The sequence below is a fragment of the Tsuneonella rigui genome, from assembly GCF_003958625.1.
Lineage (GTDB): Bacteria > Pseudomonadota > Alphaproteobacteria > Sphingomonadales > Sphingomonadaceae > Tsuneonella > Tsuneonella rigui.
In genome coordinates this window covers 1-115343 of sequence record NZ_RSEL01000020.1, presented here as the reverse complement: position 1 = coordinate 115343, position 115343 = coordinate 1, and the positions used below count along the sequence as shown (strand labels likewise).

Here is a 115343-nt window from a genome sequence, read left to right as displayed (position 1 = left end):
ATCAGCAGCGGATGGCCCGCCAGCCAGTAGCTCCAGTTGGCGTCGCCCTTCCCCGGGGTGCCGAACTCGTAGCCGAGCATCCCGTCGCCCATGAAGGTATAGACGAACGGCGGGTAGCACATCAGCGCCGCGACCCAGCCGGCGAGCAGCGGATTACCGCTGCGGATATGCGCGTCGAGCGGACGGAAGGTCACCAGATAGCCGACCGTGCCGATTTGCACGTCGATCAGGAACAGCAGCGTGACCAGCGCGAGGCCAAGCCCGGTGGGATCACGCAGCATCTGCGCATAATCGGCGTTGACCGCCGCTTCCCACCCAGAGGGCAAGATCGAGATCATGAACGCGCCGAAGAACCCCTTGATGATCCATGCGCGCCAGTGCTTCTTCACCTCGGCGGGATCGTAAGCCTCGCGCCCCAGCAGCATCGCGCCGAAGTGCCACGCGTGGTCGCGCGGATTGACCATGTAGCGGTCGAGCCACAGCACATAGGGCACCGCAAGAACGAACATCGGAATGGCGGCCGCTTTCAGCACGCCCATCGCGAACAGATAAGGCTCGGCCCAGTACCAGCGCCCGAGGCAGTAGATGCCGGCGATCACTATCCAGGTCACCCACAGCGCGGCGATCTTGACCAGCGACACCCGCATCGTCTCGTGCAGCGGGCGTGCGCGCGACCAGTCGATCCCGGTCGATGGGCGCCGGTGCGCCTTGTCGACCAGCAAGGTGACCGCGATCATCGGCAGGACCGACCACAGCATCGCGGTGATCGCGGCGTAGGGTCCATCGAGTCGCGCGCGCGGTCCCGGCACGCCGAACGCATCGGCGACCGCCGGCCAGTGGCGGCAGACCAGGAACCAGGCGAACATGCCCGCGAGCCCGGCCAGGCCCACCCACGCCGAGACATCGCTCGGCGGGCGCGAATGCACGGGCGGATGATCGGACGCGCTCATCGGCGCCCGGATTTAGCGGCTAACGGTTAACAGCGCGGCAAAGGATGCCGCCCTTGTCCCTTACCGGTAGGCGTGAATGGTCCCGCCGTCGTCGAGAACGTAAAGCGTGCTGTTCGCCACCACCGGCGCCAGGCTGATCGGCGACTTGACGGTCTGGAACAGCGAGGACGATCCCTCGCCCGGGCTCACGCGGTAGATCTGGCCTTGCGTATTGGCCACCCACAGGTTGTTGCCCGCGAGCACCGGACCGGTCCAGAAGATCGGATCCTTCTTCTTCTCGACGTTGCGCCAGCGGCCAAGGTCGGTGATCCAGCGGACCTTGCCGTTGCCGCGCGCGATTGCGAGCAGGCGGGCGTCGTCGGTCAGGGTGAAGATCCACTCGCCCGCCACCGCCGGGGTCGAAATGCCCGCGAGGTTCAATTCCCAGATGCGCTGGCCGGTGACCAGCTCGTAGGCCGCCATGCGGCCACCTTGGCCGAGCGCATAGACGCGGCCCTGGTCGATGATCGGATCGGCGTCGATGTCGGTCAGCGCGCCCACCTCGGTCGAGATCGAAGTGCGCGCGAGCGCATCGGCCCACAGCGAGCGGCCGTTCTCGTAACGGTACGCGATGAGCTCGCCACTCGAATAGCCCGCGATGACGGTGCCGGCGCCGGCCGCGGGGGCCGCGACGCCAAATACGCCGGTCTGCGCGTTCGATCCGCTCTCGTTCCACAACTGCTTGCCGTCCGCCGCGTTGAGCGCGAAGATCTGGTTGTCTTGCGTCATCACGTAGACCGAGCCGAACGCGATGGTCGGCGATCCGCGGAGCGGGCCTGCCGGCTTGACCTTCCAGATCTGGCTCCCGTTCGAAGCGTCGAGCGCGAGCACTTCGCCCACGCCGTTGGTCACGTAGACGCGGCCTTGGTCGTAGCTCACCCCGCCGCCGAAGTTGGCCGCGCGCAGGTTGCCGTCGACCTCGGCAGTGTGGGTCCAGGCCCTCGCGCCGGTGGTCGCGTCGAACGCGTTGACCACGCCGTTGGTGTCCTCGACGAACAGCATCCCGCCCCCGATGACCGGCGCGGCGGCGAGGCGGCGGCGCTGGCTCGAACCGGCAATCTTGACGCTCCACACCTCGCCCAGGTTGTCGCCCAGCGCGAGGTGGCCGTACGACTTGCCTGCGGTGCCGCCGGCTTGCGCCCATTCGGTATTCACCGTCGCCGGCGGCAGCACGACCGAAACGCCGGCCAGCGACGGATCGACCTTTGCGCCTTCGATCTTGGACAGGATCGGCACCCGGTTGCCTACGGTCGGCGTGACCGACTTGTCGCCGCTGCCGAAGATACCGCCCTTGCAGGCGGCCAGACTGAGCGAGAGCGCGAGCGCGAGCGCAACGCGGCCGGTAGTGAAAAGGGCCTTGGCAGTCGTCATCGGCTGTCGGTTCCTAGCTGTGGTTATTCGGCCGCGGTGGGCTGCTTGAGCACGGTGTCGACGTCGTCGATCGCGTCGACGCCGAGCAGGCCGGCCATCTGCCGCGTGCGCGACTTCAAGGTCTCGGGTGTATTCTTGTCTTTGGCGATCGCGCCGAACAGCGTGCCCGCTTCGGCGGTCTTGCCCTGGTCGAGATAGGCCATGGCGACGATCTCGCCCGCCGGGCCGAACCAGGGGTTGCCGGGGACGGCGAGCGGCTTGAGCTTGGCGACCACCTCGGCCGGCTTCATCCGGTCGTAACGCGCGGTCACCGCGCGGATCGTCGCCAGGTCGCGCATGGCCTGCGGCGCATCGCCATCGGCGGCGACGGTATCGTAGAGCTTTGCCGCCTCTTCTGGTTTGGATTGCTCCATCGCGATCCCGGCCTTGAGCAGCTGCGCGGCGGCCTTCGCTCCGTCGCCGCCATCGGCGATGATCGGGTCAAGCGCGGTCGAGGCGCTGCCGAGATTGCCGCGTTCGACCTGGTCGAGCGCGCTCACCAGCGCTTCGGAATCCTTTTCCTGCGCGGCGGTCTGGCGGTGGTCCCAGAACAGGTATCCGCCGAATAGCGCGAGCGCGATGATCACGGCGATGCCGACGGGGCGGCCATAGCGCTGGGCGGCTTCGGCGTATTGGTCCTGGCGCACGGCATCGTCGACCTCCCGCAGCAGGACATCGTCCTGCGCGGCCTGGGCGCGGGCGCGCTTTTCTTCCGGGGTCAGCGAGTTGTCGGGTCTCAGAGCCAAGCGGTGATGCTTTTCGTTTCGTGCCTAATGCGAAGGCCGGGAATCCGGTCGGCGCGTCTTTACCCTAAGGGCGGGTCAATTCAACTTCCAAACCGGGTTGATACCCAGCCGGTGAATGCGATGTGAAGCGCGTCGCTCGCGTCAGGGCAAGCTCGCCCGCCCCATCGCGCTCGCGTAGAGCCGGCGATAGGCCTCAATCATCGGTTTTTCGTCGAACCGGGCACGCGCGGCCGCGCGGTTGGCCTGACCAAGCCGGGCACGCAGCGCGCCATCGTACGCGAGCGCCGAGAGCGCATCGCCGAAGGCGGTCTCGTCGCCTGCGGGGGTGATCAGCGGGCGGTTTTCGTCTGACACCATCTCGTCGATGTCGCCCACCGCCGGCGCGGCGATCGGCAGTCCAGCCGCCATCGCCTCGACCAGCGAGATCGGGAACTGCTCGCTGTGCGACGACAGCGCGAAGATATCGAACAGGCCGACATAGCGCGCCGGGTCGGCAACGAAGCCGGGGAGGTGGACGCGATCCTCGATGCCGAGCCGCTCTACCTCGGCACGGATCGCGGCTTCCTCCGGGCCCTCGCCGACGATCACCAGCTGCCACGGCTCGGGCAGGCTAGCGAATGCGCGGACCATCGCGGTGAGGTTCTTCACCGGTCGCAAACCAGCAAGCGTGCCGACCCACAGCTCGCCCTTGCGCTTGATCACGCCGCGCAAGGCATCGGCGCGCGGGGTCTTGGCGAACGCGGCGGTATCGATCCCGTTGGAGATGCGCCGCACCCGCCCGATCGGCTGCGCCCAGGTGGTGAGCGCGATTTCCTCGAGCGTTTCGGACGGCACCACCAGCCCGCGCGCCCGGCCGAGCGCGATGCGGCGGTACCAATTGCGCTTGGGCTTGAGCCCGTCCTGCTCGTCGGCGTTGAAGCCGTCTTCGTGGTGGACCAGAGGGGGTAGCCCGAAAGCCTGGCCGAACAGCGTGTTCGCCATAACCGCGTCCATCGCGCCCCAGTTGTAGGTGAGCACGAGGTCGTAGCCGCGCATCGCCAGCGCCAATCGCTTGAGCCGCCCCGGCGTCGGCAGGCCCGTGAGCGGCGGGAAGTCTGCCGGCCACTCGACCTTGATCGCACGTGAAATCTCTCGCGCGGCGACGGTTTCCTCGGGAATGCCCGACACTATCGCATGGGCGACCTTGGGCCCGAACGCGTTCATCAGCCGGACCGCGCGCCGCTCCTTGCCCCCAGCCGCAAAGGTGGAGTGCAGGTGAAGAATACGCGCGACCGCGCGGTCGGCAGCGCTCATGCGACCTGGGCGAGCAATGCGTCGATCGCTGCGAGCGATTCGGGCTCCGCAAGCGTCGGCGCGTGCCCGGTGCGCGGGATGGTCACGACCGCAAGCTCCGGTACGCGGCGCTTCATTTCGGCGGCGGTTTCACGCGATATGATCGCCGAGGTTTCGCCGCGCAGCAGGGCCAGCGGGCGACCCTTGAGCGCCTCGAACGCCGGCCACAGATCGGCCGCCGCCGGTGCTGCGTCGGCATGGAACGGCGCGGCGATGCCCATGTCGTAGTCGTAGGCTACGCGGCCATTGGCCCCGAGCGCCATGACCCGCTTGGCCATCGCTAGCCAATCCTCGAGCGCGAAGTCGGGATGCACCGCGCCGTGCAGCTCCTGCAGCGCGCGCGCCGCATGGATCCAGGTCGGGAAACTGCCGCCCTGCCCCACGTATTCGCGAATTCTCGCAATCCCGGCCTCATCGACCACCGGGCCCACGTCGACCAGCGCAGCCGCCGCGATCCGCTCAGGATCGGTCAGCGCCAGCAACATCGTCATCAACCCACCGAGCGAGGTGCCGATCGCCACGAAGCGCGCGATGCCCTCCTGCTCCAGCAGCGCCGTCAGATCGGCGACATATTGCAGCGGATTGTAGGTCGCAGTGTCGGACGCGTAGTCCGACATTCCGCGCCCACGCATCTCCGGCACCTGCACCCGCCACTCACCGGCCAGGCGCTCGGCCAGCGCCGCGCCGTCGCGGGCGTTACGGGTGAGTCCGTGGAGGATGATCACCGGCGGACGGTCGCTGCGGCCCGCGTAGTCGCGATAGTGCAGCTTCAGCCCATCCGCAGACTGCCAGTAGCGATCGGTCCACGATCGCTCGGCAGTGGTGCGGTCCGGGCTCGCGCGGTCGAGACTGTCCATCGGTCCTTCGAATTCCCTGGGCTCGACCATTGCGGGCGCGGCGCTTGCATGGCCGTGCCCGTGCCCCCACTATCGCCCGATGGGCCGCGAACCGCAACCTGTCGCGAACACGATCGAGCCGGGCGCTTACCGGCCCGCGAAGCCCCTGCTCGCGCTGGCCGACTGGTTGGCGGACCCGGTGCGGCCAGCGGACTTCCCGCAGACCGAGCTGCGTTGGCGCAACGATCGGTGGGCGGCAGCGGTCGGGCTTGACGGATTGTCGGATGCCGAATGGATACGGCACTTCGCGCGCTTCGATCCGCTGCCGGATACCCTGCCGCAACCGCTCGCGCTGCGCTATCACGGCCATCAGTTCCGGGTGTACAATCCCGAGATCGGCGACGGGCGCGGGTTCACTTTTGCGCAGATGCGCGACGCGCGCGGACGGTTGCTCGAGTTGGGCACCAAGGGCTCCGGCACCACCCCTTATAGCCGCACCGCCGACGGCCGGCTGACGCTGAAGGGCGCTGTGCGCGAGTTGCTCGCGACCGAGATGCTCGAAGCGCTCGGTGTCGATACCAGCAAGACCTTCTCGATCATCGAGACAGGGGAAGAGCTGCAGCGCGGCGACGAGCCTTCACCCACCCGCTCGGCAGTGCTCGTGCGCCTGAGCCACGGCCATGTTAGGATCGGCACCTTCCAGCGTCTCGCGGTGCTCGAAGAGAGCAATCACATGGCGCAACTCGTCGACTACTGCCTGCGTGAGTTCCCCGGACCCTTACCGCCAGACGATGCGCCGGGGCGCGACGAGCCCGCGGTGATTCTGATGCACCAGGTCGTCGAGCGCCTGGCCGATCTCGCCGCGAGCTGGATGGTCGCGGGCTTCGTCCACGGCGTGCTCAACACCGACAACATGAACGTATCGGGCGAAAGCTTCGACTATGGTCCGTGGCGCTGGCTGCCGCGGTGGGACCCGAGCTTCACCGCCGCCTATTTCGACCACGCAGGACTCTACGCCTTCGGCCGTCAGCCCGAGGCGCTCTACTGGAATTGCGGCCAGCTTGCGATCGCCCTGAGGCAACTTGCCGAAGGCGCGCCGCTGCTTGCGGCCCTGGAGCGATTCGGTCCGCTGTACATGGCGAACGTCCGTCGCCGGTGGCTGTGGCGGCTGGGCCTGGAAAGCCTGGGCGAAGAGCGCGATGCGATGCTCGTCGGCGCGTGTGAGGCGGCGATGAGCGAGAGCGGCGAGCCGCCCGACACCTTCTTCTACAAGCGTCGCTTTTCGCGCCAGGATGACAGCCCCCTGCGCGACGCGCTGGAGGGGTATCCGCTCACGCAGCACCACGACGCAAGGTCAAGCTCGGTGCAACCCCCGTCTCTGGTGATTGATGAAGTCGAGCGTCTGTGGGCCCCCATCGCCGAACACGATGACTGGCAACCGCTTCAGGCGACTGTCGAACGGATTCGCGCGTTCGCTGTGGAACTAGGTAAACCGCCAACGCCAGCCGGACACGCCTGACCTTCCGCGGCTCAGCGTTTCCGCGGTGTCGGCCGGGTGGAACTCGATGTCGTAGCGACCGGTCCCGGAGGGGCGGTAGCCATCGTAATCGGCTGGATATCGATCCCGAACAGCTTCCAGCGACCTTGCTCCCACTGGTAGTACAAATCGAACTGGATTGCGCTAGGGCGGAGTTGGAAAACGCCCTTCACCTCGAACACATCCTGCTGAATCTGACGCGGCGCTTCCAAGAAGGTGGGCGCAATCAGCAAGGCATTCGACAGGTCGATGCGCGTTTCCCGAAGACTGGCGAAAATCTGCGACAGACGTGCCGGATCGTTGTTGATCTGAAAGCCCTGCGCCGACATGTCCCGCAGGACCGAATAGTTGCCCGAGCGATTGGCATGGTCGACCGCGAGCAGCGTCGACCAAATCATCTTGGTCATTTCCAACTGATCGGGAACCGGGCGGGCTGAAACCGGCGGCTGGATCGTACCGTGCGACTGAGCCGCGAGCGGGGTGTTCCCCAATGTGCCTGCGGCGAGGGTAAAAAGAAATGCCGGGGCGAGGCGCCCCGGCATTCCGAACTTGCATGAAATCAGTGTCATGCTTGCATGTGTAGCGGCTTACCAGGCAACCTGGAAGCCACCACGTGCACCGACTTCACCGCTGTCGAAGCCAACGCCGAGGCCGGCCGAGACCGAGGCATTCTCGCCCACGCGGGCCGACAGGGCCATCGTACCGGCAGCGTTGTGCTGGTAATAGCCGATGCCACCCGAGAGACCGAAGTTGGTACCCGCCGGCAGCGACGGCGATTCCATCGCCAGCCCCATCGCAACGCCCTCATAAGCCTTGTCGAGGCCGCCGAAGAGCGAGTTGATCTGGGTCTGTTGCGCCGCCGTCAACGACTGCAGCGAGTTGATGCTGGCGGTATTCGCCGCAACGTTGGCGTTGGTCGTAGCGAGCGCCGCTGCCGTGGCGAGCGAGTTGGTCGCGACGCCCTGACCCAGCGTGCCCGATCCATCGACCGTGGCGAAGAAGGTCTGACCCGTCTGCGCCGCCGTGCTCGAAGCGAGCGAGCCGATGGTGACCGAGCTGCCCGTGCCGCCCAAGACGACCTGGTTGTTGCGAGTAGTCGTCGCGCCAAAGCCGACCGCGGTCGAACCTTGGAACGCCGCGGTGGCGCTCTGACCGACTGCCGTGGCCTGGAGGCCCGAGGCGGTCGCCTGGCGGCCGACGGCGACCGATTGGTTGCCGCTCGCGGTGGTCTGCCAGCCGATCGCGGTTGCACCCGTGCCGAGCGCGGTCACCTCGCCGCCGATCGCGGTCGAGTGGAAGCCAGCCTGCGCCTGGTCACCCATCGCAACGGCGTCCTCGAAATTCGCTTGAGCAGCGTTGCCGATCGCGATCGAGGTGGTACCGGTCGCCGAAGACACCCGCCCGACGGCGACTGCCTGGAGACCGGTTCCGTCTGCGCCGTTGCCGACCGCAACCGCCTGGTCACCGGCCGCAACCGCGTTGGCGCCATAAGCCGCCGCGCCGCGTCCGCTGGCCGCCGAGAGGTAACCGCTCGAGGTCGCGAAGGTCCCGGCCGCACTGGCAAGGGTACCGACCGCAACCGACTGGTCGCCAGTGCCGTCCGCAGCATTACCGACTGCGACCGACTGGGCGCCAGCTGCGACGGCATTGGCGCCGAATGCCGAAGCGCCGCGCCCGCTCGCCGCCGAAACGTAACCGATCGAGGTAGCGAAGGTGTTTCCAGCGCTGGCGAGCGTACCCACCGCGACCGACTGGTCGCCGAGGCCGTCAGCGGCGTTGCCGACCGCAACCGACTGGACGCCGGTGGCAACCGCGTTGGCGCCGTAAGCCGACGAGCCACGGCCGATGGCGGATGAAATGTACCCGTTCGCTGTCGCAAAAGTCCCCGTCGCACTGGCTAGCGTACCCACCGCAACCGACTGATCACCGAAGCCGTCTGCGGCGTTACCGACGGCAACCGACTGGGTGCCGGTCGCAACCGCGTTGGCGCCGTATGCCGACGAACCGCGCCCGCTGGCCGACGAGATGTACCCGTTCGCTGTCGCGAAGGTCCCCGTCGCACTGGCTAGCGTACCCACCGCAACCGACTGGTCACCGAAGCCGTCTGCGGCGTTACCGACTGCAACCGACTGGGTGCCGGTCGCAACCGCGTTGGCGCCGTATGCCGACGAACCGCGCCCGCTGGCCGACGAGATGTACCCGTTCGCGGTTGCGAAAGTCCCCGTGGCGCTGGCGAGGGTGCCGACGGCAACCGACTGATCACCGAAGCCATCCGCAGCGTTACCGACGGCAACCGACTGGGTGCCGGTCGCGACGGCATTGGCGCCGACAGCCGACGAGCCGCGGCCCAGCGCTGCGGAGATGAAGCCTACCGAGGTAGCGAATGTATTGTTCGCGGCCGAGCCCGACCCAAGCGCAAGCGCCTGATCGCCCGTAGCGTTGGCATCGTTGCCCAATGCGACCGACGAGAGGCCCGCCGCATCGGAGTTCAAGCCCAGCGCAACCGAACCGTCGCCGAGGGCGGTGTTGGTATCGCCGATTGCCACGGCGCCGTCGCCGATCGCGGTGTTGTCGTTACCGACTGCAACCGCACCCGCGCCGACCGCCACGTTGGGATCGCCGATGGCAACCGCGCCGTCACCGGTGGCAGTCTGGTTTTCACCGATCGCCACCGCGCCGTTACCCGTAGCGGTCGAGGTATCGCCGGCGGCGAAGGCGCCGGTTCCCGTCGCGGTGTTCGTGCCGTTGCCCGAGCCAACCACGACATTGCCCGCGCTTGAGGCAGCGAGGGTCGCGTTCAAGGTCTGCAGGTTGATGGCGTCGGTCGCGTTGACCGCGTCACCGACATTGGTGATGCGCCGTTCGAAGCCGGCCTGGCCTACAGAGACAGTGTTGTCTTCGTTCGCCACCGAGCCCTGGCCGAGAGCCACCGAATTCACGCCGTTCGCAAACGTGAAGTTCCCGATCGCGGTCGAATTATCGGCCGTCGCATTGCTGTTCTGGCCCACCGCCGTGCTCGCCAGGCCGTTCGCGTTCGAGAACTGGCCAACCGCAGTGGCTGCGAAGTTGTTCGCGGTCGAGTTCGCACCCACGGCTGTCGAGAGATCAGCGGTCGCCTGGGAAAACTGACCGTAAGACGATGCAGCGACCCCGGTGGCCGTCGACGAGGTACCTACCGCGGTGCCGAGGAAGTTAGCAACGCTGAAGGCGCCCACCGCCACACCATAGTCGGCGGTTGCGGTCGCAAGCTGTCCCACAGCAACTGTGCCGACGCCAGTGGCGACAGCCTGAGTGCCGTACGCGGAGCTGAAATCGCCGGTTGCACGGGAGTTCTGCCCCACCGAAGTACCGCTGTTGCCGGCAGCCTGCGAGCCGATGCCAACGGTGACCGACTGGGCACCCGATGCAACCGTGAAGCTGCCTAGCGCGACAGCGCCACCGCCCGTCGATTGCGTGCTTTGACCAATCGCGATCGCGTTCTGGGCGTTGGCGAGCGAACCGTTACCAACTGCGGTCGAGCTAATTCCGGTAGCGTCCGCATTGTAGCCAACCGCGGTCGCCGCGTTCGCGGTGGCGTCGCTCTCGGCACCCAAGGCGATCGTGCCATTGCCGGTCGCAAGCGAGCTCCAACCGACTGCAGTTGAGGCACCACCGCTAGCCTGCGCCACAGTACCAAAGGCACTGCTTACCGCACCCGACGCGAGAGCACCCGAGCCATTCGCGGTTGATGCGTTGCCGCTTGCAGTCGCGCCTGAACCCGTAGCGGTCGAGAAATTCGTCGAGGCAACCGAAAAAGCGCCCGTCGCCGTGGAACTTTGACCCGAGGCGTTGGCGAAGGTGCCCGTAACCGTCGTAAAGTCGGCAGTACCCTCCGCGCCGACACCGACAACCGTCGCCTGGCCGCCGCTCGCGAGTGCGCCTGTTCCGACAGCGATGCTGCCACCGCCGCTTGCGGTCGCCGCCGCGAGGTTGTTTGCCGGATCCGGGTCTACATAGTTGCTACCGATTGCAGTCGAAGCCTCGCCGGTGGCGCTGGCCTGCGAACCGACCGCGGTCGAGTTCGCGCCCGTCGCGGTAGCGGCTGTCCCACACGCAAGAGTATCGGCAGTGCCGTCCGACACGGCGCCGCCATCAGTGTCGCCCGCGCTCGCGGTTCCGTCACCATCGGTGTCGAGCAAGCATTCAGCGGCAGCAACCTGGGTCGGCGCGGTCAGTGCGAGCGCCGCCATCGTGCCGACGGACGCAGTAACGGCCAGCGCGGCCAGACGGGAAAGATTGGTCTTCATGGCAAGCATACCCCTCATCGCGCCTGCCCCACAGGGAGCAGACGATTACAAATCTCCGGCTAACGCCGGGCTAATGTCTGCAACCCCTGTTGCCGGTCTTCGTCCCGCTGAGCAGCGGTCGAGTCCAGTCAATTGCGGCCGTTAGGATGCACCGCAACGGCCCGGCAACACAAGAGGATTCTTCGAAAAATCGTGCGGAAACGAATATTTCGTTGCGTAACGCGGTCTTCACCATGTCCTCCCACTGGACCGAAACCGCGCTCTCGCTAGAAGCCGCTCGACGTTAACTTCAAACTTACTTTGCGCGGCGGCGGCGGCGCGTTTACGGGACAGGCTTGGCCAGCAGCGAAATCATTTCCGTCGAGCCGGCGACCGGCGTCGAGTTGTGGCGCGGGGGCGCCGGTGACGTCGACGCAACGGTCGACCGGGCCCGGCGCGCCTGGCCGGCGTGGGCCGCGCAGCCGCTCGCCACTCGGATCGAGCTCGTCCGCCGCTTCGCTAACGAAGTGCGCAAGCAGGCCGACAAGTTCGCCGAACTGATTGCGCGCGAGACCGGCAAGCCGCTGTGGGAGGCGCGCACGGAGGTCGAGGCCGTCATCGCCAAGGTCGATATCTCGGTCAGCGCCTACGCCGAGCGGACCGGGCAGAAGAAGCTCGACTCTGCGCTCCAGGGTACCTCGGCCGTCCGGCACAAGCCGCACGGCGTGATGGCGGTGCTAGGGCCTTATAACTTCCCTGCGCACCTTCCCAATGGGCACATCATCCCGGCGCTGATCGCCGGCAACGTGATCGTCTTCAAGCCGAGCGAGAAGACACCGGCAGTGGGCGAGTTTCTGGTCGGCTGCTTCCATCGCGCCGGCATCTCGGCGGCGGTGGTCCAATTGCTGGTCGGCGGTCCGGCCGAGGGCCAGGCGCTGGTCGCGCACCGCGATGTCGACGGGGTATTGTTCACCGGCAGCGTTCAGGCGGGCATCGCGATCAATAAGAAGCTCGCCACCAATCCCGGCAAGATTGTCGCGCTGGAGATGGGCGGCAACAACCCGATCGTGGTGATCGACACCCCGCTGGTGACCGACGCGGCGATCCTGGTGATCCAGAGCGCTTTCACCACCGCCGGCCAGCGCTGCACCGCGGCGCGGCGGCTGATCGTCAAGGCGAGCATGTACGATGCGCTGGTGAGCGAGGTGAAGAAGCTCGCCGACCGGATCGTGTTCGACCATCCGTTCGCCGATCCGGTTCCCTTCATGGGCCCGGTGATCGACAACAACGCCGCCGACCAGCTCACCGAGAGCTTCCTCTACCTGCTGTCCAACGGGGGCCGGGCGATCAAGCACATGCAGCGTCCGCGTGAAGGCCTGCCGTTTGTCAGCCCCGCGATCATCGACGTAACCGCGATGAAGGACCGGCCCGACGTCGAGCTGTTCGGCCCCTTGCTGCAGGTGGTGAAGGTCGACGACTTCGACCAGGCGATCGCGGAAGCGAACAACACGCGCTTTGGCCTCAGCGCCTCGCTCGTCGGCGGCAATCCGCAGGACTACAACCGGTTCTGGGCGAACGTCCGCGCCGGGATCATCAACTGGAACCGGCCGACCAGCGGGGCGAGCAGCAAGGCGCCTTTCGGCGGGCTCGGTTTGTCTGGCAATCACCGCCCCGCCGCCTTCTACGCTGCCGATTACTGCGCCTATCCGGTGGCGAGCACCGAGATGGACCAGCCGCGCGCCAGCCTTGGCGCCGGCTTCCGCGAGGAAGTGCGCAAGCCCGCGGCCTAGCCGCTCACCGTGGCCAGCTCGACGATCGTCTGGCCGGCCGCTTCGTGCGCGCGCAGGTCGAACGCCAAATCTTTACCCTGCCCGCGGACAACGGTTGCCCGGCCCGCAGTCAGCATCGCAGGCGCCAGCCCAGCCGTCCGCGCGCGCTGCCAGTAAAATGCGGCGATTTCATCGACAGGGATAGCCGTCGCGAAGACCACCGCGGCAACGCGGCATCCTTTTCCATCTCCACCGGACGCGGCGAGCGTTCTCCCACGCGGATAGACGGGCAGCGCGGCTGGTAGCTTCGCGCCCCAAATCGTAGAATCGCGCAAGACCGCCTTGCAAGCCGTCTTGTTCGCCAGCAGCGCCAGGTGATCGGCCGGACTGTGATCAGCGGCGAGCGAAGCAGTCGTGCCACTCGGCTCCGGCACCGGACCGATCGCGTCTTTTCCGAGAAGAGCGGCAGCCTCGGCGCGCGCCGCGGCGATCGCTTCGGGGCTAGCCTCCAGTACCGGCAAAGCGCCGTCGACCTTCACCGTCAGCGCCGCAGCACCCTCATTGCGCGAGGACAGGTCGGGGTCGGTCATCAGCGGATCGTTGAGCGCCTGTTCCACCGCCGGATCACGGCGCTCCTTGGCCGCCGGCTCCTCGTCTGCCGAACACGCCGCAAGCGCCAAAGATAAAACAAGAAGCGCGGCAGGACGAACCATGTGCGCGGACCTAGCCGATCATGCGCGGCATAAAAAGAAGGCGCCTCCCGCCAGGAGCGAGAGACGCCTTCCGCGACCCCCTAGGGGTTCGCGCTTGCGGCCATGGGTGGGCATGACCGCGAAGCTTGGGTGTTAGATCAGCGGCACTGCGAGCTGCCCTTGTCGACCGCGCGGCCGAGCAGGGCGCCAGCCGCGCCCCCGAGGATGGCGCCGAGCGTGCGGTCGCCGTTGCGGCCAGCGATCTCGCGGCCGAGCAGCGCACCGCCCGCACCGCCGATCAGCAGACCGGTCGTGCCATTCGAACGTTTGCAGTAGTAGCGGCCGTCGTTGCCGCGCCACACCTGGCCGTTATAGCCATTGTAGCTCTGCTGCCGGTAGGAGTTGCCGTAGGTCTGGTATCGGTTGTCGTACCGCTCGTAGCCGCGATGGCGACCGCGGCCGTTGTCGGCGTTGACGTCGCCCCACACGGCGCTGTGCGAATAGGCGGCGCTGTGCGCAGCCGGCGCGGCGAGCGCGGGCGTGGCCATCGCCAGACCCGGAACGGCCAGGGCCAGCGCGGCGGTCTTGAACATGGATTTGGTCATCGGGTCTTCCTTTCGTGCGACCGGAGCGTCTTGGGGGCGCTCTCTATGCGTTCATAAATACGCCGCTGAAACTGAACGAAGCGCAACCGGCGATGCAGGTTTGAAATAATTTTCAGAGGCCGAAGATTTTCGCCGCCGCACTCGGCGAAGCGCGGTTGTGAGGGCGTGCAGGGGGGCTTACGGGCACTCGCCAAGATGAACGAAACTCCCGCCTCGTCCCGTTCCGGCCTGCCCGCGGCGCTCGGCGCCTACCTCATCTGGGGGTTCCTGCCGCTCTACCTGATTCTCGTGCAAAGCGTGCCGCCGGTCGAGTTCGTCGCGTGGCGGATCGTGTGGACCCTGCCGCTGTGCCTGGTCATTGCCGGGTTCCGGCACCAGCTGCCGGAAATCCTCGCGGCGCTGCGCAGCCCCAAGGTGCTCGCTACGCTGACGCTGAGCGCGGCGCTGATCGGCATCAACTGGCTGGTCTATATCTGGGCGATCCAGACCGGCGAGGTCTATGCGGCGAGCCTGGGCTACTACATCAATCCGCTGATCAACGTGCTGCTCGGCACCGTGTTGCTCGGCGAGCGGCTGAGTGCGCGCGGCTGGACCGCGGTTGTTATCGCCGCCGCGGGGATCGCCCTGCTGCTCGGCGGCGCGCTGACCACGCTGTGGATCAGCCTGACGCTGGCGCTCAGCTTCGGCGCGTACGGCCTGCTCAGGAAGCGCGTGCCCGTCGGCGCGCTGCCCGGCCTGACGATCGAATCGCTGATCCTGCTGCTGCCGGCGTTCTGCGTGATTGGATGGTACGCGAGCGCCCCGCAGGGATCCTCGTTCGGCCACGAATGGCCGCTCAGCCTGCTAATTGTCCTGGGCGGGGCGCTGACCGCGATCCCGCTGTGGCTGTTTGCCGTCGCGGCGCGGCGGATGGCCTACTCGACGCTCGGGTTCGTCCAGTTCCTGTCACCGACGATTGTGTTCGTGCTTGGCCTGACAGTGTTCGACAAGCCGCTGCTGCCCGCGCAGCTCTGCGCCTTCATCGCGATCTGGATCGCCATCGCGGTGTTCGTATGGGACCTGCGTGCTAGCCGGACGCCAATCGCCACCTGAGCGTCTCGCCCGCGTGGAACGGCACGACGGAAGTGCCGGCAGCGTCGATAGTGTCAGGGACGACGTGGTCTACCGGCACGAGGGTAACCAATCCTTCGTTGACCGGCAGGCCGTAGAACGCGGGGCCGTGGAGCGAGGCGAAGCCCTCGAACCGATCGAGCGCGCCCTCGTCCTCGAACACTTGCAGGTAGCTCTCCAGCGCAAACGGCGCGTTGAAGATGCCCGCACAGCCGCAGCTCGATTCCTTGTCGTGCTTGGCGTGCGGCGCGCTGTCGGTGCCGAGGAAGAACTTGGGCGATCCCGAGGTCGCCGCCTTGCGCAGCGCCAGCCGATGCTTCTCGCGCTTGGCGACCGGTAGGCAGTAGGCGTGCGGGCGGATGCCGCCGACAAGCATGGCGTTGCGGTTGAGGTGGAGGTGCTGCGGCGTAATCGTTGCCGCCACATTGGAGCCCGCGCTCTCGACGAACGCGACACCCTCCCCGGTGGTCAGGTGCTCGAGCACGATCTTGAGGCCGGGAAAGCTCCGCACCACCCGCTCGAGGTGCCGCGCGATGAACACCGCCTCGCGGTCGAACACGTCGATCTCGGGATCGGTCACTTCGCCATGGATGCACAGCACCAGCCGCGCCTCTTCCATCGCAGCGAACACGGGATCGAGCCGCGCGATATCGCTCACTCCATGCGCCGAGTTAGTGGTGGCGTTGGCGGGATAGAGCTTGGCCGCAGTCAGCACCCCTTCCGCCTTGCCGCGCACGAGATCGGCCGGATCGGTGTGATCGGTGAGGTAAGCCGTCATCAGCGGCTCGAACGCAGTGCCCGGGGGCAGCGCGGCCATGATCCGCGCGCGGTAAGCCTGCGCGGCCGCTGTCGTGGTGACTGGCGGCGAGAGGTTCGGCATCACGATCGCCCGGCCGAACTGGCGCGCGGTATGCTCCACCACGCCCTCCAGCATGGCGCCGTCGCGAAGGTGGACGTGCCAGTCATCCGGGCGGCGAATAGTGAGGGAATCGGCCATCGCTTCCCCTTATGCGAGCGCGCTCCTATCTGTCACCCATGCCCGCCACTCGCCTGTTCGACCGCGCTGTCATTCGCATCTCCCCCCAGGCCGAGGGCGAGGATGCGACCGATTTCCTGCAAGGCCTGCTGACTAACGATGTCAGCGGCCCGCTACCGGTCTACGCGGGCCTGCTGACCGCGCAGGGGAAGGCGCTGTTCGATATGATCGTTTGGCCGGGCGCATCGGGCGATTTGCTGCTCGACTGCGAAGCGGCGGTTGCGGACGAGCTGCTCAAGCGGCTCTCGCTCTATCGCCTCCGCCGCAAGCTCGCGATTTCCCGCGACGACGACTTGGCGGTGCACTGGGCACGTGAGGCTGAAAGTGCCGGCGATCCCCGTCTTCCCGCGCTTGGCCACCGCTGGCTTGCCCCCGCGTCTGAAGACGACGAGGCTTCCGACGCCGCCTGGCTCATCCATCGCCTTGCTCGCGGCGTACCCGAAGGTCGCGCTGAGCTGGGCGACATCCTATGGCTCGAGACCAACGCGGCCGAACTCAATGGCGTCAGCTTCACCAAGGGCTGCTATGTCGGGCAAGAGAACACGGCGCGGATGAACTGGCGGCAGAAGGTCAACCGACGCTTGCTGGTGGTCCCGCTCGATCGGTCCGACGAGAGCCGGCGCAAGGTCGCATATCCCGAGCTTGGCTACGCGGTCGATCACTTGCGGACCGAGACGATTGATCCCGCCCTGCTGCCGGCCTGGCTCGATCTTGCGTCCAGCGGATGACCCGGCAGCACATCGCTCACATCGCGCTGGTGGTCCGGGACTACGACGAGGCGATCGCGTTCTACGTCGGCAAGCTCGGGTTTGTCCTCGTCGAGGACACCTACATCCCCGAGCAGGACAAGCGCTGGGTGGTGATCCGCCCGCCGGGCTCAGGCCCAGGCGCGGCGACCATCCTGCTTGCGCGGGCCGCCGACGAGCACCAGGCCCGGTATGTCGGCGATCAGGCTGGCGGCCGGGTGTTCCTGTTTCTCGCCACCGACGATTTCGCCCGCGACCACGCAGCGTTCACCGAAGCGGGCGTCGAGTGGCACCGCGGTCCGGCCACGCACGATTACGGCACCGTCGCGGTGTTCCGCGATCTCTACGGCAACTTGTGGGACCTCATCGAATTCGCACCTGGTCACCCGCTGGCGGGCTGACCCTTCACGCTGGGCAGAAAATCTGGCTTCCTCAATAGAAGCGCCGAATCGCGCGCCAGAGAGGACGCCGCATGACCGAGCAAACCGCGCAAAGAACCTACCGGGTGCCGATGGTCGAGCGCACGGGCATGCGCCGGTTGGAGGAAGCGCGCGGCCATTCGAAGCTGCTGATGCCGCTCGAGGGCAATGCCAACCACGTCGACGTCATGTACCTCGGCGCCTTCTGCATCTTGGCCGAGGCGGCGGCCGCGGGCCCCGGCATATCGATCCTCGACACCGCGCGCTTCTTTCCGATCGTCAAGGATATCGCGGTCGACTTCCACCGCATGGCCGCAAGCGACGTCACCGGCGAATTCACGCTGACCGAAGAGCAGATCGGCGACCTGCTCGCCGACCTCGAACGCAAGGGCAGCGCGGGCTACCTGGCCGAAGTACCAATGCACGATGATGCGGGCACGCTGGTCGCCACCGGTCGGGTGACGATCAAGCTGCTGAGCCACAACTGGAAGCGCAGCTAGGCGTCGGAGATGGCGCGAGCCAAGCTCCTGTCAGGCGGCAATCCGCAGATCGCCAAGGGCTACGGCGAGGCGCCAATATGCGCCTATCTCGACGCGGTGCCGGGCTGGAAGCAGGCGGCGTGTCGGCAGATCGACGCAATCGTTTCGGAACAGGTCACCGGCGTCGAGAAGGCGATCAAATGGAACTCGCCATTCTACGGCACGGAGAAGGACTGCTGGTTCCTCTCGTTCCACTGTTTCGACCGTTATGTGAAGGTCACGTTCTTCCGCGGCGCCGAGCTATCGCCGCCTCCCGCCGAAACCTCCAAGTATCGCGCGGTACGATATCACCACGTGCGCGAGGGTGAGGAGTTGGGTGAGCAATTTGCAGACTGGGTGCGCCAAGCCGCGGCCTTGCCCGGTGAGAGAATGTAGGCGGCCCTCTATGGGACCAGCTTACGCCCCGCCTTCGACCGGCGTGAAGCTGCGCCGTTCGGTCCAGGCGCAGCCCTGGCGTTGTTCGCCGCCCACTTGCAGCGTCGCGGTGAACGGATAGGTGCGGTCGCTCATGCCGTCGGAGCACGAGCCTTCGGTCACCGCCAGGACAAACGGCTGGGCCTGCCAGGTCCCGCTCCACGATACACCCCCGCGGCCGGCGAAACGCTTGACCGTGATCGCGTCGCCATCGGGCTTGTCCGGGGTTGAATAGGTCAGCAGCGTGCCGCTCACTTGACCGCCCCAGAACGGCTCAGTGCCGGTGAAGCGCACGGTCTCATCGGCATGTATGCCATCGTAGGCGTGGGTGTCGCTGGTGTCGCCCGGCACTCCCGACGCGCTCGCACTTGGTGCGGCATCGGGGGCGGGTGCCGAATGGCAAGCGGCCAGCGCAAGAGGCGCGGCGAAGAGGGCGTCGCGGAGCTTCATTCCGGTGTGACGCATGGCGCTCGGCACGGTTCCCGAGCGCGGGAACATGCGGCGCCGCCGGTGCATTGAAGCGGCAATGAGAACAATGCACTCCGGAGCGAAAGCCATGCAGGCCACGCCCTTGTTTATCGGTGCGTGCGTGCTCGCGTCGATTGGCGGGATCGTCAGCGGCGCGACCATCAATACGCAGCCCCTTCAGCGTGCGGGTATCGGGATGGACGAGATCAATCGCCCGGCCGTCGCGTTCGACCCATCAGACAACGGCCTGAGCGATCAGGTCGCGCTGCCCGATCACTACGCGCTCAAAACCCCCGAAGGCCGTTTCGAGGTGGCCGAATTGTCCAACCGTGGGCTCTACGCCCAGGGCCGCTTCGGCTGGCGTGAGACGGTGTGGAGCCCGCCCGAGGACACGTTTGTCGAAGATCCGGAACCGGTGGTAGAGGATTGGTCGCAGACGCGGGCCGAAGAGCCAGTCCCTCCGCCACAAGCCTCTCCTGTGCAGCCGGTCGCAGACCCCGCTCCGCAGATCGGGCAGGCGCATATCATCGACGTCGCGAGCGCGCTCGCCGCGCAGTGACCGCAGCCGCGCCCGGCCCGGACGGCGTGCACATCTTGGTCGATGCTGACGCCTGCCCGGTGAAGGACGAAGTGTACCGCGTCGCCGCGCGCCACCGCGTGCCGGTCAGCGTGGTCAGCAACGCGCCCTTCCGCATCCCCGACAGCCCGCTGGTCAAGCGCGTGCTGGTGAGCGACGCCTTCGACGCTGCGGACGACTGGATCGCTGAGCACACGCGGCCCGGCGTGGTGGTGATCACCGGCGACATCCTGCTCGCCGACCGCTGCCTCAAGGCTGGCGCGACGGTGCTGGCGCATACCGGCAAGCCGTTCACCACCGCCTCGATCGGCGGCGCACTGGCGACCCGCGCGATCATGGCCGACCTGCGCGCGGGGGCGGACGGCATCACCGGCGGTCCGCCTCCGTTCGCGAAGGCGGACCGCTCGCGGTTCCTGCAGTCGCTCGATACCGAGCTGGTGCGGCTCGCCCGGACCCGCTGAATTATTTCAGGTTGCGGGCCTTGCTCAGGTGCCCCTCGACCACCGGCGCGGTCTTGGTGGCGAACGCCTTGAGATCGGCATTGTCGCCACTCTGGCTGTAGCCCTGCAGCATCGACAACGCCATCTCGTGCGCGGCGACCTGCTGCTGCTGATAGGTCGCATCGAAGTTGTCGCCCGCGTTCTTGAGCGCGTCGAGATCGGACTGCTGCTTGGCAGTCAGCTTTGGATTGACCATTACGCCTTCGGCCTTGCCAGCCGCGGCCTTGAGGTCGGCGGTCGACTTGGTGTGGTCGGTGACCATCATCGCGCCGAAATCCTTGACGGCCTGACTTTTGCCCATCTGCTGGGCGAGCTTGCCGGCCTCGACCTCGAACATGTCGCTGGCGGAGGCCATGTCGACGAACGCCTGCGCGGTGGTCGGGGTCGCGGCGTCAGGAGTGGCGTCCGGATCGACCGTCGCCGGCTCTGTCATCGCGGTGTCGGAGGCGGTGGTATCGGCGGTGGTGTCTTCGGCGGTGTTGTTGCACGCGCTGAGCGCAAGCACAGCGGCGGCGGTGAGCAGGCGATATTTCATGGCGGAATCCTCATCCCATCTTGAGTGGCGATGCAGCAGCAACCGCGCGGCCGCCGCTCCGTTCCGCGACGGCTCGGCGAATTTTTGCGTTTCTTAATCTATATTTACTGTGGAACGTGGAGTGCGTTGGCGCGGTTGCTTCGGGGCTGATGAATCGAGTGAGTTCTGCAATGGCCGAAGTCAAAGACCCCACCGCCCTTCTCGTCATGGCCGTGCGCGATCTCTACGACGGCGAGAGCGCGCTGGCCGGCCGGCTCGCCTCAATCCGGGGGAACGCCAGCGACCCCGACTTGGCCGCTTTCATCGCGGCCGACGCGGAACGCAGCACCCGGCAGCGAGAGCAACTGGCCACAATCGTCCGCTCGCTCGGCGAAGCGCCGGGCGGGCAGGCCAACATCTGGCTCCGCGCCATCCTCGACGACGCCGACAACGATGCCGCGACCATCGCAGCTGGACCATTGCGCGACATCGCGACGACCGGCGCGCTCCGGAAGGCCAAGCAGTCCGAACGGGTGAGCTACGAAACTGCCATCGCGCTCGCCGAACTACTCGGCCTCGACGAGGCGTCCGCTACCCTCATCGCCATTTGCGACGAGGAGCAGGCCGCCGACGAGGCGTTGGCCGACATCCTCCAGCGTCTGTGCGCCGATCAATCCCGCTCGTAAGTCCCGGTCAGCACCGCGGCGGCGAGGACATGGCCCTCGATCGCGTCGAGCAGTGCACCCCGCCCCGCCCCGGCTCCCAGCGCAAGCGGCGCGTCGAGCGCGAAGAGTTGGAACACGTAGTCGTGGGCCCCGTGCCCGGTGGGCGGATCGGGCGGCAGCCAGCCGGCCTGGTTGAACGAGTTCAATCCGATCATCGGCGGATCGTCGCCCTCGAACATCTCACCCGCGCCGCCCTCGAACCCCCAACCGAGCAGGTGGACGAGCGGTTGCGGGCTTGGCGCGTCAGGGTCCTCGACGATCAGCGCCAACTCGCGGGTGCCGGCGGGCGGCGCGGTCCAAGCGAGCGGCGGGGCGCAGGCATCTTCCTCGTCGGCGGTGAACATCGGGTCGAGCGGCTCGCCGTCCTCGAACGCTCCGCTGGTCAGCGCGAAGCCGCCCGCGCCCAGCGTCGTCTCATCCGCCAGCCGGGCGACCGCGAGCTTGCCGTGGCCCGCCCGCACGGACTTCAGGGCGCGGCCGAGGAAGGCGGGGACGTGTTCGAGCATGGATGGTCCTTCGAATGCAAAGCCGGTGGCGAACGGCGGGCCGGGCGTATCGGTTCCGGGGAACGCCGCCGCGCCGCGCCCCGTTACAGTTCCAGCAGGAGCGCGACAATGACCGACGACACCTCTTCCAAACACGCCACCCAAGGCATGGCCGACGACGGCCCCAAGGGCGCCCCCGACGGCACCGGCATCCCCACCGACACCCGCGGCGCGGGCGGCGGCGGGCCGATCGGGCCGAAGGACAGCGGCGGCTTCCACGGCGGGCAGAGCAATGCCGCCTACCACGGCCACGGCCAGCTCGGCGAGCAGGAGGTCGAGGGCGACGACAACGACAACGGCGTCAGCCGCGACCCGTGAGCGACAGCAAGGCTCCCATACGCGGCTGGCGCATCGACCGCGCCGACCGCGAGGCGCTGCTCGCGCGCATTCCCCCGCGTTATGCCGAGACCATCGCCGACCACGTCACTCACGGGCGCGAGGACGCCGCGCCGCCGATGCCGCCGGTCGCGAGTGCCACCGTGATCGGCCGGGCCGACGATGGCGCCGGGGTCGAGGCGCTGGTGGTCGAGCTCGCCGGCAGCACCGACCGGTGGGACGGATCGACCTACCACGTCACCTGGTCACTCGCCCCGGGACGCGAGGCGAAGGAGAGCAACGACATCATCGCCGCGCATGGCTGGCAGCCGCTGGATGAACGCCCCGGGCTGCGCCTGACGCCTGCAACGTGGCCCTGAGCGGCCGCGGTGCGTAGCCGCCAGGCGGCGCCCCTGTCACACTTGTCACACTGTCCTGGCGATCTTTCGTCGCCTTGGGCGGAAACCTGTCGCCTTGCGGAGCGAGAGCGTCGCCTTCCGGCATGCCGATGTCGCCTTGCGGCCGCGCACTGTCGCCTTGCCGCGCGCGGAAATAATCGGCGACCAGCGGCCCGTCCCACTGCGAGCGCATCCGCTCCCGGCTCGCCGCCGCCCGTGCGCGGATGCCCTGCTTGCGCGCCCCCTCGAATGCCGCGGCGAGGCGCGTCCCGGCGAGCCGCGCGCGCAGCTTGTAGGCCGACTGCCGCCCCATCCCCACGCTGCGCGCCGCCTCGGCCACGCTCCCCGATCGCGCGAGCGCTTCGAGGAAGGCGGTCACCTTGGGCACGGTCCAGCGGTAATCGGCATTGCGCCGGCGGGGCTTGCGCGCGGGCGACGGCGGAGCGGAGAGCGGTTCGGGGTTCATCCGGCAGGATGAGCCACAAATGGATGCGTGTAGGAAAGTGCTTTCGCCCCGTCCGCCGCCTCAGCGGCCTCAGGCGTCCATCAGCACGATGTCCCAGCGATAGCGCCCCGCGCCGTCGGCCGCCGCGACCGAGGTCGCCTGTTGCGGGCCGAGCTGGCCGAACAGCATGTCCTTGGCGTTCATCTCGGCGCCCTCGGGGAAGTACATCTGGGCGGTCAGCCGGTGCGTGCGCCCTTCGACGTCCCAGTGGATGTGCGGGGTGCGCAGACCGATCGGCGAATCGTAGAACTTGGGCTTCACGGTCACGATCCGCCATGCGCCCTGCCGGTCGGTGACGAGCTTCGCCGTGCCCTGGAAATCGGGATCGAGCGGGGCGACCGCCGGATCGTTGGCGTGGGCATAGCGGCCGAAGGCATTGGCCTGCCACAAGGTCAGCCGCGCGCCGCTGACAGGGTTGCCCTTGCTGTCGAGCACGCGGCCGGCGACCTCGATCACATTACCCTGCGCGCGCCTGGCGTGCCCTTTCAGGCGGGTGAGATCGAAGTCGCTCTCTCCCCGATATCCCACCGGGTAGAACGGCCCGAGCGGCGATTCCCCGGTCGTCGCCGCCGCCGCAAACGCCCGCGGACCGGCCACCGCGGCCGCCGCCGCACCGATCGCAAATGCGCGGCGCGAAATGGTTGGACCCGTCGATTTCATGAAGCGCATCGTCCCCTCCCCCGAAAAGGCGCGACCGCGAGGGCACAGGTTATTGCGGGATACGAGGAGAGTCCAGCGCGGCACCCGCTTGCACCGCGCCGCCGATCAGCGCAGCCTCGGCGCATGACCGAGCCTGCCGCCCCCACCCGCTACGCCACCTTCGCCGAGTTCTGGCCGTTCTACCTGCGCGAGCACTCGCGCCCGCGCACCCGCGCGCTGCATTATGTGGGCACGAGCCTGGTGGTGGCGGTGGCGGCGGTTGCGCTGGTGACGGGGCGGTACTGGTGGCTGCTGGCGATGCCGGTGGCGGGCTACTTCTTCGCCTGGCTCGCGCATTTCACGGTCGAGAAGAACCGCCCCGCGACCTTCACCTACCCCCTATGGAGCCTCGCCGCCGACTTCCGCATGTGGTGGCTGTGGCTGACCGGGCGTGTTGGGGCGGAGTTACGTAAATCGTCGGCCCCCGGGGAGAAATTTGCGGTGGAAGTTCATTCTCCAAACTCTCTCGAATCCGAAGAAATCTGCAGCTAAACCTTACCTCCATTCAATATGTTCATGATAGCTGAGTCAATAAATTCGGAGACTTCCGCACGCTGAGCGTCAATACTCTCTCCAAATTCATTACGCAATGATAATGCAAACTCAAGGACCCTGTTCTTAACCGTCTCAGGAACCGTCCTAAGTGCATGAACCGGAATGTCTTGCCACGCTATATTCAGAGCATAGCCTTTGATGAACGACGACTGATATTTCAACACTAAATTCCCAGGCCACTCGACACGATAGCCCCCATCGCCCTCGTCTTTTAATCCTTCATAGGCACTAGCGGGTTCTCTCAAAAAAACAGATTCAGCGAAATGTCGATGCTCTTTCTCGAGAACTGCAGAAGCGAGCGGCTGGGCATTGATTTGAGCGTTGAAAGGGCCGAGCAGAAGGCCTTTAGCCCCAACGTCTAGGACCCTATAAGTGGGCAAATTTTTCCAATCGTCGTATCCATTCAATTCCTTTGTGACCCAGTCGGTGAGGTTGTCATTTTTGAAGAAATCTGAAAGAAGACGGCACTTACGAAGAAGGACTGACACGCCCGTGTTACCGTCGACGGCTCCATTTATCACCTCGAGCAACAGTTCTTCGTTCGATTTCATCTGGAATTCCGAAGATCCGCTTTCACAACTTCCCACTCTCGTTTCACTACATCTTGCAACAACCCAAGGAGTTCGACTTGGGCCCTGCGTCCGTCCTCGCTGGCAGCGAGTGACCTCGATACCAAATCTTTGATAGCATCAACACTCACATCCTTTTTATTCATCATGAGTAGGATGCGAAATATATCGTCAGAAAGCTCTTTGTCGACGTCGAGTGGGCGCGAAGCGATCTTCACTTGCAGTGATACAAAATTCTCCCGCAGCTTCTCGATCCAGATTTGGCGAAATTCCGCCAGCTTGATAGCAGCTGCGGTACGCGCTTGTAGCTCCGCATTTCGTCGCTGAACTCGCGCGCTTATTATCGAAGATATGAACGCGAAGATGGCTGCTCCCAGCCCCGCCATTGCAGCGATCAAAGCGGCTTGGAGCTGGATTGGCAACCCGGTCACTCCGGAACCTCTTCTATTTGCCCTCCGATAACGCGCAAGTGCGGGCGGTACGGCCGGATCGGCGAGAACTGGGCGATTTCGATCAAGTATTTCGCCATGATGAGAAGGGCATGATGGACGAGGAGCAGAGCATCAACAGTTTCGCCAGCAAGGTCAAACGGGTTTGCGGGTAGTTTCAAGCTCACACCCCCCGCCCCCTGTGGTAGGGGCTCGCGGAGTCCCACAACTTCAACCCAATCTTCTGTCAGGCTCCCAATTGGCGATCTATGGACAAGAATGTCACGGTACTCTCCGATATGCGCCAAGCCGATCGGTGAGAACTCACGATCGGAGAAAGTTTGAACAACCCTATGAACTTCTGCATCTGAATGACGGATTCTTTTGAGCAAGGAACTGTGCCCGCTGACAGGATTGTCGCTGTCAATTTTTTCAGCAATAAACGATGCCAAATAGTCTCGCGTCGAACCAAGGTTAACAAAGAACCCGTGGAGATCGTTATACAGGTCGAACGTATCCATGTTGGTGAATCGATGACCGATCGGCGTCTTGGTACGATGAACATGCCGCTGTAGGGCGTGGTATCCTTCACTGACCCGCCGAAGCGAAATCTCGGCTGCTAAATAATGGAAACTAATGGCAGAGCAGAGATGGATCGCCCGCTCGTCCCCAACTTTCGCCGCCCTGTTTCTTATTTCGCTCCATATTCGATCCGGACGAGCTCCCAAGCGAGCATTTGCTTCGTCAGAAGCTGCCGCGAGCCATTCGATTCTCTGGCCGGTCGCCGCATCAAGACTCTCGATACCTACAATTAGTAACTGCATCCGCACGATCAGCTCGGCGAAGCGTGCAGGATTTACGCCGGCAATCTGGATGCCTTGCTTGTCTCCAACTGGTTCGATCCGGAAAGTTCCATCAGGGTACAAATTTGACCGAAGGCCATGCGCCAAATGGGTTCGTGTCCGGATCGTAATATCCGGCAGGCGTTTGATTGGAGACTGAGCTTCCACCGCTCAATCGTGCTCCCGTCCCCCAGCACCGATGTATAGCTCCCGCCCGCCCTCATTGTAGACGCGGCTCATCTCCGCCATCCCGGCTTCCGCCTCCTCGGCCGCCACGAACGTGCCCACCTCAGCGTTCTGCTTCGCGGCGAAATCCCGCACTTCCTGGGTGATCTTCATCGAGCAGAACTTGGGCCCGCACATCGAGCAGAAGTGCGCGGTCTTGGCGCCTTCGGCCGGCAGGGTCTGGTCGTGGTATTGCTCGGCGGTGTCGGGGTCGAGGCTGAGGTTGAACTGGTCGCGCCAGCGGAATTCGAAGCGGGCGCGGGAGAGGGCGTCGTCGCGGACCTTGGCGGCCGGGTGGCCCTTGGCGAGGTCGGCGGCGTGGGCGGCGAGCTTGTAGGTGACGACGCCCACCTTCACGTCGTCGCGGTCGGGCAGGCCGAGGTGCTCCTTGGGGGTGACGTAGCAGAGCATCGCCGTGCCGAACCACCCGATCATCGCCGCGCCGATGCCGCTGGTGATGTGGTCGTAGCCGGGCGCGATGTCGGTCACGAGCGGCCCGAGGGTGTAGAACGGCGCCTCGCCGCAGGCGGCGAGCTGCTTGTCCATGTTCTCCTTGATCTTGTGCATCGGCACGTGGCCGGGTCCTTCGATCATCACCTGAACGTCCTGCGCCCAGGCGCGCCTGGTCAGCTCGCCGAGGGTGTAGAGCTCGGCGAACTGCGCCTCGTCGTTGGCGTCGGCGATGCTGCCGGGGCGCAGGCCGTCGCCCAGCGAATAGGCGATGTCGTAGGCCTTCATGATCTCGGTGATCTCGTCGAACCGTTCGTAGAGGAACGATTCCTTGTGATGCGCGAGGCACCATTTCGCCATGATCGAGCCGCCGCGGCTGACGATCCCGGTGACGCGCTTGGCGGTCATCGGGATGTAGGGCAGGCGCACGCCGGCGTGGATGGTGAAGTAGTCGACGCCCTGCTCGGCCTGCTCGATCAGCGTGTCGCGGAAGATCTCCCAGGTGAGGTCTTCGGCAATGCCGCCGACCTTCTCGAGCGCCTGGTAGATCGGCACGGTGCCGATGGGAACGGGCGAGTTGCGGATGATCCATTCGCGGGTGTCGTGGATGTTGCGGCCCGTCGAGAGGTCCATGACGGTGTCGGCGCCCCAGCGGATCGACCAGACCATCTTGTCGACTTCGCTCGCGACGTCGCTGGCCACGGCGGAGTTGCCGATGTTGGCGTTGATCTTGACGAGGAAGTTGCGGCCGATCGCCATCGGCTCGGCCTCGGGGTGGTTGACGTTGGAGGGGATGATCGCGCGGCCGCGGGCGACCTCGTCGCGGACGAATTCGGGGGTGACGTAGTCGGGGATGGACGCGCCCCAGTCCTGCCCGTCACGCTCGTGCGCGATCTGCGCGCGGCCGAGGTTCTCGCGCTCGGCAACGTACTCCATCTCGGGCGTGATGATCCCGCGGCGGGCGTAGTACATCTGGCTGAGGTTCGCGCCGGGCTTGGCGCGCAGCACGGTCCTCGCGACGTTGGGGAACGCCGGCACCCCGCCCGAGCGGTCGGGGCCGAGCTGACCGTTGTCCTCCGGCTTGATCTCGCGCGCGGGGTAGGCCTCGACGTCGCCACGAGCGAGCTGCCATTCGCGGCGGAGCTGGGGCAGGCCGGCGCGGATGTCGATCTGCGCAGCGGGGTCGGTGTAGGGGCCCGAGGTGTCGTACACCCGCACCGGCGGCTCGCCGCTCGACGGCTCGAGGTCGATCTCGCGCATCGCGACCTTGAGCGGCCCGACGTGAACCTTGCGGCTGCCGCGGATCGGTCCGGTGGTGACGCCGATTTCGAGCTTGGAATTGATGTCGGCCATGCGCGCGAGTTCCTTCGTGAGACGGAACGAGAGCGCTTGCCGGCGACCCTCCCTCCGCCCGTGCTAACGGGTTCAGGTTCGACGGGTCGGAGGATGCGAGCCCTCCCTCTCAGCGCACGCGCGCTCCCCGGGGATGCGGCCGGTCTAGGCCCCCGGGGAGAGCATGTCTAGGCGAACTCCAGCCCCTCGAACCGGCCCGACTTCCGCCACGCGTCGATGTGCGCGAAGTAGGCGAGTGCGCCGCCGGGGTGGCCGACGAACAGCGGCGCGTCCTCGCCCCAGCCCTTGCCTTCGTTGTTGTAGTAGCCGGGCGTGCACTCGGTGCTGCCGATCGCGCGGGCGGGGCCGGTCTTGAGGAGGTCCTGCCATGCTTGCTCGGCTTCGGCGGTCGGCTCGACGGTGGCCGCGCCGCGCGCTTCCGCCGCCGAGACCACGCTCGCGATCGTATCGGCATGGTCGACGATGTTGTGCGGCACGTTGGCGATGAAGTTCGCCGCCTGCGCGGGCTGGACCATGAACAGGTTGGGGAAGCCGTTGATGTGCAGCCCGTGGAGCGTGCGCATTCCCGTGCCCCAATAGTCCGACAGCGTCCGACCGCCCCGCCCCACCGCGTCGAACCCGGCGCGCGCGACGTAGTCGGTCGAGACCTCGAAGCCCGAGGCGTAGATGATGCAGTCGACCTCGTACTCGACGCCGTTCGTGATCACGCCCTTCTCGGTGATCTCGGACACGCCCTGGCCGTCGGTGTGGATCAGCTTCACGCCGGGCCGGTTGAACGCCTGCAGGTATTCGTCATGAAAGCACGGCCGCTTGCACAGCTGGCGGTACCACGCCTTCAGGTCCTCGGCGGTGTTCGGATCCTCGACCAGCTCCTCGGCGCGGCGGCGAATCTGCTCCATCTTCTCATAGTCCGCGTCCTCGAACGCGGCCATCATCTTCTCAGGCGTCCATTCAGACGGCGGGACCGAGCGCAAGTTGGCGCGCATCCGCTTGGCGAGGTCGGTCCAGCCATCGTTCACGAGGTCTTCCGCCGGGAAGCCGGCGCCCAAGTTGGCGGCGAAGTTGTCCTGCCACTTGCGCTGCCAGCCGGGCTCGGCGACTTGCGCGAACCACTCCTCATTGAGCGGCGCGTTGTCCCGCCGGTCGACCGACGATGGCGTGCGCTGGAAGACGTATAGTTCCTTCGCGTCGCGTGCGAGGTGCGGCACCGCCTGCACTGACGTCGCGCCGGTGCCGATGATCGCCACGCGCTTGTCGGCGAGGCCCGTCATCGTGGCGCCCTCGGGATTGCCGCCCGTGTAGGCATAGTCCCACCGGCTGGTGTGGAAACTCTTGCCCTTGAACTTCTCGATCCCCGGCAGGCCCGGCAGCTTGGCGACGTGCAGCGGGCCCGTGCCCATGCCGACGTACTTGGCGGTGAAGGCATCGCCGCGGTTGGTCCGCACGGTCCACACCTTCCCGCTCTCGCTCCATTCGAGGCCGGTCACCTCGGTATGGAACAGTGCCTTGTCGTAGAGCCCGAAGGTCTCGCCGATACGGCTGCAGTGATTGCGGATTTCGGGCGCGTGGGCGTACTTCTCGCTCGGCATGTGGCCGGTTTCCTCGAGCAACGGCATGTAGATCATGCTCGCGGTATCGCACTGCGCGCCGGGGTAGCGGTTCCAGTACCAGGTGCCGCCGAAGTCGCCGCCCTTCTCGACGATGCGGACATCGTCGATGCCCGCCTGCTTCAGCCTCGTGCCGACGACCAAGCCGGCAAACCCGCCGCCGATGAAGGCGAAGGTGACGTGATCGGTCAGAGGTTCGCGCGGGGTGACCGGGATGTAGGGGTCCGCGGCCAGGTCGGCGAACTCGCTCTCGAGCCGCAGATACTGCGAAGAGCCTTCCGCGCGTAGGCGCTTGTCGCGCTCCGCAGCATACTTCGCGCGCAGCGCGTCCTTGTCGATCGTGGGGGCTGTCGCCGGCGCGTGCATGTCTCTTTCTCTCCCGCCCTCGATAATTGGGCGTGGAGCACGATGAAGCAGCGACAGATTCGTTGCAAGCGGCAACCTAAATGGAGGGCTCCCGCCACCTAGGACGGGCGGCGGGAGCGGGTAGCGGCATCAGGAGCGATCGCTGGCTGTGCGCTAGACCGCCGTCGTTACCGGCGCACCAAACCGGTCCTGCGGGGAACTGCGTAGCGCTATTCGATCACCCGGCCCTGGCTCATCACCCAGTCGACCTTCTCCAGCACCCGCGCGTCTTGGGTCGGATCGCCCTCGACCGCGATGATGTCCGCCGAATAGCCCGGCGCGATACGGCCGATCTGGCCTTCCATGTGCAGCACCTTGGCCGCAGTCGTGGTGGCCGTGGCCAGCGCCTGGCGCGCGGTCATGCCGCACTTGTCTTCGAGCAGCGCGAACTCCTCGGCGTTGCGGCCGTGGTCGGTCACCCCGCTGTCGGTGCCGAATGCCACCGTCACGCCCGCGGCGCGCGCGTTGCGGCAGCCTTCGCCGATGTGGTCGAGCGTCATGCGGATCTTGGTCTCGACCGTGGGCGAGTAGAACCCGGTGCCGAGCTTCTCGCCGATGCCTTTGAAGGCCAGCAGCGTGGGCACCAGCACCGTGCCGCGCGTCTTCATCTCCTTCGCAGTCGCGGGCGAGGTGAAAGTGCCGTGCTCGATCGTATCGACGCCCGCGCGCACCGCGGCGAGGATGCCGGCATCGGCGTGCGCATGGCTCATCGCCTCGATGCCGAGCTCGTGCGCGGTGCCGATGATGCTCTTCATCTCCTCGTCGGTAAACGCCTGGCCCAGGCTCTTGTCGCCCTGGCTCAGCACCCCGCCGGTGGCATGGAATTTGATCCACTGCGATCCGTCGCGGACATTGGCGCGCACCACCGCGGCGCACTCGGCCGCGCCGGTGCAGGTGTTGTCGCCCTTCAGAGCCTCCATCACCTCGGGCCGGAAGCCGTGCACGTCTCCGTGACCGCCGATAGTCGAGAGCGGCGCACCAGCGGGAATGATGCGCGGACCGGCGAGCCAGCCGCGCGCGATCCCGTCGCTCACCGCCTGCATGGTGCGGATGTTGCCGCCCGCGTCGCGCACGGTGGTGAAGCCGGCCCGAGCGGTAAGGCGCGCGTTCTTGGCGGCGACGATCGTGCCCCACTCGTCGGTGTCGGTCGCCTCGCGCCACCAGTCGCCGCTGGGGTCGCCATTGAGGTGGACGTGCAGGTCGACGAGCCCGGCGACGAGGGTCTTGCCGGCGAGATGGACCATCTCGGCACCCGCCGGGCCATCGGTAAAGCCATCCGCGATGCTGACGATCTTGCCGTCGGTCACGATCACCGTCGATTGCCCGCGCACCGGCGATTGCGGATCGACCACAACGTGATCGGCGTGGATGATGGTGGTCTTGGCGGAGGCCGCTTGCGCGCCGAGCCCGAGCGCCAGCACAGCCGCGCCGGACAGCAATCTGCCGAGTGATGTCATGAAGTCTCTCCCCTGTTCGCGCCGGTTGTAGCGGCCCGAACGCGGGGGGAAAGACTAGAACGTGTAGCCGATCCCCACAGCCGTGAACCACTGGTCCGCGCTGCCGCGGATCGAGGTGTAAGGCGAACGCTTCGCATCGCCCATCATCCGCGAATAACCACCGATGACCACCGCTGACACGCCCCCGTTGGTGAGGTCGCCGTCGAAGTCGAACGCGGTCAGCAGTGTCGCGCCGGCCTTGGTCCAGCCGCTATCGGCCGTGAAGGCCGGCAGCCCGCTCGCTGCGCTCTGCGCCGGGGTGACCGAATAGTAGTAGCGCATGAAATCGCCGTCACCGTGTTCGGCCGACAGGGACAGCGAGGCGGCGATGCCCCGGCTCAGCGGGGTGAAATAGGTGACCGACGGGCTGTAGGTCATGCCCGAGTGCGCGCCGTTTACGTCCCACAGCACATCGCTGCCGAAGCTCAGCGAATCGTACGGGTTGAGCACCTTGGGGAAGCTCAGCCCCGCGTTGACGCCCACTTCGATCGCGGTGTCGAGTTCGCCCGCGGCCTTCACCACCGGGTCCTTGATCTGCCGGGCGCGGTTCGACCGCACCCGTGCGACCGGGCCGAGCGAGAAGCCCATCCCCTCGCGGGCATCCGGGATGAAATCCAGCGCCAGGCCAGCGGGGCGCGGCTGGATACCGATGCCCGCCACGCGCCCCTGGATGATCGGCGCGGGGAACGCGACGTAATCGTCCGAGCCGTCGTAGCTCGGCCCGTAACCGACGCCGGCGCCGATGCTGAGCCAGGTATCGTCATAGACCGTGTCGCCCGTGTCGGCGGGCGGTCCGGGGGCGGCCTGACTGTCCTGTGCGAGCGCAGGCGTGGCGGCGAGCGCGGCCGACAGGCACGCGGCGATGGCGAAGGTCCTCATGTTTTCGAATATCCCCTGTTTGCGGGAGGATAACATTTGAGAGGAAAGCGCGTTCCTCAGCCGCCCGCCTGCCACTGGCGGATCGCCTCGAGCGGCCAGAACAGCATCACCACGTTGAGCGTCAGGTTGTCGCGGATCGCCCACAGGGTGAACAATTCGAAGAACACTGCCAGCGCGACGCTCGCCCACGCCGGCAGGCGGCTCGCGAGGAGGAAGCCGGCGATCATCCAGCCGATATCGGAGATCGAATTGGCCACGCTGTCTCCGGTGTAGCCCCAGCTCACCGTCACCTCTCGATAGCGGTCGATGATCATCGGGGTGTTCTCGACGATCTCCCATGCCGCCTCGACCACGACCGCGATCGGCAGCGCCCAGCGCGCCGGTTTGCCTCCGAACAGGCCGAGCTTGACCCACAGCAGCCAGGCGACCGCGTACATGATCAGCCCGTGGGTGACGTGGCTGAACGAATACCAGTCGGTGATCTGCTGGCTGTTCTGGTTCGACTGCACGACACCGTGCCACAGCTTGACCGTCCCGCACGGACAGATCGGCGGGCGGCCCATGGCGAGGAGGATGGCGAGCGCGATCAGGACCAGCGCGAGCGTCGTCAGCGCGGCGGCGCGGTGGGGCGTGAGGCGGCTCTTCATCGCCAAGTGATGCCATGCGAGCGCGGCGACGGGAAGCGTTGCCCGATGCGGCGATGCGCCTTAGGGCAGAGCGCAATGAACGGGCGCACGACCGATATCGCGATCGCCGGCGGCGGGCTTGCCGGCGGCCTCATCGCGCTGGCACTGCGGCGCGCGCGGCCCGATTTGCGCGTGCTGGTGGTCGAGGGCGGCGCGACGCTCGGCGGCAATCACCGCTGGAGCTGGTTCGCGAGCGACCTGGGGCCGGAGGGCACGCAGCTGCTCGACTATTTCCGGCTGACGCGGTGGGACGGCTACGGGGTGCGCTTTCCCGAGTACGAGCGGCGGCTGGCGACGCCCTATCGCTCGCTCTCGTCGGCCGATTTCGACGCGGGGCTGCGGCGCCTGCTCCCCGAGGATGCGATCCGCTGCGATGAGCGGGTTGCCTCGCTCGATGCGCGCGGGATCGATCTCGCGGGCGGCGAGCGGATTGAGGCGCGCGCGGTGATGGATTGCCGCGGGGCCGAGGGCGCGCCGGCGCTGACCGGCGGCTGGCAGGTATTTATGGGCCGCCGCCTGCGCACGACCTCACCGCACGGGGTAGAGGCGCCGATGATCATGGACGCCGCGGTCAATCAGCACGGCGCCTACCGCTTCGTCTATGTCCTGCCGCTGGGTGCGGACGAGCTATTTGTCGAGGACACCTACTACGCCGACAGCCCGATGCTCGACCGCTCGGCATTAAGTACCCGCATCGACCGCTACTGCGCCGCGCATGGGTGGGAGGGCGAGCCGCTCGACCACGAGACGGGCGTGCTGCCGGTCATCACCGGCGGCGACTTCGCGGCGTTCCAGGCCGCCCATCGCACGCCGGGAGTTGTTGTCGCCGGCGCGCGCGGTGGGTTCGTGCACCCGCTCACCAGCTATACCCTGCCCTTCGCCGTCGCGACCGCGCTTGCAATCGCCCGCGATGCCGACCTGCCCGGCGTGGTGCTCGCCGAGACCATGGAGGAACGCGCGCGGGACCATTGGCGCCTCACGGCGTTCTACCGCCGGCTCGGGCGCATGCTGTTCGGCGCCGGCAACCCAGAGGAACGGTACAAAGTGTTCGAACGATTTTACCGCCTGCCCGCGCCGTTGATCGAGCGGTTCTACGCCGCCCGGTCAACCCGCCTCGACCGCGCGCGGGTGCTGTGCGGCAAGCCGCCCGTCCCGGTCATGGGCGCGGTGCGCGCCCTCACCTCGCCGGGCGCCTCGCTCTCGATGAGGGCTGCATGAGCGCCGAGGGCAAGCGTGCCTGCGTGATCGGCGCTGGGTTTGGCGGGCTGGCGCTCGCGATCCGGCTGCAGGCGGCTGGCATCAAGACCACGCTGGTCGAAGCGCGCGACAAGCCCGGCGGCCGCGCATACTACTGGGAGCGCGACGGGTTCACCTTCGACGCCGGGCCGACAGTGATCACCGATCCGGACTGCCTGAAGGAACTGTGGGCGCTGAGCGGGCACGACATCTCCGCTGACGTCGAGCTGATGCCGGTCAGCCCGTTCTACCGGCTCAACTGGCCCGACGGGGTCAACTTCGATTACTCGAACAACGAAGCGCAATTGCGCGCCGAGATCGACCGCGTCGCGCCCGGTGATTACGCGGGCTACGAGGACTTCCTGCGCTATTCGGCCGGGGTGTTCGAGGAAGGCTACGTCAAGCTCGGCGCCAAGCCGTTCCTCGACTTCCCCAGCATGATCAAGGCTGCGCCCGCGCTGATGAAGTATCAGGCGTGGCGCAGCGTCTATTCGATGGTCTCCAGCTTCGTGAAGAGCGAAAAGCTGCGCGAGGCCCTGTCGTTCCATACCCTGCTGGTCGGCGGCAACCCGATGACCACCAGCGCGATCTACGCGCTGATCCACAAGCTCGAAAAGGACGGCGGCGTGTGGTGGGCGCGCGGCGGCACCAACCGGCTGGCGGCGGCGATGGTGCGCCACTTCGAACGGCTCGGCGGCGAAGTGCGACTCGGCGATCCGGTCGTACGCGTGCACACCATCGGCAACCGTGCGACCGAGGTCGAGACGGCCAGCGGCTGGAAGGAGCGGTTCAGCGCCGTCGCCAGCAATGGCGACCTGATGCATACCTACCGCGACCTCCTCGGCGGCACCAAGCGCGGCAGCGAGCAGGCGCGCAGCCTGTCGCGCAAGCATTTCAGCCCCAGCCTGTTCGTGGTGCATTTCGGGCTGGAGGGTTCGTGGCCAGGCATCCCCCACCACATGATCCTGTTCGGGCCGCGCTACAAAGGGCTGCTCGACGACATCTACGAGCACGGCGTGCTGCCGCAGGACTTCTCGATCTACCTCCACCACCCGACCGTGACCGACCCGAGCATGGCGCCGCCCGGCAAGAGCACGTTCTACGCGCTGGTCCCGGTCGCGCACATGGGCAAGCTGGCGGTCGATTGGGAGCAGGTCGGACCGATGCTCGAAAAGCGGATTTTGGACGAGGTCGGCCGCCGCCTGATTCCCGACATCCACGACCGGATCGTCACTAAGTTCCACTACGCTCCGAAGGATTTCGCGACCGACCTTTCGGCGCACATGGGTAGCGCGTTCAGCCTGGAACCGGTGCTCACGCAAAGTGCTTACTTCCGCGGCCACAACCGCGACGACGTGATCAAGAACTTCTACCTGGTCGGCGCGGGCACCCACCCCGGCGCCGGCATTCCCGGCGTGGTGGCGAGCGCCAAGACCACCGCCGGATTGATGATTGGAGACCTTTCGGAATGAACCGCCTCGCCGTCTATTGCGGCTCCGCGACCCCCGCCGAACCGCGTTACATCGAGTTAGCGCGCGAAGTCGGCCGGACGCTGGCCGAGCGCGGGATCGGCGTCGTCTATGGCGGCGGGCGGCTCGGGCTGATGGGGGCGATCGCCGCGGGCGCACTGGAGGCGGGGGGCGAGGTCATCGGGGTGATCCCGCACGCGCTTGCCAACTCCGAGGTCGCCAACCACGATTGCACCGAACTCCGCACCGTCAGCGGGATGCACGAGCGCAAGCAGGCCTTCACCGACCTCTCGGACGGGTTCGTGACCATCCCTGGCGGGGTCGGCACGATGGACGAGCTGTGGGAAGCCGTGAGTTGGGCGCAGCTCGGTTATCACACCAAGCCGGTGGGCCTCTTGAACGCGTTCGGGTTCTACGATCACCTGATCGCCTTCAACCGCCACATGGCCGAAGTCGGCTTCGTCCGTCCGGCGCACCAGGGCATCATCATCGACGCCGACACTTTGCCCGACTTGCTCGACAAGATGGCCGCCTACCAGCCGCATACGCCCATCTTCCAGATGCAGGCGAGCGAACTGTGAGGCGGCCGCGCCGGATCGTCCCGCGGATGCTGGCGCCGAGCCGCATCCTGCGCGAGACCCCGGCGCAGGCCGGCGGCGGGCGCGACCGCGAAGACCTGATCGACTATGCCGAGCATTCGATCTCGAAGGGTTCGAAAAGCTTTTCATTCGCCAGCCGCCTGTTCGACCGCGACACGCGCGAAAAGGCGTGGTTGCTCTACGCCTGGTGCCGGCGCTGCGACGATCTCGCCGATGACCAGGATCACGGCGGCACCTTAGGCGAGGAAGAAGGCGCGGAACGCCGCCTGACCGCGATCCGCCTGCTGACCGAGCGCGCGTTCGAGGGGCTGCCCACCGCCGATCCGGCGTTCGACGCCTTCGGCCTCGTCGCGCGCGAATGCGGCCTGACGCGCGAGATGGCCGAGGACGTCATCATGGGCTTCGAGCTCGACGCGACCGGCTGGCGCCCGCGCAACGAGGCGGACCTCGCGCGCTACTGCTACCACGTCGCCGGTGCAGTCGGGGTGATGATGGCGGTCGTCATGGGCGTCGACCGCGAGGATTCGTGGATGCTCGACCGCGCGTGCGACCTCGGCCTTGCTTTCCAGCTCGCCAACATCGCCCGCGACCTCGACGAGGACGACAAGGCGGACCGCTGCTACCTCCCCATCGAATGGCTGGTCGAAGAGGACATCGAGCCCGGCCAGCAGATGAAGCCGCACCACCGGCAGGAACTGGCCGACATGGCCGCGCGGCTGATCCGCCGGATGGAAAAGCATGAGGCGATGGCGCGGCTCGGCGCGGCCAAGCTGGCCTTCCGCCAGCGTTGGGCGGTGCTGGCGGCGGCACGCATCTACGGCGCGATCGGCCGGCGGGTGGTCGAGCTCGGCCCCAAGGCGTGGGACCACCGGGTGGTGATCGGCCGGATCGAGAAGCTGCGCCACGTGGCGGCCGCGTTCGCCGAGGCGGTCAAGAACAAGCCCGCGGAGCCCGCCGAACCGCCCACCTGGACCCGCGGCGACATCCTCATCGACGTCCGCATGAGCCAGCCCATCCCGCCCCCGCCGATGGAGCCGCTGCCCGAATAGCCCCGCTCGTCGGCCCGGGCCTGATCCGGGCCAGTGCTGTTCTTCGCGACGCCAGAAAGAAAGCACCACCCCGGATCAAGTCCGGGGCGACGTGGGGTGGGGTCGAGAGCGAGGTAACGCTACAGTTGGCAACGCGCACCGCCCGCACTAACCCGCTTCCATGATCACCAAGCTTCTGATCGCCAATCGCGGCGAGATCGCAGCCCGAGTCATGCGCACCGCGCGCGAGATGGGGATCGCCACCGTGGCGGTCTATTCGGATGCCGATGCCAAGGCGCTGCACGTGCGCGAGGCGGATGAGGCGGTGCATATCGGACCCTCGCCGGCCGCCGAAAGCTACCTGATCGGCGACAAGATCATCGCCGCCGCCAAGGCGACCGGAGCCGACGCTATCCACCCCGGCTACGGGTTCCTGTCAGAGAACGCCGACTTCGCCCGCGCGGTCGCGGCGGCGGGGATCGTCTGGGTTGGCCCTAGACCTGAGAGCATCGAGGCGATGGGCCTCAAGGACGCGGCCAAGAAGCTGATGCGCGCCGCCGGGGTGCCGGTGACCCCAGGCTACGAGGGCGAAGACCAGTCGGCCAGCCGCCTCAAATCCGAAGCCGAAGCGATCGGCTACCCGGTGCTGATCAAGGCGGTCGCCGGCGGCGGCGGCAAGGGCATGCGCAAGGTCGATGCTCCGGAGGACTTCGAAGCCGCGCTCGCCTCGTGCCGGCGCGAGGCGGCGGCGAGCTTCTCCAACGACGAGGTCCTGCTCGAAAAGTGGATCACCTCGCCCCGCCACATCGAGGTGCAGGTGTTCGGCGACAGCCACGGCAACGTAGTGCATCTGTTCGAGCGCGACTGCTCGCTCCAGCGACGCCACCAGAAGGTGATCGAGGAAGCCCCCGCCCCGGGAATGGACGAGGATACGCGGGCCGCGATCTGCGCCGCCGCCGTCCGCGCCGCGCAGGCGGTGGACTACGAAGGCGCCGGCACGATCGAATTCATCGCCGACGCCAGCGAGGGCCTGCGCGCCGACCGCATCTTCTTCATGGAGATGAACACCCGACTGCAGGTCGAGCATCCGGTGACCGAGGAGATCACCGGGGTCGACCTTGTGGAATGGCAGCTGCGCGTGGCGAGCGGCGAGCCGATTCCGCTGATGCAGGACGAGCTTTCGATCGACGGCTGGGCGATGGAAGCGCGGCTCTATGCCGAGGACCCGGTGAGCGGGTTCCTCCCCTCGACCGGCCCGCTCGACCTGCTCGACCTGCCCGATCACATCCTCCGGGTCGAGACCGGGGTTGAGGAAGGCGACGCGGTCAGCCCGTTCTACGACCCGATGATCGCCAAGCTGGTGGCGCGCGGCGAGAGCCGCGAGGAGGCGATGCTCGACCTCGCGACCGGCCTGTTCGCGACCCGGGTGTGGCCGGTGAAGACCAACGCGGCGTTCCTCCTCGCCTGCCTCAACGATCCGACCTTCCAGACGGGCGAAGTCACCACCGGTCTCATCGCCGACCGCGGCGACGCGCTGACCGAGATCGAGCCGGCGGGCGAGAACGAGTGGCAGGTCGCCGCGATGCAGCTGTTCGCGCCGTACTATGCGGCGGGCGAAGAGCGCGGCGCCGGGCCGTGGGGCGCCAACTTCGGGTTCCGCCTCAACCGCGAGGAAGCGACGCGGATCACCGTGCAGCACGGCGGCGAGCGGCGTGCGCTGATGCTGGAGGAGTGCACCGGGGCGACCGGCTTCTCCGCCCCAATCGACGGCGGCGCGCTGGTGTGGCGCGATGCGCAGCCGTTCCTGTTCACCCCGCCCAATTTCTCGGGCGGCAGCCATGCGGCCGCCGACGGCGCGATCCTCGCGCCGATGCCGGGCAAGGTGATCGCGGTCGATGTCAGCGAAGGCCAGGCGGTCGAGGCGGGCCAGCGGCTGCTGGTGCTGGAGGCGATGAAGATGGAGCACGCCCTCACCGCTCCGTTCGCCGGGACGGTGACCGAGCTGTCGGTCAGCCAGGGCAGCCAGGTGCAGGTCGAAGCCGTGCTCGCGGTGGTCGAGCCCACGCCCGCCTGACGGTCATCCCAGTGCCCGTGGCGCTTAATCGCACGAGGTCCCAGCTTTCGCTGGGACGACGACGTGTTATGCGTCGCCAATGACCTGGGCCAAGGAACTCGAGGAACTGCGCCGCCGCGAGGCGCTGGCCGAGCAGATGGGCGGAGCCGACAAGGTCGCCCGCCAGCACGGCCGGGGCAAGATGGACGCCCGCGCGCGGCTCGCGGCGCTGGTCGATCCGGGCTCCTTCCGCGAGATCGGCAAGATCGCCGGCAAGGGTGCCTACGACGAGAACGGCGAGCTCACCGGCGTCCTCCCCGCCCCGTTCCTGTTCGGCAAGGCGCTGATCAACGGCCGCCCTGTCGTCGCGACCGCCGACGATTTCACCATCCGCGGCGGCGCGGCGGATGCCGGGATCGGCCGTAAGATGGAACAGGCTGAGAAAATGGCCCACGAGCTCAAGCTCCCCATCGTCCGCATGATCGACGGCACCGGTGGCGGCGGCTCGGTCAAGACGCTGGAGATGATCGGCTCCACGTACATCCCGGCGGTGCACATGTGGGGCGAGGTGGTGAAAAACCTCGACGCTGTGCCGGTGGTCGCGCTGTCGCTCGGGCCGACCGCGGGGCTCGGCGCGGCGCGGATCGCGGCCAGTCATTACTCGGTGATGGTCAAGGGCCTAAGCCAGATCTTCGCTGCCGGCCCGGCTGTGGTCGATGCGCTGGGCGACGACTGGAGGGGCGGCGCGGCCAATCACGAGGAGGCCAAGGAAGCGCTCGGCGGCAGCGGCATCCACACCCGCAACGGCGTGGTCGACGACGAGGTGGCCAGCGAGGCCGAAGCGTTCGCCCGCGCGCGGCACTTCCTCTCGTTCATGCCCGAATACATCGGCCAGCCGGCACGGCGGGTCGAGACCGGCGATCCCGCAGACCGCCGCGAGGAGGCGCTGCTCGATCTCGTCCCACGCGGTGACAAGCAGGTCTATTCGATGCGCCGCGCGCTCGAGCTGATCATGGACAAGGGCACCGTGTTCGAGATCGGCCGCATGTGGGGCCGCGCCGCGATCACCGCCCTCGCCCGGCTCGACGGCTGGCCGGTGATGGTGCTCGCCAGCGACCCGAGCTACCTCGGCGGATCGTGGGACGCCAAGACCAGCGAGAAGGTCGAACGCTGGGTCAAGCTCGCCGACCTGTTCCGCCTACCGATCGTCCACCTGGTCGACAACCCCGGCTTCATGATCGGCCGCGAGGCGGAGATGGCTGGGACCATTCGCTACGGGGTGCAGGCGATGAACGCGGTGTACAAGGCGACCGTGCCGCTCGCGAGCGTAGTCCTGCGCCGCGCCTACGGCATTGCGGGGTCCGCGATGTCGAACGCCGACACCTACCAGTATCGCTACTGCTGGCCGTCGGGCGACTGGGGCTCGCTCCCCATCGCGGGCGGGCTCGAGGTCGCCTACAAGTCCGAGATCGAAGCCGCCGAGGATCCGGCGGCCGAACTCGAGGCGATCCGCGCGCGGCTGGCCAAGGTCACCAGCCCGTTCCGCAGCGCCGAGCGTTTCAACGTCGAGGACATCATCGACCCGCGCGATACGCGCCCGCTGCTGTGCGAATTCGCGGAGCTGGCCTGGCGCGCGTTGGGCGCCCCTCCCTCAACGTCGGCCCGGACTTGATCCGGGCCAGTGCTTTCTTCGGCGGGCGTCGAAGGTAGCACCACCCCGGATCAAGTCCGGGGTGACGGTGAATGGCGGGTCAGCGCGGCTTCGGCGGGTTGAGCCGCCGGAACAGCCGCCCCTTCTCACTGAACAGGACGAGCAGCAAGCTCAGCACCCCGCAGATCAGCAGCGCCCAGGCGAGCGGCCGTGCGGTGCCGTCGAACGCCTGGCCGATCAGCGCGCCCAGCACCGCCGAGGTCACCATGCGCAGGAACGATTGCGCCGATGAGGCCGACCCCGCGATGTGCTGGAACGGCTGCATCGCGATCGAACCGAAGTTCGCGCCGACGAAGCCGAGCAGCGCCATGTTGGTCGCCATCAGCGGCAGGAATTGCCACAGCTTCTCCTCGCCGCTGCTCGCCGCGAGCACCTGCAGCACCGAGGTTGCGATGAACGCGAGCAGCGCGGTGTGCGAAACCCGCCGCGCACCGAACCGCTCGACAATGCGAGAATTGAAGAAGTTGGCGAGCGCCATGCCGGCCGCCGCTCCGCCGAAGATGAACGGAAAATACGGGCCCATGCCGAAGGTGTCGGTGACCAGCTGCTGCGCCGAATTGAGGAACCCGAACAGCGCGCCGAACACCAGGCTCGATCCGATCACGTAACCGATCGCATCGCGCCGCAGAAACGATTCGCGCATGTTGCGCAGCACCGGCGCCAGCGCGATGGGCTGACGGTCCTCGGCATGAAGGCTCTCGGGCAATCCGCGCCAGGTCCACACGCCGACCACCGTGGCCAGCGCCGCCATCAGCACGAAGATGTAGCGCCAGCCGGCGAACAGCAGCACCGTCTGGCCGAGGAACGGCGCGAGCACGGGCACCACCATGAACACCACCATGATGGTCGACATCATCCGCGCCATCCGGTCCCCGCCGACCCGGTCGCGAATGATTGCAGCGGGCAGCACCGACAGGCCCGCGGTGAGAAACGCCTGCGTCATCCTCAGGGCAATCAGCACTTCGAACTGGGTCACCAGCGAGCACAGCAGCGAAAGCGCCGCATAGATCGCGATGGCGCCGAGCAGCATCGGGCGCCGGCCATAGCGGTCGGCCAGCACCCCCGGCGCCAGCGCGCCGAGCCCGGAGCCGAGCAGGTAGGCGCCGATCACCAGCTGCCGATCGTTGCCCGGCGCGCCGAGGTCGTGCCCGATCATCCCCAGCGCCGGTAGCATCGAATCGATGCCGAGCGCCTGCAGGCTCATCAAGGCGGCCATCAGGAACACCAGCTTGCGCTCGCTCATCGCGGCGAAGCTGCGTTCCTCGGCGGGGGTGGCGGGTCCGTGCATGGGACGGCGGGCCATGAACCCCTGCGCCCGGCTTGGCCAGTTTAGATTTCCTGCGCAGCGCGCTAGCTAGACCGGGTGGCGAGCGAAGAGGACGACGATGGCGAGGAAGCGCAAGGCCTGCGCAAGATCATCCACGTCGACATGGACGCCTTCTTCGCCAGCGTCGAGCAGCGCGACGATCCGTCATTGCGCGGCAAACCGGTGGCGGTCGGCGGCTCGGGTGGGCGCGGGGTCGTGGCTGCGGCAAGCTACGAAGCGCGCAAGTTCGGAGTGCGCAGCGCGATGCCGGGGATGACCGCGCGGCGGCTCTGTCCCGATCTCATCTTCGTCCGCCATCGCTTTGATGTGTACAAGGAAATCAGCCGCCAGATCCGCGCGATCTTCCGCGACTACACCCCGCACGTCGAACCATTGAGCCTCGACGAGGCCTATCTCGATGTCACCGACGATCTGAAGGGCATCGGCAGCGCCACCCAGATCGCGCAGGACATCCGCCGCCGCATTCGCGAGGATACCCAGCTCACCGCCAGCGCGGGGGTGAGCTACAACAAGTTCCTCGCCAAGCTCGCGAGCGACCAGAACAAGCCCGACGGCATCTGCGTGATCCGCCCCGGCCAGGGCGCCGCGTTCGTCCAGTCGCTGCCGATCCGCCGCTTCCACGGGGTCGGCCCCAAGGGCGCCGAAAAGATGGCGCGGCTGGGGATCGAGACCGGCGCCGATCTCGCCGCCAAGGATCATGCCTGGCTGCGCGCGCACTTCGGCAGCTTCGCCGACTACCTCTACCGCGCGGCGCGGGGGATCGATTTGCGGCCGGTGCGGGCCAACCGCATCCGCAAGTCGGTCGGCGGCGAGCGGACGTTTGGCGAGGACATCTCCAGCGGACCGTTGCTGCGCGAGACGCTCGACAACATCATCGAGATCGTCTGGGAGTCGATCGAGCGCACCCAGGCCAAGGGGCGCACCGTGACGCTCAAGATGAAGTACACCGACTTCCAGATCATGACCCGCGCCAAGTCGCTCCCGCGCGCGGTGGCGGACAAGGCGGAGTTCGCCGGCCTCGCGCGCGCATTGCTGGACGAGGCGTTGCCTTTGCCGCTGCCGATCCGGCTGATGGGGCTGACGATGTCGAACCTGGAGCGCGACGGCCAGGTCGAGCGGCCGCGCGACGACGCGCAGTTGAGCCTTCTTTAGGGGCACGAGGCCCCAGCCTGCGCTGGGGCGACGAGCATTTATTGGCCTTGTCCGTCATCCCAGCGAAAGCTGGGATCTCGTCGAGCGATACCCGACCTACCGCAGCTTCCCCCGCCAGGCGGCGATCCGCGCGCGGGTGAGCCCTGTCAGCGGCTCGGGCAGCGAGTGCGTCGGAAAAAAGCGCGCTTCGAGGATCTCGCGCCGGTCTGGCCGTGGATGATCGAGCGTTCTGGCCGCGACCAGCCATGCCGTGTGCGGCGAGCCGGAGATGGTTTCCTCCAGACGCTCCAGCACGCGCGCGCCTTCGAGCTTGCAGCCCACCTCCTCGCGCACCTCGCGCGCCGCGGCCTCCTCGGGTGTCTCGCGGCGGCCCATCCCGCCGCCGGGCAGCGCCCACCCGCCCGGACCATAGCTATGCCGCACCAGCAAGAGCCGCCCATCGAGATCGGTGACGAACACCGACACTCCGGCAAGCCGTGCGCGGACGAGCTTGCGCCAGCGGTGCCGTAGCCGGTGCGCGAGCCGCAGCAGCGGGCGGGCGAGCGCGGGGGGGATCAGGTGAAGCATGTGACCGGCTGGGTGGCGGCTGCGAGCAGGCGCGCGACGGGGAGGTCGCTGCGGCCCGCTGCGGCGTCATCGAAGACCTTTCGCTTGGCGCTTCCGCGAATGACGAACATGATCCGGTCACTCGCAAGCAGCGACGGCAGCGTCAGGCTGATGCGATCGAACGGCGCCTCGGGCGGGAGCGGATCGGGGGTCAGGCGGACGATGGGAGCCGCTTCGTCGGCGCGCGGATCGGTGTTGGGAAACAGCGACGCGACATGCCCGTCCTCGCCCATGCCGAGCCAGGCGAGCGCGAAGTGCGGGACCTGCTCCATCACCGTCAGCGTGACCACTTCGGCGCCGGTCGGCCCGAGCAGCGCGCGGATGCGGCCGGCGTTGGAGGCGGGGTGATCCTCGGGCACCACGCGGTCATCGTTCGGCCAGACCGTCACGCGGCGCCAATCAAGCTCGGCAGCGGCCAGCCGCTCGAGGATGGGAAATGGAGTCGACCCACCCGGAACGGTGATCGCGATGGGCCCGGGTTGCGCGTCCAGGGCGTCGCGGATCGCCGCCTCCACGTAGGAAGCGATCTCGGCGTCGCTGGCGCCTTCCACGAAAGTCAGGTTGTCCACGTGCTCATAACCCTAGCCGATAATCCCGCGCACGTTGAGCGCGATGACGATGGCGGCGAGCGCGGTCAGGCCGGCCAGCACCAGCCGGATCGCGCGGAGTGGCCAACTCGTGAGCTCATCGGCAGCGAATACGCCCAGCGCAATCGCCGCCGTCCCGCCGATCGCGCCCCCAATTCCGGCGAGCCAGGCCGATCCTCCTGCCGCGAAGGCGAACACTAGGAACCGCGCCGCGTCACCCAACTGGCGGGCCAGCAGGACGATCAGGGTCGCGAACAAAGAGTGGGTCGGCTCATCCGGCAGCGCGGCACGGCGCGGCCAGGCGAGCTCGACCGCCGCGATCAGCAGGCCGAACGCGACCAGCATGTCGGCGGCGGGCTCCGGCAGCACCAGCGCCAGCGCCAGCCCGGCGGCCGCCATCGCGGTGGCGGACAGGGTCGAGGCCAGCGCGCCGACCGCCAATAGCCCCCCACCCTTGCCCAGCCGGTCCGCCAACCGCGCGGCGAGCAACTGGTCGCGCCCGCCGAGCGAGACCGCGAACACGCTCACCAGCGCGAACAGGAAGGCGCCGGTCATGATCGCGTCAGCGCTTGCGTCCCTTGCTGCCGAGCAGCGCGTTGCGCATCAGGTAGAAGATCGTGTGCTGCTCGATCGTGCCGCGGAACTGGTCGGCGCCGGGGCCCGAAGCGCGCACCGCGACATCCTCGCCGCCGTGAGTTTCGGCGATCAGTGGCACGAGCGACTGCTGGCGATAGTCGTGATCGTCGGTGTCCTCGGTCGCCGGGTCGGGCCGGTCCTTGCCGCCCGCCTTCACCGCGCCCGAGCCGTTGGCGTAGCTCAGCGTGGTGTACTGCTTGCCGTTCGCATCGAGCACCGGCTTACCGCCCTCCTTCACAGTGTCGAGGATCGGGTTGCCACGCGAGGGGTAGCCGTTGATCGTCAGCGTGTGGCTGTGATCGGCGGTCGAGACGATCAGCGTGTCGTCGAGATCGACCCTGCTGAGCGCGCGCGCCACCGCATTATCGAGCGCGACGGTATCGACCAGCGCGCGGTAGGCATTACCCGCGTGGTGGGCGTGATCGATTCGCCCGCCCTCGACGTAGAGCACGTAACCTTTCTTGGTGCGCGACAGGTGGCGGATCGCCTTCTCGACCATGTCGGCAAGCGCGGGCTCGCCCGCCGGGTCGCCCGCCCGGTCGGCCTCGTATTGCATGTGGCTCGGCTCGAATAGCGCGAACAGCGGGCCTTTGCCCTCAGCATTCCACGCGGCGAACTGCGCGGCGTTCCACGCGTAGGTCCCGCCCGGGTGCGCCGCGGCCCACTCGCCGACGAGGTCGCGGCCGTCCTTCCGGCTGCCGGTCTTGGTCGGGTATTCCGGATCCGCCGCGTTGGCGGGCATGAACATCGAGCGCCCGCCTCCGATCGCGACCTGAAGCTTGGGCCCGACCTCGCCCTCGATGAACTGGCGGGCGATGTCCTTGCACCCTTGCGCGGCTGCTTCGGCAGGCAGCTCCTTGTCCGATTCCCAGTCGCGGCCGGGCGTGTGCGCATAGGATGCCGCGGGCGTGGCGTGGGTAATCCGCGCGGTCGAGATCACCCCGGTCGCCAGCCCGGCATCCTGCGCCAGCGCGAGGATCGAGCGCAGCTCGTGCCCCTTGGACGAAGCGCAGTCGCGCACTTTCGATTCTGGGCCGACCGAGATCGCGCCCTCGTTCGCCTTGACCCCGGTCATAAACGCGGTCGCGGTCGGGGCGCTGTCCGATACTTGCGCGTCGGCACCGTAGGTCTTCACGAGCGCGGCGTAGTCGAGCGAGTCCATCGCGGTCTGGGTCGATTCGCCGTCCTGGCCCGCGGCCTGTCCCTGCCAGATGCGGCCCGCGGTGATGGTCGAGACGCCCATGCCGTCGCCGATGAAGATGATCAGGTTCTTGGCCTTGGCGCCATGCTTGGGCGGCGCGCGGCGGGCGGTCGCCTGCGCCTCGCCCTGCGCGCGGTATTCGTCGGTCGTCGCCGCCGGCGCGCCGAGCACCGCGCCCGGAGCGGTGCCGAGCGCGGCGAGCATCAGGACGCGGCGAATGAAGGCTGACGGCATCTCACAATCTCCCGGTTTGGCGCCTGACTATGCTGCGCGCTTGCGAACCGCAAATGACAAGCTAGGCCAGTGGCGAAACGAAACGGGAGACGAGTGATGAAGCTGGAAGCGGGCCTGGCGGCGGTGGTGACCGGCGGGGCCTCGGGCCTCGGCAAGGCAAGCGCGCAGGCGCTGTCGGAAGCGGGCTTCAAGGTCGCGATCTTCGACGTCAACGACGAGGCGGGCGAGGCGCACGCCAAGGACATCGGCGGCCTATTCTGTCATGTCGACATCACCGACGAAGCCTCGGTCCAGGCCGGCTTCGACAAGGCGCGCGCCGCGCACGGGCAGGAGCGCGTGACGGTCCACTGCGCAATGACCAGCCGCCGCGGCAAGACCGTCGGCTGGGACAAGGCGACCGGCGGCTACAAGCGCTTGTCGACCGAGGACTATGCGTTCGGGGCCGAGGGCGTGCTGGTCTCGAGCTACCGCGTCGCTTCGATCTCGGCGCTCGGGATGGCCAATGCGGAGCCGCTCAATGACGACGGCGAGCGCGGTGTCATCATCATGACCGCTTCAGTCGCCGCGCAGGACGGGCAGATCGGCCAGGTGATCTACGGTTCGTGCAAGGCGGGGGTGAACGGCCTCGTCCTGCCGATGGCGCGCGACCTGATGGACCTCGGCATCCGGGTGAACTCGATCATGCCCGGCATCTTCGCGACCCCGCTGATGCTCGGCATGAAGGACAGGAACCCGGCAATGTGGGACCAGCTCAACGCGAGCGTCCCCTTCCCCAAGCGTCTCGGCGAGCCGGAAGAGTTCGCGTCGCTGGTGCTCGAGATCGCCCGCAACGGCTACTTGAACGCGCACCAGTTCCGCCTCGACGGCGGTATTCGCATGCCGCCGAAGTAAGCCTCAGGTGAGCTTCGGCAGCCCGTCGCGGATTGCGTCGATCACGCCCAGGGGATCGTCGACCATCACGTGATGCGCCGCGTCCGGCAGGCCGGTGACGAAGCGCAGGTCGGGGATCCCCGCCTTCATCTCGGCCACCCGCTCGGGCGTCAGCAATGCCGACTGCTCGCCATAGATGATCCCGATCGGCGCCTTCGCGCGCGTGACCAGCTCTTCGGCGAGGTCGCCGCGTTCGAAGTGCTGCCAGAACTGCGGGTCGAAGCGCCAGGTCCATCCCGCCGGCTGGTCAGCGGTCGCCGGCACCTGCTTGAGCGAACCGCGCGCCATGTGGTCGATCAGCTCGGGCCGCCCGGTCTCCTGCTCGGGCAGGAAGCGGAACCGGCGCAGCCCGTCGGAGAGCGTTGGGTAGCGGTTGTGCTCGCTGCGCCCCTGCGCGAGCCGCGGCGGCGGCCCGCCGCCGCGCTTGGGCGGCGAGGAATCGACCAGCATCGCACCGGTGATTGCTTCCGGATGTTCGGCGCAGATGTAGAGCGTCGGAAATCCGCCGAATGAATGCGCGACGATCACCGGCGGCTCGCCGGATGCGACCAGCCCTGCGACATCGATCGCGGTCAGCGCCTCCTTGGCGAAAGTCGGAATGGCGTACTGCTCGCGCCAGTCGGATCGCCCCATGCCCGACCACGAGATCGCGGCGCAGCGGTAGTCGGCGGCAAAGAACGGCGCGATGAAGCTCCACCAATCGGCGTGCGCGGCGTTGCCGTGGAGGAACAGCAGGCCGGGCTGGCCGACTTCACCCCAGGTGAGCAGTTCGATCTGCGCGCCGTCGACCTTGAAGAACGACCGCTCCGGCTCGATCGCCAGCACTGCGTCGAACCATGGCGCGGCGGGCGGCTTCTCGCCCCCGAAGCGTCCGAGCAACGAGCCGTCCTCGACCAGTTCCGTTTCCGCCAAGCTGCATTCCTCCCTTGGCGAAGGACATTGCCGCGATGGCCGTGGCTGGCAAGCCGGTATGCGAAGAGAAACTCTTCGTGCCGTGCTGCTTCGAATTTCAAGAACCTGGAGCGGGTAGCGGGAATCGAACCCGCGCGTTCAGCATGGGAAGCTGACAGGCTACCATTACATCATACCCGCCTGTGCGGCGCGCATTAGCTTGGGCTCCTCGCGCCGGTCAATCGTTTCAGCGGCAACCGGTTGATTTCCGCACCCGCCGGTCGCAAGGCGCTGGCCAAAGGAGACTCCCCATGCGCGACATCGATCACTTCATGGTCGGCGGCCCCGGTGCGCCGGCGACCCGCTTCAAGGACGTGATGAATCCCTCGACCGGCGAAGTGCAAGCGCGCGTGCCGCTGGGCGACGCGGCGTTGCTCGACCGCGCGGTGCAGTCGGCGCTGGCGGTCCAACCCGAATGGGCCGCGACCAACCCGCAGCGCCGCGCACGGGTGATGTTCGCCTACAAGCAACTGGTCGAGAAGCATCGCGAGGAGCTGGCGCACATGCTCAGCTCCGAGCACGGCAAGGTGATCGACGATGCGCTCGGCGACGTGCAGCGCGGCCTCGAAGTGATCGAGTACGCCTGCGGCATCCCGCAAGTGCAGAAGGGTGAGTACACCATCGGCGCCGGCCCCGGCATCGACGTCTATTCGATGCGCCAGCCCTTGGGCATCGGCGCGGGGATCACCCCGTTCAACTTCCCCGCGATGATCCCGATGTGGATGTTCGGCATGGCGATCGCCACCGGCAACGCCTTCATCCTCAAGCCCTCCGAGCGCGATCCGTCGGTGCCGGTGCGACTCGCCGAGCTGTTCCTCGAAGCCGGCGCGCCTGAGGGGCTGCTGCAGGTGGTCCACGGCGACAAGGAGATGGTCGACGCGATCCTCGATCACCCGGACATCGCCGCGGTCAGCTTCGTCGGCAGTAGCGACATCGCGCACTACGTCTACAACCGTGGGGTCGCCGCCGGTAAGCGCGTGCAGGCGATGGGCGGGGCCAAGAACCACGGCATCGTCATGCCCGACGCCGATCTCGACATGGTGGTGAACGACCTCGCCGGCGCGGCGTTCGGCAGTGCCGGCGAGCGCTGCATGGCGCTGCCCGTCGTCGTGCCGGTGGGCGACGAGACTGCCGAGAAGCTCAAAGCCAAGCTTATCCCCGCGATCGAGGCGCTGCGCATCGGCGTCTCGACCGACAAGGACGCGCACTATGGGCCCGTCGTGACCGCCGAGCACAAGGCGCGGGTCGAGCAGTGGATCGACACCGCCGAGAAGGAAGGCGGCGAGATCGTCGTCGACGGGCGCGGGTTCACCCTCCAGGGCCACGAGAACGGTTACTTCGTCGGGCCGACGCTGATCGACCACGTCACCCCCGAGATGGAAAGCTACAAGGAAGAGATCTTCGGCCCCGTCCTCCAGATCGTCCGGGCCAAGGACTTCGAGGAAGCGGTCGCCCTCCCCTCCAAGCACCAGTACGGCAACGGGGTCGCGATCTTCACCCGCAACGGCCACGCCGCGCGCGAGTTCGCGAGCCGAGTCAACGTCGGCATGGTCGGGATCAACGTGCCGATCCCGGTGCCGGTCGCCTATCACAGCTTCGGTGGCTGGAAGCGCTCCGCGTTCGGCGACACCAACCAGTACGGCACCGAGGGGATGAAGTTCTGGACCAAGGTCAAGACCGTCACCCAGCGCTGGCCCGACGGCGGCGGGGATGGCTCGAACGCGTTCAACATCCCGACGTTTGCGTGATGCGGGAGCGCATCGGCGGTTCGTGCGTCTAACATTTGATTAGACGGAGACTCCCCGATGCGCCCAACCCTGCTTCTCGCCGCCCTCCCGCTCGCGCTGGCCGCCTGCCAGCAGGCGCCTACGGATACCGACGCAGCCACGGACACAGCCGCGACGGTGACCGAGACAGCGCCCGCCGCGGGAGAAATGGGACCGGGGGCCACGCCGACCGTGACCGAGACGGCGACCGCGACGCCCACCGCCTCGCCGACCGCCTCGCCAACGTCGGATGGCGACGGCAGCACCATCCCTGTCGCGCTACGCGGCCGTTGGGGCTTGGTTGCAGCCGATTGCACCAGCACTCGCGGCGACGCCAAGGGGCTGCTGACGATCTCCCCCACCACTCTGAAGTTCTATGAATCGCTTGGCACGCTGGGCAAGATCCGCACCCGCACCGCCAGCACGTTGCGGGCCGACTTCTCGTTCAGTGGAGAGGGGATGACCTGGACCCGCGACGAGACGCTGTCGGTTTCGGGCAACAAGCTGACCCGCACCGAGCGCGGCGGCGACGAGCCGGGATCGGGCGGGCCGTTCACTTACACCAGGTGTTGAAGCCCGCACCGCTTCGGCTTACGCGGCGCGCATGACCGGACAGTTCCAGCTCACCGACGATCAGCTCGCCATCCAGGACATGGCGCGCAAATTCACCGCCGACCGCATCACGCCCTTTGCAGCGCAATGGGACGAGGATCACCACTTCCCGCGCGACGTGGTGCAGGCGGCGGGCGAATTGGGCTTCGGCGCGATCTACGTCTCCGAAGAGAGCGGCGGCATCGCGCTCGGCCGGCTCGAAGCGGCGCTGATCATGGAGGCGATGGCCTACGGCTGTCCCGCGACCAGCGCCTATATCTCAATTCACAACATGGCGAGCTGGATGATCGACCGCTTCGGCGGGGCCGAGGTCAAGGCGAAGTTCCTGCCCAAGCTCGTCAGCATGGAGCATATCGCGAGCTACGCGCTGACCGAGCCGGGCTCGGGCTCGGACGCGGCGGCGCTCAAGACCACCGCGGTCTTGGACGGTGACCACTACGTGCTCAACGGCACCAAGCAGTTCATCAGCGGCAGCGGGTTCAACGACATCTACGTCGTGATGGTGCGCACCAGCGAGGACAAGTCGAAGGGCGTCAGCTGCCTGGTGGTCGAGAAGGGCACCCCCGGCCTCAGCCACGGTGCGCCCGAGAACAAGCTCGGCTGGAACGCCTCGCCCACCGCGCAGCTCATCTTCGAGGATTGCCGGGTGCCGGTCGCCAACCGGGTCGGCGGCGAAGGCGAAGGCTTCCGCTTCGCGATGGCGGGGCTCGACGGCGGGCGGCTCAACATCGGCGCATGCTCGTTGGGCGGGGCGCAGCGCTGTCTCGACGAAGCGGTCAAGTACACCAAGGAACGCCAGCAGTTTGGGTCCCCGATCGCCGACTTCCAGAACACCCAGTTCATGCTCGCCGACATGGCGACCGACCTCGAGGCCGCGCGTGCCCTGCTCTACCTCGCCGCGGCCAAGGTGACCGAGAACGCGCCCGACAAGACCCGTTTCTCGGCGATGGCCAAGCGGCTGGCAACCGACAGCGGCAGCAAGATCGTCAATGACGCGCTGCAGTTGTTCGGTGGCTACGGCTACCTCAAGGACTATCCGATCGAGCGGTTCTGGCGCGATCTGCGGGTGCACTCGATCCTCGAAGGGACTAACCAGGTCATGCGCATGATCGTCGGCCGGGATATGCTGCGGCAATGACCGACGAAGTCCTCATCCGCACCGACGGCCGCGTCGGGCACATCTCGCTCAATCGCCCTAAGGCGCTCCATGCGCTGACGCTTCCCATGTGCCACGCGATGAGCGCGGCGCTGAGCGACTGGGCGAAGGACGAAGCGGTCGAGGCGGCGATCGTCGACCACGCCGAGGGCCGCGGGTTCTGCGCCGGGGGCGACATCGCCTTCCTGCGCAACTCGGCGCTCAACGATGGCGGCGTGTCGGGCCGCAAGTTCTTCCACGACGAGTACCAGCTCAACCACCAGATGTTCGAGTACCCCAAGCCGATCGTCGCCTTCATGGACGGGGTGACGATGGGCGGTGGGGTCGGCATCTCGCAGCCGGCGCAGTTCCGCGTGGCGACCGAGCATACCCGCTTCGCCATGCCCGAGACCGGCATCGGCCTGTTTCCCGACGTCGGCGGCGGCTGGTACCTCTCGCGCCTGCCCGGCCGGCTCGGCCAGTTCCTCGCGCTGACCGGCGCCCGGCTCGATGGGGCGGAGTGCCTCTGGGCCGGTCTGGCCACCCACTACCTGCCCTCGGACAAGCTTGACGACGCCAAGGCCCGCATCGCCGAGCATCCCGACCGCATCGCCGGCATCTTGTCCGAACTGTCGGTCACCCCGCCCCCGGCCCGGATCGAAGAGAACGCCGACAAGATCGCGCACCACTTCAAATCGGATGGACTGGAGGAGATCATCGCCAGCTTGGAAGCAGACGATGGCGAATGGGCGATGAAGGAACGCGCGACACTGCGGACCAAGAGTCCGCAGACCTGCAAGGTCGCGCTGCGTCAGCTTGCCGAGGCAGCTCGGCTCGATGACTTCGCCGACGAGATGGCGATGGAATACCGCATCGCCAGCCGCGTCCTCACCCGCCCGGACTTTGCCGAGGGCGTGCGCGCGGTGATCGTCGACAAGACTGGCGATCCCAAGTGGGACCCCGCCACTCCCGAAGGCGTGAGTGATGCGCTGATCGACAGCATCTTCGCCCCCCTCCCCGAACACGAAGAATGGAAACCCCTGTGAGCTACGAGACCATCACCGTCGAGCAGCGCGATGCGGTGACGCTGATCACGCTCAATCGCCCGCAGGCGCTTAACGCGTTGAATTCGCAGGTGCTCGAGGACCTGATCGGGGCATTCACCGCGTTCGAGGCCGACCCCGGCCAGCGCTGCGCGGTGCTCACCGGCGCAGGCGACAAGGCTTTCGCCGCCGGCGCTGACATCAAGGAAATGGCCGACAAGCCGTCAGCCGATTTCTACCTCGACGACTTTTTCGCCCGCTGGACCAGCCACCTCGTCAAGGCGGTCCGCAAGCCGTGGATCGCGGCGGTCAACGGCTTCGCGCTCGGCGGCGGATGCGAGCTCGCCATGATGGCAGACTTCATCATCGCTTCGGAGAAAGCAAAGTTCGGCCAGCCCGAGATCAAGCTCGGCGTCGCGCCCGGCATGGGCGGCAGCCAGCGCCTGACCCGCGCGGTCGGCAAGGCCAAGGCGATGGAGATGTGCCTCACCGGCCGGATGATGGACGGCGCCGAGGCCGAGCGCAGCGGGCTGGTCGCGCGCGTGGTGCCGCACGAAACCCTGCTCGATGAAGCACTCAAGACCGCCACCGCGATCGCAAGCATGCCGCCGATGGCCGCGATCGCGAACAAGGAAATGGTCAATGCCGCGTTCGAGACCACCCTCGATCAGGGTCTGATCGTCGAGCGGCGCATCTTCCAGATCCTCGCCGCCAGCGAGGACAAGGCGGAAGGCATGGCCGCCTTCATCGAGAAGCGCGAAGGCAACTGGAAGGGACGGTGATCCGATGCTTGGCGTCGGACTGATTTTCTTTGGTGCTTACGCAATCTGGTTTGCGCTGGAAACTTGGTGGAGCGTCAAGAGCGAGCGCCTTGGCCCCCTACATCGGCTCCTGTGGCGTCAGCCACCGTCGAGATTTGGGGTCGAGCGCATATCAGACCGACTGGCAGCGGGCGTCATGCTGATCGTCGGTCTTGCATTTGTCGCCGTGGGTCTCGTCGTGAAACTTTCTGGAGAGTAGAATGAAAATCGCCTTCATCGGCCTCGGCAACATGGGCGGTGGGATGGCCGCGAACCTGGTCAAGGCGGGGCACGAGGTTCACGCGTTCGACCTTGCGAATGAAGCGCTCGATCGCGCCGCAGAACACGGGTGTTCGACCTTTGGAACAGCGGGCGAAGCAGTGCAAGGCGTGGATGCTGTCGTTTCGATGCTGCCCAACGGGCAGATCGTGCTTAGCGCCTACACCGCCGAGGTGTTCGGCAACGCCCCGGCGGGCGCGATTTTGCTCGATTGCTCCACCATCGATGTCGCCACCGCACGCGAAGTGGCCGACCAGGCGCACAAGGCGGGTTATGAGATGGTTGATGCGCCCGTTTCCGGCGGCATCGCGGCGGCGAACGGCGGGACGCTGACCTTCATGGTCGGCGGCAGCGATAGCGCCTTCCAGCGCGCCGAGCCGATCCTGCAGGCGATGGGCAAGGCGGTGATCCACGCCGGCGCGGCGGGCAACGGGCAGGCGGCCAAGATCTGCAACAACATGCTGCTCGGGATCAGCATGATCGGCACCTGCGAGGCGTTCGCGATGGCGCAGAAGCTGGGACTCGACCCACAGACGTTTTACGACATCTCCAGCGTTTCCAGCGGCCAGTGCTGGTCGATGACGAGCTACTGCCCGGTCCCGGGCGTCGGCCCGACCTCGCCAGCGGACAACGACTACCAGGGCGGGTTCGCGGCGGGCCTGATGCTGAAGGACCTGCGGTTGGCGATGGAAGCGGCCGAAACCGCCGATGCGCCGGTACCGATGGGTCAGCGGGCACGAGCGCTCTACGAGGACTTCGTCGGCGCCGGGAACGGCACCGTCGATTTCAGCGGCATCATTCGGACGCTGAAGTAACCGCCGCGTCCTCTTCCGCCTTTTCGCGGGCGTCCCGCGCTTCCGTGAACCACATGATCGCCAGCGCGCCTTCGAACAGCAGCAGCAGCGGAATCGCAAGCATGAGCTGGCTGATCACGTCAGGCGGCGTGGCGACTGCGGCGACTACGCACACGGCGACGATCGCATAGCGGCGCGCGCCGACCAGTTGCGCCCGGCTGACGATGCCCGCGCGATTCAGGAGCAGCAAAAGCACCGGCAGCAGGAAGCTGAGGCCGAAGGCGAGGATGAATTGCATCACTAGCCCGAGGTAGTCCTCGGAGTTGGGCAGCGCCTCAATCTGCACCCCGCCCGGCGTCCCCTGGAAGCCGAGGAACCAGTGGAACGCGGTCGGCATGACCACGTAGTAGGCAAGCGCGCCCCCGGCGATGAACAGCACCGGCGTCGCCAACAGGAACGGCAGGAACGCCTTCTTCTCCTTGGCGTAAAGCCCCGGCGCGACGAACGCCCATAACTGGTTGGCGATGATCGGGAACGCGAGGAAGAACGCCGCCCACAGCGCCACCTTCAGCTCGACGAAGAACTGGCCGTAGAGCTTGGTGTAGATGAGCTTGTCCTGCCCGGCATCTTTCAGCGGCTGGACGAGGAACGCGAGGATGTCCTGCGCGAAGTAGAAGCATACGCCGAACGCCACAGCGAGCGCGAGGAATGAGCGCAGCAGCCGCGCACGCAACTCGATCAGGTGATCGAGCAGAGGCGCCTGCGTTTCGTCGAGATCGCGGATCTTGAAGGCCATCAGCGAAGCGGCAATTGCGGTTCGTCGTCCGCCGGAGCCTGAGCCGCCGGCTCGGCCGCAGGCTCTTCCGCTCGCGATTCAGCTGTCGGCGCTGGGAGCGGACGCATCTCGTGATCGGACAGGTCGACCGGCGGGTGCTCGGCCATGATGCGGGCGTTCTGCTCGGCCCACTTCTTCTCCATTTCCTCCATCTCCGCCTCGCGGATCATCGTCTCGATGCCGGCGCGGAAATGGTTGGAGGTCCGGCGCACCTTGCCGATCCACTTGCCCGCGGTACGCAGCGCGCGCGGCAGGTCCTTGGGACCGATCACGACGACCGCGACGATCACGATCATAAGCAGTTCGGATGCGCCGATATCGAACATGGGTCACGCGCCCTTCAGCGGGCGATCAAAGCTCAGTTGCGGTGTTCGGCGCCGGGGTGCGGGTCCTTGGCCGCTTCGCCGGCGGGCTTGGCATCATGATGCGGGCCTTCGAGGCTGTGGATCTTGGCGGCCTTGGCTTTCGCCTCCTCCTCGTCGTCGCCCATGCCCTGCTTGAAGCTTTTGATGCCCTTGCCGAAGTCGCCCATGATGTCGGCCACGCGGCCGCGCCCGAACAGCACCAGCACGATCAGCAAAACGACCAGCCAATGCCAGATTGATAATCCACCCATGGGTATTCTCCTTGGGCCGCAATCTAGGAGATGCGGCGGGGAAGCGCCAGCCTAGCCGTCCGATTCTTGGGCCGGTTCCGGGCTCATCGTCAGCGCATCGAACGCGTCATCGACCGGATCGAGCAGGCCGGCCGCCTTGAGCTCGTCGATCCCGGGGAGGTCGCGGCGGGATTTGAGGCCGAAGTGCTCGAGGAATTCGGGCGTCGTAGCGTAGATCACCGGACGGCCCGGCACCTCGCGCCGACCGGCGACGCGCACCCAGCCCGCCTCCATCAGCACGTCGAGCGTGCCGGGGGAGGTCTGCACGCCGCGGATCGCCTCGATCTCGGCGCGGCTGACGGGTTCGTGGTAGGCGACGATCGCCAGCACCTCGGTGGCGGCGCGGGAGAGGCGGCGGACCGCCTCGCGCTCCCGGCGCAGGACGTGCGCCAGGTCGGGGGCGGTTTGGAAGTGCCAGCGCCCGCCCCGCTCGACGAGGTGGATGCCACGGTCGCGGTAGTGCTGCTGGAGCCCGTCGAGGCCTTCGCGCACCTCGCTCGGCGAAGCGCCGCCGAGGTGGCCCGCCAATGCTTCGGCGGTCAGCGGCTCCTCCGCCGCGAACAGCGTCGCTTCGAGCGCGCGCTCAATCTCGTCGCTCATGCGACCCGGCGCAGGCGTAGCGGGCCGAAGATTTCGTCCTGGGCCAGTTCGGCGCGCCCGAGCCGCGCAAGCTCCAGCGCGGCGACGAAGCTGGAGGCGAGCGCGGACTTGCGCAACCGAGGCTCGGCATGCGGCGGGAGGAACTGCCTGAGCTCGATCCAGTCGAGCGTGACTCCGAGCATGGCCGAAACCCGGTCCAGCGCCGATTCCAGGGTCATTACAGGCCGCTCGCGCACCATGTGCACCACCGGCGCGGTCCGCGCATTGACTTGGCCGTAGGCCTGGACGAGCGCGAACCAATCGCACTGCCACTGCGTCTTGCGGTCGGTCCGAAGGCCCTCGGGAGCGCCGCGCAGGAACACGTCGCGGCCCAACCGGTCGCGCCCCATCAGCCGCGCCGCCGCCTCGCGCATAGCGCCGAGCCGGGCGAGCCGCAGCTGCAAGCGCAGGGCGAGGTCTTCGGGGCTCGGGTCCTCCTGCTCGTCGCGCGGCAACAGCAGCGCGGATTTGAGGTACGCGAGCCAGGCGGCCATCACGAGGTAGTCGGCGGCCAGTTCCAGCTTCAGCGCCTCGGCGCGCTCGATGTAGGCAATGTACTGGTCGACCAGCGCGAGGATCGAGATCGCCTTGAGATCGACCTTCTGCCGCCGCGCGAGGTCGAGCAGCAGGTCCAGCGGCCCTTCCCACCCGTCGAGTTCGAGATAGAGCGCGGCGTCGTCGGTCGGGGAGGAGGCGGGGCCGGACCAGTCGTCGGCCTCGGCCTCGCCCAATGGCAGGATGAGGCTGTCCTCGCTCACGCGGCCGCGCCGGCCAGCGCCAGCAATTGATCGCGCTGCGCCAGCAGCTCCGCCTTGTCGCCCTGCGGAGTGATGCCGGTGCCCTCCAGCGCGCGCTCCAGACGGGCGGCGGTTGCGTCGCTCATCGCCGGCAACCGCTCGACGATGCCGACCATGTCGTCCATCTTCGCCCAGCAGTTGAGCGCGAGGTCGCACCCCGCGGCGACCGAACGCTCGGCCCGCTCGGGCACCGAGCCCGACAGCGCCTGCATGTCGAGATCGTCGGTGAGGAGCAGGCCGTCGAACCCGATCTTGTCCCGGATGACATCACGGATGACAGTTGGCGACTGCGTGGCCGGATTTTCGGCATCCCACACCGGGAACACGAGGTGCCCGGTCATGCCGATGGGCGTATCGGCGAGCGCCTTGAACGGGGCAAGGTCGAGCTCGAGCTCCTCCTCGCTCGCGGTGACGGTGGGCAACTCCTTGTGCGTATCGACCGCCGATCGGCCGTGGCCTGGCATATGCTTGATGCAGCCCGCGACGCCCGCAGCGGCGAGGCCTTCGAGGATCGCGCGGCCGATCGCCGCCACCCGCAGCGGCTCGAACCCGAACGAGCGATCCCCGATCACGTCGTGCGCGCCGTGCTGGCGAACGTCGAGCGAGGGGTAGTAGTCAACCGTGATGCCGGCTTCGGCGAGTTCGATCCCCATCGCATGCGCGTTCATCCGTGCCGCGGCGATCGCCGAGGACGGCGCAATCTCATAAAGCGCATCGAAGGCCGATCCGGCGGGAAACGGGCTGAAGTGCGGCGGGCGCATACGCGCGACGCGGCCGCCTTCCTGGTCGATCGAGATGAGCAGCTTGTCGCGCCGGTGAATGGTCCGCAGCTCGTCGGTCAGCGCGCGCACCTGTTCAGGCGTGTCGATGTTGCGGCCGAACAGGATGTAGCCCGCCGGGTCGCACTCGCGGAAGAAGGCGCGTTCGTCGTCGGTTAGCGTGAGGCCGGCAAGGCCGAAGATCGCGGGCGTCATCGGCGGAGATTCGCACAGAACCCGCGCGCGCCGCAACCCGCGCGCCGGGGCAATCCCCTACGGCTTGCCGCGTTCGGCTAGCGCTTTACCTGGCAGTCGATGCCGTCGCCCTTGAGCGCCCGGCACAACGCGCTGGCGCCGGCGGCATCGCCCGCCACGGCCTGCAGGCGATAGACGGTGCCCATGTCGGCCTTGCCCTCGACCACCCGGTGGCTGACACCGGCGAGCTTGTCGGTGCGCGACAGCAGCTTCTGCCAGCCCGCCTCGGCGGTTTCCTTGCTGTTGTAGGCGCCGACCTGCACGCCAACGCCGCCGGCTGCGGCAGGCGCGGGCGTCTGGCCGGGCTTGGGCGCGTCGATGCTAGGCTTGGGCAGCTCTTCGGCGATGACGCCCTCGGTCGTCTTGCCCTCGCCCACCGCGGGGGCGAGGTTGCCGGTGCCTTCGAAAGTCTTGCCGCCGGGGTTGGCCGGTTTTTCCTTGTACGGGCCGACCGGCGCCTCGATCGTGCTGCCGTCGGCAACCAGCTCGGGTGCGGCGTCGCGCTGGCCGAACCACCAGATGCCGCCCACCAGCGCCGCCAGTGCGAGCGCGGCGAACATCGCGAAGCCGACGATGCGGCCGGTATCGACTCCGCCGACGTCGTCCTCGTCGTCATCGCCACTTTCGAGCCACGGTAGGCGCTCGTCCTCGTCGGCGAGCGTCAGCTGCTCGTCGGCGACGTAATCGTCGTCGGTGATCCCCCGGCCCGCCATCTCACATCTCCTCGACCGCCTCGACGCCCAATAGCGCCAGACCGTTACGGATAACTTGCCCGATCTGCGTGGCCAGGAAAAGCCTTGCGCCGGTAAGCGCGGGGTCTTGTGTCACGATGATGCGCTTTTCGGGCGCGTCGTTGCCCGCGTTCCAAAACGCGTGGAAGGCGGCCGCGAGGTCGTAGAGGAAGAAGGCCACCCGGTGCGGCTCGCGCGCAGCGGCGGCGGCTTCTACCAGCCGCGGGAACTGCGCGGCTTGCTTGATCAACGCGAGCTCGTCGGCGCCGAGCCGGTCGAGCGCGGAGGGATCGGGCCCCAGCCCCTCGGCCGCCGCCTTGCGCAGCGTCGAATGGATCCGCGCGCTGGCGTACTGGACGTAGAACACCGGGTTGTCCTTCGACGCCTCGACCACCTTGGCGAAGTCGAACTCCATCTGCGCTTCAGGCTTGCGGGTCAGCATGGTGAAGCGGACCACGTCCTTGCCGACCTCGCGCACCACGTCGGCGAGGGTGACGAAGGTGCCGCTGCGCTTGGACATCTTGACCGGTTCGCCCCCGCGCAGGAGCTGGACCATCTGCACCAGCTTGACGTCGAACGGGATCGCCCGCCCCTCGCCCTCGGCCAGCGCGGCGACGGCGGCCTTGATCCGCTTGACGGTGCCCGCGTGGTCGGCCCCCCAGATGTCGATCAGCTCGTCCGCCGCCGAGGCTTTCTGCATGTGGTAGGCGAGGTCGGCGCCGAAATAGGTCCAGTTGCCGTCGGACTTCCTGATCGGCCGGTCCTGGTCGTCGCCGAACTTGGTCGCACGGAACAGCGGCAACTCAACCGGCTCCCAGTCCTCCGGCGTCTTGCCCTTGGGGGCTTCGAGCACGCCGTCGAACACCAGGTCGTGCGCGCGCATCCACGCTTCCGCCTCGGCGGGCTTGCCGGCACCCTGAAGCTCGGCCTCGGAGGCGAACACGTCGTGCTCGATGCCGAGCAGAGCGAGATCGCTGCGGATCATGTCCATCATCGCGTGGACCACTTGCGGCTTGAACACCGGCAGCCATTCGCCTTCGGGCGCATCGGCAAAGCGATCGCCGAACTCAGCCGCCAGCACCTTGCCGACCGGCACGAGGTAATCGCCGGGATAGAGCCCTTCGGGGATCTCCCCGATGCTCTCGCCCAGCGCCTCGCGGTATCTGAGGTGCGCCGAGCGGGCGAGCACATCGACCTGCGCGCCGGCATCGTTGACGTAGTATTCGCGCGTCACGGGATGCCCGACGAATTCGAGCAAGTTGGCGAGCGCATCGCCGACCACCGCGCCGCGGCAGTGACCCATGTGCATCGGCCCGGTCGGGTTGGCCGACACATACTCGACATTCACCCGCCGCCCGGCGCCAACGCGTGAGCGACCATAGTCGGGACCGAGCGCGGCGATCACCTGCAATTCGTCAAGCCAGACGCTGTCGGCCAACCGGAGATTGATAAACCCGGGACCGGCGATCTCGGCTCTGGAGACGGCAGGCTCCTTTTCAAGATGCGCGACGATCTTTTCCGCTAGCGCACGCGGATTGGTCGCGGCGGGTTTGGCAAGCACCATCGCGGCGTTGGTCGCGAGGTCGCCGTGCGACGGATCGCGCGGCGGCTCGACCGTCACGGCGGTCGTGGACGCGCCGTGCGGCAGCGCGCCTTCCATCTCAAGCGCGTGCAAAACCGCGGCGATACGCTCGGCGAACGCGGCGTGCAGGGTCTGGGTATCGGGCATGCGGCGCGGGTTAGCCGAACCGCGCCAAAGCGCAACCCGGAGGGGAATTAGCGGGTGGCGTTGTAGGCCAGTTGCTGCTCGGTCAACTGGAAGCCTACCAGCAGCTCGAAGGTCGCGCGGGCCACCGCAGCCTTGACCGCCGGATCACTCAGCGGATCGATCGCGGCGTCCTCGTCGCCCGCCTTGCGCTTGCGGGTGATCTGCTCGCGCACGTCGGCCGGCAGCGTCGCTTCGGCCCGATCGACGTAGGCGCCGGCCTGAGCGCGCGCCTGCGCCCGCTCCTGGCCGTCGGCGAAGTTCAGCGTCACCTGGCCGACCCGCTTGGTCACCACCGAGCTGCCGCCGCGCAGGACCACCGAATAATACGGCAGCGTCACGGTGCGCGCGCCGCGGACGTCGGTGCGGCGGCCAAGCACATCGAAGGTGGCGTTGGTGTAGATACGCGCGCCGCCGCTCGCATCGTCGCAGGTCGAGCGCAGGTTGGTGATCGCCGCGGTCACGTCGATATTCGCCGCGCTCGTGTCGCCGGGCACGCGGAAAGTGGTCACGTCGCCGGTATAGTCAGGCACGCCCACTGCGGGGCACACGGTGCGCACCGCCTGGATGCCCACGCCTTCCTGCAGGATGATCGCACCCTTGGTGCTGCATCCGGCAAGCGCCGCTCCCAAAGTCAGCAGGACAGCAAGGCGCACAGGCATGGTCATGGCAGGATCGGTCCCGAACAGTCGTTAGTGAGCGCCGCCCTAGCGGGGCGCGCGGCGAAGCGCTAGAGGCGCGCGTATGAACGCCCCCTTGCAAGCCACGCGCCCCGCCGGAGAGCGTCTCCCGCTGCAGCTTCTGATCGCCGCGCCGCGCGGTTTCTGCGCTGGCGTCGACCGCGCGATCGAGATCGTCGAGCGCGCGCTTGAGCGCTACGGCGCGCCCGTCTACGTGCGGCACGAGATCGTCCACAACCAGTACGTGGTGAATGCGTTGAAGGCGCAAGGAGCGATCTTCGTCGACGAGCTCGACGAGGTCCCCGACGGCGCTCCCGTGGTATTCAGCGCCCACGGGGTGCCCAAGGCGGTCCCCATCGAGGCGACCCGGCGCGAGATGGTATGGGTCGATGCGACCTGCCCGCTGGTCAGCAAGGTGCACCGCCAGGCCGAGCGCCAGATCGAGGCCGGACGGCACATCCTGTTCATCGGGCACCGTGGCCACCCGGAAGTGATCGGAACCATGGGCCAGGTGCCGGAGGGTGCGATCACGTTGGTGGAGACGCTGGCCGATGTCGCCGCGCTCGACATCCCCGCCGGCCTGCCGCTCGCGTTCCTGACCCAGACCACGCTTTCGGTCGACGACACGCGCGAGATCGTCACCGCGCTGGAAACGAAGTACCCCCACATCGTCGGGCCCAAGGCGGAGGATATCTGCTACGCCACCTCCAACCGCCAGACGGCGGTCAAGACGATCGCGCCGGGGAGCGATCTGGTGCTGGTCATCGGTTCGCCGACGTCATCGAACTCGGTACGATTGGTGGAAGTAGCGCAGCGGATGGGCACCGATGCCAAGTTGATCGAGCGCGCGAGCGACATCGATCCGGCTTGGCTCGACGGCGTGGCTACGCTCGGGCTCACCGCCGGCGCATCGGCACCCGAGAAGCTCGTGCGCGAGGTGGTCGAGCGGCTGTCGCAGTGGCGCGAGGTTGAGGAGCACACCCTCGTCAGCGCCGAGGAGAAGATGGTCTTCAAGCTGCCCCGCCAGCTCCTCGATTAGTGGCGGTCTACACCCACCTCGCGGCCGAGGACCTCGCGGCGCTGATCGCCGAATACGACGTCGGCGGATTAGTATCGGCGAAGGGCATCGCCGAGGGTGTTTCCAATTCGAACTGGCTGGTCGAGACCACCGGCCGCGATGGTCGCGGCGCTCGCTACATCCTCACCATGTACGAGCGGCGCATCGATACCGCCGACTTGCCGTTTTACCTCGGGCTGCTCGACCACCTGTCGGCCAAGGGCTGCCCCGTGCCCGCGACGATCCACGATCGCGAGGGGCAGCTCTACCGTACAATCGAAGGAAAGGCGGTCGCATTGATCGAATACCTTTCAGGCATTTCAGTCGATCGGCCCACACCTGGACAGGCGCGCGCGGTCGGCGCGGCGCTCGGCCGGCTACACTTGGCGGTGGCCGACTTCCCCATGCGCGGCGCGCAGACGATGGGCCTCGCCGAATGGGACCGTCTGCTTCACCTGTGCGGCAGCGACCGGCTGGCCGAGATCGACCCCACACTGCCGGACATCGCCTACGCAGAGTTGTCGCACCTCGCCTCGGCCTGGCCCGGCGGGCTGCCCGGGGGCGTGGTTCATTGCGACCTGTTCCCCGACAACGTGCTGATGCGGGGCGAGACCGTGTCGGGACTGATCGACTTTTACTTCGCCGCCGAGGACTTCTTCGCCTACGACCTGGCGGTGACCCACGCAGCCTGGGCGTTCACCAAGCAGGGCCGGTCCTTTCGGCGCGATGTCGGCGACGCGTTGCTGGACGGCTATCGCTCGGCCCGGACGCTGAGCGCGGACGAACTGGCCGAGCTGCCGACGCTCGCACGCGGGGCCTGCATGCGGTTCATCTCCAGCCGGGCCTACGACTGGCTGGAAACACCGCCTGGCGCTTTGGTCACACGCAAGAACCCGATGGACTTCGTCCGGCGCTTGCAATTCTACACCGAGGCGGGTGAAAGCGCATTCCAATCATGAAGAAAGTCGAGATTTTCACCGACGGAGCCTGCAAGGGCAATCCGGGGCCCGGCGGCTGGGGCGCGCTGCTGCGGATGGGCCGCCACGAAAAAGAAATGTCCGGCGGCGAGCCGGCGACGACCAACAACCGCATGGAGCTGACCGCGGCGATCAAGGCGCTGGAAGCGCTGATCGAGCCGTGTGCAATCACACTGCACAGTGACAGCAAGTACGTCCTCGACGGGATCACCAAGTGGGTTCACGGCTGGCAGAAGAACGGCTGGAAGAACGCCAGCAAGCAGCCGGTCCGCAACGCCGACTTGTGGCACGAGCTCATCGCCGCCGCCAAGCCGCACCAGGTCGAGTGGGTCTGGGTCAAAGGCCACAACGGCCACGTTGAGAACGAGCGGGTCGATGCCCTCGCCTGCGCCGCCGCCGAAAAGGCCGCCGCGGGCTAGAACCGTCCCGGATCGTAGAGCGCGGCGGCAAGCCCCTCTGTCATCGCATCACGGGGGGCGCCGGTAAGCAACTGCGCCGCCAGGCGCGCCGCTGCGGGCGCGGTCTGGATGCCGAAGCCGCCTTGGCCGGCGAACCAGAACAGGCCATCCACCACGGGATCGAAGCCGTAAACCGGCAGGCGATCGGGCGCGAACGAGCGCAGCCCGGCCCATTTGCGCTCGACCGCCAGCACACGCCAGTCGACCACCGCTTCGAAGCGGTCGATCGCTTCGGCGACCGCAACTTCTTCGGGCGCGGCGTCGCAGGGCGGGCTCGGCTCCTCGTCGTGCGGGCTGAGCCACAGCTTGCCGCTCTCGGGCTTGAAGTAGAACTGCCCGCCAATGTCGAGCACCAACGGCAGGTGCTCGGGTGGCGGCGGATCGGTGCGCAGCTGCGCGACAGTTCGCCGCAAAGGCTGGATGCCGAGTGACCGGGCGCCCGCCAGCTCGGCGAAGCTGTCCGCCCACGCGCCCGCGGCGTTGACCACGATGCGCGCATCGATCGGGTCGCCGCGTTCGCTGCCGAGCCGCCAGCCCTCCGCGGTTCGATCGGCGCTCACGATCCGTGTCCGAGTCACGAGGGTGACGCCACCGCGGCTGGCGGCGGCCAGGTAGTGATGATGGAGCCGCGCGACATCGATATCGGCGCAGGCCGGCTCCCACACCGCACCGGTCCACTCAGTGCGTAGGCCCGGCAGGTGTCTCTCGACCTCCTCGCGCCCGAGGCGGTGGATGTGCACGCCGGTGCCTGCGAACCGGTCCATGAAGGCGTCGAGCGCGGGTCCGTCGGCGTCGCGCCCTACATAGAGCGCCCCGCGCGGGCTGAGGAAGCCGTTCGCGCGCAGCCACTCACCGGACGCGAGCGACAGCGGAACCACGCCCGGCCCGCCGTAGCATTCCTCGTAGAACGCCGCCGACCGCCCAGTGGTGTGGTAGCCGGGCCGGTCCTCGGCCTCGAGTAGTAGAACTTCGCGTGCACCCAGCGCGACCAGCTCGGCAGCGAGGCTCGCCCCGGCGATGCCGGCGCCGACGATGGCGATATCCGTCGTCATCGCGCCGCCGCCAGCCGATCGATGAAGGCGTCGATTGCTTTGAGTGCACGGGTGCGCGCGGAATCGGATTCGCGAAGAATCTCGTGGCGCGCCTCCTCGCCAAACGTCACCAGTTCGGCATTCGGCAAGCGCGCCGCGGCGGCAGCGATTGCGGCGTAAGAGACCAGCTTGTCCTCGGTTGTCGCGATAATCAGCGTGGGCACCGTCATGTTTTCCAACACGCCAGGCGCGTAGAGTCCGCGCATCGAGGCGTAGCCGCGCTCGACCCAGCCCCAACTGCCGGGCCCCATGACCAGCTCGGGCCGCTGGCCGCGCCACCACAGCTCATCCTCGTAGCGCGCCGGATCGTGCGTCAGCAGGTGCGCGCGCGAAGCTGGCGGCTCGCCAGGAATCTCGCTCCATTTCCACGCGGGGCGGCGAGCGTCGCCGAGCGCGCTCATCATTCGCGCTACGGCGTGCATCACCACCGGCGGCATCCGCCCGCCGAGCCCCAGCATCGGGGCGACGAGCACCAGCCCGTCGGGGGCGACCTTGCCCTCGGCAGCGGCGCGCAGGATCAGATGCCCACCCATCGAATGCCCAGCAAGCACGTGCGGACCGGGTGTCTCAGCCAGCCATTGCGACCACAGCGCGGCAAGATCGTCCACCCACTGCGCATAGTCGCCGATATGGCCGGTCACCGCGTCCGTGCCGAAGCGGCCCGAACCAGCCTGCCCGCGCCAATCGGCTGCAGTCACCCGCCAGCCCGCATCGCTCCAGTAAGCGAGGGTTTCGAGGTACTTCTCGTAGAAATCGCCGCGTCCGCCGAGGAACAGGATTGAGCCGCGCGCCGGGCTTTGCGCGGACAGCAGGTCGATCCGGCGGATCGCGTGGCCATCGGGCGCGATCCAGCGGCTCTCGGTCGCATCTGGCGGGATAGCGCGCCGGTCGACCGCGGCCGGCCGGGCTTCTCCAGTTTGCCTAATTGCGAGCCTCCGGCCTTGGTTACTATTTGGTAAGCACTGCGCGTTAGCACCCGGTGCTGAGGCCCATTGGGGCACTCGGGGGGCTGAATTCAATGCTGGGCGGATATCTGCACTACGGGCTGCTCGTAGCCTTGGCAATTGCGCTGCTGGTCGCCGCCGCGACCGACTGGCGCCGCCGCCAGATCGACAACTGGCTCAACCTCGCGATCGTCGTCGGCGCACCGTTTTACTGGTGGGCAAGCGGCCTGTCGCTGTGGCCCGGGGTCGCCATCCAACTCGGTGTCGGAGTGGCGGCATTCGCCGTTTTCGCAGCGTTCTTCGCGCTCAAGTGGATGGGCGGCGGCGACGTCAAGCTGCTGACCGCGCTGGCGCTGTGGATCGAGCTCGAATGGTTTCTGAAGCTGCTGATCATGATGGCGCTGGTGGGCGGCGTGCTGACGCTCGTGCTGGGCGCGTGGCACATCGCCCGCCGCCAGCGCGACAAGCTCGCCATCCCCTATGGGGTGGCGATCGCGATCGCCGGCCTGTGGGTCATCGGCACGCATTACCTCCCAGCCGCGCAAGCCACGCTGGTGGGGTGAACCCGATTTTAACCGTTCGCGCTTAACCACGAATTTCATTCCCGCCCGTGGGATTACGCGGGCCGTTTAAGGGGGCTTTGATAGCCATGGACAGGAAGAAGCTGCTGCTGCTGGTAGGTGCGCTTGCGATCGCGATCGTGACCGCCATGATGGCCCGGAGCATGTTCGCCGGAGCATCGGCACCTCAGGCCGAGGCCGCCGCGCCCGTGCCGCAGGGGCCCAAGGTGCTCGTTGCGCAGCGCGTGCTGCCGACCGGCACGATCATCACCGCCGATGCGATCGGCTTCCAGCCCTGGCCCAAGGAGCTCGTCAAGGACGCCTACTACATCGACGGCTCGTCCGACGTGTCGAAGCTCCTGGGCACCGTGGTCCGCTTCCCGATCACCGCCGGTGAGCCGGTTACCCAAGGTTCGCTGGTTAAGCCCGGCGATCGCGGCTTCCTCGCCGCCGCGCTCGGGCCCGGCATGCGCGCCATCACCGTTCCGGTGTCAGCCAAGACCGGCGTCGGCGGCTTCGTCTTTCCTGGCGACCGGGTCGACCTGATGCTGACCCAGAGCGTCAAGGGCGGCGAAGGTAGCGAGGGCGACCTCAAGGCGTCGGAAACCATCCTGCGCAATATTCGTGTGCTCGCGACCGATCAGTCGACGAGCCAGGAAACGGTTAACGGCAACACCGTCGTGCGCCAGTTCCAGACGGTCACGCTCGAAGTCACTCCCAAGATCGCCGAAAAGGTCTCGGTCGCGCAGACCATCGGCACGCTCAGCCTCTCGCTGCGCTCGATCGCGGACAGCCAGACCGAGCTCGAGCGCGCCATTGCGCAGGGCGACGTCAAGATCCCGGACGGCGCCACGCCGCAGCAGGAAGAAAAGCTGCTCGCTGCGGCGATGAACCGTCCGAGCGAAGGCACGACCACCTACCAGACTGGCGGCGACGTGTCGCGCTTCCAGCGCCGCACCATGCCTTCCGCACCGGCCACCGTGGTCGCTGGCCCGGCCGGACCGGGCGCGCCGCCTCGGGCCTACGCTCCGCCGCGCTCCACCGTCACCGTCACTCGCGGCAAGGCCACGACCACCGTTGAGATTTCTCGCGGCGGCCAGGTCAGCCAGTTCACCGGCACCCAGGCCGAAGCCATCCGCAACGGAGGCCAGACGGTCTCCAGCGCGGTCGGCGCGACCGGCGCATTCTGAAGGGGCCGGACATGACCACGCACGCCATTTCCCATTCGAGGGGCCAGACCATGAAACGCCGCCTTACCGCCACGCTGCTGCTCGCCGGCATCGCCGCCGCGCCGCTCGCCGGGCTGCCCGCTCAAGCGGCGAACGCCCAGGAAACCATCGCCCCCAGCCGCGACCTCAACTTGTCGATCGGCCGCGGCGAACTGATCAACGTGCCCGGCACGATGGCCGACGTCTTCGTCGCTAACGATGCGGTCGCCGATGTGCAGATCAAGTCGGAGCGCCAGCTCTACCTGTTCGGCAAATCCGGCGGCGTGACCACGGTCTACGCCAGCAATAAGGCGGGCGCGATCATCTGGTCGGCCAACGTCCGGGTGGGATCGAACATCGACAGCGTCGACCAGATGCTCAACCTGGCGATGCCCGAGGCGAAAATCAGCGTCGCGACGATGGGCACGAACACGTTCCTGCTGACCGGCACGGTCGCCGCGCCGGAAGACGCGGCCGAGGCCGAGCGCCTCGTCTCCGCCTTTGTCGGCGACGACGCCAATGTCATCAGCCGTCTGCGCACCGCTACCCCGCTGCAGGTCAACCTGCAGGTCAAGTTCGCCGAAGTCAGCCGCTCGCTGGTGAAGGCGATGGGCGCCAACCTGCAGACGGTCGACACCACCGGCGGCTTCAAGTTCGGCATCACCACCGGCCGCGGGCCCACCACCCAGTACACTCCGGGCAGCCCCGGCGGCCTCGGCGTGGGCTTCACCGCTGCGCCGGATGACGGCAGCCTGGTCAAGGGCACTGGCAAGGGTTCGACCCTGGGCCTGTTCGGCAAGCTGCTCGGCCTCGATATCGCGAGCGCCTTCGACCTCGCCGAAACGGTCGGCCTGGTGACCACGCTGTCGCAGCCCAACCTGACCGCGCTGTCGGGCGAGACCGCCGACTTCCTGGCCGGCGGCGAATTCCCGATCCCGATCAGCCAGGGCCTCGGCTCGACCTCGGTCGAGTACAAGAAGTACGGCGTCAGCCTCGCCTACACGCCGACGGTGCTGTCGAATGGCCGCATCTCGCTGCGCGTGCGCCCTGAGGTGTCGGAAATCTCAAGCCAGAACTCGGTTACGCTCAACGGCTTCCAGATCCCCGCGCTGACCACGCGCCGGGCGGAAACCACCATCGAGCTGGGCTCGGGACAGAGCTTCATGATCGCCGGCCTGCTGAGCAACAACTCGCAGAACCTGATCGACAAGACCCCGGGCGTGGGCGACGTGCCGATCCTCGGCAACCTGTTCCGCTCCAGCAACTATCGCAAGGGCGAGACCGAGCTGGTGATCATCGTCACCCCGTACCTGGTCAACCCGGTGGATGGGCACGAAATCAAGCTGCCGACCGACGGTTACAACGCCCCGGACGATGCCGCGCGCATCTTCGGCAACCAGGAAGCGGCCCCCGGGCTCAGCGCCCAGCCGCAGCCCTCGGCTGTGCAGGGCACCGTGCCTGTCGGTCCGGCGATCTCGCAGGCGCAGCCTGCTGCGATCGTCCCGGCCCAGGCCAGCGCCTCCGACAAGAAACGCCGCAAGGACCGCCGCGCCAGCAACGACGCGGCGACCCCCGGCTTCAGCTTCAACTGAGAGGTGAGTGTGATGACCATCAAACGCAAACTCGCGGGCGCCCTCGCCCTCACCCTCGTGTCCACGCTGGCGGCGTGCAACGCGCCCGGCGCGCTCGACAACCGCAGCCTCTATTCGGTGAAGCAGCCGGTCGTGGCGCGCACCAGCTACACGATGGACGTGGCCACTACCTATGATGGGCTGTCGATCCCGGAACAGCAGCGCCTGTCGGGCTGGTTCGATTCGATGGACCTGCGTTACGGCGACCGGGTCTCGATCGAGGATCCGCTGGTCAGCGGCGCGACGCGCGAAGCGGTTGCCCGCATCGCGGCGCGGCACGGTCTGCTCCTGGCCGACGGCGCTCCGGTGACCGAAGGCTTCCTGCAGCCCGGCACCGCACGGGTGGTGATCACCCGCACGACCGCCAGCGTCCCCGGCTGTCCCGACTGGGGCAAGCGCAACGACGCCAATTACGCCAATGCGACCTCGCCCGGCTACGGCTGCGCGGTCAACGGCAACCTGGCGGCGATGGTCGCCAATCCGGAAGACCTGCTGCACGGCCAGCAGGGCAGCGGCGAAACTGTGATCATGAGCTCGACCAAGGCGATCGAGACCTATCGCGACAAGGCAAACACCGGCGCAGGCGATCTGAAGGCATCGTCGACGGCCAGCGGAGGAGGTAACTAACCCATGAATGCTCCCTGGAAACCCGGTGCCGGCGGCCGCGATCCGTTCGCCGCGTTCATTTGCGACGAGACCGCGCTCGACACGCTGCGCCCGGTCGTCATCGAGATGGGCTGGCAGCCCGAGAAATGCGCCAAGGGCGGTCTGCGCAATGCCGTGCAGTCGCTCTCGGTCTCGGCGAGCCCGAACATCCTGATGGTTGACCTATCGGAGAGCGGCGATCCGCTCAACGACATCAACGCCCTTGCCGAGGTTTGTGAACCGGGCACGGTGGTGGTCGCGATCGGCCAGGTAAATGACGTGCGCCTCTACCGCGACCTGCTCGCGAGCGGCATTCACGATTACCTGCTCAAGCCGCTGTCGGCAGGTCAGCTGCGCGACGCGCTGACGCACGCCCAGGCGGTGTTCGCGGCGCCGAAGGCGAGCGACCCGGATGCGGCCAAGCGGCACATCTCGACCGCGGTGGTCGGGACCCGCGGCGGCGTCGGCGCCTCGACGCTGGCGACCTCGCTCGCATGGCTGTTCTCGGCCGATCACAAGCTGCCGACCGCGCTGCTCGACCTCGACGTGCACTTCGGGACCGGCGCGCTCGCGCTCGACCTCGAGCCGGGCCGCGGCCTGACCGACGCGATCGACAATCCGAGCCGCATCGACGGCCTGTTCATCGAACGGGCGATGATCCGCGCGAACGACAACCTGGCGATCCTGTCGGCCGAAGCGCCGATCAACTCACCCCTGATGACCGACGGCAGCGCCTTCGTTCAGCTGGAGGAGGAGTTCCGCCACGCGTTCGAGATGACGGTCATCGATTTGCCGCGCAACATGCTGATCAACTTCCCGCATCTGCTGGCCGACGTCAACGTCGTGGTCCTCGCGACCGAGATGACGCTGGCGAGCGCGCGCGACACGATCCGTATCCTGAGCTGGCTCAAGACCAACGCCGCGCACGCGCAGCCGTTGATCGTCGCCAACAAGGTGCAGGCCGGCATCGCGGAGATCAGCAAGGCCGACTTCGAAGCCTCGATCGAGCGCAAGATCGACTTCACTGTGCCCTACGACCTCAAGGCTGCTGCCAACGCCGCAAAGCTCGGCCAGACCTTCGCCGACGCCAACCGCGCGAGCAAGGCGAGCACGGCGATCCGCCAGCTCGCCGAAAGCGTGATCGGTGCGAGCGACGAAGATGCGGGCGACAGCCCGGCCGGCAAGAAGTCGCTGCTCGGCAGCTTCGACTTCAAGTCGCTGCTGGCGAAAAAGGACAAGGCAGCCGCGCGCGCGGACGCCTGACGAGTAGCGCCGCGGTGTCCCCCGGGCACCGCGGCGTGATCGCTGAACGACAAGAAGGCGGGACGGTTCGATGAGCATTTTCCAGTTGCTGCTGTTCGCCGGCGGCCTGATGGCCGTCCTGGTGCTCGGCTACACGGCAATGTCCGGACCGTCGGTCGCCAAGGAAGGCAATCGGCGCCTGCAGGCGGTGCGCTATCGCCATTCCGAAAGCACCGACACCAAAGTCGAATCGCAGCTCAAGAAGGCGATCGCGGCGCGTAAGCCCAAGACATTCAAGCTCGCCGGCTCGAGCTCACGTACCGAGGCGCTCGCTATCCGGCTCGACCGCACGGGCAAGCCCTGGACGCTGACTCAGTATCTCTACGCCAGCCTGGGTCTCGCCCTCGCCTTCACGGTGTTGATCTACCTGCGCACCGGCGCGCCGTTGATGTCGCTCGGCGTCGGCCTGTTCCTCGGCGCGGGTATCCCGCACATGGTGGTGAACTTCTTCATCAAGCGCCGGACCAACCAGTTTAACGGCAAGTTCCCCGACGCGATCGAGCTGCTCGTGCGCGGCCTGCGCTCGGGTCTGCCCGTCACTGAAACTCTTGGCGTGGTGGCGCAGGAAGTCCCCGGCCCGGTGGGCGAGGAATTCAAGTCGATCACCGACCGCATCCGCGTCGGCCGGACGATGGAGGACGCGCTCCAGGAGACCGCCGACCGTCTCGGCATTCCCGAATTCAACTTCTTCTGCATCACCCTCGCGATCCAGCGGGAGACGGGCGGCAACCTGGCGGAGACGCTGTCGAACCTTGCCGACGTGCTGCGCAAGCGCGGACAGATGAAGCTCAAGATCCGCGCGATGAGCTCGGAATCGAAGGCATCCGCCTACATCGTCGGCGCCCTGCCGTTCATCGTGTTCGTCATGATCTGGTGGATCAATCCGACCTACATCAGCGGGTTCTTCTCAGAAGACCGGCTGATCGTCGCCGGCCTCGGCGGCATGGTATGGATGGGTATCGGCGTGTTCATCATGGCCAAGATGGTCAGCTTCGAGATCTGAGAGTCAGTCAGCCATGATCAGCAGTTCACCAGGTCCCCAGCTCCTCGGCTTCGACGTCCTCGCCGTCGGCACGCTCCTGGCCGGCGTCGCCGCCTTCGCGGTGATCCTCGCCATCTATGCCGCGGTCACCGTCAAGGACCCGATGGCCAAGCGCGTGAAGGCACTGGCCGCCCGCCGCGACGAGCTCAAGGCTGGCATCATCAAGGCCAACGCGCGCAAGCGCACCAGCCTCGTCCGCCGCACCGACCAGACCGACAAGGTCAAGGAAACGCTGGCGAACATGAAGGTGCTCCAGCAGAGCCAGCTGGAAGACATCCAGCAGAAGCTCGCCTGGGCCGGGTACCGTAACAAGGAGCTGGCGGTCTATGTGATCGGCGCGCGCGCGGTGCTGCCGATCGTGTTCGGCATCCTCGCATTCCTGTTCATCTATGCGCTCAATTTCTTCCCCGAGTGGGGCAGCTCGAAGCGGCTGTTCGCGCTCGCCGCGGCGGTGGGCCTGGGCTACAAGGCGCCCGAGATCTTCCTCAAGAACAAGGCCGGCAAGCGGACCGACGCGGTGCGCAAGGGCCTCCCTGACGCGCTCGACCTGCTGGTCATCTGCGCCGAGGCCGGTCTCACCGTCGACGCCGCGTTCAACCGCGTGGCCAAGGAACTGGGCCGCGCCTATCCCGAGCTCGGCGACGAGTTCGCGCTGACCGCGATCGAACTGTCGTTCCTCAACGAGCGGCGCATGGCGTTCGAAAACCTCGCCTACCGGGTCAACCTCGACGCGGTGAAGGGCGTGGTCACGACCATGATCCAGACCGAGCGCTACGGTACGCCGCTGGCGAGCGCGCTGCGCGTGCTGTCGGCCGAGTTCCGCAACGAGCGCATGATGCGCGCGGAGGAAAAGGCCGCGCGCCTGCCGGCGATCATGACCGTGCCGCTGATCCTGTTCATCCTGCCGACGCTGTTCATCGTCATTCTCGGCCCGGCGGCCTGTTCGATCAGCGACGCCTTCGCCGCCAAGCCGGGGCAGTAGCGAAATCGGGCGGCGGGGTCGCTAGTCGGCCCCGCCCTCGTCGCCATCGGCCCTGAGCGCGCTGGCCGCGGCGCGCAACCGGGCGAGGAGCTGGCCGAACGCCTCGCGGTCCTCGTCCGAGAACGTATCGAACAGCCGCGCTTCCATCTCCAAGGCGAGCGGCATGATCCGCGCGTGCATCGCCCTGCCCTCGCCGGTCAGCTCAAGATGGTGCGAGCGCCCGTCGCGCTCGTTCGCCTGGCGCGCGGCGAGCCCGCGGTCCTCCAGCGCCTTGCACGCGCGGTTGACCGCCACCTTGTCCATCAAGGTCGCGCTGGTGAGCTCGCGCTGGGTCAGCGCGCCTGAATCGCCGAGCACCGCCATCACCCGCCATTCGGGAATGCGCAGCCCGAACCGCGCGCGGTACGCATCGGCGACCCGGCTGCTGACCGCGTTCGAGGTCACCGACAGCAGGTAGGGCAGGAACTCGGAAAGGCGCGCGGGCGAGGAAGGCTGTTTCATCTGTAATCGGTTATGGAGCATGCGCCGGCCAAGGCAAGCGCGTCACTCGTAACCGGGCTGCTCCCACCACGGATAGAAATCGGGCATGTCACCGCTGACGGTATCCGGATAGGCCGGGTTGCGTTTCTCGAGGAAGCTCTGGATGCCTTCGCGCGCGTCGGCGCTGCGGCTGAGGCGGTAGATCGCGCGGCTGTCGATCCGATGCGCCATCATCGGGTGCTCGGTGGCGGACAGGCGCCACAGCATCGCGCGGGTCATCGCCACCGACACTGCGGAGGTGTTGTCGGCGATCTCGGCAACCTTGGCGAGCGCCGCGTCCATCAGTTCGCCTTGCGGGTGGACCGAGCGCACGAGGCCCTTATCGAGCGCCTCGGCGGCATCGAACAGCCGCCCGGTCATGCACCATTCCAGCGCCGTCGGCACGCCGACGATGCGCGGCAGGAACCAGCTCGAAGCGGCCTCGGGCACGATGCCGCGGCGCGCGAACACGAAGCCGTAGCGCGCGTTGTCGGAAGCAAGGCGGATGTCCATCGGGAGCTGCATGGTGATGCCGACCCCGACCGCGACCCCGTTGCAGGCAGAGATCAGCGGCTTCTTGCTATCGAACAGACGCAGCGTCAGGCGGCCGCCGCCATCACGCACGCGCTCGTCGGACAGGTCCTCGACCGGGTTTGGATCGGAGAACACCTGGCCGCCGCCCTCTGGCGTCAGGTCGGCGCCGGCGCAGAACGCCCTCTCGCCGCTGCCGGTGAACACCACCGCGCGCACCGTGTCGTCGGCATCAGCCTCGTCGGTCGCGGCGATGATCTCGTCCATCATCGTGCGGGTGAACGCGTTCATCTTTTCGGGCCGGTTGAGCGTGACGATCGCCGCCGGGCCTTGGCGCTCATAGGTGATCTGAGTGTAGCCGCTCATGCCACAATCCTTCCGAAATGTTGGACTTGTCACACTTGTCACACTGTCCTGGACAAGAAAAACCGGCGCCCTTCGACCCGCCATAAAAAGCGGGAAGAAGGGCGCCGGGAAACATCATCGCCGTGGGGTCTAATCGACCGGCGGGCGTGTAGGAAAGCGCATCGCCTTAGCGCGGCGCCATGCGGATCGCGCCGTCGAGGCGCACGTCCTCACCGTTGAAGTAGCCGCACTCGATCATGGTCATCGCGAGCATGGCGTACTCTTCGGCGTTGCCGAGGCGCTTCGGAAACGGGACCGACGCGGCGAGCGCATCCTTCACCTGCTGCGGCGCGGCGTTCATCAACGGGGTGTTGAAGATGCCCGGAAGAATGGTGTTCACCCGGATGCCTTCGCTCATCAGGTCACGCGCGATGGGAAGGGTCATGCCGACCACCCCGCCCTTGGACGCCGAATAGGCCGCCTGGCCCATCTGGCCATCCTCGGCCGCCACGCTCGCGGTGTTGACGATCGCGCCGCGCTCGCCGTCCTCGCCCGGCTCAAGCGTCAGCATGCCGGCCGCCGACTTGGCGATGCAGCGGAAGGTGCCGACGAGGTTGATCTGGATGATCCAGTTGAAAGCATCGAGCGGGAAGTGCTTGATCGACCCGTCTTCCTTCGAGCGGCTGGCGGTCTTGATTGCGTTGCCGGTGCCTGCGCAGTTGACCAGGATGCGCTCCTGCCCGTGCGCCGCGCGCGCCTTGGCGAAACCGGCGTCGACCGAGGCGTCGTCGGTCACGTTGACCTCACAGAACACGCCGCCGATTTCCTTGGCGACCGCTTCGCCCTTTTCCGCTTGCAGGTCGAAGATCGCCACCTTGGCGCCCTTCGCGGCCAGCGCGCGGGCAGTGGCGGCCCCGAGGCCCGAGGCGCCGCCGGTCACGACCGCGGCGGTGTTGCTATCGACTTTCATCAAACTCTCTCCCGATTGGAATGGATCAGACCGCTTCGATAATGGTCACGTTGGCGACGCCGCCGCCTTCGCACATCGTCTGCAGGCCGTACTTCTTGCCGCGCGCCTGGAGCGCGTTGAGCAGGGTCGCCATCAGCTTGGTGCCGCTGGCGCCGAGCGGGTGACCGAGCGCAATCGCGCCGCCGTTGACGTTGAGCCGGCTCGGATCGGCACCGGTGTGCTTGAGCCAGGCGAGCGGCACCGAGGCGAACGCCTCGTTGACCTCGTAAAGGTCGATATCGTCGATCTTGAGGCCGGCGCGGGCGAGCGCCTTGTCGGTCGCGAACAACGGTTCTTCGAGCATGATCACCGGGTCGCCCGCGGTCACCGTCAGCGTGTGGATGCGCGCGCGCGGCGTCAGGCCGAGCTCCTTGAGCGCAGTTTCGGACACGATCAGCGCGGCGCTCGATCCATCGCAAATCTGGCTGGAGGTGGCAGCGGTCAGCCGGCCGCCTTCCTTCAGCAGCTTCACCCCGGCGATGCTCTCGGGCGTCGCGTCGAAGCGGATGCCCTCGTCGACCGTGTGCTGCGCCTCGCCCTCGGGAGTCTGGATGGTGATCGGCACGATCTCGCGCTCGAACGCGCCGCTTTCGGTCGCCGCGATCGCCTTCCGCTGGCTCTCGTAGCCGAACCGGTCGAGGTCTTCTTTGGTGAAACCGTGCTTGTCGCACAGCATCTCGGCGCCCTCGAACTGCGACCACATGATGCCGGGGTACTTCGCTTCCAACCCTGGCGACTTATAGTGACCCAGCCCCTCTTTCAGGTGGAAGGTCAGGTTGGTGCCCATCGGCACCCTGCTCATGCTCTCGACCCCCGCAGCGATTACCGCGTCCTGCGTGCCGCTCATCACCGCCTGCGCGGCGAATTGGATCGCCTGCTGCGAAGAGCCGCACTGCCGGTCGATCGTCACCGCCGGGGTCGATTGCGGCAGCGTCTGCGATGCGAGAACCGCCATGCGGCCGACCTGCATCGACTGTTCACCGGCCTGGGTGACGCAGCCCATGACCACGTCGTCGACGCGCGCCGGATCGATGCCGGTGCGCGAGACCAGCGCATCGAGCGATGCGGCGGCGAGGTCGACCGGATGAACCCCGGCAAGCTTCCCGCCGCGGCGGCCGCCGGCGGTTCGAACGGCATCGACGATATAGGCGGTGCTCACGCGATAGGTCCCTTCCTGCAACTCACTTGACGTTCGCGTAAACGGCAGGTTGAGCCCGGTCAAGCGCGGTCCGCGCAGCACCGCCGAGCCGTTTGCGGACGCCAGTTGTATGCCGTTACATCCGATCATTGAATCGCAAGGGAAAGCTCCCGCGAAACCAACAATATTTGTTCCGACGGAGGGAAAGTACCTTTCGTTAGGCGCGGCGCAAACGAAACACTCTTGCGCATGAATGGCAATCTGTGGTCGCGGGGCAACAGCCGTTGGCCATTTGCCTGCGCCCCGCAGAAACGCTTTGCCAATGGACCCTAACTTTCGGCAAGGCGGGACCATCCACAACCAGATTTTCGCGGCGTGCGCAGGCGTTGCGAATGCTCCGGTTGCGGGCTCTTAAAGGCGGACGATACCGCTGTTCGAAAGGGACATTCGACGTGAAATTCCAACAGATTCTCAAGGCTGGCTCGGCGACTGCGGTCATCGGCGCAGCCCTGGCTTCGCAGACTGCGTTCGCGCAGGAGGCGAGCGATCCGACCGGTGAAACCACCCCGGTCGAAGACACCGGCGCGCCGATCGTCGTCACCGGTTCGCGTATCATCCGTCCGAACCTCGAGGCGAACAGCCCGATCGCGGTCGTGACCGGCGAAGAGACGGTCAAGAACGCCGACGTGACGCTCGACACGTTCCTCAACACGCTGCCGCAGGTCAACCCGGCCGGCACCACCACCTCGAACAACCCGAGCAACGGTGGCCAGTCGAACGTCGACCTTCGCGGCCTCGGCTCGAACCGCAACCTCGTGCTGATCGACGGCCGCCGCCCGATGGTGTCGGCGTCCGACCAGACGGTCGACCTCAACACCATTCCGCAGGGCCTGATCGAGCGGATCGAAGTCGTCACCGGCGGCGCCGGCGCGACTTACGGTGCCGACGCCATCGCGGGTGTCGTCAACATCCGCATGAAGCACGATTTCGAAGGCATCGACCTGCGCGGGACCTATGCCAACACCGCGGCGGCCGACGCCCGTGAGTGGGCGGTCAGCGGCGTGATCGGCGGCAACTTCGCCGACGACCGCGGCAACATCGCGATCGCCGCCGAGCACTCGGAACGTCAGGGCCTGATCAAGTCGCAGCGGCCGTTCTCGGCCCAGGCGACCTCGACCACCCGCACCTTCCCCACCGGGCGGTTCGTGGAGAATGTCGACAACCCGATCACGCAGGCGGCGATCAATGCAGTCTTCGCCCAGTACGGTGTGAGTGCGGCGGGCGCTCCCAGCCAGGGACTTTCCAACATCGGCTTCAACATCGATGGCACACTGTTCGGCACCGGCGTATTCAACGATCCGGAGGACGTGACCAACCTGAAGCCGACGGCGGGCGTCAATCCGAACCTCAACTTCCTGCCGGACTTCTATTCCTACAACTTCGACATCATCAACTTGCTGGTGCTGCCGTACCAGCGCGATTCGGTGTTCGGCGTCGCCAATTACAAGGTCAGCGACGCGCTTGAGTTCTTCGCTCAAGGTGGCTGGACCAAGTACTCGTCTGCCACCGCGCTTGCACCGACCCCGGTCAGCACCACCGTGCGCCGGACTGCGCTGTCGCCGCGTGACGCCACCTCGAACCTGATCGAGCCGGGTGGGCGTGCATCGGCGTTCGTTGTTCCCGTGACCAACCCCTTCATTTCGGCTGATCTGCGCGCATTGCTCAACTCGCGTACCGGAGACAGCGCGACATTCGTCGGATCGGGCGCCAACGAAGCCTTCCAGGTTTCCAAGCGCTTCCTCGACACTGGCTTGCGCCAGGAAACCCTGACCAACGAGGTGGTCCAGGGCCTGCTCGGCGTGCGCGGCGAGTTCGCTCCGGGCTGGAACTACGAAGCCTACGCTTCGAAGGGCAAGACCACGATCACCGACAGCCTTGGCGGCAACGTCAACGTGCAGAAGGTGCAGGGCCTGCTCGAAGCGGCGGACGGGGGCGCCTCGCAGTGCGCCGGCGGCTTCAACCCGTTCGGTGTGCAGCCGCTGTCGCAGGATTGCATCGACTTCGTGTCGGAGCCGGCGTTCACGACTACCGAGTTCACCCAGGAGATCTTCCAGGGCTACATCACGGGCAACGTGTTTGAAATGCCGGCCGGTCCGGTCTCGGTCGTGCTCGGCGCCGAGCATCGCAAGTTCACCTACCAGTATGACGCCGGTACGCTGAACGGCCCGATCGCCGGTTTCAACACGGGTACCGATGACAACGGCACCAACACCTTCATGGACTACTTCGGCGAGCTCTCGATCCCGCTCATCAAGGACGGTTTCGTCAACTCGGCCGAACTGACCCTGCAGGCACGTCACTCGACCAGCGACTTCAACGATATCGAGAACGGTATCGATGGTAAGAGCAACGGCTCGTGGGCCTACGGCGCGACGCTCAGCGTCGAGCCGTTCGACAACTTCCGGCTGCGCGGCAGCTACCAGCACTCGGTGCGTGCGCCGAACTTCGGTGAGCTGTTCTCGGGCGGCGGTTCCTTCCCGCAGTACTTCGATCCTTGCTCGAAGGGGACGAACTTCCGCACGAGTGGCGGCGCAAAGGCCGACGCACTCTGCGTGGCGACCGGTATCGATGCAGGCGCGATCGGCACCTACTCGCAGACCCCGGGCAGCCAGGTCTACCTCGGCATCACCGGCAACCCGAACCTGCAACCGGAATCGGCCGACACCTTCACGGTCGGTGCGGTGTTCCAGCAGTGGGGCTTCACCGGCTCGCTGGATTACTACAACATCCGCATCAGCGACGCGATCCTCGCGCCCGATCCGAACATCCTGATCGCCGCTTGCTACGGCTACCTGGGTGTCAACGACAACCTGGACTTCGGCAGCAAGTACTGCTCGGACGGCGGGAGCAGCATCTACTCGCGTACCCCGGACATCAGCTATGTCTACCTGCCGGTTGCGCTTGGCGGTAACGGCGCCAACTACTTCCAGCAGATCAACCAGGGCACCATCAAGACCTCGGGTCTCGACCTTCAGCTCGGCTACAACCTGCCGACCGAGTTCATCGGTCCGGAGTCGGCACTGCAGTTCAACCTGATGGCGAACTACATCTTCGACTATAAGGTCGAGGAACTGCCCGGCATCGTGATCGACTACGCCGACACCGTGTCGTACTTCGGCGCCAACCTCGGGACGAGCTTCCCGCGCTGGAAGGCGACGTTCAACACCATCCTGCACTTCGACGAAAACCTCGCGTGGGATACCCGCGTGCGCGTCATCGACGGCATGAAGAACCGGGCTTCGGTCCAGTTCGTCGGTGAGACCTTCGAGGGCACGGACGTCGCGGCCTATGTCGACACGGCGATCCAGGCGACCGTGGCGGACAAGTTCACCTTCCGCGTCGGCGTCAACAACCTGCTCAACCGCAAGCCGGAGCTCTACGCCCCGAACGTGCAGTCGGGCACCGATCCGTCGCTGTTCGACGTGATCGGCCGCCGCTACTACGTGCAGGTCGGCCTCAAGCTCTGATCCTGGCCGCAAGGCGAACAAGAACAAGGGCGGGGCTTCGGCTCCGCCCTTTTTCGTTGCGCCGGGCAGTCGCGGCCGCTCTTCAATTTTGCCCGCCGGCCTGCTATCCTCAGCCCTCGTGTGAGGGACCGATGAAATGAAGATCGCAGTTGCAGGTTTGATGCTCGGATTCGCGGTGATCGCGGTGCCGGTGCTGGCGCAGGCCGATGCCGCGCCGAAAGACCCGGACGAAGTCATCTGCAAGCGGGAAAAGAAGGTCAATTCGCGCTTCACGACCAAGACGTGCCTCACGCGCGGCCAGTGGGAGGCGATTGCCGAGGCGAACAAGCGCGACTTCGCCGAGAACCAGAGCCGTCACAAAATCTTCATTCCGCGCGAGCGGTAGAGGAACGACGGCAGCCTTTGTGCCGTCCACGATCGCACCCGATAAACCGATGAACGATCTCGCCAGCATCATGGCGCAAGCTACCGGCGCATTTCGCGGGGGCGATTTCGCGCGTGCGCGTGATCTCGCTCAGCGCGCTGCCTTGAGTCAGCCCGCCAATGCGCAAGTGCTGCAATTCCTCGGCATCGCCCAGGCGCAGTCCGGCGATCCCGAAACCGGCTTTGCGACCCTCAAACGCGCGATCGGACTGGCGCCAGGCGACAAGCAGCTTCGGCTCAATGCCGCGCGCGCCGCGATCGACGCGGGGCTGCCGGCCGAGGTAGAGGCCCTGTGCGCACCGCTCGGCCAGGACGCCGCGGCGCAGCAGGTGATCGCGCAGGCGGCCAAGCTGACCGGAGACGTCGAAGCCGCCGCCGAGCGCCTGTCAGCCTTGGCGGCGCAGCATCCGCGCGATGTCCGGATCCTCAACAACTACGGCAACGCGCTGACCGAAGTGGGCCGCGCGGACGAAGCCGTGGCGGTGCTGGAACGCGCGGCGCAGCTCGATCCCCAGCAGCCGCAAGTGTGGCTCAACCTCGGACGCGCGCGCAGCATCGCGAAGCATTTCGACGCGGCGATCGAGGCGTTCGACCGCGCCCTCGCGCTGAGCCCGCAAGACGCCGAGCTCAATCTGGAGCTCGGCAAGTCCCTCCTTCGCTACGGCTTTCACGAACAGGCGCTCGGACGCTTGTCCGAGGCGGCGCGTGGCGGTCAGCGCGACCCGCAGGTCATCGTCATGATCGGGCTGTGTTACGCCGGCATGGAGCGGCTACCCGAGGCGGAACGCGCATACCGCACCGCGCTCACCATCGCGCCCGGCCATGCGAGCGCGCTGCTCAACCTCGCCCTCCAGCTCGAACGCGAGAATCGCGAGGATGAGATCGAGGCTCTGGCGAACGAAGCCCGCGCGCACGGTGCGGATGGTCCCGAGCTGCGCTATTGCGAGGCGCTGATCCTGCGCCGCCAGGGCAACAACGCTCAGGCGCTCGAGATCATCGAGGCGAACCATCCCGAAGGGATGGACGAGTATGCGCGCGAGCAGCTGATCGGCCAGCTCGCCGACCGGCTGGGCGATGCCGACAAGGCGTTCGCGTCGTTCAGCGCGATGAACCACGAGATGATCCTGACCCCCGCCGGTCAGCGCCATCCCGGGACCGAGTACACCGCGAACATTCAGGCCAACACCGCCAAGCTGACGCCCGAATGGTTCGCGCGCTGGACCGGCAGCCCGCCGCCAGACGGCCGCCCCTCCCCCGCCTTCCTCGGCGGCTTCCTTCGTTCAGGCACCACCCTGCTCGACACGATCCTGATGGGTCACGAGGACACCGAGGTGCGCGAAGAGCAGGAGATGATCACCCGCCTGCGGGAGATTGCGCAGAACCTCGAATCCTTGCCGACGCTGCCGCGCGACCGGATCGGGATGATGCGCGCGGCCTATTTCGCGGAATTGCGCGCCGGCGGCGCGGTCGCGCCGGGCAAGCTGGTGATCGACAAGTTCCCGCTGATGACGCTGCGCGCGGCCTACGTGCACCGCGCATTCCCCGACGCCAAGTTCGTGTTCGCGCTGCGCCATCCATGCGACGTGGTGCTGAGCTGCTTCATGCAGAATTTCCGCGTCACCAGCGCGATGTCGAGCTTCCTGACGCTGGAGAACGGCGCCCGGTTCTACGACGCCGCGATGAGCCATTGGGAGCGCGCGCGCGAAATCCTTCCGCTCGACGTCCACACCGTCCGATACGAAGATATGGTGCAGGACCTCGAGAGCGAGCTGCGGCCGCTGATCGCCTTCCTGGGGCTGGAGTGGGACGACGCGCTGCTGAACCACCAGAAGACCGCGCGCGACCGCGGGTACATCCGCACCCCAAGCTACGCGCAGGTGACCGAGAAGGTGTACACCCGCTCGAGCGGCCGGTGGGAAGCGTACGCCAAGCACATGGAGCCGATCTTCCCGATCCTGGCCCCGTGGGTCGAGAAGTTCGGCTACGCCCCGCTCTGACCGGACACGCGCGAGCGCAGCCAACCGGTGACCGACAACCGCCGCGCGTCGACCCACGGCGCGACGTAGCTGACGTGATGCGTGCTCGGCACGGCGAACAGGCGCAGCACGTTGTAATCGGGGACGAATCCGGTCACTTCGGCGCCGCGCTCGAACAGCAGCAGCCCGCCCCAGTCGGCCTGCCAGTGCGAGGTGAGGCTGTAGACGTAGGCGGCGACGCGGTTCTTGCCCTCGATCGCATCGTCGTGCGTGGTCAGGAAGTCGCCCGCCCGATAGTCGGTGGCTTGCGCATCGGCAAAGTCGAGTGAAGCCGATCCGGTGATGGTCCGGAGCAGGTCGATCGTGGCGGGCGCGTTGAGCGCATCGGCGAAGCGATCGAGCGCCAGTCCGCGCGTCATTCGCTCGGCCGCGTCCTCCGACACCCGGATCGCGCGATAACGGTACTGCAAGCCGCCGCGCGCGGCATCCTCGATCTTGCGGCGCAACTCGTCCTTTTGCGCAGCGGGCAAGGCGAGAAACTGCGCGTGCGGCATCTCGTAGACTTTCTCCCCGGCGCGGAAGATTTCGACCCACAGCTCGGCCTGCGCCAGCTCGGCCGCGAGTTCCTCCGCGCTGGCGGGCGAGAGAAAGCCGGGCACCGAAACCGCGCCCTCGGTCGCGTAGCGCGCGGCGAGAAGTGGGGCATCGGGCCGTGGGTTAAGCTCGATCGTCACAATCCAAGCGCCTCGCGGACCGGCCCGAGGTGTCTTTCGTAATTACGCCAGCGGTCGATGGAGCCAGTGTGCAGCTTGCCGCGCACCGCCCAGGTGCTCGGGGTGCGGACCGGTGCCGCCTTGCGCTTGCTCGCCCCCGCTGCGGCATCGAGCCCCCAAGCGGAGTAGACCGGCGCCAGCGCGGCGTCCGGATCGACGACCATCTGCTCGTATTGCACGGTGACGATATCGTCGCCGAACACACCGGCCCAATGATCCATCAGGCGGCGATACTGCCCCAGGTAATGCGCGATATCCTCCAGGCGCGTGGTGTGACCGAAGTGCTCGGCGAAATCGAGGAAGTAGGTCGATACGGCGACATCGAGCAGATCGCGCGCGGTGTGGACGATCGGTGCGCCAGGAAAGAGCGTCTTGATCAGACCGAGGTGCAGGAAATTGTCCGACCGCTTGTCGGACACATGTGCCGCGCGGCGGTCGACGCGGTCGAGGGCGGCGAGGTATGCCTCCCGCAGTGCCCCGCGCTTGTCTGTACCCAACTGGACCGCGGCCGCAGGATAGGGCTGCAGCTCGTCGCGCACCATCAGCGGGATCGCGTCGAGCTCGCCGCCCGCGGCGATTCTCGGATGCCGCGCCAGCCGGTTCTCGCACAGCGTTGAGCCCGATCGGAACAGCCCGCACATGAAAATCGGGCGCAAGTCGCCGTGCTCGGCCCGCCCTGAAGGGCGATCGGGATAGGCCGCGATCAGCGCATCCACCAACGCTGCATGCGCAGCCGGATCGTACCGGAACTGCGGTCGCCGCATCGCGGCCTTGCGCGCATTCGCCTTGGTGACGACCATGAAAGCCTCGTCATAGCGGCCCGCCCGGTCGAGCGCGTTCGCGAGCGAGAACTCGATCGCCGATGCACCCTCGCCGGGGAATACGCCGCGCCTGAGTGCCGCGACGAGCAGAGCGACTGCACGCTCCGGATCCTCTTCGAGCGTCCCCAGCCGCGCGTGCGCCGGCGCGCACAGCGGATCGGCGGCAACCGCGCGCTGGTGGGCGGCGCGAGCGTCTTCCTTGCGGCCTTCGGTCTCGTACAGCAGCCCGAGGTTGAACCAGGCATGCTGATCGTTCGGTGCGATCCGCAGGGCTTTGCGCAGTTCACGTTCCGCCTCGCGGTTCTGGCCGAGATCGTCCTTGAAGATGATCGCGCGGTTGACGTGCGCGGCCTGCGGCTCACCTAGCCCGCCTACCCGCAGCGCCTTGCTGTAGGCCGCCAGCGCGCCGTCGAAATCGCGCGCACCGCGCTTGGCGTAGCCGAGGTTGAACCAGTTGTTACCCGCCTCGGGCACCAGCTCGACGATGCGTTCGAACAGCGCGACCGCCTCGGCCAGCCGATCTTCGCGCAAGGCGCGGGTCGCCTGTTCGGAAAGCTCTGCCCAGTCGATCTCCATCTGGTGTTCCTAGGGTTCGGCGACGCGCGCGGGAACCCGGTCCGCTGATCTGGGTCAAAAAAAGGGCCCCGTGCCGAAGCAGGGGGCCCTTCGATTTGGGTCCGAGTGGACCGGCTTAGAACTTCAGCTGCACCGAGCCGAAGAACTGGCGACCGTTGAGGTCGTAGCCGGTGCCGATCGGGGTGTTGGCAACCGAGAACACTTCGTCGCTGTCGACCCGCGGCGGGGCCTTGTCGAAGATGTTGCTCACACCCACGCGGGCTTCCCAGCGGTCGGTGGTGTAACGCAGCGAAGCCGAGTGGATGAAGTAGTTACCCGCCCATCCGATGTCGCGGCAGAACACGCCGTCGCCGGCCACCACACCGCTCGGCGAACCGCCGCCGGTGCAGGTGTCGCCGAAGAAGTCGGCCGAACCGTCGCCGTCGACGTCGACCGGATTCCCGTCCGGGCCGTTGCCGAAGTAATCCGCGAACGGATCGATCTGGTCTTCCTTCTCCGAAACCTTGCCGATCCAGCGGGTCTGCCAGGTCGCCGTCAGACGCTTGACCTTCGCGGTGAAGGTCGCCCGGCCGGTCCAATGCGGGAAGCCGAAGGTGCCGGCGTCCTTGCTCAGGTCCGGGCTGCCGTCGTCGTTGAGCAGTTCGGTGTTGCGCGTGATCAGGTGGTTTGCGCGCAGGTTGAGGCCGAGGCCCACATCCTCGCCGAACAGCCGCACATCGGTGTCGAAGTTGGCGTTGAGGTCGATGCCCTTCACCGTCTCCTTGTTGATGTTGATGAAGCCGGCGAACACCTTCTCCACCAGCTGGCGGCCGGTCGGGTCCTGATCGTAGCTGATGAAATCACAGTACGAGCTGCGGACGCCGTCCTGATCGTTGAAGCACTGGTTCACGATGTACTGACCAGTCGGCTCGGCGATCGCACCGCTGACGCGGATGTTGTAGTAGTTGAAGTTGAAGTTGAAGTTGACCGGGCCGAACCGCTCCTGGAACGCAAAGCCGGTGGTGAACGACTTCGACGTTTCCGGATCGAGCAACAGGCTGCCACCGCTGGTGATTTCGGCGCTGGCGGCGTTGTTCGAGTTCAGCTTGGGTTGGATGCCGACGCGGGTCGGATCGCGGCCTTCGCGGATGCAGTTGGCGATAATGTAACCCGCACGCTTGTCCTTCGACGGATCGTAGGTGTCGGTCGGACCGGTGTAGGCATCGGCCGGCACCGCGCACGGATCGATGATCGTGTTGAAGCCCGACTGACCCGCGAGGAAGTTCTCGCGCAGGTTCGGCGCACGGAACGAGGTGCCCGCAGCCATCTTGAGCAGCAGCTGCTCGACCGGACGCCAGCCCAGCTTGACCGAGTAGGTCTCGTTCCAACCGTAGTACTGGTCGTGCGTCGCACGGCCCGACAGGTTGAGCCGCAGTTCCTGGGCCATCGTCTGGCCGGTGATCAGCGGCAGGTCGATTTCGCCGAACGCTTCCCAGATTTCCTTCGAACCCTGGGCGCCCTGGTCGGCGAAGAACCCGTAGGCCAAGCCGTTCGAAGCCACGAAGTCGGGCTGCGAGTTGAGCTTGTCCTTACGATATTCGCCGCCGAGCACGACCTTCGCCGGACCGCCGGGGAGGTTGAACACGCTGCCCTGGACGAACGCCGAAATATCGGTCTGGTCGTACTTGGTCAGGAAGGTGCGGGCACCGAACAGGTAGTCGCGCTCAGCCTGGCTGGCGAAGTCGCCGACCGGGCCGCCCGGGAACAGCGACGCGGCGAACAGGTTCACCGGGACGCAACCCGCGATCAGGTCCGGCGCGGCCAGGTTAGGGTTGCGCAGGCCAGCCGCGTTACACGGCGTGGTGATCGACGGAGGGGCCGACTGGTTGGTGTTGTAGTCGTCGGCAATGCCGTCGCCGTTGTTATCGACCACGCCGTCGCCGGTGTAGTCGCCGGTCGGATCGAGGCCGAGCGCGAACGCCAGCTTGTCCTCGCGGATACCATTGCGCACCGACGTACCGCGCGAGTGCGAGTAGACGCCCGCGATCTCGAAGGTCCAGTCGTTGTCGCCGCTGATGTTGATGAACGGCAGGTCGCCGCGCACACCAAGCACACCGCGGTATTGCTCCAGCCGGGTTTTGACGTTGTTACGATCGCCGCGGACCGCGACGATCGGCTGCACCGCAACCGAGGTGCCGGTACCGAGCGCGTAGCTAGCCGGGAAACCGCCGCCAGGGACAAAGCCTTCGAACACGTTATTGACCGCGCGGCAGTCAACACCGTTCGGGTTGATACGCACGCCGCCCGAAAGGCTGATGTTGCACGGGTTGAACTGATTGGTGCCGCGCACGAACGGGAACAGCTGCGGGGTGCCGCTGTTCGCGACCTTGACGTCCGAACGGCTGTAGTTGGCTTCGAAGAACGGCGTGATGTTCATGTCGCCGTCGAAGGTGTACTCGCCATAGGCCATGACGTTGTACAGGTCTTCGGGGCTGACGAACGTGATGTCCTGCTCACGGCCGTTGAGGTTGACCTTCTGGAAATCAACGTCGCGGATGCCGTCGCCGTTGCGGTCGACCGGCAGGCCGAACGCGTCCGTCGATTCACTGAAGCCCGGGACGCCGGAGTTGCCCGCCTTGCCGGTCGAGGGATAGGTGGTGGTGTCGCCGTAGACCGAACCGAAGTACGTGCCGTTGAGGAAAATACGGCCGGCGAGCAGGCCGATCTTGCACTCGCCTTCGCTGGTGCTGATGGTGCCGCCGCTGTCTTCCTGCACCTGGGCGTTGGTGCCCAGGTCAACGTTGCGGATTTCGCCCGTGCTGGTTTCTTCGTAGTGACGGTCGCAGCCGGCGAGCCACGGCTTGTCCTGCAGCAGGATCTCGCCGCGGTGGTTGTATTCTGCGCCGATACCGAACGACCAGTTCGAGCCCTTCTTACCCCACGCGAGGCTGGCCGTGTAATCGCTGTCGCCGCCATGGGTCGGCAGCGTGCCCGACGCGAACAGCTCAAGCCGGTCAATGTCCTTGCGCAGGATGATGTTGCCCACACCGGCGACCGCGTCCGAACCGTACACCGACGACGCACCGTCGAGCAGCAGGTCGTAGCGCGCGATCAGCGAGCTCGGCAGCAGGTTGATCGACGGGCTGGTCGGCGCGCCTTCGACGCCGGCAGGCGCCATGCGGCGGCCGTTGATCAGCAGCAGGGTGCGATCCGCGCCCAGGCCGCGAAGGTCGAGCGTCTGCGAGTTCGGGCCGTTGTTCAGCACGAAGCCCGAGAAGGTCGCGTCGATCTGCGTACCGGCGGCCGATTCCGACTGCTGGAGGATCTGCGCGGCCTGGAACTGGCCGGTGTCCTGCAGGGTCTCGGTCTCGAGAACCTGGAGCGGCGAGATGCTGCTGTAAGTGGTCGTGCGCTGAATGCGCGAGCCGGTGACGACGATCGCGCCTTCATCGACGTTGCCTTCGGCGTCGGTGTTGCTGATGTCCGCCTGTTCCGGCTGCTCTTCGGTGTCGTTAGTCGCGACACCCGTCGGCTGGCCGGCACGGTTTTCGGTATCCTGGGCAAACGCCGACGTGGTGACGGCCAGTGCAACTGCCGAAACCGAAAACGCGAGCCCCCTCGCAGCCCTAAACTTGATCATTCTTGCAACTCCCGAACAATTCGATGGGGAGCTGATGCAATCGATCCCGTTCGGGGTTGCTCGCACGCATGGCGCGTGGCGATCCCCCAACTGGTCGATGATTGAATGCCCAGTCCCCGGACGGCAGGTCGATAGCCCCTTTCCATCGGCCATGACCATCCGGAGCGGGCGCAATTTGCACTTTTGCGACTGCTTGTGACAAATTTTCCACACCGGGCGGCGACCGGAAACCGGGAGTCGCGCAAATCCGCGGGGTTCGCGGCCCAAGCGGACTCATATCCTAACGATCCTCATAGCCATCCTACCTCTCTTTCGCGTTTCTTGGCCGAACTTTTGTTAGGTTCGAGTTGGGTGGAGATTGTTAGCCGGCGACACATTCTGTCGACGTTGCGCAGGTTTCAGGGCGTTCCGCGCATTGCCCCGGCGATGCTTAGCCGATATCCCGACGCAGGTTTGACTTGGCATTTCGTCGCCGCGGCGGCTGCTGCGGACACCGCGGAATTGCCAACCGAGCTGACATTGGCCGGCGAGACACCGGCCTTAGTACTGGGGACTAAAGCGTGAAATTCATCAACAAGGCCGCTCTGCGCGGCTCGACCTCCGTTTGCGCGGCGCTGGCCGCGCTGACCGTGTTCAGCACGCCTGCGTTTGCGCAGGACACGAGCGCCGCGGCCGCCGCTGAATGCCCGGATGCCGACGCCGACGGCGTGTGCGATCCGGTCGTCGAGAACGCCGATGGCACCACCACGAACGATAGCGGCGCGATCGTCGTTACCGGTTCGCGCATCCAGCGCAGCAACTTCACGTCGCCCTCGCCGCTGCAGGTCGTGACCCGCGACGACACCACGATCGCCGGCTTCAACTCGACCAACGAAGTGCTGCAGAGCACCGGCGTGACCGCTGGCGCGCGTCAGATCGACAACACCTTCACCGGCTTCATCACCGATGGCGGCCCGGGTGCCAACACCCTGTCGCTGCGCAGCCTCGGCACCGCGCGCACGCTGATCCTGCTCAATGGCCGCCGCCTCGCGCCCTCGGGCACCAGCGGCTCGCTGCTGTCGGCGGACCTTAACGTCCTGCCGAGCGCGATCGTCGACCGCATCGAAATCCTCAAGGCCGGCGCTTCGTCGATCTACGGTTCGGACGCGATCGCGGGCGTCGTCAACATCATCACCGACAAGAAGACCCGCGGCCTCGTCCTCGACGGCGGCGTCTCGGTCCCCGAAGTCGGCGAAGGCATCACCAAGCGCATCGCGGTGATCGCGGGCTACAACAGCGACCGAGTGAACATCTCGGGCTCGTTCGAAGTGCTCGACCGCAACATCATGACCTTCGGCGCGCACGACTACCTGCTGTGCCAGACCGAATACATCGCCTCGGCCCCCGGCCAGCCGTTCGGTTCGGGCGACTACAAGGATCCGCGCACCGGCCAGCCCAAGTGCTACCCGAGCGGCGCGACCGGCCTCAGCGGCGTGACCGTCAACACCATCGGCACCAGCAACCGCGCTGGCGCCGCCGGCGGTCCGGGCAACCCCGCCATCGGCACTTTCAACCGCTTCCGCTACAATCCGGCGGCCGGCGGCAGCGTCCCGGGTTGGGAAGGCGTCAACGGCGGCGGCTCGACCGCTCTCGGCAACCGCGACCTCTACAACCAGCTGTTCTTCAACCGCTCGCTGGTGTCGCCGACCACCAACTACAACGGCTACCTCCAGGGCACGTTCGACCTGCAGGCGCTCGGCAATGCCCAGCTCTACTTCGATGCGCTGTACACGCGCCGCGAATCGAGCCAGCCGACCTTCTTCCAGGCGACCATCGACTATCTGTTCGGTAGCCCGCTGATCCCCAACGAGCTGAAGTTCTCGAACATCGGTGCGACCGACCAGTCGGGCGGCAAGGCAGTGGGCGTGCGCGTCTTCAGCAGCCGCAACTACCAGTCGGCCCAGCGGGTCGACTACTACCGCGTCGGCGGCGGCATCCGCGGCGACCTGGGCCTGAGCGACTGGAGCTACGACCTCTACGTCGGCCAGTCGAAGAGCGACGGCAAGTACAGCCTCCAGCAGCTCGTTACCTCGCGCCTGCAGCAGGCCCAGAACGTCGTCTCGAATGGCGCCGGTGGGTTCAATTGCGTCGACACCTCGAACGGTTGCGTCGCGGCGCCGATCCTGACCGGTGCGGTCGTCAACGGGAACATCCCGCAGGCCTTCCTGAACTTCGTCGCGCCGGAAGTGTTCGGCACCACCAAGTTCTGGGAAACCACCGTTTCGGGCTCGCTCAGCGGCAGCCTGTTCGCGGTCCCCGGCGGTAACGTCGGCCTTGCGATCGGCGCCGAGTATCGCCGCCAGAAGATCGACGACCAGCCGCCGATCGAACAGCAGACGGGCGCTCTCTACGGTTACTCGACCGCGGGCATCACGCAGGGCAAGGACGCCGTGCGCGAGGTCTTCGCCGAGCTCGAAGTTCCGCTGCTCGCCGATCGTCCGTTCTTCCACGAGCTGACCCTCAACGGTTCGGCGCGCTATACGGACTACAATTCGTACGGCTCGGGCTGGACCTACAAGGTCGGTGGCCTGTGGTCGCCGATCGAGGCGCTGTCGTTCCGTGCGACTTACGGCACTTCGTACCGCGCTCCGTCGCTGTCGGAGCAGTTCCAGGCGCCGACCGCGGGGTTCCTCTCGAACACGGTCGATCCGTGCTATCAGTACGGCAACAAGTCGCCGACCCTGACGGTGTACAAGAACTGCGCCGCGGAAGGCATTCCGATCAACTACGGTCTCGGCGGCGCGGGTGACCCGCTCGGCCAGAACGTTCGCGTCCTGAGCACCGGCGGTGCCGGCAGTGGGATCGAAGCGGAAACCTCCACCAACCTGACCGTCGGCGCGATCGTGCAGCCTCCGCTGCCCGCCTCGCTCGGCAAGATGGAGCTGGCGGTCGATTACTTCGATATCCAGGTGAAGAACGGCGTGGCCCAGTTTGGCGGCGGCAACATCATCTCGAGCTGCTACAACGACGTCGCCTTCAAGTCGGGCACCAATGGCGGCGAACTGTGCGCACTGGTCGTCCGTGATGCGGCCAGCAGCACGACGCCGTACCGCGCGACCGTCACCAACTCGTACATCAACATCTCGACCAACACCGTTCGCGGCATCGACATGAACGCACGCTACGTCGTTCCGGTCGGTCCGGGTTCGCTCCGCCTGAACGTCGGCGCGACCAAGTACTTCGAGCAGTCGGGCCAGACCTTCTCCACCAACCCGGTGACCGAGCGGAACGGCGACATCTACTATCCGAAGTGGACCGGCACGTTCGACGCGACCTACAAGATCGACGAGGTGAGCTTCTACTACGGCCTCAACTGGGTCGGTCGTACGAACAGCTACGATGCACTGGGTGAAGACGAGAACAACTCGATCTACCAGTTCAAGACCCCGAACTACTTCACGCACAACGCGTCGGTCCGCTGGACGACTGACAATTATGCGTGGACCCTCGGCGTCAAGAACTTCACCGACAAGGAACCGCCGCAGATTTCGGGCTACGGCTACAACCGCCTGGGCAACGCGCCCCTCTACAGCGGTTACGATTTCGTCGGCCGGACGTTCTTCATGAACTTCACCGCCAAGGTGAAGTAAGGGAACGACCTCCGCCTAAAAAATTGGGGCGGCCTTCGCTGTGAAGGCCGCCCCTTTTTTATTCGCCTCGATCGCGGATCAGCCGACCGTCATGCTGAGGCCGCCATCGCCCTCATCGATCTTGACGGTGCTGCCGTCCGGCACCTCGCCGGCGAGGATCTTCTCCGCCAGCGGGTCCTGCAGGTACCGCTGCACCGCGCGCTTCAGCGGCCGCGCGCCATAGACTGGATCGTAACCCACCCGGCCGAGCCAGCGCTTGGCGGCCTCGGTCAGGTCGAGCACGATCTTACGGTCCTTGAGCAGCTTGCCGACCCGCGCGACCTGGATGTCGACGATCGGTGCCATGTGCTCCTGCCCTAGGCGGTGGAACAGCACGATCTCGTCGAGCCGGTTCAAGAACTCCGGCCGAAAGTGCGCGCGGACCACGTCCATTACTTGTGGTTCGACGCTTTCGACGCCCTGCCCTTCCTCGATCTGGGTCAGGTACTGGCTGCCGAGGTTCGAGGTGAGAATGATCAGCGTGTTCGCGAAGTCGACCACCCGGCCCTGCCCGTCGGTCAGGCGCCCGTCGTCGAGTACCTGGAGGAGAACGTTGAACACGTCCGAGTGCGCCTTCTCGACCTCGTCGAACAGCACCACCTGATAAGGGCGGCGGCGGACCGCTTCGGTCAGCACGCCACCTTCCTCGTAGCCGACGTAGCCCGGAGGCGCGCCGATCAGGCGGGCGACCGCGTGCTTCTCCATGAACTCCGACATGTCGATGCGGACCATCGCGCTGTCGTCGTCGAACAGGAACCCGGCGAGCGCCTTGGTCAGCTCGGTCTTGCCGACACCGGTGGGGCCGAGGAACAGGAACGAGCCCAACGGCCTGCCCGGGTCCTGCAAGCCCGCGCGGGCGCGGCGCACGGCCTTGCTGACCGCCTCGACCGCCTTCTCCTGGCCGATAACGCGGGCGCCGATCACCTTCTCCATCTGGAGCAGCTTCTCGCGCTCGCCTTCCATCATCTTGTCGACCGGCACGCCGGTCCACCGGCTGACGACGGAGGCGATATCGTCCTCGGTCACTTCCTCGCGCAGCAAGGCGTTCTCGGCAGGCCCCTGGGCAGCAGCAAGCTGCTGCTCGAGCTGGGGAATGCGGCCGTACTGTAGCTCACCGGCCTTCGCGAGATCGCCCTCGCGCTGCGCCTGCTCGAGCTCGATGCGCGCGGCGTCGAGCTGCTCCTTGACCTTGCCCTCGGCGGCGATCTTGTCGCGCTCGTTCTGCCAGCGGGTGGTGAGCTCGCTCGACTGCTGTTCAAGGTTGCCGAGCTCTTCGCGCAGGGCGGCGAGCCGGTCCTTCGAGGCGGCATCGGTCTCCTTGCCGAGCGCCATCTCCTCGATGCGCAGCTGGATGATCCGCCGGTCGAGGTTCTCGATCTCCTCGGGCTTGCTCTCGACCTCCATCCGCAGGCGCGAAGCCGCCTCGTCCATCAGGTCGATCGCCTTGTCGGGCAGGAAGCGGTCGGAGATGTAGCGGTTGGAGAGCGTTGCCGCGGCGACGATCGCACCATCGGTGATGCGCACGCCGTGGTGCAGTTCGTAGCGGTCCTTGAGCCCGCGCAGGATGCTGATGGTGTCCTCCACCGTCGGCTCGCCGACGAACACCGGCTGGAAGCGGCGCTGTAGCGCGGCGTCCTTCTCGACGTACTTCTGGTATTCGTCGAGCGTCGTCGCACCGATGCAGTGGAGCTCGCCGCGGGCGAGTGCGGGCTTGAGCAAGTTGCCGGCGTCCATCGCGCCTTCGGATTTGCCCGCGCCGATCAGCGTGTGCATCTCGTCGATGAACAGGATGATGTCGCCCTCGGCGCCCTTCACCTCGTCGAGCACGGCTTTAAGTCGCTCTTCGAATTCGCCGCGGTACTTCGCGCCCGCGATCAGCGCGCCCATGTCGAGCGCCATCAGCTTGCGGTCCTTGAGGCTGTCGGGCACGTCGCCGTTGGCGATGCGCAGCGCGAGCCCCTCGGCGATGGCGGTCTTGCCCACGCCGGGCTCACCGATGAGGACAGGGTTGTTCTTGGTCCGCCGGGCGAGGATCTGCACGGTGCGGCGGATCTCCTCGTCGCGGCCGATAACGGGATCGAGCTTGCCCGACTTCGCCACTTCGGTGAGGTTGCGCGCGTACTTGCTCAGCGCGTCGTAGCTCTCCTCCGCGCTGGAGGAGTGCGCCTGCCGCCCGCCGCGCAGCTCGGTGATCGCGGTCTCCAGCGACTGCGCGGTCACGCCCGCAGCCTTGAGCGCCTGTCCCGCCGCGGTAGTGGTCGCCAGCGTCAGTGCGAGCAGCATCCGCTCGACGGTGACATAGCTGTCGCCGCTCTTGGTCGCGAGTTGTTCGGCCTGGTCGAGCACCCGCACGCTGTCGTTGTCGAGGCCCGGGGTCGCCTGCGCCCCGCCGCCCGAAACCGCGGCGATCTTGCCGAGCGCCTGATCGATCCCCTGCACCGCCACCGCCGGATTGCCGCCCGCGCGGGTGATCAGCCCAGCCGCCATTCCCTCGCTGTCTTCCAGCAAGGCCTTGGCAATATGCTCGGGGGTGATCCGCTGGTGGTTCATGCGGATCGCGACCGTCTGCGCGCTCTGGATGAAACCCTTCGCACGGTCGGTGAACTTTTCGAGATTCATGGGTGCTCCCTCAATCCTTCCCGTGCGAGATAGTGTTGCGTGAATGCAACACAAGGCCCTCGCGGCAGATTTTGTCTCGCCGGTGTATTAGCCGACTAGGTGGGTCGAAAAGCGCTTCGAAACAAGTCCCGCGTTGCAACGCATCGGCTGCCCGCTATGTCCCGCGAGAACGGGAGGATTTCGATGCGCAAATGGGTGATCCGGCTCGCCGCCGCGCTGCTGGTGCTGGCGCTGGCCGTGCTGGTGGGCTTGATGGTGTGGGAGCCGCTCGCAGCGCGGACCGGCAAGGCTCCACCCGCTCATGCCTACACCGCTGAGATCGTGCGCGACGAATGGGGCGTGCCGCACATCTACGGCAACACCGATGCCGACGTGGCTTACGGCGTGGCGCTCGCGCATTCGGAGGACGACTTCCGCACCCTGCAGGACGTGATCGCGATGACCCGCGGCCGCTATGGCGCGCTGGCGGGCGAAGATGGCGCGCAGTTCGACTACGTGCTCGCGCTGCTCGACGCGCGCGGCACGGTGAAGCGCGAGTACGCTAAGCTCAAGCCGCGCACTCGCGCGCTGCTCGACGCCTATGCCACTGGGCTCAACGACTACGCCAAGGACCACCCGGGCGAAGTGCGGCTGGGCAACCTGTTTCCGGTCAACGGCGAGGATGTCGCCACCGGCTTTGCGCTGCGCCAACCGTTCTTTTTCGGGCTCAACAACACGATCGGCCCGCTGGTGAAGGGCGACACTCTTCTCCCCGATCCCGGCCCAGCGCTGAACACACCGCTGCCGGATCGCGAGGCAGCCGAGCACCTCGGCTCCAACGCCTTCGCCATCTCGCCCAAGCGCGCCGATGATGGCGTCACGCGCCTCGTCTCCAACAGCCACCAGCCGTGGGAAGGCGGGGTCGCGTGGTATGAGCTGGTCGTAGAGAGCAGCGAAGGCTGGCACTACGCCGGTGCGAATTTCCCCGGCAGCCCGTTCCCATTTCTCGGCCACAACGAGGACCTCGGCTGGACCAACACGGTCAACGAACCGGACATGGTCGACGTCTACAAGCTTGTGCTCGACAATAGCAAGACGCGCTACCGGTTAGACGGCAAGTGGCTGCCGCTGGAGGTGACCAACGTGCGCCTGCCGGTGCGCTTCGGCCCGGTCGTGTTGCCGGTCAGCCGCACGGTCTATCGCAGCGTGCACGGGCCGGTGATCTTGAACGACAAGGGCGCGTTCGCCTTCCGCTATGGCGGGATGGGCAGCCTCGCCACGCTCGACGCCTATTACGATCTCAACAAAGCGAAGACCTACACCGAGTGGCAGGGCATCCTCGCGCGCGGAGCGGTGCCATCGACCAACTTCATCTACGCCGACAAGGCCGGCAACATCGCGTACTGGTACAACGCGGCGATCCCGCAGCGGCAGAAGGGCGCGAACTGGCGCGGCGTGCTGCCGGGGGACCGCAGCGACCTCATCTGGCACTCCCTCGTGCCGTATGACAGCCTGCCGCATTACCTGAACCCGGCCTCGGGCTTCGTGTTCAATTCGAACAACACGCCATTCGTCGCTGCCGGCGCGAGCAGCAACCTCGACCCTGCCGGCGCGCCACCCGAGATGGGTGTCGAGCTGCGCATGACCAATCGGGCCTATCGCGCCGAGAAGCTGCTCGACGAGCCCGGGCCGATCAGCCGAGAGCGGCTGGAGCGGATCAAGTACGACACCGGGTGGGAGCGCGCCGGTTACGTCAAGCAGGTGCTCGACGGAATTGCCGCGCTCGACCTTCGCAGGGACCCGAAGCTTGCCGCCGCGCAGCGCTTGATGGCGCAGTGGGACCTGACCTCGGACGGGGTCGGCCGTGCGGACTCGCTCGCGCTGCTCGTGATGCGGCCGGCGATGGGCGACAGCTACACCGGCAAACCCCTCCGCCCAGCCGAAACCCTTCTGGCCGATGCCGCCAATCACCTGATGACCCACTTCGGCCGGCTCGATCCGCCGCTGCAGGACCTCCTGCGCCTCCGCCACGGCCCCGGCCGCTTCACGGTCGACCTGCCGCTCGACGGTGGCAGCGACACGCTGCGCGCATCAACGCTGTGGGATGTCGAGCCTGACGGCCGGCTCAAGGTCAAGCATGGCGACAGCTTCGTGATGTTCGTCGAGTGGGCGCCCGGCAAGCCGGTGGTCAGCCAGTCGATCCAGCCGTTCGGCGCGGCGACCACTCGGCCAGGCAACGTCCACTTTACCGATCAGGCGCCGCTGTTCGTGCAGCACAAGCTCAAACCCGTGCACTTCACCCGCGCCGATGCGCTGGCGAATGCCGTTAGTCGAAAAACCGTGACTCATCGCCTGCGCGCCGACTAGTGTTAGCCTAACTTTCGATTTTTACTCCCCGGGGACATCCAATGACATACCGCCTTGCCACCGCCAGCGTGCTTGCGCTCGCCCTGTCCGCCTGCGCCACCGCGCCCCAGGCCGAGAGCGTCGCCAGCGCGCCGACGGCGGAGGCTCCCGCCGCCCTCACCCCGCCCGCTCCCGCGCCGGTGAGTCAGTTGGTCGAGGCGGTATCGATCCCTTACAGTGAGTTCACCCTCGATAACGGCCTTCGCGTCCTCGTGCACGAAGATCGCAAGGCGCCGGTGGTTGCGGTTTCGGTGTGGTACGGCGTCGGCTCCAAGAACGAGCCGAAGGGCAAGACCGGCTTCGCGCACTTGTTCGAGCACCTGATGTTCAACGGCTCGGAAAACTCGCCGGGCGATTTTTTCGAGCCCCTCCAGCAGGTCGGCGCGACCGACTACAACGGCACCACCTGGTTCGACCGCACCAACTACTTCGAGACCGTACCCACCGGCGCGCTCGACCGCGCGCTGATGCTGGAAAGCGACCGCATGGGCTATCTGCTCGGCGCGGTGACGCAGGAGAAGCTCGATAACCAGATCGGCGTCGTCCAGAACGAGAAGCGCCAGGGCGACAACCAGCCCTATGGTCTGGTCGAGTACGAGCAGCTCGAGAATCTCTATCCCAGCGGGCACCCGTACCACCACTCGACCATTGGCTCGATGAAGGATTTGAGCAGCGCGAGCCTCGATGACGTCAAGAAGTGGTTCAAGGACCACTACGGTCCCAACAACGCCATCCTGGTGCTCGCCGGCGACATCGACGAGGCGACCGCACGGGCCAAGGTGACCAAGTGGTTCGGCGCGATCCCCGCCGGGCCCAAGGTGCAGCCGGTCGCCGCGCCGGTGCCGACCCTGCCCGCCAAGCTCGAGAAGACCATCCTCGACAAGGTCGCGACCCCGCGCATCTACCGCATGTGGGCGATCCCCGGGCTCGACAGCGAGGAGAGCATGCCGCTGGCGCTCGGCGCCTCGGTGCTCGGCGGGCTGGCCAGCTCGCGGCTCGACGATGCGCTGGTCCGCCAGCAGCAGGTCGCGGTGCGCGTTTCGGCAGGGGCCGAGATCTACGCGCAGGCCGGCCAGTTCGTGGTCTCGGCCGACGCCAAGCCGGGCGTGAGTGAGGAGGCATTGGGCGCCGCGCTCGACGCCGAGATCGCCAAGTTCATCGCCTCGGGCCCGACTGCCGACGAGTTGCAGCGCGCCGCCACCGTCTACGCCGCGGCGCAGATCCGCGGGCTGGAATCGGTCGGCGGGTTCGGCGGCAAGGCGCCGACGCTGGCCGAAGGGCTGCTCTACAACGGCAATCCCGCCCAGTACCGCAAGGAACTGGAGGAAGCCGCGGCGATGACGCCGGACGAGGTCCGCACGGTCACCGCCAAGTACCTCTCGCGCCCGGTCTTCGCGCTCACCGTCGAGCCCGGCACCCGCACCGAAGGCGGCGAGAACCGCGGCGGCTACCGTACCGCGCCCGAGAGCGAGGGCCCGCACCCCGCGTACTACATGGCGCCGGGCACCGAGGCGGGCGTGACCTACGCCACCGCCGCCGAGCGCAAGTCGCTGCCGCCGGTGACCGAGCTGAAGCCGCTCGACTTCCCCGCCATCGAGCGCGCCACGCTCTCGAACGGCATGCAGGTCTACTTCGCCCGCCGCGACGCGGTGCCGGCGGTGAGCGTGCGGATCGACTTCGACGCCGGTTACGCCGCCGATCCGCGCGACAAGCTCGGCCTGCAGTCGCTGATGCTCGAGGCGATGGACGAAGGCACCACCAGCCTCGATTCGACCCAGCTCGCGATCGCCAAGGAGCGTCTCGGCGCCAGCCTCGGCGGGTTCGCCGGGTCGGACATGACCGGCTTCAGCCTCGGCGCGATGACGCCGAACCTGGCCGCCTCGTTCGACCTGCTGGCCGACTACGTCCGCCACCCGGCGTTCGCGCCGGCCGACCTGGAGCGGGTGCGCACCCAGCAGCTCACCCGCATCAAGAACGAGCTCAACAACCCCTCCTCGATCGCGCAACGGGCGCTGCTGCCGATCCTGTACGGGCCCAACCACCCCTACGGCATTCCGCCCAGCGGGACGGGCGATCCGGCGGTGGTCGCCAAGCTGACCCGCGACGACCTCCAGTCGTTCCACGACACCTGGCTGCGGCCCGACACCGCCAAGGTGTTCGTGGTCGGCGACACGACCCTGCCCGAAGTGGTCCGCCTGCTCGAAGCGAGCTTCGGCGACTGGAAGGCCCCCGCCGGCCCTGCCCCGACCAAGAACTTCGCGGTCGACGTGCCCAGCCAGACCAGCCGCATCATCCTGATCGACCGGCCCGCCTCGCCGCAGTCGATCATCTTCGGCGGCCGCGTGCTGCCGCAGAAGGGCACCGACGACCTGATCGTGCTCAACGCCGCGAACGAAGTGTTCGGCGGCAGCTTCCTCAGCCGCATCAACACCAACCTGCGCGAGACCAAGGGCTGGTCGTACGGCGTCAACAGCCTGGTCCGCGCGCCGCTCGATCGCACCAGCTTCATGATCTACGCCCCGGTCCAGGCCGACCGCACCGGGGATTCGATCGTCGAGTTGCGCAAGGACCTGGCCGCCTACACCAGCGGTAAGGGCGTGACGGCGGAGGAGCTGGAGCGGCTGATCAACGGCAACGTGCGCGAGCTGCCCGGCCGGTTCGAGACTTCGGGCGACGTGCTCGGCGGGATCGTCGACATCGTCGAGCACAACCGGCCCGACGATTACTACGAGACGCTGGCTGCACGGTACGAGGCGCTCAAGGCCGCCGATCTCGACGCGGCGGCGTTGGCGGACTTCAAGGGCGGCGACCTCGTCTATGTCGTGGTCGGCGACGCCAAGGTGGTGAAGCCGCAGCTCGACAAGATCGGCCTGCCGGTCGAGGTCCGTTCGGCCGAGCAGTAAGTATTGACAGCGGTGTAAGCACGCTCGAAGAACTCGGGCGGGATTGCACCGACACTTTTCAGGAGAGAGCCATGTCCGTTGCCGGCAGCTACGATTGCGTCACCAAGACCCCGATGGGCGACCAGAAGAGCGTGTTCACCGTCACCGACAACGGCGACGGTACCTTCACCGGCTCGAACGCCGGCGCGATGGGTTCGATGGACGTCGAGAACGGGAAGATAAACGGCAACAACCTGACCTGGACCATGAACATGACCGTGCCGATGCCGATGAAGCTCGAAGGCAGCGCGACGGTCGACGGCGACACGCTGACCGGCAGCATCAACGCCGGCGCGTTCGGCTCGATGGCGATGAACGGCACCCGCCAGGGCTGATTTCGCCAGCAAACTGATCACCAAGGAGGCGCCGGAGTAATCCGGCGCCCTTTTTTATTCGCGGTCGGGAGGGTGAGCGCCGCCCGAGGGAAAGGTCGCAAACATCACCCACCCCCCGAATAACGGGCGACTGCGACTTTTGAAGGGCGCGAGGAGCGACAGTATGAAAGAGCCAATGCGAGGCTAGCGCAGCGAGCGCCTTGTAGGAAAATGGTTTCTTGGCATGCGCTTGGCGCGCGTTACAACCGCGCCCAACCGATGAGATCGAGGGGGATGAAGCCGTGAAATGGATCCTTGCAAGCACCGCCGCGGCCTTGGCTCTCGCAGCCTCTTCGACACAGGCGCACGAAGTCGCCCAGCCCGATTACGAAGCCGAGGCCAAGCGCATCATCGACGGGCTCGATGCCACCGGCATGACCGCAGCGGTGATGATCGACGGCAAGGTGGTCTATTCGGGTGCGTTCGGCACGCTGGAGGAGGGATCGGGCAAGCCGGTCACCACCGACACGCTGTTCCCCATCGCCTCGATCTCCAAGGCGTTCACCACCACCGCGCTCGCGATGCTGGTGGACCAGGGCAAGCTCGGGTGGGACGATCCGGTGCGCAAATATGTGCCCGAATTCGGCATGTGGGACCCCTGGGTCGCCGAGCACTTCACGGTGCGCGACCTGCTCACCCACCGCTCGGGCCTGGGCCTCGGTGCCGGTGATCTCGTCATGTGGCCCGACGGCAACGCCAAGCCGGCCGACGTGATCAACGCGGTCAAGCACCTGAAACCGGTCACCGGCTTCCGCGACGGCTACGCGTACGACAACCTGCTCTACATCATCGCCGGCGAAGTGGTCGGCCGGGTCTCCGGCCAAAGCTGGCAGGACTTCGTCACGAACAACATCTTCCAGCCGGTCGGCATGACCGAATGCGCCGCCGACGGCTCGCGCCTGCGTGCCGGGCAAAGCTTCGTGCGCGGTCATGAGCGCGAGGCGGGCGCCAGCGTCGGCGTGCCGATCGACAAGCGGATGGAGTTCAGCCCCACCGTGGCGCCCGCGGGCGGCATCTGGTGTCCGTCGGGCGACATGATGAAGTGGGCCAAGTTCTGGCTCGACGGCGGAGTCACCGCCAGCGGCCAGCGGCTGATCAGCGAGAAGCAGAAGAACGAGCTGTGGAAGGGCGTGACCCCGGTCGGCAGCGGGATCATCAAGCCGATGGGCGGGTCGACCAACCTGCAGCTCTACGCGCTCGGCTGGTTCGTCGCCGACATGGAAGGCACCCCGATCGTCCACCATTCGGGCGGCGCGCCGGGGGTGACCAGCAACTTCATCCTGATCCCGCAGAAGCACATCGCGGTGTTCGCCTCGTCCAACGACTACATGAGTACCGCCGGCGCATGGACCCGCCAGATCGCCGACAAGCTGATCGACGGGAAGCAGGACAGCGACGTGATCGCGGCGGCTATCAAGCAGAACGACAAGGTTAATGCCGAGGCCAAGCTCGCCGTCGCCAAGGCCGCGGTAACGCCCAAGGACGCGAAGAAGCCGAGCTTGTCCTTGAGCGCCTACGCCGGAACCTACCGCGACCCGTGGTATGGCACTGTCACAATCACCGAGAAGCGCGGCAAGCTGGCGATCGACATGAGCCGGTCGGAACTGCTCGACGGACCGCTGACGCCCTACGACGGTGACACCTTCGCCGCGATCTGGCCCGACAAGACGATGAAGGCCGATGCTTTCGTCACCTTCAAGGTCGAAGACGGCAAGGTAACCGGCATGACGATGAAGCCGATTTCCGACATCACCGACTTCTCGTTCGATTTCCAGGATTTGAACTTGGTGCGGGAGTGATTGGGGGCGGACTCGCCTAAGGTCGAGGCCAGCTCCCCGTTAGAGAGGAATCCTCGCAACCATTCCCATCGTCACCCCGGACTTGATCCGGGGTCGGGCTGCCTTCTTCGACCATACCAAAGAGAAGCACCACCCCGGGTCAAGCCCGGGGCGACCGGAGGGGCACCCTTTGTCCGATGGGGCCTTGTCGTGCGCCGCCCCGCTACCGTGACTCCGTCTGCGTTCTACGCTAAAGCCCACCCGTATTTTTGCGAGGGGTTTCAGGGTCGTGCGACCGTTAGTCATTGCAGCGGCGGGCGTGCTCGCGGCGTGGGCGTTGCCTGCGTCCGCGGAGTCGCGCGACATCGCGGCGGCGTGCGCGGCGGCCGCCCGCCTTCCTACACCGGACGACAAGACCGGCGCCAACTGGGAGCAACTCGACGCCGACAAGGCGATTGCGGAATGCACGGCCGCGCTCGCGGCGGACAATGGCGACATGGCCAGCCGCGCCAACCTTGCCCGTGCGCTGCTCAAGGCCGGCCGCCAGGACGAAGGGATGGCGGCGCTGCGGGTGGCGGCCGAGGCCGGCAACGGCCAGGCGATGCGGCAGATGGGGCTCGAACTCGCCAAGCTCGGCACGCCGGAGGCGGCCGCGCAGGGGCGCGAGTGGCTGCGCAAGGCGGTCGACGCGGGATACGTTCGGGCAATCGGCACCCTCGCCGATGCGCTGCTGACCGCCCCCGGCGACCAGCGCGACATTGCGGGCGGCCTCGCGCTCTACGAACGCGCCGTCGCGCTGGGCGATACCGGCGCGATGGTGGATCTCGGCTTGCTCTACGACAAGGGCGAGGTGGTTCCCGCTGACGATGCCCGCGAAACGGCGCTCTATCGCATGGCCGCCGACCTGGGCGATGCCAACGCGATGGAGCTGCTGGGCTGGCAGTATTCGCACGGCGAAGGCGTCGCAAAGGATTTGGCGGTGGCGGCCGAATGGTACCGACGCGGCGCGGAAGGCGGCGATGCCGATGCGATGAACGAATACGCCCGCGCCCTGCTCGACGGCGAAGGAGTTCCCGCCGACGCGGCGGCCGCGTTCAAATGGTTCGGCGCGGCGCGCGAGGCCGGCAGCATGTACGCTGCGAGCAACCTTGCCCTGATGTACGAAAACGGGCGCGGGGTCGATCGCAAGGATCTAGCCAAGGCGCTCGCGCTCTACCGCGAGGGGGCCGAGGGCGGCGACCCTTTCGCCATGCGCAACCTGGGCGAGCAGTACACTTTCGGCCTCGGCGTGCCGGCCGACTACGCGAAGGCGCTCGAGTGGTATCGCAAAGCGGTCGAGGCCGGGGACGTCGACTCGCTCGTGCGTATCGGCAACGCCTACGAGAAGGGCCAGGGAACCACGCGCGACATCGCCAAGGCGATCGAGTGGTACGAGCGCGGGCGGGAGAAGAAATCCACCCTGGCGATGCGCGCGCTTTCGACGCTGTACGAGAACGGCGTCGGGGTGCCGCAGGACTTGGCGAAGTCGCTCACCTACCTTCGCGAAGCCGCCGAGGCGAACGATGCGGTCGCGATGCGTTCGCTGGCGGCCGCCTATCGCTACGGGCGCGGGGTGACGGCGGACATGGATGCCTCCCGCGACTGGTTCCGCAAGGCCGCGGCGACCGACGGCGGTAACTCAGCGCTGGAGCTCGGCCGCAACCTGTACACCGGCGCCGACGGGTTCGCGGTCGATTACACCGAGGCGCGCAAGTGGCTGGGTGAGGCGCTGGCGCGCGGGATCGACAATGCCGGCCCGCTCTTGGTGCTGGCGACACTGTCCGACCAGACCCTGCCCGACCGCGAGCAGGCGGCGGTCGACCTGCTGGTGAGCCACGCCGCGCGCGAGGATGGCTGGGCGCTCGCCGCGCTCGCCCATCCCGGCGAGCGGTTGCGCCAGATCGACGCCCTCCCCGATCCTGCCCCGTGGCGCGCCAAGCTCGACAGCGACCAGCGGCCCGAGACGCTGTTCGCCGCCGCCGAGGCGATGCGGCAGGGGCTGATCGTCGAGCAGGACCTGGGCCAGGCGCTCCGCCTCGCCGGGCGGCCCGCCGCCGCCGATCCGTTCAGCGCCAAGGGCCAGGAGCTCGAGCTGCTGGTGGCGATGAAGCTCTACGGCGCGGCGCTGCGGCGCTACGAGGCGTTCGTCAGCTCCCCTGAGTTCACCGGCGCGAGCGAGGAGCTGCGCCGCACCTTCGAGGCGCGCTTTGCCGCCACGATCGAGAACTCCGCCTCGTCGGCGATGGGCGAGATCGACACGATGGTCGCGATGGCCGACCGCGGCATTGCCCCTGCCGCGCGCGCGCTCGGCACGTACTACGGCAGCGATCTCAACCCCGAGCAGGACTTGGAGCTCGCCCGCCACTGGTACGGCCGCGCTGCCGAGCTCGGCGATTCCTGGTCGCTGATCTCATTGGGCTACATGACCAGCTTCGGCTTCGGCGGGCCGGAGGACAAGGCGGCCGCGCTCGCGCTGTACAAGCAGGCCGCGGCACTGGGGAACGTGACCGCGCGGCACAACATCGGCGCGATGTACCGCGAAGGCTCGGGCGTCGAGAAGAACCCGGAGGAAGCCTACCGCTGGTTCCAGCTCGCGACGCAGAGCCACTACCTCAACTCCTACGCCAACATCGCGGGCATGAAGTTCCGCGGCGAAGGCACCGCGCTCGATCCGAAAGGCGCGATCGAGGCACTTAGGACGATGATCGACTGCCTCGACATCAACGGGCTCTACATGCTCGCGCAGGCCTACTTCGAAGGCGCGGGGGTCGAGCGCGATGCCAAGAAGGGCCTCAAGTGGATGCGCTTCGCCGCCAGCTTCGACCAGGAGAGCCTGGGCGCACTCGGCATGGCGCAAGCCAACGCGCTCGGGTGGACGGACAAGCCCAACCTGCCCGAGGCGTTCAAGTGGCTGGAGGAAGCGCAGCTGCGCGGCAACCAGCTGGCGACAACGCTACTGACCGACTGCGCGACCGACCGCACCGCCGCGTGCCTGCGCAAGAATGAAGATTTCCGCATCACCCCGCTGATGGAAAAGCCGGTCGCGGTGATGAAGGACGTGCCCGGGGTGGAGCTCGACGACCGGCCGCTGCTCGCGGTGCGCGACCAGGCGATGGTCGCGGCAGACTCGCGCGGGGTCGAGCTGGCCTTCCACGACCTCGACTTGCGCTACCGCATCGCCGGCGAAGGCGACAAGCTGGTCGCCAGCAACGCGCTGCGCATCATCGACAAGGAGCGCACGCTGAACCGGCTCTACGGCAGCAAGGACAACTACTTCGCGCTGTTCGAAAGCTCGTGCGCGTGGGCCTCGGCCAGCAACGCGGCAAAGACTGTCGGCAAGACCGAGGCGGCGGTCATGTTCGCCAAGGTCGCGGTCAACCGCCTGCAGCAGGCGCGGCGGTTCATCTCCGGCCTCGACGACGACGTGCGCGAATGCTTCATCGCCGCGCACCGCGACCGCTACCGCGAGCTGTCGAGCCGCTTCCTCGACCTCGGCCGGTTCGACGAGGCGGAGACCGTGCTCGGCATGCTCAAGGACTTCGAGCTCGAGAACTACACGGGCGAGGCAGGCGATCGCGGCACCAGCCTCGACATGATGCCGATGACCACCGCGCAGGAGCGGGTGCTGAAGGATTTCGCCGACGCCGCGCTGCGGTTCGACGGCGACCCGCACGGCGCGGCGTTCACGCCTGCGTTCGAGCGGCTGGTGGCGGGACTGACGGGCCTCGAGCGGGATCGCCAGGTCGTCGCGCAAGCCGGCGATGGCGGCGGCAGCGTGCAAGGCGAGTTGCGGCAGCTCCATGCTACCGGGCGCGCGGCGGTGCAGGCGATCGTCCAGCCGGACCAGATCTACTGGCTGATCACCACTCCCGACGAGCAGAAGCTGGTCAAGATCCGCCTCGGCATCTCGGACCTCACCCGCATGGTGCGCGAGTATCACACCGCGCTGAGTACGGCGGACCCCGAGGTGCAGGCGCGCGCGCAGGAGCTGTACCGGGCGATCTTCGCGCCGGTCGATGCCGAGCTGCGGGCGCGCGGGATCGGCGAAGTGCTGCTCTCGCTCGACAAGACGCTGCGCTACGTTCCGATCGCCGCGCTGCACGATGGCAAGGAGTGGTTGGTCGAGCGCTACGCCTTCGGCCAGTTCCGCAAGCCCGCCGACATCGCCACCGCCAGCGTCAACTCCGGTGGCAGCGAGCTTGCCGGCTTCGGCATGACCAAGAAAAGCGGCAATTTCGTCGCCCTGCCGATGGTCGCCGAGGAACTGCGCACCCTGGTGCGGCAGCCCGACGGCGAGGGGCTGCTACCCGGCACCGCGCGGCTCGACGAGCAGTTCGACGAAGCCTCGCTGGCGCAAGCAGCGAGCGGCAGCTTCGGCGCGATCCACGTCGCCTCGCACTTCAAGCTCGACCCGCGCAGCCGCGACAAGTCGTTCCTGCTGCTCGGCAACGGCGATCACCTGCCGCTGGCTGCCTTCAGCGATGGCGAGATCAAGTTCGCGAACGCCAAGTTCCTCGCGCTCAGCGCGTGCAACACCGCCGCCGCGACGCGCGAGGCGAACGGGTCGGAGCTCGAAAGCCTGGCCGAGATCGTCCGCGGGGCGGGCGCCGGCACCGTGCTCGCATCGTTGTGGCAGGTCGCGGACCAGTCGACCCCGCTGTTCATGAGCGCGTTCTACAAGGCCCGCTTCCTGGCCGGCGAAACTAGCGCGCAATCGCTGCGCGACGCCCAGCTAGACCTGATCAAGCGCGGCCGCGCCGGCGAAGGACCGACGATCGACGGCAGCAGCGAGGACACTCTGCCGTTCGACCACCCGTTCTACTGGGCGCCGTTTATCGTGACGGGGTAGACCTAGCCCTCTCCCCTTGAGGGAGAGGGAGGAGCGCCGTCAGGCGCGGAGGGAGAGGGGTCGGCGGCGCAAGCCGCCGCTGGCGCGGCGGACCCCTCTCCCAACCCTCTCCCTCAAGGGGAGAGGGCACTATTCGCTTACTCTCCGTCACCCCGGACTTGATCCGGGGTGGTGCTTCCTTTCAGCGCCGCGTCCGAAGAACAGCACCGGCCCCGGATCAAGTCCGGGGCGACGAAGTGTGGTAGGGTATCCCTCACCCCGCAGGGTGATAGAAATCGTAAATCTTCTGCGCGACGCCCTCGCTGATCCCTGGCGTGCGCTTCAGATCCTCCAGCGCCGCCGCCCTCACCTTCCCCGCGGTTCCGAAGTGCAGTAGCAGCGCCCGTTTCCGCCCCGGACCGATGCCGGGGATTTCGTCCAGCGGGGAGGCGCTGATCGCGCGGCTGCGCTTGGCGCGGTGGGCGCCGATGGCGAAGCGGTGGACTTCGTCGCGTAGGGTCTGGAGGTAGAACAGCAGCGGCGAGTTGGTCGGCAGGGTCTTCTCGCGGCCGTCGGGAAAGTGGAACACCTCGCGCCCTTCGCGCCCGTGATGCGGGCCCTTGGCGATGGCGATCAGCGGCACGTCCTCGATGCCGAGCTCCTCCAGCGCGTCCTTGACACTCGACATCTGGCCCTTGCCGCCGTCGATCAGCACGAGGTCGGGCCACACGCCGCTGCCGCGCTCCTGGCTGCGGTCGGGATCTTCCTCCAGCGCGCGGGCGAAGCGGCGGGTCATCACCTCGCGCATCATCGCGAAATCGTCGTTGGTCTGCGCGGTCTTGATATTGAACTTGCGGTACTGGCCCTTGCGGTAGCCCTCGGGCCCGGCGACGATCATAGCGCCGACCGCCTTGGTGCCCTGGATGTGGCTGTTGTCGTAGACCTCGATCCGGTCGGGCGCGTCGCTGAGCTCGAGGAAGTCGGCGAGCTCGCGCATGATCTTCGCCTTGGTGCCGCTTTCGGCGAGGCGGCGATCAAGCGCCTCGATCGCGTTGCGCTGGGCCTGCGCCATCAGTCGCCGCCGGTCGCCGCGCTGGGGGACGCTGATCTCGACCCGGTGGCCCGCGCTTTCGCACAGCGCCTCGGCCAGCAGCTCGCCCTCGGGGAGCTTGCGGTCGAGCAGGATGGTGCGCGGCGGCGGGACTTCCTCGTAGAACTGCGCGAGCACGTCGGCGAGCACATCCGCCTCGGTCTCGCCCTCGACGTGGCTGGGAAAGAACGCGCGGTGGCCCCAGTTCTGCCCGCCGCGGACGAAGAACGCCTGGATGCCCATCTGCCCGCCCTTGCTGGCGAGCGCGAACACGTCGGCATCGCCCACCCCGGCGGCGTTGATCGCCTGGCTGCCCTGGATCGCGGTCGCCGCGCGCAGCCGGTCGCGCAGCATCGCCGCGCGCTCGAAGTCGAGATCGGCGGCGGCGGCGGCCATCTGGGTCTCGATCTTCTTCTGCACCGCGCCGGATTTGCCGGAGAGGAAGTCTTTGGTCTCGGCGACCAGCTCGGCATAGCCGGCCTCGTCGATCCGGCCGACACACGGGGCACTGCAGCGCTTGATCTGGTAGAGCAGGCACGGCCGGTCGCGGCGGGCGAAGAAGCTGTCGGTGCAGCTCCTCAAGAGGAACAGCTTCTGCAACGCGTTGATCGTGGTGTTGACGCTGCCCGCGCTGGCGAACGGGCCGTAGTAGTTGCCCTTGCTGCGCCGCGCGCCGCGGTGCTTCTGGATGCGCGGAAAGGCATGATCGGCGCGCAGGAGGATGAAGGGGAAGCTTTTGTCGTCGCGCAGCAGCACGTTGTAGGGCGGGCGGAAGCGCTTGATCAGCTGCGCTTCGAGCAGCAGCGCCTCGGCCTCGGAGTTCGTCGTGACGATCTCCATGCCGCGGGTCTGGCTGACCATCCGCTTCAATCGGGTGGAGAGCGCCTTCACCTGGGTATAGTTCGCCACCCGCGCCTTCAGGCTGCGCGCCTTGCCGACGTAGAGCACGTCGCCGCGCGCATCGAGCATGCGGTAGACGCCGGGCTTGGGCTTCAGCGTGCGGACGGTGTCGCGGATCGCCGCCACCCCCGCCTCGATATCGGGCTGCGCGCCGGCGCCCTTGACCGTGTAGGTCGCCCGCTCCTCGAGGAAGCGTTCCTGGCCGCGCGGGTTGGGCGGGGTTCCGGCTTCGGTGCGCGACATGGATGCCAGCTAAGAGTCGCGTCGGCGAAAGGGAAGCCCTAGGCGCGCGGGCAATGGAATACGATGCGATCATCCTCGGCGGCGGTGCGGCGGGCCTGATGTGCGCCGCGCGTGCGGGTCAGCGCGGCAAGCGGGTGGTGGTGCTCGAAAAGGCGGAAGCTCCGGGCAAGAAGATCCTGATTTCGGGCGGCGGGCGTTGCAATTTCACCAACCTCCACACCGCGCCCGACCGCTACCTGTCGGCCAATCCGCATTTCGCGAAGTCGGCGCTGGCGCGGTACACGGCGGCCGATTTTCTTGAGCTGGTCGAAAGCTACGGCATCGCCTGGCACGAGAAGACGCTTGGCCAGCTGTTCTGCGACGGTTCGGCGCGGCAGATCGTCGAGATGCTGCTGACGGAGTGTGGTAAGGGAGGTGTCGAGTTGCGCTGCGGGGTCGACGTCGGCGCGGTCGATCACTCCAATAGCCTGTTCCGCATCGGCGACGTGTCCGCCCCCGCGCTGGTGATCGCCACCGGCGGGCCGTCGATCCCCAAAATGGGCGCGACCGGCTTCGCCTACGATCTTGCGCGACAGTGCGGGCTCAAGGTGGTCGAGCCGCGCCCGGCCCTCGTACCGCTGACGCTCGGCGGCGAGGAAGTGCTTTTTCGGGAGATTTCCGGCGTTTCCGCGCCCGTGTTGGCAAGCGCCGGCAAGGCGCGCTTCGCCGAGGCCGCGCTCTTCACCCACCGCGGCCTGTCGGGTCCGGCGATCCTGCAGGTCTCCAGCTACTGGAAACCGGGCGAGCCGATTGCGATCGATTTCCTTCCCGGCCGGTCCACTGGCTGGCTGCTCGAGGCGAAGCGCACGAACCCTCGCGCTACGCTCCGCTCGCTCCTGCGCGAGGCGCTGTCGGACCGGTTGGCCGACATCCTGGCCGAACGGCTCGGTTGCACCGCCGAACTCGCTAACTCGCCGGACAAGACGCTGCGCGAGGCCGAGGCAAAGCTGGCTGCGTGGACCTTCCACCCCACCGGCACCGAGGGTTTCGCCAAGGCCGAGGTCACCTTCGGTGGCATCTCCACCGCCGAGCTGTCGTCGCAGACGATGGAGGCGAGGAAGGTGCCTGGACTCTACGCTATCGGCGAGGCGGTCGACGTGACCGGCTGGCTCGGCGGCTACAACTTCCAGTGGGCTTGGGCGAGCGGGGTGGCGGCGGGAGAAGCGCTCTAACTCTCCCCGTCGGCCCGGACTTGATCCGGGCCAGTGCTGCCTTCAGGCGTCCCGCAGAAGAAAAGCACCACCCCGGATCAGGTCCGGGGTGACGTAGTGTTTTTGGGCCCCGCATTGCCAAGACTCTGACTTGTGTTACTCTCGCCCTCCGACCGGGCAAACCGGCAACAGGAGGATGCGCTTGCGGCAACTGCAGGGCATGGACGCGAGCTTCGTCGCGCTCGAGACGAAGAATTCGCCGATGCACATCGGCTCGATCCTCATCTACAACCCCGCGACCGCGCCCGGCGGGTTCGTTCGCTTCAAGGACATCCTGAACTTCTTCGAGAGCCGGCTGCAGCTGTCCAAGACGGTGCGCCAGCGGCTGGTGCGGGTGCCGTTCGACCTCGACTATCCGTACTGGATCGAGGATCCGGACTTCGATCTCGAATACCACGTCCGCCACGTCGCGCTGCCCAAGCCCGGCGACTGGCGGCAACTGTGCATCCAGGCCGCGCGCATCTTCGCCCGCCCCCTCGATCTCACCCGCCCGCCGTGGGAGTTCACCGTGGTCGAGGGGCTCGACGGCATCGAAGGGCTGCCCAAGGGCTGCTTCGCGATGGTGACCAAGGTCCACCACGCGGCGATCGACGGCATGAGCGGCATCGACCTGATGGAGGCGATGCACACGCTCGATCCCAACGAACCGCCGCCGAGCAAACCCGACACGTGGAAGCCAGAGAAGATCCCCAACCCGGCCGAGCTGCTCGGCAAGAGCTACTTCAACGCGCTGACCAACCCGATGAAGCAGTTGCAGGTCGCCGCGAAGGCCGCGCCGGGCATCGCCAAGGCGATCAAGGGGCTGGCGGCGAAGGAATTCAATGTCTCGGGCGAGATGATTGCGCCCAAGACTCGCTTCAACAAGGTGATCTCGGCGCACCGGGTGGTCGAAGGGCGCAGCGTGCCGCTGGCCGATATTAAGGCGATCCGCCAGCTAGTGGACGGGAGCAAGGTCAACGACGTCTTCCTCGCCATCATCGGAGGAGCGCTGCGCAAGTACCTCAAATCGAAGAACGACCTGCCCGACAAGACGCTGACAGCGATGGCGCCGATCTCGGTCCGCTCGAAGGACGAGAAGGGCGACATGGGCAACCAGGTCGCAGCGATGATCGCCCCGCTCGGCACCCATATCGAAGACCCGGTCGAGCGGCTCGCCTTCGTCCATTCGCGGACGATGAATTCGAAGGCGATGACCGACGCGATCGGCGCGCGCAACATGACCGAAGTGAGCAAGGTCTCGCCCGCGCTCTACATGTCGCTGGGCGCGCAGCTCTACACCCGGCTCGGCCTCGCCAACCGCATGGGCCCGCCCTTTACCACCGTGGTGACCAATGTGCCCGGCCCGCCGGTGCCGATCTATTCGACCGGCGCGCGGCTCGAAAGCATGATGGGCCTCGTCTGCCTGACCGACGGCATGGGCCTCGCCCACGTGGTGCAATCGTACACCGACGAGGCGACGATCGCCTTCACCGGGTGCCGCGAGCTCATGCCCGATCCCGAGTTCTACGCTCAGTGCATCGAGGAGAGCTTCGAGGAGCTCCGCGACGCGGCGAAGGGCGGCCGGCCGGCGGCGAAGGCCCCGTCCACACCCGCCAAGGTTTCCAAGGCCGCCAAGACCGCCTCAACAAAAGACAAGACGGGCACCAAACCCGCCGCGACCCGTTCCAAAACGAAACCGGCCGCCAAGCGCGCGGCTTCGAACAGGAAATCCATCACATGACCGCAGCCACCGCCACCAAGGCGCGTCCCGCCAGCAAACGCGGCGCCCATCCGCCGAGCAAGCTGCTCGCGCTGACCGAGCCGAGCCGCGCGCTGGGCGAGCTCGCCGCGTTTTACGCGCTGCGCCCCCTGCTCTCGTTCCTGCCGCGTGGCGATGGGCACGGCGTGCTGGTGCTGCCCGGGTTCATGGCGACCGACAGCTCGACCGTACCGATGCGCCGCCTGCTCAAGCAGCTCGGCTACGAAGTCGCCGGGTGGGAGCTCGGCCGCAATCTGCGCGTCGACAATGAGCGGGTCGAGGCGATGGCGCGCTGTGTGCGCGATCTCGCGGCCCGGACCGGCGGCAAGATTTCGATCATTGGGTGGAGCCTGGGCGGCGTGTTCGCGCGCGAGCTCGCCAAGCAGCTGCCAGAGCACGTCCGCCAGGTGATCACGCTCGGCAGCCCGATCAGCGACAATCGCAACTTCACCAATGCGCGGCCGATCTTCGAGGCGATCAACGGCAAGAAGCCCGAGCCGATGAAGAGCGGCAAGTTCAAGAAGCTTGCCGACGCGCCCCCGGTGCCGACCACCTCGATCCTGACCAAGGCGGACGGCGTCGTGCACTGGCGCGGTTCGGTCCAGCACCCGGGCGACAACCCGCAGACCGAGAACATCGAGGTGTTCGCGAGCCACATCGGCCTCGGCGTCAATCCGGCGGTGATGTACGCCATTGCCGACCGGCTGGCGCAGCCCGAGGGCGAGTGGAAGCCGTTCGTGGCGAGCGGGTGCGCGGCGTTCGCGTTTCCGCGCACCACGCTGAACTGAACTTTAGCCGGCGAGTAGCGCGCCAGCGATCAGGAAAAACGCGAACGCTCCGCCGACGAACAACGCGGCCTTGGTCGGGCGGTCGACTTCAAGCACGCAGTTCGCCGGATCGGCGGGGTCATGCCAGACAGTGACCGGGCCCGGCTTGACCTTGGCCTGCCACGCCTTCGCATCGCGCTCGCTGTCGAACTTGGCGCGCGAGAGGAACGCGCGCGAGCCTTCGTGCTCGCCGCCATTGGCCTGGAACGAGTAGCGCACCGCCGGGTGGTATTCCGTCACCCGGTCGTTGTCGGTGTCCCACGTGACTTCCTCGCGCACCGACGCTTCGTGCAGCGTGCCCGGAACCTGCCGCCAGGTGCCCGCGGCGGCCTCGCTGCGCTTCACCGCCACGCTATAGCGCCACCACCCGAAGGCGAAGATCGCTAGCCCGAGCGCAATCATTCCCACGGAAACACCGTTCATCGACCCCTCCCCTGCTTGTGGGACGGCGACTAGCGCGGAGAGTGGCTAGTGCATTGCAAGGACGCGACAAAGCGCGCCCGAGGTCAGAACATCTTGCGGAACTGGATCGCGAACGAGCGGCCGGTGGGATCGATCAGCGCGGGCTGGTAGCGCAGCGGCACCACCCCGTTCTCGTCAGTCACCCGCTGGTGCGCGTCGAACAGGTTGTTGATGCGGAGGCTCAACCGGGCGCCCTTCCAGAACCCCGGATCGCCGTCGCCGGTCAGCCACTTCTGCTGCGCCAGATCGGCGAAGAAATTGAGGTTGAAGGTGGCGAGGTCGCCGAACCGCAGGTCGCTCGATCCCGGCAACCCGCTGCCACGCACCGTGGTGCCCGAGAGATAGTTGGCCGAGAGACGCGCGCCGAGGCCGTCCTTGAACACGCCGGCGTCGAGCTCGAGCTTGTGCTTCGACACGCCGCCGTCGCTGAGGCCATCGCCGGCGAGCAGATCGAGCTCGGGCACGCCCGGCGCGATCAGCGCGCGGTTTTCGAGCTCGATCGTGTGGTAAACCGACAGGTTCCAGCGGCCCTGCCCGTCACCCGGACCGCCGAAGCCGCCCATGCCGCCGCCACGGCCACCGCGCCCGCCGCCACC

General features: G+C 67.0%; 99 protein-coding genes, 1 tRNA gene, 1 pseudogene and 1 riboswitch (1 of these 102 running past the window's edge). Of the genes and pseudogenes, 49 read left to right on the top strand and 52 right to left on the bottom strand.

Features of this window, described 5'->3' with window-relative positions; translation table 11 throughout:
- The 5 genes from ELY12_RS08890 to ELY12_RS08870 all read right to left on the bottom strand — a co-directional run.
- On the bottom strand, positions 1–950 hold the 5' portion of the coding sequence (locus ELY12_RS08890; RefSeq protein ID WP_126176341.1) for a methyltransferase family protein. Its footprint begins 430 nt before the window's first position; only the first 950 of its 1380 coding nucleotides appear in the window; the start codon lies at positions 948–950; its stop codon lies beyond the left edge, outside the window.
- A 60-nt stretch (positions 951–1010) separates the two neighbouring features.
- A complete protein-coding gene (locus tag ELY12_RS08885; protein WP_126176340.1) occupies positions 1011–2360 on the bottom strand; it encodes an outer membrane protein assembly factor BamB family protein in 1350 nt (449 codons plus the stop codon).
- A 23-nt stretch (positions 2361–2383) separates the two neighbouring features.
- Complete coding sequence (locus ELY12_RS08880) at positions 2384–3145, bottom strand: tetratricopeptide repeat protein (RefSeq protein ID WP_126176339.1); 762 nt, start codon at positions 3143–3145, stop codon at positions 2384–2386.
- A 141-nt stretch (positions 3146–3286) separates the two neighbouring features.
- Entirely contained in the window at positions 3287–4438 is a 1152-nt protein-coding gene (locus ELY12_RS08875; protein WP_126176338.1) for a glycosyltransferase, read from the bottom strand.
- Positions 4435–5364 carry an alpha/beta fold hydrolase gene (locus ELY12_RS08870; protein WP_338142057.1) on the bottom strand — a complete coding sequence of 310 codons (930 nt, stop codon included), beginning with the start codon at positions 5362–5364 and terminating at the stop codon, positions 4435–4437. The genes ELY12_RS08875 and ELY12_RS08870 overlap by 4 nt, the downstream gene beginning before the upstream one ends.
- A gap of 49 nt (positions 5365–5413) precedes the next feature.
- Between ELY12_RS08870 and ELY12_RS08865 the strand changes: the two genes are divergently transcribed.
- Positions 5414–6832, top strand: coding sequence for a protein adenylyltransferase SelO family protein (locus ELY12_RS08865; RefSeq protein ID WP_126176337.1), 1419 nt, complete (start codon positions 5414–5416; stop codon positions 6830–6832).
- 11 nt (positions 6833–6843) lie between these two features.
- Here the strand turns inward: ELY12_RS08865 and ELY12_RS08860 are convergent, their stop codons facing one another.
- Complete coding sequence (locus ELY12_RS08860) at positions 6844–7419, bottom strand: hypothetical protein (protein ID WP_206435807.1); 576 nt, start codon at positions 7417–7419, stop codon at positions 6844–6846.
- 18 nt (positions 7420–7437) lie between these two features.
- A complete protein-coding gene (locus tag ELY12_RS08855; protein WP_164549464.1) occupies positions 7438–11136 on the bottom strand; it encodes a beta strand repeat-containing protein in 3699 nt (1232 codons plus the stop codon).
- A gap of 335 nt (positions 11137–11471) precedes the next feature.
- Between ELY12_RS08855 and astD the strand changes: the two genes are divergently transcribed.
- Positions 11472–12905 carry a succinylglutamate-semialdehyde dehydrogenase gene (gene astD / locus ELY12_RS08850; RefSeq protein ID WP_126176335.1) on the top strand — a complete coding sequence of 478 codons (1434 nt, stop codon included), beginning with the start codon at positions 11472–11474 and terminating at the stop codon, positions 12903–12905.
- On the opposite strand, the gene ELY12_RS08845 is transcribed toward astD, so the two are convergent.
- Both ELY12_RS08845 and ELY12_RS08840 read right to left on the bottom strand, forming a co-directional pair.
- Complete coding sequence (locus ELY12_RS08845; RefSeq protein ID WP_126176334.1) at positions 12902–13597, bottom strand: hypothetical protein; 696 nt, start codon at positions 13595–13597, stop codon at positions 12902–12904. The genes astD and ELY12_RS08845 overlap by 4 nt on opposite strands.
- A 137-nt stretch (positions 13598–13734) precedes the next feature.
- Complete coding sequence (locus ELY12_RS08840) at positions 13735–14181, bottom strand: glycine zipper 2TM domain-containing protein (RefSeq protein ID WP_126176333.1); 447 nt, start codon at positions 14179–14181, stop codon at positions 13735–13737.
- Between the two features lie 195 nt (positions 14182–14376).
- On the opposite strand from ELY12_RS08840, the gene rarD reads away from it, so the two are divergent.
- Positions 14377–15273 (top strand): EamA family transporter RarD, encoded by an 897-nt coding sequence (rarD, locus tag ELY12_RS08835; protein WP_126176332.1) that lies wholly within the window; start codon positions 14377–14379, stop codon positions 15271–15273.
- On the opposite strand, the gene pyrC is transcribed toward rarD, so the two are convergent.
- Positions 15248–16288, bottom strand: a complete 1041-nt coding sequence (pyrC, locus tag ELY12_RS08830) for a dihydroorotase (RefSeq protein WP_126176331.1) — start codon at positions 16286–16288, stop codon at positions 15248–15250. The two genes, rarD and pyrC, sit on opposite strands and share 26 nt — an antisense overlap.
- Before the next feature lie 38 nt (positions 16289–16326).
- On the opposite strand from pyrC, the gene ygfZ reads away from it, so the two are divergent.
- From ygfZ to ELY12_RS08810, 4 genes are all read left to right on the top strand, one after another.
- Positions 16327–17055: a CAF17-like 4Fe-4S cluster assembly/insertion protein YgfZ gene (gene ygfZ, locus ELY12_RS08825; protein ID WP_126176330.1), complete on the top strand. Its 729-nt coding sequence runs from the start codon at positions 16327–16329 to the stop codon at positions 17053–17055.
- Positions 17052–17474 carry a VOC family protein gene (locus ELY12_RS08820; RefSeq protein WP_126176329.1) on the top strand — a complete coding sequence of 141 codons (423 nt, stop codon included), beginning with the start codon at positions 17052–17054 and terminating at the stop codon, positions 17472–17474. Before ygfZ ends, ELY12_RS08820 begins: the two co-directional genes overlap by 4 nt.
- 71 nt (positions 17475–17545) lie before the next feature.
- The gene (locus ELY12_RS08815; protein ID WP_126176328.1) at positions 17546–17992 is read left to right on the top strand and encodes a DUF4442 domain-containing protein; all 447 of its coding nucleotides are present in this window, start codon (positions 17546–17548) and stop codon (positions 17990–17992) included.
- A gap of 9 nt (positions 17993–18001) precedes the next feature.
- Positions 18002–18406: a DUF1801 domain-containing protein gene (locus ELY12_RS08810; RefSeq protein ID WP_126176327.1), complete on the top strand. Its 405-nt coding sequence runs from the start codon at positions 18002–18004 to the stop codon at positions 18404–18406.
- A 21-nt stretch (positions 18407–18427) separates the two neighbouring features.
- Here ELY12_RS08810 and ELY12_RS08805 read toward each other — a convergent pair whose 3' ends face one another.
- Positions 18428–18895 (bottom strand): COG3650 family protein, encoded by a 468-nt coding sequence (locus tag ELY12_RS08805; protein WP_126176326.1) that lies wholly within the window; start codon positions 18893–18895, stop codon positions 18428–18430.
- Positions 18896–18908: 13 nt separating this feature from the next.
- Between ELY12_RS08805 and ELY12_RS08800 the strand changes: the two genes are divergently transcribed.
- Both ELY12_RS08800 and ELY12_RS08795 read left to right on the top strand, forming a co-directional pair.
- Positions 18909–19472 (top strand): hypothetical protein, encoded by a 564-nt coding sequence (locus ELY12_RS08800; protein WP_126176325.1) that lies wholly within the window; start codon positions 18909–18911, stop codon positions 19470–19472.
- Positions 19469–19951 (top strand): YaiI/YqxD family protein, encoded by a 483-nt coding sequence (locus ELY12_RS08795; RefSeq protein WP_241229794.1) that lies wholly within the window; start codon positions 19469–19471, stop codon positions 19949–19951. The genes ELY12_RS08800 and ELY12_RS08795 overlap by 4 nt, the downstream gene beginning before the upstream one ends.
- A 1-nt stretch (position 19952) precedes the next feature.
- Here the strand turns inward: ELY12_RS08795 and ELY12_RS08790 are convergent, their stop codons facing one another.
- Positions 19953–20525 carry a DUF4142 domain-containing protein gene (locus ELY12_RS08790; protein ID WP_126176324.1) on the bottom strand — a complete coding sequence of 191 codons (573 nt, stop codon included), beginning with the start codon at positions 20523–20525 and terminating at the stop codon, positions 19953–19955.
- 170 nt (positions 20526–20695) lie between these two features.
- On the opposite strand from ELY12_RS08790, the gene ELY12_RS08785 reads away from it, so the two are divergent.
- Positions 20696–21190: a DUF892 family protein gene (locus ELY12_RS08785; RefSeq protein ID WP_164549462.1), complete on the top strand. Its 495-nt coding sequence runs from the start codon at positions 20696–20698 to the stop codon at positions 21188–21190.
- On the opposite strand, the gene ELY12_RS08780 is transcribed toward ELY12_RS08785, so the two are convergent.
- Positions 21175–21735, bottom strand: a complete 561-nt coding sequence (locus tag ELY12_RS08780) for a YbhB/YbcL family Raf kinase inhibitor-like protein (RefSeq protein ID WP_126176322.1) — start codon at positions 21733–21735, stop codon at positions 21175–21177. The genes ELY12_RS08785 and ELY12_RS08780 overlap by 16 nt on opposite strands.
- 108 nt (positions 21736–21843) lie before the next feature.
- On the opposite strand from ELY12_RS08780, the gene ELY12_RS08775 reads away from it, so the two are divergent.
- Entirely contained in the window at positions 21844–22092 is a 249-nt protein-coding gene (locus ELY12_RS08775) for a hypothetical protein (RefSeq protein WP_126176321.1), read from the top strand.
- Complete coding sequence (locus ELY12_RS08770; RefSeq protein WP_206435806.1) at positions 22089–22469, top strand: hypothetical protein; 381 nt, start codon at positions 22089–22091, stop codon at positions 22467–22469. The genes ELY12_RS08775 and ELY12_RS08770 overlap by 4 nt, the downstream gene beginning before the upstream one ends.
- Here the strand turns inward: ELY12_RS08770 and ELY12_RS14425 are convergent.
- Positions 22396–22953 (bottom strand): hypothetical protein, encoded by a 558-nt coding sequence (locus ELY12_RS14425; RefSeq protein WP_206435805.1) that lies wholly within the window; start codon positions 22951–22953, stop codon positions 22396–22398. The genes ELY12_RS08770 and ELY12_RS14425 overlap by 74 nt on opposite strands.
- Before the next feature lie 69 nt (positions 22954–23022).
- Complete coding sequence (locus ELY12_RS08760; RefSeq protein ID WP_164549461.1) at positions 23023–23652, bottom strand: dioxygenase family protein; 630 nt, start codon at positions 23650–23652, stop codon at positions 23023–23025.
- Positions 23653–23775: 123 nt separating this feature from the next.
- Between ELY12_RS08760 and ELY12_RS08755 the strand changes: the two genes are divergently transcribed.
- Positions 23776–24183: an Mpo1-like protein gene (locus ELY12_RS08755; protein ID WP_126176319.1), complete on the top strand. Its 408-nt coding sequence runs from the start codon at positions 23776–23778 to the stop codon at positions 24181–24183.
- Here the strand turns inward: ELY12_RS08755 and ELY12_RS08750 are convergent.
- From ELY12_RS08750 to ELY12_RS08715, 8 genes are all read right to left on the bottom strand, one after another.
- A complete protein-coding gene (locus ELY12_RS08750; protein WP_126176318.1) occupies positions 24180–24797 on the bottom strand; it encodes an AbiTii domain-containing protein in 618 nt (205 codons plus the stop codon). The genes ELY12_RS08755 and ELY12_RS08750 overlap by 4 nt on opposite strands.
- Positions 24794–25246, bottom strand: a complete 453-nt coding sequence (locus ELY12_RS08745; RefSeq protein ID WP_164549460.1) for a hypothetical protein — start codon at positions 25244–25246, stop codon at positions 24794–24796. Before ELY12_RS08745 ends, ELY12_RS08750 begins: the two co-directional genes overlap by 4 nt.
- Positions 25243–26253, bottom strand: coding sequence for a hypothetical protein (locus ELY12_RS08740; RefSeq protein WP_126176316.1), 1011 nt, complete (start codon positions 26251–26253; stop codon positions 25243–25245). The genes ELY12_RS08745 and ELY12_RS08740 overlap by 4 nt, the downstream gene beginning before the upstream one ends.
- A gap of 3 nt (positions 26254–26256) precedes the next feature.
- Entirely contained in the window at positions 26257–28113 is a 1857-nt protein-coding gene (gene thiC / locus ELY12_RS08735) for a phosphomethylpyrimidine synthase ThiC (protein WP_126176315.1), read from the bottom strand.
- Positions 28114–28159: 46 nt separating this feature from the next.
- Positions 28160–28246: riboswitch (TPP riboswitch) on the bottom strand.
- A 34-nt stretch (positions 28247–28280) separates the two neighbouring features.
- A complete protein-coding gene (locus tag ELY12_RS08730) occupies positions 28281–30086 on the bottom strand; it encodes a flavin-containing monooxygenase (protein ID WP_126176314.1) in 1806 nt (601 codons plus the stop codon).
- Between the two features lie 209 nt (positions 30087–30295).
- On the bottom strand, positions 30296–31582 hold the full coding sequence (locus ELY12_RS08725) for a metal-dependent hydrolase family protein (protein ID WP_126176313.1): 1287 nt from the start codon (positions 31580–31582) through the stop codon (positions 30296–30298).
- Between the two features lie 54 nt (positions 31583–31636).
- The gene (locus ELY12_RS08720; RefSeq protein ID WP_126176312.1) at positions 31637–32500 is read right to left on the bottom strand and encodes a MipA/OmpV family protein; all 864 of its coding nucleotides are present in this window, start codon (positions 32498–32500) and stop codon (positions 31637–31639) included.
- A 56-nt stretch (positions 32501–32556) separates the two neighbouring features.
- Positions 32557–33147 (bottom strand): DUF2585 domain-containing protein, encoded by a 591-nt coding sequence (locus ELY12_RS08715; RefSeq protein ID WP_126176311.1) that lies wholly within the window; start codon positions 33145–33147, stop codon positions 32557–32559.
- 75 nt (positions 33148–33222) lie between these two features.
- On the opposite strand from ELY12_RS08715, the gene crtY reads away from it, so the two are divergent.
- The 6 genes from crtY (at position 33223) to ELY12_RS08685 (ending at position 41243) form a co-directional block, all read left to right on the top strand.
- Positions 33223–34404 carry a lycopene beta-cyclase CrtY gene (gene crtY, locus ELY12_RS08710; RefSeq protein ID WP_126176310.1) on the top strand — a complete coding sequence of 394 codons (1182 nt, stop codon included), beginning with the start codon at positions 33223–33225 and terminating at the stop codon, positions 34402–34404.
- Positions 34401–35894 (top strand): phytoene desaturase, encoded by a 1494-nt coding sequence (locus tag ELY12_RS08705; RefSeq protein WP_126176309.1) that lies wholly within the window; start codon positions 34401–34403, stop codon positions 35892–35894. Before crtY ends, ELY12_RS08705 begins: the two co-directional genes overlap by 4 nt.
- Positions 35891–36472: an LOG family protein gene (locus ELY12_RS08700; protein WP_126176308.1), complete on the top strand. Its 582-nt coding sequence runs from the start codon at positions 35891–35893 to the stop codon at positions 36470–36472. The genes ELY12_RS08705 and ELY12_RS08700 overlap by 4 nt, the downstream gene beginning before the upstream one ends.
- A 26-nt stretch (positions 36473–36498) precedes the next feature.
- The gene (locus ELY12_RS08695; RefSeq protein ID WP_126176498.1) at positions 36499–37539 is read left to right on the top strand and encodes a phytoene/squalene synthase family protein; all 1041 of its coding nucleotides are present in this window, start codon (positions 36499–36501) and stop codon (positions 37537–37539) included.
- 160 nt (positions 37540–37699) lie between these two features.
- Positions 37700–39592, top strand: a complete 1893-nt coding sequence (locus tag ELY12_RS08690; protein WP_126176307.1) for an acetyl/propionyl/methylcrotonyl-CoA carboxylase subunit alpha — start codon at positions 37700–37702, stop codon at positions 39590–39592.
- Positions 39593–39671: 79 nt separating this feature from the next.
- Complete coding sequence (locus tag ELY12_RS08685) at positions 39672–41243, top strand: acyl-CoA carboxylase subunit beta (RefSeq protein WP_126176306.1); 1572 nt, start codon at positions 39672–39674, stop codon at positions 41241–41243.
- Between the two features lie 79 nt (positions 41244–41322).
- Here ELY12_RS08685 and ELY12_RS08680 read toward each other — a convergent pair whose 3' ends face one another.
- Entirely contained in the window at positions 41323–42585 is a 1263-nt protein-coding gene (locus ELY12_RS08680; protein WP_241229793.1) for a multidrug effflux MFS transporter, read from the bottom strand.
- 60 nt (positions 42586–42645) lie between these two features.
- On the opposite strand from ELY12_RS08680, the gene dinB reads away from it, so the two are divergent.
- Complete coding sequence (dinB, locus tag ELY12_RS08675) at positions 42646–43761, top strand: DNA polymerase IV (RefSeq protein WP_241229792.1); 1116 nt, start codon at positions 42646–42648, stop codon at positions 43759–43761.
- A 96-nt stretch (positions 43762–43857) separates the two neighbouring features.
- On the opposite strand, the gene ELY12_RS08670 is transcribed toward dinB, so the two are convergent.
- From ELY12_RS08670 to ELY12_RS08655, 4 genes are read right to left on the bottom strand one after another with little or no spacing between them, the layout of a single operon-like run.
- Positions 43858–44328, bottom strand: a complete 471-nt coding sequence (locus ELY12_RS08670) for an NUDIX domain-containing protein (RefSeq protein WP_126176305.1) — start codon at positions 44326–44328, stop codon at positions 43858–43860.
- A complete protein-coding gene (locus ELY12_RS08665; protein WP_126176304.1) occupies positions 44316–44936 on the bottom strand; it encodes a 6-phosphogluconolactonase in 621 nt (206 codons plus the stop codon). Before ELY12_RS08665 ends, ELY12_RS08670 begins: the two co-directional genes overlap by 13 nt.
- Before the next feature lie 12 nt (positions 44937–44948).
- Positions 44949–45509: a hypothetical protein gene (locus ELY12_RS08660; RefSeq protein WP_126176303.1), complete on the bottom strand. Its 561-nt coding sequence runs from the start codon at positions 45507–45509 to the stop codon at positions 44949–44951.
- A gap of 7 nt (positions 45510–45516) precedes the next feature.
- Complete coding sequence (locus ELY12_RS08655; protein WP_206435804.1) at positions 45517–47025, bottom strand: alkaline phosphatase family protein; 1509 nt, start codon at positions 47023–47025, stop codon at positions 45517–45519.
- Positions 47026–47121: 96 nt separating this feature from the next.
- Here ELY12_RS08655 and ELY12_RS08650 point away from each other — a divergent pair, with 96 nt between their 5' ends.
- Entirely contained in the window at positions 47122–47916 is a 795-nt protein-coding gene (locus tag ELY12_RS08650) for an SDR family oxidoreductase (protein WP_126176302.1), read from the top strand.
- Between the two features lie 3 nt (positions 47917–47919).
- Here the strand turns inward: ELY12_RS08650 and ELY12_RS08645 are convergent, their stop codons facing one another.
- Positions 47920–48867 (bottom strand): alpha/beta fold hydrolase, encoded by a 948-nt coding sequence (locus ELY12_RS08645; protein ID WP_206435803.1) that lies wholly within the window; start codon positions 48865–48867, stop codon positions 47920–47922.
- A gap of 106 nt (positions 48868–48973) precedes the next feature.
- Positions 48974–49047, bottom strand: a tRNA-Gly gene (locus tag ELY12_RS08640).
- A 110-nt stretch (positions 49048–49157) separates the two neighbouring features.
- On the opposite strand from ELY12_RS08640, the gene ELY12_RS08635 reads away from it, so the two are divergent.
- From ELY12_RS08635 to mmsB, 6 genes are all read left to right on the top strand, one after another.
- Positions 49158–50654, top strand: a complete 1497-nt coding sequence (locus tag ELY12_RS08635) for a CoA-acylating methylmalonate-semialdehyde dehydrogenase (RefSeq protein ID WP_126176301.1) — start codon at positions 49158–49160, stop codon at positions 50652–50654.
- 57 nt (positions 50655–50711) lie between these two features.
- Positions 50712–51245, top strand: coding sequence for a hypothetical protein (locus ELY12_RS14420; RefSeq protein ID WP_206435802.1), 534 nt, complete (start codon positions 50712–50714; stop codon positions 51243–51245).
- 31 nt (positions 51246–51276) lie between these two features.
- On the top strand, positions 51277–52422 hold the full coding sequence (locus tag ELY12_RS08625) for an acyl-CoA dehydrogenase family protein (RefSeq protein WP_126176300.1): 1146 nt from the start codon (positions 51277–51279) through the stop codon (positions 52420–52422).
- On the top strand, positions 52419–53465 hold the full coding sequence (locus ELY12_RS08620) for an enoyl-CoA hydratase/isomerase family protein (RefSeq protein WP_126176299.1): 1047 nt from the start codon (positions 52419–52421) through the stop codon (positions 53463–53465). Before ELY12_RS08625 ends, ELY12_RS08620 begins: the two co-directional genes overlap by 4 nt.
- Positions 53450–54244, top strand: coding sequence for an enoyl-CoA hydratase-related protein (locus tag ELY12_RS08615; RefSeq protein WP_420907054.1), 795 nt, complete (start codon positions 53450–53452; stop codon positions 54242–54244). Before ELY12_RS08620 ends, ELY12_RS08615 begins: the two co-directional genes overlap by 16 nt.
- Before the next feature lie 239 nt (positions 54245–54483).
- The gene (gene mmsB, locus ELY12_RS08610; RefSeq protein WP_126176297.1) at positions 54484–55356 is read left to right on the top strand and encodes a 3-hydroxyisobutyrate dehydrogenase; all 873 of its coding nucleotides are present in this window, start codon (positions 54484–54486) and stop codon (positions 55354–55356) included.
- Here mmsB and tatC read toward each other — a convergent pair.
- The 9 genes from tatC to ELY12_RS08565 all read right to left on the bottom strand — a co-directional run bounded on the left by tatC (position 55337) and on the right by ELY12_RS08565 (position 62438).
- Positions 55337–56131 (bottom strand): twin-arginine translocase subunit TatC, encoded by a 795-nt coding sequence (gene tatC, locus ELY12_RS08605; protein WP_126176296.1) that lies wholly within the window; start codon positions 56129–56131, stop codon positions 55337–55339. The genes mmsB and tatC overlap by 20 nt on opposite strands.
- A complete protein-coding gene (gene tatB, locus ELY12_RS08600) occupies positions 56131–56496 on the bottom strand; it encodes a Sec-independent protein translocase protein TatB (RefSeq protein WP_126176295.1) in 366 nt (121 codons plus the stop codon). The genes tatC and tatB overlap by 1 nt, the downstream gene beginning before the upstream one ends.
- 32 nt (positions 56497–56528) lie before the next feature.
- A complete protein-coding gene (locus ELY12_RS08595; protein WP_126176294.1) occupies positions 56529–56786 on the bottom strand; it encodes a twin-arginine translocase TatA/TatE family subunit in 258 nt (85 codons plus the stop codon).
- 51 nt (positions 56787–56837) lie between these two features.
- Entirely contained in the window at positions 56838–57425 is a 588-nt protein-coding gene (gene scpB, locus ELY12_RS08590) for an SMC-Scp complex subunit ScpB (RefSeq protein ID WP_126176293.1), read from the bottom strand.
- Entirely contained in the window at positions 57422–58195 is a 774-nt protein-coding gene (locus tag ELY12_RS08585) for a segregation and condensation protein A (RefSeq protein WP_241229810.1), read from the bottom strand. Before ELY12_RS08585 ends, scpB begins: the two co-directional genes overlap by 4 nt.
- 23 nt (positions 58196–58218) lie before the next feature.
- A complete protein-coding gene (gene nagZ, locus ELY12_RS08580; protein WP_126176291.1) occupies positions 58219–59235 on the bottom strand; it encodes a beta-N-acetylhexosaminidase in 1017 nt (338 codons plus the stop codon).
- Positions 59236–59312: 77 nt separating this feature from the next.
- The gene (locus ELY12_RS08575) at positions 59313–59987 is read right to left on the bottom strand and encodes an SPOR domain-containing protein (RefSeq protein WP_126176290.1); all 675 of its coding nucleotides are present in this window, start codon (positions 59985–59987) and stop codon (positions 59313–59315) included.
- 1 nt (position 59988) lies between these two features.
- Positions 59989–61734 carry an arginine--tRNA ligase gene (gene argS, locus ELY12_RS08570; protein WP_126176289.1) on the bottom strand — a complete coding sequence of 582 codons (1746 nt, stop codon included), beginning with the start codon at positions 61732–61734 and terminating at the stop codon, positions 59989–59991.
- Positions 61735–61781: 47 nt separating this feature from the next.
- Positions 61782–62438, bottom strand: coding sequence for a hypothetical protein (locus ELY12_RS08565; protein WP_126176288.1), 657 nt, complete (start codon positions 62436–62438; stop codon positions 61782–61784).
- Positions 62439–62514: 76 nt separating this feature from the next.
- Between ELY12_RS08565 and ispH the strand changes: the two genes are divergently transcribed.
- From ispH to rnhA, 3 genes are read left to right on the top strand one after another with little or no spacing between them, the layout of a single operon-like run.
- Positions 62515–63489 (top strand): 4-hydroxy-3-methylbut-2-enyl diphosphate reductase, encoded by a 975-nt coding sequence (ispH, locus tag ELY12_RS08560; RefSeq protein ID WP_126176287.1) that lies wholly within the window; start codon positions 62515–62517, stop codon positions 63487–63489.
- Positions 63489–64466, top strand: a complete 978-nt coding sequence (locus ELY12_RS08555) for a homoserine kinase (protein ID WP_126176286.1) — start codon at positions 63489–63491, stop codon at positions 64464–64466. The genes ispH and ELY12_RS08555 overlap by 1 nt, the downstream gene beginning before the upstream one ends.
- Positions 64463–64903, top strand: coding sequence for a ribonuclease HI (gene rnhA / locus ELY12_RS08550; protein WP_126176285.1), 441 nt, complete (start codon positions 64463–64465; stop codon positions 64901–64903). Before ELY12_RS08555 ends, rnhA begins: the two co-directional genes overlap by 4 nt.
- On the opposite strand, the gene ELY12_RS08545 is transcribed toward rnhA, so the two are convergent.
- Both ELY12_RS08545 and ELY12_RS08540 read right to left on the bottom strand, forming a co-directional pair.
- Positions 64900–65994 (bottom strand): NAD(P)/FAD-dependent oxidoreductase, encoded by a 1095-nt coding sequence (locus ELY12_RS08545; protein WP_126176284.1) that lies wholly within the window; start codon positions 65992–65994, stop codon positions 64900–64902. The two genes, rnhA and ELY12_RS08545, sit on opposite strands and share 4 nt — an antisense overlap.
- On the bottom strand, positions 65991–66959 hold the full coding sequence (locus ELY12_RS08540) for an alpha/beta fold hydrolase (protein ID WP_126176492.1): 969 nt from the start codon (positions 66957–66959) through the stop codon (positions 65991–65993). The genes ELY12_RS08545 and ELY12_RS08540 overlap by 4 nt, the downstream gene beginning before the upstream one ends.
- Before the next feature lie 92 nt (positions 66960–67051).
- On the opposite strand from ELY12_RS08540, the gene ELY12_RS08535 reads away from it, so the two are divergent.
- From ELY12_RS08535 to ELY12_RS08505, 7 genes are all read left to right on the top strand, one after another.
- Positions 67052–67540: an A24 family peptidase gene (locus ELY12_RS08535; RefSeq protein ID WP_126176283.1), complete on the top strand. Its 489-nt coding sequence runs from the start codon at positions 67052–67054 to the stop codon at positions 67538–67540.
- Positions 67541–67626: 86 nt separating this feature from the next.
- A complete protein-coding gene (gene cpaB / locus ELY12_RS08530; protein ID WP_126176282.1) occupies positions 67627–68727 on the top strand; it encodes a Flp pilus assembly protein CpaB in 1101 nt (366 codons plus the stop codon).
- A 50-nt stretch (positions 68728–68777) separates the two neighbouring features.
- Complete coding sequence (locus ELY12_RS08525) at positions 68778–70337, top strand: type II and III secretion system protein family protein (RefSeq protein WP_126176281.1); 1560 nt, start codon at positions 68778–68780, stop codon at positions 70335–70337.
- A gap of 12 nt (positions 70338–70349) precedes the next feature.
- Positions 70350–71003 (top strand): CpaD family pilus assembly protein, encoded by a 654-nt coding sequence (locus ELY12_RS08520; RefSeq protein ID WP_126176280.1) that lies wholly within the window; start codon positions 70350–70352, stop codon positions 71001–71003.
- 3 nt (positions 71004–71006) lie between these two features.
- Positions 71007–72284, top strand: coding sequence for a pilus assembly protein CpaE (locus ELY12_RS08515; protein WP_126176279.1), 1278 nt, complete (start codon positions 71007–71009; stop codon positions 72282–72284).
- A 70-nt stretch (positions 72285–72354) separates the two neighbouring features.
- Entirely contained in the window at positions 72355–73326 is a 972-nt protein-coding gene (locus tag ELY12_RS08510) for a type II secretion system F family protein (RefSeq protein ID WP_126176278.1), read from the top strand.
- A gap of 13 nt (positions 73327–73339) precedes the next feature.
- Entirely contained in the window at positions 73340–74347 is a 1008-nt protein-coding gene (locus ELY12_RS08505) for a type II secretion system F family protein (protein WP_126176277.1), read from the top strand.
- A 21-nt stretch (positions 74348–74368) separates the two neighbouring features.
- On the opposite strand, the gene ELY12_RS08500 is transcribed toward ELY12_RS08505, so the two are convergent.
- The 4 genes from ELY12_RS08500 to ELY12_RS08485 form a co-directional block, all read right to left on the bottom strand.
- The gene (locus tag ELY12_RS08500; RefSeq protein ID WP_126176276.1) at positions 74369–74848 is read right to left on the bottom strand and encodes a MarR family winged helix-turn-helix transcriptional regulator; all 480 of its coding nucleotides are present in this window, start codon (positions 74846–74848) and stop codon (positions 74369–74371) included.
- A gap of 42 nt (positions 74849–74890) precedes the next feature.
- Complete coding sequence (locus ELY12_RS08495) at positions 74891–75763, bottom strand: crotonase/enoyl-CoA hydratase family protein (protein WP_126176275.1); 873 nt, start codon at positions 75761–75763, stop codon at positions 74891–74893.
- A gap of 166 nt (positions 75764–75929) precedes the next feature.
- On the bottom strand, positions 75930–76712 hold the full coding sequence (locus ELY12_RS08490; RefSeq protein WP_126176274.1) for an SDR family NAD(P)-dependent oxidoreductase: 783 nt from the start codon (positions 76710–76712) through the stop codon (positions 75930–75932).
- Positions 76713–76737: 25 nt separating this feature from the next.
- The gene (locus tag ELY12_RS08485) at positions 76738–77910 is read right to left on the bottom strand and encodes an acetyl-CoA C-acetyltransferase (RefSeq protein ID WP_126176273.1); all 1173 of its coding nucleotides are present in this window, start codon (positions 77908–77910) and stop codon (positions 76738–76740) included.
- Between the two features lie 431 nt (positions 77911–78341).
- Here ELY12_RS08485 and ELY12_RS08480 point away from each other — a divergent pair, with 431 nt between their 5' ends.
- From ELY12_RS08480 to ELY12_RS08475, 3 genes are all read left to right on the top strand, one after another.
- Positions 78342–81416: a TonB-dependent receptor domain-containing protein gene (locus ELY12_RS08480; protein ID WP_164549459.1), complete on the top strand. Its 3075-nt coding sequence runs from the start codon at positions 78342–78344 to the stop codon at positions 81414–81416.
- 136 nt (positions 81417–81552) lie between these two features.
- A complete protein-coding gene (locus tag ELY12_RS14315) occupies positions 81553–81801 on the top strand; it encodes a hypothetical protein (RefSeq protein WP_164549458.1) in 249 nt (82 codons plus the stop codon).
- Positions 81802–81850: 49 nt separating this feature from the next.
- A complete protein-coding gene (locus ELY12_RS08475) occupies positions 81851–83836 on the top strand; it encodes a tetratricopeptide repeat-containing sulfotransferase family protein (RefSeq protein ID WP_164549457.1) in 1986 nt (661 codons plus the stop codon).
- On the opposite strand, the gene ELY12_RS08470 is transcribed toward ELY12_RS08475, so the two are convergent.
- From ELY12_RS08470 to ELY12_RS08460, 3 genes are all read right to left on the bottom strand, one after another.
- The gene (locus ELY12_RS08470) at positions 83821–84549 is read right to left on the bottom strand and encodes a 2OG-Fe(II) oxygenase (RefSeq protein WP_126176270.1); all 729 of its coding nucleotides are present in this window, start codon (positions 84547–84549) and stop codon (positions 83821–83823) included. The genes ELY12_RS08475 and ELY12_RS08470 overlap by 16 nt on opposite strands.
- On the bottom strand, positions 84546–85985 hold the full coding sequence (locus ELY12_RS08465) for a tetratricopeptide repeat-containing sulfotransferase family protein (RefSeq protein WP_126176269.1): 1440 nt from the start codon (positions 85983–85985) through the stop codon (positions 84546–84548). Before ELY12_RS08465 ends, ELY12_RS08470 begins: the two co-directional genes overlap by 4 nt.
- Positions 85986–86100: 115 nt before the next feature.
- Positions 86101–89604, bottom strand: a complete 3504-nt coding sequence (locus ELY12_RS08460) for a TonB-dependent receptor domain-containing protein (RefSeq protein ID WP_126176268.1) — start codon at positions 89602–89604, stop codon at positions 86101–86103.
- A 560-nt stretch (positions 89605–90164) separates the two neighbouring features.
- Here ELY12_RS08460 and ELY12_RS08455 point away from each other — a divergent pair.
- Entirely contained in the window at positions 90165–93233 is a 3069-nt protein-coding gene (locus ELY12_RS08455; RefSeq protein ID WP_126176267.1) for a TonB-dependent receptor domain-containing protein, read from the top strand.
- 78 nt (positions 93234–93311) lie between these two features.
- On the opposite strand, the gene clpB is transcribed toward ELY12_RS08455, so the two are convergent.
- Positions 93312–95891, bottom strand: coding sequence for an ATP-dependent chaperone ClpB (gene clpB / locus ELY12_RS08450; protein ID WP_126176266.1), 2580 nt, complete (start codon positions 95889–95891; stop codon positions 93312–93314).
- Between the two features lie 183 nt (positions 95892–96074).
- Here clpB and ELY12_RS08445 point away from each other — a divergent pair, with 183 nt between their 5' ends.
- From ELY12_RS08445 to ELY12_RS08425, 5 genes are all read left to right on the top strand, one after another.
- Positions 96075–98237 carry an acylase gene (locus ELY12_RS08445; protein WP_126176265.1) on the top strand — a complete coding sequence of 721 codons (2163 nt, stop codon included), beginning with the start codon at positions 96075–96077 and terminating at the stop codon, positions 98235–98237.
- A 41-nt stretch (positions 98238–98278) separates the two neighbouring features.
- The gene (locus tag ELY12_RS08440) at positions 98279–101179 is read left to right on the top strand and encodes a M16 family metallopeptidase (protein ID WP_126176264.1); all 2901 of its coding nucleotides are present in this window, start codon (positions 98279–98281) and stop codon (positions 101177–101179) included.
- Positions 101180–101250: 71 nt separating this feature from the next.
- Positions 101251–101553 carry a hypothetical protein gene (locus ELY12_RS08435; protein WP_126176263.1) on the top strand — a complete coding sequence of 101 codons (303 nt, stop codon included), beginning with the start codon at positions 101251–101253 and terminating at the stop codon, positions 101551–101553.
- Positions 101554–101867: 314 nt separating this feature from the next.
- Positions 101868–103391, top strand: a complete 1524-nt coding sequence (locus tag ELY12_RS08430; RefSeq protein WP_126176262.1) for a serine hydrolase — start codon at positions 101868–101870, stop codon at positions 103389–103391.
- A gap of 268 nt (positions 103392–103659) precedes the next feature.
- Entirely contained in the window at positions 103660–108258 is a 4599-nt protein-coding gene (locus ELY12_RS08425; RefSeq protein WP_126176261.1) for a CHAT domain-containing protein, read from the top strand.
- 253 nt (positions 108259–108511) lie between these two features.
- Here the strand turns inward: ELY12_RS08425 and uvrC are convergent, their stop codons facing one another.
- A complete protein-coding gene (gene uvrC, locus ELY12_RS08420) occupies positions 108512–110470 on the bottom strand; it encodes an excinuclease ABC subunit UvrC (RefSeq protein WP_126176260.1) in 1959 nt (652 codons plus the stop codon).
- 53 nt (positions 110471–110523) lie between these two features.
- Between uvrC and ELY12_RS08415 the strand changes: the two genes are divergently transcribed.
- The 3 genes from ELY12_RS08415 (at position 110524) to ELY12_RS08405 (ending at position 114246) form a co-directional block, all read left to right on the top strand.
- On the top strand, positions 110524–111681 hold the full coding sequence (locus ELY12_RS08415) for a BaiN/RdsA family NAD(P)/FAD-dependent oxidoreductase (protein ID WP_206435801.1): 1158 nt from the start codon (positions 110524–110526) through the stop codon (positions 111679–111681).
- A 181-nt stretch (positions 111682–111862) separates the two neighbouring features.
- Entirely contained in the window at positions 111863–113440 is a 1578-nt protein-coding gene (locus ELY12_RS08410) for a WS/DGAT/MGAT family O-acyltransferase (protein ID WP_241229791.1), read from the top strand.
- The gene (locus ELY12_RS08405) at positions 113437–114246 is read left to right on the top strand and encodes an esterase/lipase family protein (RefSeq protein WP_126176258.1); all 810 of its coding nucleotides are present in this window, start codon (positions 113437–113439) and stop codon (positions 114244–114246) included. Before ELY12_RS08410 ends, ELY12_RS08405 begins: the two co-directional genes overlap by 4 nt.
- A gap of 3 nt (positions 114247–114249) precedes the next feature.
- Here the strand turns inward: ELY12_RS08405 and ELY12_RS08400 are convergent, their stop codons facing one another.
- Positions 114250–114708 carry a DUF3592 domain-containing protein gene (locus tag ELY12_RS08400; RefSeq protein ID WP_126176257.1) on the bottom strand — a complete coding sequence of 153 codons (459 nt, stop codon included), beginning with the start codon at positions 114706–114708 and terminating at the stop codon, positions 114250–114252.
- Between the two features lie 83 nt (positions 114709–114791).
- Positions 114792–115343, bottom strand: a pseudogene (locus ELY12_RS08395) (TonB-dependent receptor); the annotation flags it as partial.

What these genes read in the sequence shown, in the direction of transcription:
- ELY12_RS08885 (WP_126176340.1), bottom strand. Translation starts at nt 2,360, where the DNA reads ATGACGACTGCCAAGGCCCTTTTCACTACCGGCCGCGTTGCGCTCGCG.
- ELY12_RS08875 (WP_126176338.1), bottom strand. Translation starts at nt 4,438, where the DNA reads ATGAGCGCTGCCGACCGCGCGGTCGCGCGTATTCTTCACCTGCACTCC.
- ELY12_RS08870 (WP_338142057.1), bottom strand. Translation starts at nt 5,364, where the DNA reads ATGGTCGAGCCCAGGGAATTCGAAGGACCGATGGACAGTCTCGACCGC.
- ELY12_RS08865 (WP_126176337.1), top strand. Translation starts at nt 5,414, where the DNA reads ATGGGCCGCGAACCGCAACCTGTCGCGAACACGATCGAGCCGGGCGCT.
- ELY12_RS08860 (WP_206435807.1), bottom strand. Translation starts at nt 7,419, where the DNA reads ATGACACTGATTTCATGCAAGTTCGGAATGCCGGGGCGCCTCGCCCCG.
- ELY12_RS08855 (WP_164549464.1), bottom strand. Translation starts at nt 11,136, where the DNA reads ATGAAGACCAATCTTTCCCGTCTGGCCGCGCTGGCCGTTACTGCGTCC.
- ELY12_RS08845 (WP_126176334.1), bottom strand. Translation starts at nt 13,597, where the DNA reads ATGGTTCGTCCTGCCGCGCTTCTTGTTTTATCTTTGGCGCTTGCGGCG.
- ELY12_RS08840 (WP_126176333.1), bottom strand. Translation starts at nt 14,181, where the DNA reads ATGACCAAATCCATGTTCAAGACCGCCGCGCTGGCCCTGGCCGTTCCG.
- rarD (WP_126176332.1), top strand. Translation starts at nt 14,377, where the DNA reads ATGAACGAAACTCCCGCCTCGTCCCGTTCCGGCCTGCCCGCGGCGCTC.
- pyrC (WP_126176331.1), bottom strand. Translation starts at nt 16,288, where the DNA reads ATGGCCGATTCCCTCACTATTCGCCGCCCGGATGACTGGCACGTCCAC.
- ygfZ (WP_126176330.1), top strand. Translation starts at nt 16,327, where the DNA reads ATGCCCGCCACTCGCCTGTTCGACCGCGCTGTCATTCGCATCTCCCCC.
- ELY12_RS08820 (WP_126176329.1), top strand. Translation starts at nt 17,052, where the DNA reads ATGACCCGGCAGCACATCGCTCACATCGCGCTGGTGGTCCGGGACTAC.
- ELY12_RS08815 (WP_126176328.1), top strand. Translation starts at nt 17,546, where the DNA reads ATGACCGAGCAAACCGCGCAAAGAACCTACCGGGTGCCGATGGTCGAG.
- ELY12_RS08810 (WP_126176327.1), top strand. Translation starts at nt 18,002, where the DNA reads ATGGCGCGAGCCAAGCTCCTGTCAGGCGGCAATCCGCAGATCGCCAAG.
- ELY12_RS08805 (WP_126176326.1), bottom strand. Translation starts at nt 18,895, where the DNA reads ATGAAGCTCCGCGACGCCCTCTTCGCCGCGCCTCTTGCGCTGGCCGCT.
- ELY12_RS08800 (WP_126176325.1), top strand. Translation starts at nt 18,909, where the DNA reads ATGGCGCTCGGCACGGTTCCCGAGCGCGGGAACATGCGGCGCCGCCGG.
- ELY12_RS08790 (WP_126176324.1), bottom strand. Translation starts at nt 20,525, where the DNA reads ATGAAATATCGCCTGCTCACCGCCGCCGCTGTGCTTGCGCTCAGCGCG.
- ELY12_RS08785 (WP_164549462.1), top strand. Translation starts at nt 20,696, where the DNA reads ATGGCCGAAGTCAAAGACCCCACCGCCCTTCTCGTCATGGCCGTGCGC.
- ELY12_RS08780 (WP_126176322.1), bottom strand. Translation starts at nt 21,735, where the DNA reads ATGCTCGAACACGTCCCCGCCTTCCTCGGCCGCGCCCTGAAGTCCGTG.
- ELY12_RS08775 (WP_126176321.1), top strand. Translation starts at nt 21,844, where the DNA reads ATGACCGACGACACCTCTTCCAAACACGCCACCCAAGGCATGGCCGAC.
- ELY12_RS14425 (WP_206435805.1), bottom strand. Translation starts at nt 22,953, where the DNA reads ATGAACCCCGAACCGCTCTCCGCTCCGCCGTCGCCCGCGCGCAAGCCC.
- ELY12_RS08760 (WP_164549461.1), bottom strand. Translation starts at nt 23,652, where the DNA reads ATGAAATCGACGGGTCCAACCATTTCGCGCCGCGCATTTGCGATCGGT.
- ELY12_RS08755 (WP_126176319.1), top strand. Translation starts at nt 23,776, where the DNA reads ATGACCGAGCCTGCCGCCCCCACCCGCTACGCCACCTTCGCCGAGTTC.
- ELY12_RS08750 (WP_126176318.1), bottom strand. Translation starts at nt 24,797, where the DNA reads ATGAAATCGAACGAAGAACTGTTGCTCGAGGTGATAAATGGAGCCGTC.
- thiC (WP_126176315.1), bottom strand. Translation starts at nt 28,113, where the DNA reads ATGGCCGACATCAATTCCAAGCTCGAAATCGGCGTCACCACCGGACCG.
- ELY12_RS08730 (WP_126176314.1), bottom strand. Translation starts at nt 30,086, where the DNA reads ATGCACGCGCCGGCGACAGCCCCCACGATCGACAAGGACGCGCTGCGC.
- ELY12_RS08725 (WP_126176313.1), bottom strand. Translation starts at nt 31,582, where the DNA reads ATGACATCACTCGGCAGATTGCTGTCCGGCGCGGCTGTGCTGGCGCTC.
- ELY12_RS08720 (WP_126176312.1), bottom strand. Translation starts at nt 32,500, where the DNA reads ATGAGGACCTTCGCCATCGCCGCGTGCCTGTCGGCCGCGCTCGCCGCC.
- ELY12_RS08715 (WP_126176311.1), bottom strand. Translation starts at nt 33,147, where the DNA reads ATGAAGAGCCGCCTCACGCCCCACCGCGCCGCCGCGCTGACGACGCTC.
- crtY (WP_126176310.1), top strand. Translation starts at nt 33,223, where the DNA reads ATGAACGGGCGCACGACCGATATCGCGATCGCCGGCGGCGGGCTTGCC.
- ELY12_RS08705 (WP_126176309.1), top strand. Translation starts at nt 34,401, where the DNA reads ATGAGCGCCGAGGGCAAGCGTGCCTGCGTGATCGGCGCTGGGTTTGGC.
- ELY12_RS08700 (WP_126176308.1), top strand. Translation starts at nt 35,891, where the DNA reads ATGAACCGCCTCGCCGTCTATTGCGGCTCCGCGACCCCCGCCGAACCG.
- ELY12_RS08695 (WP_126176498.1), top strand. Translation starts at nt 36,499, where the DNA reads ATGCTGGCGCCGAGCCGCATCCTGCGCGAGACCCCGGCGCAGGCCGGC.
- ELY12_RS08690 (WP_126176307.1), top strand. Translation starts at nt 37,700, where the DNA reads ATGATCACCAAGCTTCTGATCGCCAATCGCGGCGAGATCGCAGCCCGA.
- ELY12_RS08685 (WP_126176306.1), top strand. Translation starts at nt 39,672, where the DNA reads ATGACCTGGGCCAAGGAACTCGAGGAACTGCGCCGCCGCGAGGCGCTG.
- ELY12_RS08680 (WP_241229793.1), bottom strand. Translation starts at nt 42,585, where the DNA reads ATGGCCCGCCGTCCCATGCACGGACCCGCCACCCCCGCCGAGGAACGC.
- ELY12_RS08670 (WP_126176305.1), bottom strand. Translation starts at nt 44,328, where the DNA reads ATGCTTCACCTGATCCCCCCCGCGCTCGCCCGCCCGCTGCTGCGGCTC.
- ELY12_RS08660 (WP_126176303.1), bottom strand. Translation starts at nt 45,509, where the DNA reads ATGACCGGCGCCTTCCTGTTCGCGCTGGTGAGCGTGTTCGCGGTCTCG.
- ELY12_RS08655 (WP_206435804.1), bottom strand. Translation starts at nt 47,025, where the DNA reads ATGCCGTCAGCCTTCATTCGCCGCGTCCTGATGCTCGCCGCGCTCGGC.
- ELY12_RS08650 (WP_126176302.1), top strand. Translation starts at nt 47,122, where the DNA reads ATGAAGCTGGAAGCGGGCCTGGCGGCGGTGGTGACCGGCGGGGCCTCG.
- ELY12_RS08635 (WP_126176301.1), top strand. Translation starts at nt 49,158, where the DNA reads ATGCGCGACATCGATCACTTCATGGTCGGCGGCCCCGGTGCGCCGGCG.
- ELY12_RS14420 (WP_206435802.1), top strand. Translation starts at nt 50,712, where the DNA reads ATGCGCCCAACCCTGCTTCTCGCCGCCCTCCCGCTCGCGCTGGCCGCC.
- ELY12_RS08625 (WP_126176300.1), top strand. Translation starts at nt 51,277, where the DNA reads ATGACCGGACAGTTCCAGCTCACCGACGATCAGCTCGCCATCCAGGAC.
- ELY12_RS08620 (WP_126176299.1), top strand. Translation starts at nt 52,419, where the DNA reads ATGACCGACGAAGTCCTCATCCGCACCGACGGCCGCGTCGGGCACATC.
- ELY12_RS08615 (WP_420907054.1), top strand. Translation starts at nt 53,450, where the DNA reads ATGGAAACCCCTGTGAGCTACGAGACCATCACCGTCGAGCAGCGCGAT.
- mmsB (WP_126176297.1), top strand. Translation starts at nt 54,484, where the DNA reads ATGAAAATCGCCTTCATCGGCCTCGGCAACATGGGCGGTGGGATGGCC.
- tatC (WP_126176296.1), bottom strand. Translation starts at nt 56,131, where the DNA reads ATGGCCTTCAAGATCCGCGATCTCGACGAAACGCAGGCGCCTCTGCTC.
- tatB (WP_126176295.1), bottom strand. Translation starts at nt 56,496, where the DNA reads ATGTTCGATATCGGCGCATCCGAACTGCTTATGATCGTGATCGTCGCG.
- ELY12_RS08595 (WP_126176294.1), bottom strand. Translation starts at nt 56,786, where the DNA reads ATGGGTGGATTATCAATCTGGCATTGGCTGGTCGTTTTGCTGATCGTG.
- scpB (WP_126176293.1), bottom strand. Translation starts at nt 57,425, where the DNA reads ATGAGCGACGAGATTGAGCGCGCGCTCGAAGCGACGCTGTTCGCGGCG.
- nagZ (WP_126176291.1), bottom strand. Translation starts at nt 59,235, where the DNA reads ATGACGCCCGCGATCTTCGGCCTTGCCGGCCTCACGCTAACCGACGAC.
- ELY12_RS08575 (WP_126176290.1), bottom strand. Translation starts at nt 59,987, where the DNA reads ATGGCGGGCCGGGGGATCACCGACGACGATTACGTCGCCGACGAGCAG.
- argS (WP_126176289.1), bottom strand. Translation starts at nt 61,734, where the DNA reads ATGCCCGATACCCAGACCCTGCACGCCGCGTTCGCCGAGCGTATCGCC.
- ELY12_RS08565 (WP_126176288.1), bottom strand. Translation starts at nt 62,438, where the DNA reads ATGACCATGCCTGTGCGCCTTGCTGTCCTGCTGACTTTGGGAGCGGCG.
- ispH (WP_126176287.1), top strand. Translation starts at nt 62,515, where the DNA reads ATGAACGCCCCCTTGCAAGCCACGCGCCCCGCCGGAGAGCGTCTCCCG.
- rnhA (WP_126176285.1), top strand. Translation starts at nt 64,463, where the DNA reads ATGAAGAAAGTCGAGATTTTCACCGACGGAGCCTGCAAGGGCAATCCG.
- ELY12_RS08545 (WP_126176284.1), bottom strand. Translation starts at nt 65,994, where the DNA reads ATGACGACGGATATCGCCATCGTCGGCGCCGGCATCGCCGGGGCGAGC.
- ELY12_RS08535 (WP_126176283.1), top strand. Translation starts at nt 67,052, where the DNA reads ATGCTGGGCGGATATCTGCACTACGGGCTGCTCGTAGCCTTGGCAATT.
- cpaB (WP_126176282.1), top strand. Translation starts at nt 67,627, where the DNA reads ATGGACAGGAAGAAGCTGCTGCTGCTGGTAGGTGCGCTTGCGATCGCG.
- ELY12_RS08525 (WP_126176281.1), top strand. Translation starts at nt 68,778, where the DNA reads ATGAAACGCCGCCTTACCGCCACGCTGCTGCTCGCCGGCATCGCCGCC.
- ELY12_RS08520 (WP_126176280.1), top strand. Translation starts at nt 70,350, where the DNA reads ATGACCATCAAACGCAAACTCGCGGGCGCCCTCGCCCTCACCCTCGTG.
- ELY12_RS08515 (WP_126176279.1), top strand. Translation starts at nt 71,007, where the DNA reads ATGAATGCTCCCTGGAAACCCGGTGCCGGCGGCCGCGATCCGTTCGCC.
- ELY12_RS08510 (WP_126176278.1), top strand. Translation starts at nt 72,355, where the DNA reads ATGAGCATTTTCCAGTTGCTGCTGTTCGCCGGCGGCCTGATGGCCGTC.
- ELY12_RS08505 (WP_126176277.1), top strand. Translation starts at nt 73,340, where the DNA reads ATGATCAGCAGTTCACCAGGTCCCCAGCTCCTCGGCTTCGACGTCCTC.
- ELY12_RS08500 (WP_126176276.1), bottom strand. Translation starts at nt 74,848, where the DNA reads ATGAAACAGCCTTCCTCGCCCGCGCGCCTTTCCGAGTTCCTGCCCTAC.
- ELY12_RS08495 (WP_126176275.1), bottom strand. Translation starts at nt 75,763, where the DNA reads ATGAGCGGCTACACTCAGATCACCTATGAGCGCCAAGGCCCGGCGGCG.
- ELY12_RS08490 (WP_126176274.1), bottom strand. Translation starts at nt 76,712, where the DNA reads ATGAAAGTCGATAGCAACACCGCCGCGGTCGTGACCGGCGGCGCCTCG.
- ELY12_RS14315 (WP_164549458.1), top strand. Translation starts at nt 81,553, where the DNA reads ATGAAGATCGCAGTTGCAGGTTTGATGCTCGGATTCGCGGTGATCGCG.
- ELY12_RS08475 (WP_164549457.1), top strand. Translation starts at nt 81,851, where the DNA reads ATGAACGATCTCGCCAGCATCATGGCGCAAGCTACCGGCGCATTTCGC.
- ELY12_RS08465 (WP_126176269.1), bottom strand. Translation starts at nt 85,985, where the DNA reads ATGGAGATCGACTGGGCAGAGCTTTCCGAACAGGCGACCCGCGCCTTG.
- ELY12_RS08460 (WP_126176268.1), bottom strand. Translation starts at nt 89,604, where the DNA reads ATGATCAAGTTTAGGGCTGCGAGGGGGCTCGCGTTTTCGGTTTCGGCA.
- clpB (WP_126176266.1), bottom strand. Translation starts at nt 95,891, where the DNA reads ATGAATCTCGAAAAGTTCACCGACCGTGCGAAGGGTTTCATCCAGAGC.
- ELY12_RS08445 (WP_126176265.1), top strand. Translation starts at nt 96,075, where the DNA reads ATGCGCAAATGGGTGATCCGGCTCGCCGCCGCGCTGCTGGTGCTGGCG.
- ELY12_RS08440 (WP_126176264.1), top strand. Translation starts at nt 98,279, where the DNA reads ATGACATACCGCCTTGCCACCGCCAGCGTGCTTGCGCTCGCCCTGTCC.
- ELY12_RS08435 (WP_126176263.1), top strand. Translation starts at nt 101,251, where the DNA reads ATGTCCGTTGCCGGCAGCTACGATTGCGTCACCAAGACCCCGATGGGC.
- uvrC (WP_126176260.1), bottom strand. Translation starts at nt 110,470, where the DNA reads ATGTCGCGCACCGAAGCCGGAACCCCGCCCAACCCGCGCGGCCAGGAA.
- ELY12_RS08415 (WP_206435801.1), top strand. Translation starts at nt 110,524, where the DNA reads ATGGAATACGATGCGATCATCCTCGGCGGCGGTGCGGCGGGCCTGATG.
- ELY12_RS08405 (WP_126176258.1), top strand. Translation starts at nt 113,437, where the DNA reads ATGACCGCAGCCACCGCCACCAAGGCGCGTCCCGCCAGCAAACGCGGC.
- ELY12_RS08400 (WP_126176257.1), bottom strand. Translation starts at nt 114,708, where the DNA reads ATGAACGGTGTTTCCGTGGGAATGATTGCGCTCGGGCTAGCGATCTTC.